Source organism: Streptomyces sp. NPDC057249 (genome assembly GCF_042669245.1).
Taxonomy (GTDB): Bacteria; Actinomycetota; Actinomycetes; order Streptomycetales; family Streptomycetaceae; genus Streptomyces.
This window is the reverse complement of sequence record NZ_JBHUXS010000002.1, coordinates 1-113899: the sequence shown is the minus strand read 5'-3', so window position 1 is coordinate 113899 and position 113899 is coordinate 1. Positions and strand designations below refer to the sequence as shown.

The 113899-nt window shown below is 73.6% G+C and carries 100 protein-coding genes and 1 tRNA gene (1 of these 101 cut by a window edge); 47 read left to right on the top strand and 54 right to left on the bottom strand.

What is annotated here, in order from left to right:
* A protein-coding gene (locus tag ACFUJY_RS04175; protein WP_383294215.1) for an LLM class flavin-dependent oxidoreductase crosses the window boundary here: on the top strand, positions 1-427 show its 3' portion. Its footprint begins 959 nt before the window's first position; only the last 427 of its 1386 coding nucleotides appear in the window; its start codon lies off the left edge, out of view; it ends in the stop codon at positions 425-427.
* 44 nt (positions 428-471) lie between these two features.
* Here ACFUJY_RS04175 and ACFUJY_RS04170 read toward each other — a convergent pair whose 3' ends face one another.
* Entirely contained in the window at positions 472-834 is a 363-nt protein-coding gene (locus tag ACFUJY_RS04170; protein WP_383294211.1) for a nuclear transport factor 2 family protein, read from the bottom strand.
* Between the two features lie 127 nt (positions 835-961).
* Positions 962-1414, bottom strand: coding sequence for a DUF5709 domain-containing protein (locus tag ACFUJY_RS04165; RefSeq protein WP_383294208.1), 453 nt, complete (start codon positions 1412-1414; stop codon positions 962-964).
* Positions 1415-1584: 170 nt separating this feature from the next.
* On the opposite strand from ACFUJY_RS04165, the gene ACFUJY_RS04160 reads away from it, so the two are divergent.
* A complete protein-coding gene (locus ACFUJY_RS04160) occupies positions 1585-1815 on the top strand; it encodes a DUF6296 family protein (RefSeq protein ID WP_383294205.1) in 231 nt (76 codons plus the stop codon).
* A 212-nt stretch (positions 1816-2027) separates the two neighbouring features.
* On the top strand, positions 2028-2612 hold the full coding sequence (locus ACFUJY_RS04155; RefSeq protein WP_383294202.1) for a TerD family protein: 585 nt from the start codon (positions 2028-2030) through the stop codon (positions 2610-2612).
* Between the two features lie 38 nt (positions 2613-2650).
* Here the strand turns inward: ACFUJY_RS04155 and ACFUJY_RS04150 are convergent, their stop codons facing one another.
* A complete protein-coding gene (locus tag ACFUJY_RS04150) occupies positions 2651-3529 on the bottom strand; it encodes a DMT family transporter (protein WP_383294199.1) in 879 nt (292 codons plus the stop codon).
* 118 nt (positions 3530-3647) lie between these two features.
* On the opposite strand from ACFUJY_RS04150, the gene ACFUJY_RS04145 reads away from it, so the two are divergent.
* A complete protein-coding gene (locus tag ACFUJY_RS04145) occupies positions 3648-4793 on the top strand; it encodes a winged helix DNA-binding domain-containing protein (protein ID WP_383294196.1) in 1146 nt (381 codons plus the stop codon).
* Positions 4794-4860: 67 nt separating this feature from the next.
* Here the strand turns inward: ACFUJY_RS04145 and ACFUJY_RS04140 are convergent, their stop codons facing one another.
* Complete coding sequence (locus ACFUJY_RS04140; protein WP_383294193.1) at positions 4861-5700, bottom strand: response regulator transcription factor; 840 nt, start codon at positions 5698-5700, stop codon at positions 4861-4863.
* Between the two features lie 134 nt (positions 5701-5834).
* Here ACFUJY_RS04140 and ACFUJY_RS04135 point away from each other — a divergent pair, with 134 nt between their 5' ends.
* Both ACFUJY_RS04135 and ACFUJY_RS04130 read left to right on the top strand, forming a co-directional pair.
* On the top strand, positions 5835-7511 hold the full coding sequence (locus tag ACFUJY_RS04135) for an AMP-binding protein (protein WP_383294190.1): 1677 nt from the start codon (positions 5835-5837) through the stop codon (positions 7509-7511).
* Positions 7508-9115, top strand: a complete 1608-nt coding sequence (locus ACFUJY_RS04130) for an AMP-binding protein (RefSeq protein WP_383294187.1) — start codon at positions 7508-7510, stop codon at positions 9113-9115. Before ACFUJY_RS04135 ends, ACFUJY_RS04130 begins: the two co-directional genes overlap by 4 nt.
* 21 nt (positions 9116-9136) lie before the next feature.
* Here the strand turns inward: ACFUJY_RS04130 and ACFUJY_RS04125 are convergent, their stop codons facing one another.
* Positions 9137-9364: a hypothetical protein gene (locus tag ACFUJY_RS04125; RefSeq protein ID WP_383294184.1), complete on the bottom strand. Its 228-nt coding sequence runs from the start codon at positions 9362-9364 to the stop codon at positions 9137-9139.
* 153 nt (positions 9365-9517) lie between these two features.
* The gene (locus ACFUJY_RS04120; protein ID WP_383294182.1) at positions 9518-10216 is read right to left on the bottom strand and encodes a hypothetical protein; all 699 of its coding nucleotides are present in this window, start codon (positions 10214-10216) and stop codon (positions 9518-9520) included.
* A 264-nt stretch (positions 10217-10480) separates the two neighbouring features.
* Between ACFUJY_RS04120 and gcl the strand changes: the two genes are divergently transcribed.
* The gene (gene gcl, locus ACFUJY_RS04115) at positions 10481-12265 is read left to right on the top strand and encodes a glyoxylate carboligase (RefSeq protein WP_383294179.1); all 1785 of its coding nucleotides are present in this window, start codon (positions 10481-10483) and stop codon (positions 12263-12265) included.
* A 124-nt stretch (positions 12266-12389) separates the two neighbouring features.
* On the opposite strand, the gene ACFUJY_RS04110 is transcribed toward gcl, so the two are convergent.
* On the bottom strand, positions 12390-12707 hold the full coding sequence (locus ACFUJY_RS04110; protein WP_383294176.1) for an immunity 53 family protein: 318 nt from the start codon (positions 12705-12707) through the stop codon (positions 12390-12392).
* A gap of 131 nt (positions 12708-12838) precedes the next feature.
* Here ACFUJY_RS04110 and ACFUJY_RS04105 point away from each other — a divergent pair, with 131 nt between their 5' ends.
* On the top strand, positions 12839-13426 hold the full coding sequence (locus ACFUJY_RS04105) for an Imm21 family immunity protein (protein WP_383294173.1): 588 nt from the start codon (positions 12839-12841) through the stop codon (positions 13424-13426).
* 69 nt (positions 13427-13495) lie between these two features.
* Here the strand turns inward: ACFUJY_RS04105 and ACFUJY_RS04100 are convergent, their stop codons facing one another.
* From ACFUJY_RS04100 to ACFUJY_RS04060, 9 genes are all read right to left on the bottom strand, one after another.
* Entirely contained in the window at positions 13496-13969 is a 474-nt protein-coding gene (locus ACFUJY_RS04100) for a hypothetical protein (protein WP_383294170.1), read from the bottom strand.
* 381 nt (positions 13970-14350) lie between these two features.
* A complete protein-coding gene (locus ACFUJY_RS04095; protein ID WP_383294167.1) occupies positions 14351-15808 on the bottom strand; it encodes a catalase in 1458 nt (485 codons plus the stop codon).
* 217 nt (positions 15809-16025) lie between these two features.
* Positions 16026-16925 carry a 2-hydroxy-3-oxopropionate reductase gene (locus tag ACFUJY_RS04090; RefSeq protein ID WP_383294164.1) on the bottom strand — a complete coding sequence of 300 codons (900 nt, stop codon included), beginning with the start codon at positions 16923-16925 and terminating at the stop codon, positions 16026-16028.
* 44 nt (positions 16926-16969) lie between these two features.
* Positions 16970-17809: a TIM barrel protein gene (locus ACFUJY_RS04085; RefSeq protein WP_383294161.1), complete on the bottom strand. Its 840-nt coding sequence runs from the start codon at positions 17807-17809 to the stop codon at positions 16970-16972.
* Between the two features lie 230 nt (positions 17810-18039).
* A complete protein-coding gene (locus tag ACFUJY_RS04080; RefSeq protein ID WP_383294158.1) occupies positions 18040-19482 on the bottom strand; it encodes a cellulose binding domain-containing protein in 1443 nt (480 codons plus the stop codon).
* Positions 19483-19695: 213 nt separating this feature from the next.
* Complete coding sequence (locus ACFUJY_RS04075) at positions 19696-21309, bottom strand: beta-N-acetylhexosaminidase (protein WP_383294155.1); 1614 nt, start codon at positions 21307-21309, stop codon at positions 19696-19698.
* 32 nt (positions 21310-21341) lie between these two features.
* Entirely contained in the window at positions 21342-22184 is an 843-nt protein-coding gene (locus ACFUJY_RS04070; protein ID WP_383294152.1) for a carbohydrate ABC transporter permease, read from the bottom strand.
* Positions 22181-23167: a carbohydrate ABC transporter permease gene (locus ACFUJY_RS04065; protein WP_383294149.1), complete on the bottom strand. Its 987-nt coding sequence runs from the start codon at positions 23165-23167 to the stop codon at positions 22181-22183. The genes ACFUJY_RS04070 and ACFUJY_RS04065 overlap by 4 nt, the downstream gene beginning before the upstream one ends.
* Positions 23168-23206: 39 nt before the next feature.
* A complete protein-coding gene (locus ACFUJY_RS04060; RefSeq protein ID WP_383294146.1) occupies positions 23207-24475 on the bottom strand; it encodes an extracellular solute-binding protein in 1269 nt (422 codons plus the stop codon).
* Between the two features lie 227 nt (positions 24476-24702).
* Here ACFUJY_RS04060 and ACFUJY_RS04055 point away from each other — a divergent pair, with 227 nt between their 5' ends.
* The 10 genes from ACFUJY_RS04055 (at position 24703) to ACFUJY_RS04010 (ending at position 34203) form a co-directional block, all read left to right on the top strand.
* On the top strand, positions 24703-25542 hold the full coding sequence (locus ACFUJY_RS04055) for a GntR family transcriptional regulator (protein ID WP_383294143.1): 840 nt from the start codon (positions 24703-24705) through the stop codon (positions 25540-25542).
* A 116-nt stretch (positions 25543-25658) separates the two neighbouring features.
* Positions 25659-26846, top strand: coding sequence for a lactonase family protein (locus ACFUJY_RS04050; RefSeq protein WP_383294140.1), 1188 nt, complete (start codon positions 25659-25661; stop codon positions 26844-26846).
* A gap of 65 nt (positions 26847-26911) precedes the next feature.
* The gene (locus tag ACFUJY_RS04045) at positions 26912-27163 is read left to right on the top strand and encodes a hypothetical protein (protein ID WP_143618285.1); all 252 of its coding nucleotides are present in this window, start codon (positions 26912-26914) and stop codon (positions 27161-27163) included.
* Complete coding sequence (locus ACFUJY_RS04040) at positions 27160-27537, top strand: helix-turn-helix domain-containing protein (RefSeq protein ID WP_383294137.1); 378 nt, start codon at positions 27160-27162, stop codon at positions 27535-27537. The genes ACFUJY_RS04045 and ACFUJY_RS04040 overlap by 4 nt, the downstream gene beginning before the upstream one ends.
* 176 nt (positions 27538-27713) lie before the next feature.
* The gene (uraD, locus tag ACFUJY_RS04035; RefSeq protein WP_383294134.1) at positions 27714-28223 is read left to right on the top strand and encodes a 2-oxo-4-hydroxy-4-carboxy-5-ureidoimidazoline decarboxylase; all 510 of its coding nucleotides are present in this window, start codon (positions 27714-27716) and stop codon (positions 28221-28223) included.
* Positions 28224-28242: 19 nt separating this feature from the next.
* Positions 28243-28635: a hydroxyisourate hydrolase gene (gene uraH / locus ACFUJY_RS04030; protein WP_383294131.1), complete on the top strand. Its 393-nt coding sequence runs from the start codon at positions 28243-28245 to the stop codon at positions 28633-28635.
* A gap of 7 nt (positions 28636-28642) precedes the next feature.
* A complete protein-coding gene (gene pucL / locus ACFUJY_RS04025) occupies positions 28643-29575 on the top strand; it encodes a factor-independent urate hydroxylase (protein ID WP_383294128.1) in 933 nt (310 codons plus the stop codon).
* Positions 29576-29642: 67 nt separating this feature from the next.
* Entirely contained in the window at positions 29643-31040 is a 1398-nt protein-coding gene (locus tag ACFUJY_RS04020; RefSeq protein ID WP_383294125.1) for a nucleobase:cation symporter-2 family protein, read from the top strand.
* A gap of 42 nt (positions 31041-31082) precedes the next feature.
* On the top strand, positions 31083-32480 hold the full coding sequence (locus ACFUJY_RS04015; RefSeq protein ID WP_383294122.1) for an 8-oxoguanine deaminase: 1398 nt from the start codon (positions 31083-31085) through the stop codon (positions 32478-32480).
* Between the two features lie 274 nt (positions 32481-32754).
* Positions 32755-34203, top strand: coding sequence for a nucleobase:cation symporter-2 family protein (locus ACFUJY_RS04010; RefSeq protein WP_383294119.1), 1449 nt, complete (start codon positions 32755-32757; stop codon positions 34201-34203).
* Between the two features lie 71 nt (positions 34204-34274).
* Here the strand turns inward: ACFUJY_RS04010 and ACFUJY_RS04005 are convergent, their stop codons facing one another.
* Complete coding sequence (locus ACFUJY_RS04005) at positions 34275-35099, bottom strand: chitosanase (RefSeq protein WP_383294115.1); 825 nt, start codon at positions 35097-35099, stop codon at positions 34275-34277.
* Between the two features lie 60 nt (positions 35100-35159).
* Here ACFUJY_RS04005 and ACFUJY_RS04000 point away from each other — a divergent pair, with 60 nt between their 5' ends.
* Positions 35160-35843: an alpha/beta fold hydrolase gene (locus ACFUJY_RS04000; protein ID WP_383294113.1), complete on the top strand. Its 684-nt coding sequence runs from the start codon at positions 35160-35162 to the stop codon at positions 35841-35843.
* Positions 35844-36110: 267 nt separating this feature from the next.
* Here ACFUJY_RS04000 and ACFUJY_RS03995 read toward each other — a convergent pair whose 3' ends face one another.
* Together ACFUJY_RS03995 and ACFUJY_RS03990 are read right to left on the bottom strand one after the other, a co-directional pair.
* The gene (locus tag ACFUJY_RS03995; RefSeq protein WP_383294111.1) at positions 36111-36701 is read right to left on the bottom strand and encodes a TIGR03086 family metal-binding protein; all 591 of its coding nucleotides are present in this window, start codon (positions 36699-36701) and stop codon (positions 36111-36113) included.
* Positions 36702-36738: 37 nt separating this feature from the next.
* On the bottom strand, positions 36739-37800 hold the full coding sequence (locus ACFUJY_RS03990; protein WP_383294109.1) for an amidohydrolase family protein: 1062 nt from the start codon (positions 37798-37800) through the stop codon (positions 36739-36741).
* A 147-nt stretch (positions 37801-37947) separates the two neighbouring features.
* Here ACFUJY_RS03990 and ACFUJY_RS03985 point away from each other — a divergent pair, with 147 nt between their 5' ends.
* Positions 37948-38952, top strand: a complete 1005-nt coding sequence (locus ACFUJY_RS03985; RefSeq protein WP_383294106.1) for a fibronectin type III domain-containing protein — start codon at positions 37948-37950, stop codon at positions 38950-38952.
* 7 nt (positions 38953-38959) lie between these two features.
* On the opposite strand, the gene ACFUJY_RS03980 is transcribed toward ACFUJY_RS03985, so the two are convergent.
* From ACFUJY_RS03980 to ACFUJY_RS03960, 5 genes are all read right to left on the bottom strand, one after another.
* Positions 38960-40159, bottom strand: a complete 1200-nt coding sequence (locus ACFUJY_RS03980; RefSeq protein ID WP_383294104.1) for a VWA-like domain-containing protein — start codon at positions 40157-40159, stop codon at positions 38960-38962.
* Between the two features lie 4 nt (positions 40160-40163).
* A complete protein-coding gene (locus ACFUJY_RS03975) occupies positions 40164-41375 on the bottom strand; it encodes an AAA family ATPase (RefSeq protein ID WP_383294100.1) in 1212 nt (403 codons plus the stop codon).
* Positions 41372-43114 (bottom strand): ankyrin repeat domain-containing protein, encoded by a 1743-nt coding sequence (locus ACFUJY_RS03970; protein ID WP_383294097.1) that lies wholly within the window; start codon positions 43112-43114, stop codon positions 41372-41374. The genes ACFUJY_RS03975 and ACFUJY_RS03970 overlap by 4 nt, the downstream gene beginning before the upstream one ends.
* Complete coding sequence (locus tag ACFUJY_RS03965) at positions 43111-44247, bottom strand: gala protein (RefSeq protein ID WP_383294094.1); 1137 nt, start codon at positions 44245-44247, stop codon at positions 43111-43113. Before ACFUJY_RS03965 ends, ACFUJY_RS03970 begins: the two co-directional genes overlap by 4 nt.
* A 27-nt stretch (positions 44248-44274) precedes the next feature.
* Positions 44275-44347 (bottom strand) — tRNA-Cys (locus ACFUJY_RS03960).
* Between the two features lie 211 nt (positions 44348-44558).
* Here ACFUJY_RS03960 and ACFUJY_RS03955 point away from each other — a divergent pair.
* Complete coding sequence (locus ACFUJY_RS03955; RefSeq protein ID WP_383294091.1) at positions 44559-46847, top strand: glycosyl hydrolase family 18 protein; 2289 nt, start codon at positions 44559-44561, stop codon at positions 46845-46847.
* Between the two features lie 104 nt (positions 46848-46951).
* On the opposite strand, the gene ACFUJY_RS03950 is transcribed toward ACFUJY_RS03955, so the two are convergent.
* Positions 46952-47332, bottom strand: coding sequence for a hypothetical protein (locus ACFUJY_RS03950; RefSeq protein WP_383294088.1), 381 nt, complete (start codon positions 47330-47332; stop codon positions 46952-46954).
* Here ACFUJY_RS03950 and ACFUJY_RS03945 point away from each other — a divergent pair.
* Positions 47323-48534 carry a cupin domain-containing protein gene (locus tag ACFUJY_RS03945; protein ID WP_383294086.1) on the top strand — a complete coding sequence of 404 codons (1212 nt, stop codon included), beginning with the start codon at positions 47323-47325 and terminating at the stop codon, positions 48532-48534. The two genes, ACFUJY_RS03950 and ACFUJY_RS03945, sit on opposite strands and share 10 nt — an antisense overlap.
* Before the next feature lie 16 nt (positions 48535-48550).
* Complete coding sequence (locus ACFUJY_RS03940; RefSeq protein WP_383294083.1) at positions 48551-49447, top strand: sucrase ferredoxin; 897 nt, start codon at positions 48551-48553, stop codon at positions 49445-49447.
* Between the two features lie 63 nt (positions 49448-49510).
* Here ACFUJY_RS03940 and aceB read toward each other — a convergent pair whose 3' ends face one another.
* Both aceB and ACFUJY_RS03930 read right to left on the bottom strand, forming a co-directional pair.
* Positions 49511-51130 carry a malate synthase A gene (gene aceB, locus ACFUJY_RS03935; RefSeq protein WP_383294079.1) on the bottom strand — a complete coding sequence of 540 codons (1620 nt, stop codon included), beginning with the start codon at positions 51128-51130 and terminating at the stop codon, positions 49511-49513.
* Between the two features lie 232 nt (positions 51131-51362).
* Positions 51363-51956, bottom strand: a complete 594-nt coding sequence (locus ACFUJY_RS03930; protein ID WP_383294077.1) for an NTP transferase domain-containing protein — start codon at positions 51954-51956, stop codon at positions 51363-51365.
* 185 nt (positions 51957-52141) lie between these two features.
* Between ACFUJY_RS03930 and ACFUJY_RS03925 the strand changes: the two genes are divergently transcribed.
* Positions 52142-52456 (top strand): DUF5955 family protein, encoded by a 315-nt coding sequence (locus ACFUJY_RS03925; protein WP_383294075.1) that lies wholly within the window; start codon positions 52142-52144, stop codon positions 52454-52456.
* Positions 52457-52471: 15 nt separating this feature from the next.
* On the opposite strand, the gene ACFUJY_RS03920 is transcribed toward ACFUJY_RS03925, so the two are convergent.
* Both ACFUJY_RS03920 and ACFUJY_RS03915 read right to left on the bottom strand, forming a co-directional pair.
* A complete protein-coding gene (locus ACFUJY_RS03920) occupies positions 52472-53107 on the bottom strand; it encodes a response regulator (protein ID WP_383294072.1) in 636 nt (211 codons plus the stop codon).
* The gene (locus ACFUJY_RS03915; protein ID WP_383294070.1) at positions 53104-54306 is read right to left on the bottom strand and encodes a sensor histidine kinase; all 1203 of its coding nucleotides are present in this window, start codon (positions 54304-54306) and stop codon (positions 53104-53106) included. The genes ACFUJY_RS03920 and ACFUJY_RS03915 overlap by 4 nt, the downstream gene beginning before the upstream one ends.
* 110 nt (positions 54307-54416) lie before the next feature.
* Here ACFUJY_RS03915 and ACFUJY_RS03910 point away from each other — a divergent pair, with 110 nt between their 5' ends.
* Positions 54417-55490, top strand: a complete 1074-nt coding sequence (locus tag ACFUJY_RS03910) for an ABC transporter permease (RefSeq protein WP_383294067.1) — start codon at positions 54417-54419, stop codon at positions 55488-55490.
* Positions 55487-56167, top strand: a complete 681-nt coding sequence (locus ACFUJY_RS03905) for an ABC transporter ATP-binding protein (protein WP_383294065.1) — start codon at positions 55487-55489, stop codon at positions 56165-56167. The genes ACFUJY_RS03910 and ACFUJY_RS03905 overlap by 4 nt, the downstream gene beginning before the upstream one ends.
* 113 nt (positions 56168-56280) lie before the next feature.
* Here ACFUJY_RS03905 and ACFUJY_RS03900 read toward each other — a convergent pair whose 3' ends face one another.
* Positions 56281-57081: an IclR family transcriptional regulator gene (locus tag ACFUJY_RS03900; protein ID WP_383294063.1), complete on the bottom strand. Its 801-nt coding sequence runs from the start codon at positions 57079-57081 to the stop codon at positions 56281-56283.
* 313 nt (positions 57082-57394) lie between these two features.
* On the opposite strand from ACFUJY_RS03900, the gene allB reads away from it, so the two are divergent.
* Together allB and alc are read left to right on the top strand one after the other, a co-directional pair.
* On the top strand, positions 57395-58744 hold the full coding sequence (allB, locus tag ACFUJY_RS03895; RefSeq protein ID WP_383294060.1) for an allantoinase AllB: 1350 nt from the start codon (positions 57395-57397) through the stop codon (positions 58742-58744).
* Complete coding sequence (alc, locus tag ACFUJY_RS03890) at positions 58741-59856, top strand: allantoicase (protein ID WP_383294057.1); 1116 nt, start codon at positions 58741-58743, stop codon at positions 59854-59856. Before allB ends, alc begins: the two co-directional genes overlap by 4 nt.
* Positions 59857-59884: 28 nt before the next feature.
* Here the strand turns inward: alc and ACFUJY_RS03885 are convergent, their stop codons facing one another.
* From ACFUJY_RS03885 to ACFUJY_RS03865, 5 genes are all read right to left on the bottom strand, one after another.
* A complete protein-coding gene (locus ACFUJY_RS03885; RefSeq protein WP_383294054.1) occupies positions 59885-60715 on the bottom strand; it encodes an aldo/keto reductase in 831 nt (276 codons plus the stop codon).
* Positions 60716-60799: 84 nt separating this feature from the next.
* Positions 60800-61546: an SDR family oxidoreductase gene (locus tag ACFUJY_RS03880; RefSeq protein WP_383294052.1), complete on the bottom strand. Its 747-nt coding sequence runs from the start codon at positions 61544-61546 to the stop codon at positions 60800-60802.
* Positions 61547-61642: 96 nt separating this feature from the next.
* Positions 61643-62227 (bottom strand): TIGR03086 family metal-binding protein, encoded by a 585-nt coding sequence (locus ACFUJY_RS03875; protein ID WP_383294049.1) that lies wholly within the window; start codon positions 62225-62227, stop codon positions 61643-61645.
* Between the two features lie 28 nt (positions 62228-62255).
* Entirely contained in the window at positions 62256-62690 is a 435-nt protein-coding gene (locus ACFUJY_RS03870; protein WP_383294047.1) for a hypothetical protein, read from the bottom strand.
* A gap of 126 nt (positions 62691-62816) precedes the next feature.
* Entirely contained in the window at positions 62817-63461 is a 645-nt protein-coding gene (locus tag ACFUJY_RS03865; protein ID WP_383294044.1) for a TetR/AcrR family transcriptional regulator, read from the bottom strand.
* Positions 63462-63615: 154 nt separating this feature from the next.
* Here ACFUJY_RS03865 and ACFUJY_RS03860 point away from each other — a divergent pair, with 154 nt between their 5' ends.
* A complete protein-coding gene (locus ACFUJY_RS03860; RefSeq protein ID WP_383294041.1) occupies positions 63616-64545 on the top strand; it encodes a DMT family transporter in 930 nt (309 codons plus the stop codon).
* Positions 64546-64550: 5 nt separating this feature from the next.
* Here the strand turns inward: ACFUJY_RS03860 and ACFUJY_RS03855 are convergent, their stop codons facing one another.
* Positions 64551-64754 (bottom strand): hypothetical protein, encoded by a 204-nt coding sequence (locus ACFUJY_RS03855; RefSeq protein ID WP_383294038.1) that lies wholly within the window; start codon positions 64752-64754, stop codon positions 64551-64553.
* 146 nt (positions 64755-64900) lie between these two features.
* Here ACFUJY_RS03855 and ACFUJY_RS03850 point away from each other — a divergent pair, with 146 nt between their 5' ends.
* The 8 genes from ACFUJY_RS03850 (at position 64901) to ACFUJY_RS03815 (ending at position 72987) form a co-directional block, all read left to right on the top strand.
* The gene (locus ACFUJY_RS03850; RefSeq protein ID WP_383294035.1) at positions 64901-66121 is read left to right on the top strand and encodes a sensor histidine kinase; all 1221 of its coding nucleotides are present in this window, start codon (positions 64901-64903) and stop codon (positions 66119-66121) included.
* Complete coding sequence (locus ACFUJY_RS03845; protein WP_383294032.1) at positions 66118-66801, top strand: response regulator; 684 nt, start codon at positions 66118-66120, stop codon at positions 66799-66801. Before ACFUJY_RS03850 ends, ACFUJY_RS03845 begins: the two co-directional genes overlap by 4 nt.
* A gap of 100 nt (positions 66802-66901) precedes the next feature.
* Positions 66902-68077 carry a cytochrome P450 gene (locus ACFUJY_RS03840; RefSeq protein WP_383294028.1) on the top strand — a complete coding sequence of 392 codons (1176 nt, stop codon included), beginning with the start codon at positions 66902-66904 and terminating at the stop codon, positions 68075-68077.
* Between the two features lie 171 nt (positions 68078-68248).
* The gene (locus ACFUJY_RS03835; RefSeq protein WP_383294025.1) at positions 68249-69232 is read left to right on the top strand and encodes a sugar ABC transporter substrate-binding protein; all 984 of its coding nucleotides are present in this window, start codon (positions 68249-68251) and stop codon (positions 69230-69232) included.
* Entirely contained in the window at positions 69229-70275 is a 1047-nt protein-coding gene (locus ACFUJY_RS03830; protein ID WP_383294022.1) for an ABC transporter permease, read from the top strand. The genes ACFUJY_RS03835 and ACFUJY_RS03830 overlap by 4 nt, the downstream gene beginning before the upstream one ends.
* Entirely contained in the window at positions 70272-71102 is an 831-nt protein-coding gene (locus ACFUJY_RS03825; protein ID WP_383294019.1) for an ATP-binding cassette domain-containing protein, read from the top strand. The genes ACFUJY_RS03830 and ACFUJY_RS03825 overlap by 4 nt, the downstream gene beginning before the upstream one ends.
* A gap of 111 nt (positions 71103-71213) precedes the next feature.
* A complete protein-coding gene (locus ACFUJY_RS03820; RefSeq protein ID WP_383294016.1) occupies positions 71214-72377 on the top strand; it encodes an ROK family glucokinase in 1164 nt (387 codons plus the stop codon).
* A 13-nt stretch (positions 72378-72390) separates the two neighbouring features.
* Positions 72391-72987 carry a hypothetical protein gene (locus ACFUJY_RS03815; protein ID WP_383294014.1) on the top strand — a complete coding sequence of 199 codons (597 nt, stop codon included), beginning with the start codon at positions 72391-72393 and terminating at the stop codon, positions 72985-72987.
* Here ACFUJY_RS03815 and ACFUJY_RS03810 read toward each other — a convergent pair.
* Positions 72949-74535, bottom strand: coding sequence for an isocitrate lyase/phosphoenolpyruvate mutase family protein (locus tag ACFUJY_RS03810; RefSeq protein WP_383294011.1), 1587 nt, complete (start codon positions 74533-74535; stop codon positions 72949-72951). The genes ACFUJY_RS03815 and ACFUJY_RS03810 overlap by 39 nt on opposite strands.
* Before the next feature lie 65 nt (positions 74536-74600).
* Here ACFUJY_RS03810 and ACFUJY_RS03805 point away from each other — a divergent pair, with 65 nt between their 5' ends.
* Positions 74601-75275: a winged helix-turn-helix domain-containing protein gene (locus tag ACFUJY_RS03805; protein WP_383294008.1), complete on the top strand. Its 675-nt coding sequence runs from the start codon at positions 74601-74603 to the stop codon at positions 75273-75275.
* 48 nt (positions 75276-75323) lie between these two features.
* On the opposite strand, the gene ACFUJY_RS03800 is transcribed toward ACFUJY_RS03805, so the two are convergent.
* The gene (locus ACFUJY_RS03800) at positions 75324-76892 is read right to left on the bottom strand and encodes a family 20 glycosylhydrolase (protein ID WP_383294005.1); all 1569 of its coding nucleotides are present in this window, start codon (positions 76890-76892) and stop codon (positions 75324-75326) included.
* Positions 76893-77112: 220 nt separating this feature from the next.
* On the opposite strand from ACFUJY_RS03800, the gene ACFUJY_RS03795 reads away from it, so the two are divergent.
* Both ACFUJY_RS03795 and ACFUJY_RS03790 read left to right on the top strand, forming a co-directional pair.
* Positions 77113-78408, top strand: a complete 1296-nt coding sequence (locus ACFUJY_RS03795) for a glycoside hydrolase family 1 protein (protein WP_383294002.1) — start codon at positions 77113-77115, stop codon at positions 78406-78408.
* Positions 78409-78418: 10 nt separating this feature from the next.
* Entirely contained in the window at positions 78419-79006 is a 588-nt protein-coding gene (locus ACFUJY_RS03790) for a TetR/AcrR family transcriptional regulator (RefSeq protein ID WP_383293999.1), read from the top strand.
* A 57-nt stretch (positions 79007-79063) separates the two neighbouring features.
* Here the strand turns inward: ACFUJY_RS03790 and ACFUJY_RS03785 are convergent, their stop codons facing one another.
* Both ACFUJY_RS03785 and ACFUJY_RS03780 read right to left on the bottom strand, forming a co-directional pair.
* Positions 79064-80230 (bottom strand): serine hydrolase domain-containing protein, encoded by a 1167-nt coding sequence (locus tag ACFUJY_RS03785; protein ID WP_383293997.1) that lies wholly within the window; start codon positions 80228-80230, stop codon positions 79064-79066.
* 1 nt (position 80231) lies between these two features.
* A complete protein-coding gene (locus tag ACFUJY_RS03780; protein ID WP_383293994.1) occupies positions 80232-82526 on the bottom strand; it encodes a glycoside hydrolase family 3 C-terminal domain-containing protein in 2295 nt (764 codons plus the stop codon).
* A 321-nt stretch (positions 82527-82847) separates the two neighbouring features.
* On the opposite strand from ACFUJY_RS03780, the gene ACFUJY_RS03775 reads away from it, so the two are divergent.
* Positions 82848-83768 carry an SGNH/GDSL hydrolase family protein gene (locus ACFUJY_RS03775; protein WP_383293991.1) on the top strand — a complete coding sequence of 307 codons (921 nt, stop codon included), beginning with the start codon at positions 82848-82850 and terminating at the stop codon, positions 83766-83768.
* Positions 83769-83772: 4 nt separating this feature from the next.
* On the opposite strand, the gene ACFUJY_RS03770 is transcribed toward ACFUJY_RS03775, so the two are convergent.
* On the bottom strand, positions 83773-84405 hold the full coding sequence (locus tag ACFUJY_RS03770; RefSeq protein ID WP_383293988.1) for a TetR/AcrR family transcriptional regulator: 633 nt from the start codon (positions 84403-84405) through the stop codon (positions 83773-83775).
* Positions 84406-84570: 165 nt separating this feature from the next.
* Between ACFUJY_RS03770 and ACFUJY_RS03765 the strand changes: the two genes are divergently transcribed.
* The 6 genes from ACFUJY_RS03765 to ACFUJY_RS03740 all read left to right on the top strand — a co-directional run bounded on the left by ACFUJY_RS03765 (position 84571) and on the right by ACFUJY_RS03740 (position 91190).
* Positions 84571-86106 (top strand): ABC transporter substrate-binding protein, encoded by a 1536-nt coding sequence (locus ACFUJY_RS03765; RefSeq protein WP_383293986.1) that lies wholly within the window; start codon positions 84571-84573, stop codon positions 86104-86106.
* 28 nt (positions 86107-86134) lie between these two features.
* Positions 86135-87076: an ABC transporter permease gene (locus tag ACFUJY_RS03760; RefSeq protein ID WP_383293983.1), complete on the top strand. Its 942-nt coding sequence runs from the start codon at positions 86135-86137 to the stop codon at positions 87074-87076.
* Positions 87073-88806 carry a dipeptide/oligopeptide/nickel ABC transporter permease/ATP-binding protein gene (locus ACFUJY_RS03755; RefSeq protein ID WP_383293980.1) on the top strand — a complete coding sequence of 578 codons (1734 nt, stop codon included), beginning with the start codon at positions 87073-87075 and terminating at the stop codon, positions 88804-88806. The genes ACFUJY_RS03760 and ACFUJY_RS03755 overlap by 4 nt, the downstream gene beginning before the upstream one ends.
* Positions 88803-89660 carry an ABC transporter ATP-binding protein gene (locus ACFUJY_RS03750; protein ID WP_383293977.1) on the top strand — a complete coding sequence of 286 codons (858 nt, stop codon included), beginning with the start codon at positions 88803-88805 and terminating at the stop codon, positions 89658-89660. Before ACFUJY_RS03755 ends, ACFUJY_RS03750 begins: the two co-directional genes overlap by 4 nt.
* Before the next feature lie 206 nt (positions 89661-89866).
* Positions 89867-90535, top strand: coding sequence for a hypothetical protein (locus tag ACFUJY_RS03745; RefSeq protein ID WP_383293974.1), 669 nt, complete (start codon positions 89867-89869; stop codon positions 90533-90535).
* 49 nt (positions 90536-90584) lie between these two features.
* Positions 90585-91190, top strand: a complete 606-nt coding sequence (locus ACFUJY_RS03740) for a class F sortase (protein WP_383293971.1) — start codon at positions 90585-90587, stop codon at positions 91188-91190.
* A gap of 132 nt (positions 91191-91322) precedes the next feature.
* Here ACFUJY_RS03740 and ACFUJY_RS03735 read toward each other — a convergent pair whose 3' ends face one another.
* From ACFUJY_RS03735 to ACFUJY_RS03675, 13 genes are all read right to left on the bottom strand, one after another.
* Positions 91323-92087 (bottom strand): 4'-phosphopantetheinyl transferase family protein, encoded by a 765-nt coding sequence (locus ACFUJY_RS03735; protein WP_383293967.1) that lies wholly within the window; start codon positions 92085-92087, stop codon positions 91323-91325.
* A 7-nt stretch (positions 92088-92094) separates the two neighbouring features.
* Positions 92095-93384 (bottom strand): MFS transporter, encoded by a 1290-nt coding sequence (locus ACFUJY_RS03730; RefSeq protein ID WP_383293964.1) that lies wholly within the window; start codon positions 93382-93384, stop codon positions 92095-92097.
* A 125-nt stretch (positions 93385-93509) separates the two neighbouring features.
* The gene (locus ACFUJY_RS03725; protein ID WP_383293961.1) at positions 93510-93905 is read right to left on the bottom strand and encodes a hypothetical protein; all 396 of its coding nucleotides are present in this window, start codon (positions 93903-93905) and stop codon (positions 93510-93512) included.
* Positions 93902-95197, bottom strand: coding sequence for a glutamate synthase-related protein (locus ACFUJY_RS03720; RefSeq protein ID WP_383293959.1), 1296 nt, complete (start codon positions 95195-95197; stop codon positions 93902-93904). Before ACFUJY_RS03720 ends, ACFUJY_RS03725 begins: the two co-directional genes overlap by 4 nt.
* The gene (locus ACFUJY_RS03715) at positions 95194-97521 is read right to left on the bottom strand and encodes an amino acid--tRNA ligase-related protein (protein WP_383293956.1); all 2328 of its coding nucleotides are present in this window, start codon (positions 97519-97521) and stop codon (positions 95194-95196) included. The genes ACFUJY_RS03720 and ACFUJY_RS03715 overlap by 4 nt, the downstream gene beginning before the upstream one ends.
* Positions 97518-97931 carry a cobalamin-dependent protein gene (locus tag ACFUJY_RS03710; RefSeq protein ID WP_383293953.1) on the bottom strand — a complete coding sequence of 138 codons (414 nt, stop codon included), beginning with the start codon at positions 97929-97931 and terminating at the stop codon, positions 97518-97520. Before ACFUJY_RS03710 ends, ACFUJY_RS03715 begins: the two co-directional genes overlap by 4 nt.
* 177 nt (positions 97932-98108) lie before the next feature.
* Positions 98109-98324: an MbtH family protein gene (locus ACFUJY_RS03705; protein WP_383293950.1), complete on the bottom strand. Its 216-nt coding sequence runs from the start codon at positions 98322-98324 to the stop codon at positions 98109-98111.
* Positions 98321-105433: an amino acid adenylation domain-containing protein gene (locus tag ACFUJY_RS03700; RefSeq protein ID WP_383293948.1), complete on the bottom strand. Its 7113-nt coding sequence runs from the start codon at positions 105431-105433 to the stop codon at positions 98321-98323. Before ACFUJY_RS03700 ends, ACFUJY_RS03705 begins: the two co-directional genes overlap by 4 nt.
* Before the next feature lie 176 nt (positions 105434-105609).
* Positions 105610-109425 carry a condensation domain-containing protein gene (locus tag ACFUJY_RS03695; protein ID WP_383293945.1) on the bottom strand — a complete coding sequence of 1272 codons (3816 nt, stop codon included), beginning with the start codon at positions 109423-109425 and terminating at the stop codon, positions 105610-105612.
* A 62-nt stretch (positions 109426-109487) separates the two neighbouring features.
* Positions 109488-111308, bottom strand: a complete 1821-nt coding sequence (locus ACFUJY_RS03690) for an amino acid adenylation domain-containing protein (protein WP_383293942.1) — start codon at positions 111306-111308, stop codon at positions 109488-109490.
* A gap of 8 nt (positions 111309-111316) precedes the next feature.
* The gene (locus ACFUJY_RS03685) at positions 111317-112354 is read right to left on the bottom strand and encodes a TauD/TfdA family dioxygenase (RefSeq protein WP_383293939.1); all 1038 of its coding nucleotides are present in this window, start codon (positions 112352-112354) and stop codon (positions 111317-111319) included.
* A 36-nt stretch (positions 112355-112390) separates the two neighbouring features.
* Entirely contained in the window at positions 112391-113173 is a 783-nt protein-coding gene (locus ACFUJY_RS03680; protein ID WP_383293936.1) for a thioesterase II family protein, read from the bottom strand.
* The coding region (locus ACFUJY_RS03675) for a phosphopantetheine-binding protein (RefSeq protein WP_383293933.1) at positions 113170-113899 on the bottom strand (730 nt) is incomplete at its 5' end. The genes ACFUJY_RS03675 and ACFUJY_RS03680, both read right to left, overlap by 4 nt.

Below are 113899 nucleotides of genomic sequence, written 5' to 3'. Positions count from 1 at the left end.
GCAACTGCCCGAGGACCTCCCGACCGAGGACGAGATCGAGGGCGCCAAGAGCCGCTACACCCTCATCGTGGAGCTGGCCAGGCGCGAGCGGCTGACCGTGCGGCAGCTCATCGGGCGGCTCGGCGGCGGGCGCGGCCACCGCACCTTCGCCGGGACCGCCGAACAGGTCGCGGACACCATCGAGCACTGGTACGACAGCGGGGCTGCCGACGGGTTCAACATCATGCCCGCCGTGCTCCCGTCCGGCCTTGAGCTCTTCGTGGACCGCGTGGTGCCGATCCTCCAGGGACGGGGCCTCTTCCGCACCGACTACACCGCGAGCACCCTGCGCGGCCACTACGGGCTGCCGCGCCCCGCCAACCGCCTCTTCGACGCCCCGGTGCGCGACGCGGACGGCTACGGCATCGGGCTCGCGCAGGCCGGCTGACCGGGGGACGGGCGACGCCGCCCGTCCCCGCGCCACCTCGCCGTTCAGGCGGCCGGCACCCGGTCCAGGAAGCCGCTGACCGAGGAGATCCGGCCGTCCTCGGCGAGCGTGGCCACGTCGAAGCCGGCGACGGGCGCCGAGCCGTCGGGCGCGACCAGCTCCCACCCGAAGCGGACCAGCGCGTGGTGCCCGTCCACCGCGCCGGCCGGGCGGAACGTGAACCCGGGGAACTGCTGCCGCGCCCCGGTGATGGTGGCCGCCAGCTGCTCGTGCCCCCGTACGTCGGCCAGCGGGTCGGTGTACGCCGCCTCGTCGGTGAACGCGGCGGCGACGGCCTTCTCCAGCTCCTCGGGCCCGGCGTTCCAGGCGGCGAAGTAGCGCTGCACGGCGTCGTCGTAGGCGGTCATCGTGAATCCCTCCCGTAGGGCCCCCGGCCGGTGGGCCGGGAGCGCTGTGCTCGTGAGGAACACGATGTCCGACGGCGCGCGGGGCGTCGATTACCTCCGGGGTAAGGGGAAATGGGGGCGGGCCCGCCTACGCCTCGTCCGCGATGACGTGCACGGCGGCCTCCTCGGCGGAGGCGGCGGCGCCGTCGATCCCGACGTCCTCGCCCGCCGTGCTGTCCGGCTCGTCGATGTCCAGGTCCCGGGTGAGCCGCCCGGCGCGTACGGTGCCGACCTCGCGGTCCCAGGGTTCGCCGTCGCCGTCCACGACGTCGCCCACGCCGTCCCCGGGCGGGCCGTCGTCCTCGGGCCGCTCGCGCGCGAGCCGGCTCTCCAGGGATTCGCCCCGGTGCTGCTCGGCGGCGGTGGTGCCCAGGTCGTCCACGGCGTAGGGGCGCTCGGGAGGCGAGTAGCCCCGGTCCAGGACGTCCTTCACGTCCGGGTCGTCCAAGGTGTCCTCCGTGTCGAGCTGCTCGACCGGATCGGATGCCTCCGACTCCTGCTGGGGCTGATAGACGTCGTCGCCCAGACCGGCCTCGTCCATGGCGCTTCCCTTCCCGCGGCGGGGCTCTTCTTCAGCATAGGCAGCCCCCGCCCGGACCCGCAGGACGCGCCCGTGCCCCTGCATCCGGCACCCGGGTGCGCGACCATGGACAGTGCACGCCGGGGCGCGTCCCCCGGGGCCGGCCCGGAACAGTCGTCTGGAGAGCCGTCATGGAGTATCCGGAGAGCTACGAGCTCGTCTTCCAGTCCGCGGCAGTGGAGGACGACGCCGTCACCGTCCACCGGACGTCGCGGAGTGGTGCGGGCGGACATCCCGTCTACGAGGACGACACCGGCATCGTCCGCGCCGAGATCAGCGATCACGCCGAGGTGCGCATGCTCGCCAGCGGCGGTCACCAGCACCTGGGGACGCCGATGGTGGTGCGCGAGGAAGCCGCCTGAACGGCTGACAACCGACGCCCGGTCCGCACCCCGGCCCGGGCGTCGTTCCCATGCCCGTATCACGCGGAAACGTGCCTGTACATCATGCCGAGGCAGGACAATCCGCCCAGGGTCCTCCCACACTTGGTCGAAATTTTGCCCCTGGTGCCGGGTTGGGGGAGGACACCAGGCAGACTCACCCTGTAGGAATCTCGCCACGAAGAGGATCACGCATGATCACGTTGAAGAAGGAAGACGGCCCGGCGGACCTGGACGGGGTGACCCACCTCTCCATCGGCGTCTCCTGGGACCCCACCGTCGGCAGCAGTGGCGGGCTGATGGGGAAGCTGAAGCAGAAGAAGGGCACCGACCTCGACCTGATCGCCATCGCGATGCAGGGCGCGGACCCGGTGCGGCTGGCCGGCCTGGACTCCCTGGACCCGCTGGGCAACGGCTCGCTGGTCCACAGCGGTGACAACCAGACCGGCAAGGGCGAAGGCGACGACGAGACGGTCACCGTCGACTTCGCCAGGATTCCCCCGAATGTCACGGCGGTCGTCTTCGTCGCCGCCGCGTACAAGAAGGGCAGTTCCTTCCAGAGCGCGCGCAACGTCAGCATCAAGGTGTACGACGCCACGGGCGGCAGCAGCCAGCAGGTCGCCGACATCTGGCCGAGCCTGCTCACCAACGACAACGGCTGCGCCGTGGCGAAGGCCATGCGCGTCGGTGCCGGCTGGAAGCTCCAGGTGATCAACGAGACCGGCAAGATCAAGCAGGGCGACGAGCACGCCCTGATGCGCTTCGCGATCAGCAAGTAGCACGGCGTACGGCGCGGCCCCGGCCCGCGCGCACCCGGTCAGTCGACCCGGCGCGCGCGGGCCGGGGCCGTCGGGTTCCCGGCGGCCAGCGGCGACCGCGCCAGCTCCACGCACCCCGCCGCGATCAGCCCCAGGGCCAGCAACTCGGGCAGCACCCACCAGCCGGTGCGCACCTCCTCGCCGAACAGGGTCACCCCGTACAGGACGCTGATCAGGGCGTCGCCCAGCGTCAGACACGGCTGCACGGCGACGAGCGTGCCCGCCTGAAGGGCGTTCTGGAGCAGGAACAGCGCGCCGACCCCCGCCGCCGCCGTGGCGTACAGCTGCCAGGAACCGAACAGCGCCCCCGCGCCGCCCGCGTCGAGCCGCGCCATCGCGTCCTTCATCAGCGCGGCGGTCAGCGCGTAACCGCAGGCGGCGGCCGTGGCCAGCAGCGCGGCCCGGAGATTGCCCCGGGTGGCCAGCGCGCCCGCGATCAGCAGCGCCTCGAACACGCCCGTCAGGATGAGCGCCGGCACCCACGCCGCCCCCCGCACGGACTCGCTGCCGCCGCCCGGCGCGGCCGTCGCCATCCCGAGGGCCAGCCCGGCCGTCACCGCGGCGACCCCGAGCCAGACCGTACGGGGCACGCGTGCCCGCATCATGAATCCGGCCAGGAGCAGGGTCGCCGGAAGCTCGATGACGAAGATCGGCTGCACCACGGAGATCGGCCCGGTGGCCAGCGCGACGGCCTGGCAGACGGCGGCGACGATCACCAGGGCGATCCCCGCGAGCCACACCTTCTGCCGCAGCAGATGGCCGATGAGCGACACCCGCATGGCCTCGGTCTGCGGTACGTCGAGGGCGGCCCGGCGCTGGAGCACGGAGGCGGAACCGTTGCTGAGGGCGGTCAGGACGGCGAAAAGGACGGCGATCACGGGACCATCATGCGGGTGGCCCCGCCGCGATCCCGGCTTCGCCGGATGACGGCATGGCGGCCCGGGACGTCTTCAATTAGGACCGAATCCGACCGCTTGGACGCGTAGCGTGCCCGTCATGGCCGTGAAGAAGAAGACCTCCGCCGGTGCCGCCCCCGTCCCCGTGCTCACGCCCCGGGCCCTGGGCCGGGCGACCCTGGAGCGCCAGCTCCTGCTGCGCCGGACCGCGATGAGCGCGAAGGACGCCGTCACCCACCTCGTCGGTCTCCAGGCCCAGAACACCAAGCCGCCGTACTACCAGCTCCTGGCCCGGCTCCAGGACTTCCGGCCCGCCGAACTGGCCGCGCTGATGGAATCCCGCGAGGTCATCCGCATCGTCTCCCTGCGCTCGACCATCCACACCCACACCGCCGACGACGCCCTCACGCTGCGGCCGCTGGTGCAGGCGGCCCGCGACCGGGAGCTCGGCATCTTCCGCAAGGGGCTCACGGGCGTGGACCTGGACCGTCTGCGCGAGCTGAGCAGGGCATACGTCGAGGAGGCCCCCCGCACCCCGAAGGAGATCCGCACCCGGCTGCTCACCGAGTGGCCCGACGCGGACCCGCGGGCCCTGAGCAGCGCCGCCCGCTGTCTGCTGCCCCTGGTCCAGGTCACCCCGCGCGGCCTCTGGGGCGTGAGCGGCGGCGTCGCGCTCACCACCGTCGAGCACTGGCTCGGCCGCACGGCCGACCCGGCCCCCGACATCGAGGACGCCGTGCTGCGCTACCTCGGCGCGTTCGGCCCCGCCTCGGTGAAGGACATGCAGAGCTGGGCCGGGCTGACCCGGCTGAAGGAGGTCTTCGAGCGGCTGCGGCCCCGGCTCGTCACCTTCCGCGACGAGCACGGCGTCGAACTCTTCGACCTGCCCGACGCCCCGCGCCCCGCCGAGGACACCCCCGCCCCGCCCCGCTTCCTGCCCGAGTTCGACAACGTCCTGCTCGGCCACGCCGACCGCACCCGCGTCATCCCGGCGCCGCTCAAGGGCCTCAACGGGGTGGGCAACCAGACCTACGGCAGTGTGCTGGTGGACGGCTTCTTCGCGGCGGTCTGGCGGCTGGACGCCCCGCGCGACGCCCCGGCCGTCGTCACCGTGCAGGAGGTGCGCCCGCTGACCCCCGCCGAGCGGGACGCCCTGACCGGGGAGGCGGCGGACCTGATCACTGCGATGACCCCGGCCACCGAGCACGACGTCCGCTTCGGCCGGTTCGTGGACCTGGGCTGCTGAGGGGGAGCGGAGGCGGGGCTGGGCCGGCGACGGCTTGACGCGGTCCTACGGCTCCGGGGCGCGCCCTCTACGGCAGCAGCCCCGCCCGCCGGGCCGCCACCACCGCCTCCAGCCGGGTGTGCGCCCCCAGCCGACGCATCGCGGACCGCAGATAGCCCTTCACCGTCTCCGGACGCAGCCCCAGCCGGTCCGCGGCCACCGCGTTCGTGGCGCCCGCCGCCACACACGCCAGCACATCGATCTCGCGCGGCGCGAGCCGGACCTCCCGCGCCCCGGGCTCCCGGGTGCCCGTCGCCGACGCCAGCCGCCCGCACACCGCGAGCAGCTCGTCCCGCAGCGCCGGGTCGAGGACCTTCGGCATCAGGGCGCGCAGCTCGCGGTGCGCCTCCCGGACGTCTTCCCAGGCCCCCGCCCCGGACCCGGCCTCCGGCTCCGGGCGGCTCGCCGCCAGCAGCTGCCGCGCCTCGTCCCGGACCACCAGCGCCTGCTCCACGTCCCGGGCCGCGGCCACCGCCGCGTCGAACGTGCGGTCCCCCAGCGTGAGCGGCTCACGCAGCGCCCCGTACAGCACCCCCCGCACCTCGCGCCGCACCACGACGGGGACGGCGACCACCGAGCGCAGGCCCTCGGCCGCGACGGCCGTGTCGTACTCGTGGCTGATGTGGCGCGAGGACCGGTAGTCGGTCACCGCGCACGGCCTCGACAGGGCCATGGACTTGCCGCCCAGGCCACTGCCCGAGGAGATCACCAGACCCCGCAGGGCCGCCGTACGCGCCCCGTTCACCTCGGCGATCCTGGCGTGGTGGCTGTCGGAGAGCAGCCCGCCGAAAGCCACGGGCAGCCCGCTCGTCCGGCGCAGCCGCAGCAGCGCCACTTGCATCTCGACCGCGTCGACGGATTCCGGCACCCTGCCGCCTCTCTGCCCCGCCCCCGATGGAATGGCGGTCCCGACACCCCCGTCCGGGGGTGGTGAGACCTGGGTCACTGTTTACATCATGTGAGGAGCCGAAGAACCGGCCGGGTCGGTAAAGAGGAGGGCACATGCCGGAAACGAGTGCGACGGAGACGTTCCGGGCGGCCCGGGACTTCCTGCTCCGGCACCGCGAAGACTACGCCGCCGCCTACGAGGGCTTCCGCTGGCCCCGCGACGACCACTTCAACTGGGCGCTCGACTGGTTCGACGTCATCGCCCGGGACAACGACCGCACCGCCCTGCACATCGTGGAGGAGGACGGCACCCGCACCGAGGTGTCGTTCGCCGAGATGTCCGCACGCTCCGACCGGGCCGCGAACTGGCTGCGCGCCCAGGGGGTGCGCGAGGGCGACCGCGTCCTCGTCATGCTCGGCAACCAGGTCGAGCTGTGGGAGACCGCGCTCGCCGCGATGAAGCTGCGCGCCGTCGTCATCCCCGCGACCCCGCTGCTCGGCCCCGCCGACCTGCGCGACCGGGTCGAGCGCGGCCGGGTCCGGCACGTCCTGGTCCGCGACACCGACACCGCGAAGTTCGCCGAGGTGCCCGGCGGCTACACCCGTATCTGCGTCGGAGCCCCGACCGAGGGATGGCTCGACTACGCGGACGCCGCCCGGGCGCCGCGCCCGTTCGCACCGGACCGCGAGACCGACGCGGACGAACCGCTGATGCTCTACTTCACCTCCGGCACCACCGCCAGCCCCAAGCTGGTCGAGCACACCCATGTCTCGTACCCCGTGGGCCACTTGGCGACGATGTACTGGATCGGGCTCAAGCCCGGCGACGTCCACCTCAACATCTCCTCGCCCGGCTGGGCCAAGCACGCCTGGTCCAACCTCTTCGCCCCGTGGAGCGCCGAGGCGACCGTCTTCATCTTCAACTACACCCGCTTCGACGCCGGCCGCCTGATGGCCGAGATGGACCGCTCCGGGATCACCAGCTTCTGCGCCCCGCCCACCGTGTGGCGCATGCTCATCCAGGCGGACCTGACCCAGCTGAAGACCCCGCCGCGCGAGGTGGTCGCCGCCGGCGAACCGCTGAATCCCGAGGTCATCGAGGCGGTCCGGCGCGCCTGGGGCGTCACCATCCGGGACGGCTTCGGCCAGACGGAGACCGCCGTCCAGGTCGCCAACACGCCCGGCCAGGCCCTCAAGCCCGGCTCGATGGGGCGGCCCAGTCCCGGCTTCCGGGTCGTCCTGCTCGACCCGGTGAGCGGAGAGCCCGGCGCGGTCGAGGGCGAGATCTCGCTCGACCTGTCGGCGCGTCCGGTGGGCCTGATGACCGGCTACCACGGCGACCCGGAGCGCACCGCCGAGGCGATGGCCGGCGGCTACTACCGCACCGGTGACATCGGCTCCCGCGACGAGGACGGCTACATCACCTACGTGGGGCGCGCCGACGACGTCTTCAAGTCCTCCGACTACAAGATCTCCCCGTTCGAGCTGGAGAGCGCCCTGCTGGAGCACGAGGCGGTGGTCGAGGCCGCCGTCGTCCCGGCCCCCGACGAGGTCCGCCTCTCCGTCCCGAAGGCGTACGTGGTGCTCGCCGAGGGCTGGGAGCCGGGGCCCGACACCGCCAAGGTGCTCTTCGCCCACTCCCGGTCCGTGCTCGCCCCGTACAAGCGGGTGCGGCGGCTGGAGTTCGCGGAGCTGCCCAAGACCGTCTCCGGCAAGATCCGCCGGATCGAACTGCGCGAGCGGACCGCCCAGGGCGGCGGCACCGAGTACGCCGAGGGGGACCTGGCATGACCGAGCTCTCGTACGCGCACGGCACGGGCACGACCGCCCTGCTCGGCGACACCATCGGCCGCAACCTGGACCGGGCCGTCACCGCCTGGCCCGACCGCGAGGCGCTGGTCGACGTACCGTCCGGGCGGCGCTGGACGTACGCGGAGTTCGGCACCGCCGTGGACGAGCTGGCGCGCGCGCTGATGGCGTCGGGCGTGGCCAAGGGCGACCGGGTCGGCATCTGGGCGGTCAACTGCCCCGAGTGGGTGCTCGTCCAGTACGCCACCGCCCGCATCGGCGCGATCATGGTGAACATCAACCCCGCCTACCGGGCGCACGAGCTGGCGTACGTGCTGAAGCAGGCCGGGATCTCCCTGCTGGCCGCCTCCCTCGCCCACCGCACCAGCGACTACCGGGCCCTGGTCGACGAGGTCCGCGCCGACTGCCCGGACCTGCGCGCCGTGCACTACATCGGTGACCGGTCCTGGGACGACCTCCTGTCGGCCGCGCCTCGGGTGACCGGTGAGCAGCTGGCGGCCCGCGAGGCGGAGCTGTCCTGCGACGACCCGATCAACATCCAGTACACCTCGGGTACCACCGGCTTCCCCAAGGGTGCGACGCTCTCCCACCACAACATCCTCAACAACGGCTATTTCGTGGGCGAGTTGGTCGCCTACACCGAGCAGGACCGGGTCTGCCTCCCGGTCCCCTTCTACCACTGCTTCGGCATGGTGATGGGCAACCTCGGCATCACCTCGCACGGCGCCTGCATCGTGATCCCGGGCCCCTCGTTCGAACCGGCCGCCGTGCTGAGCGCCGTGCAGCGGGAGCGCTGCACCTCGCTGTACGGGGTGCCCACGATGTTCATCGCCGAGCTGAACCTGCCTGACTTCGCCTCGTACGACCTGTCCTCGCTGCGCACCGGCATCATGGCCGGGTCGCCGTGCCCGGTCGAGGTGATGAAGCGGGTGGTGGCCGAGATGCACATGGAGGAGGTGTCCATCTGCTACGGCATGACGGAGACCTCCCCGGTCTCCACGCAGACCCGCCGCGACGACGACCTGGAACGCCGTACCGGCACCGTCGGCCGCGTCATGCCGCACATCGAGGTCAAGGTCATCGACCCGGCGACGGGCGTGACCCTGGAGCGCGGGCGGTCGGGCGAGCTGTGCACCCGGGGCTACAGCGTGATGCTCGGCTACTGGGACCAGCCCGAGCGGACCGCCGAGGCGATCGACGCGGGGCGCTGGATGCACACCGGGGACCTCGCGGTGATGCGTGAGGACGGCTACGTACAGATCGTCGGTCGCATCAAGGACGTGATCATCCGGGGCGGCGAGAACATCTACCCGCGCGAGATCGAGGAGTTCCTGTACCGCCACCCGAAGATCGCCGACGTGCAGGTGGTCGGCGTGCCCGACGAGCGCTACGGCGAGGAGGTGCTGGCCTGCGTCATCCCGGCCGACCCGGCAGACCCGCCGGCCCTGGACGACGTACGGGCTTTCTGCGACGGGCAGTTGGCGCACTACAAGATTCCGCGCCTGCTCCAGATCCTGGAGACCTTCCCGATGACGGTCAGCGGCAAGGTCCGCAAGATCGAGCTGCGGGAGACCTACCGGAGGTAGACCTCCCGGAGGCGGACCGGGTCAGGCGGCCTCGATGACGTCCCCCGCCGCGGTCCCCCGCGTCGCGGCCGCCCACTCGATGAGCAGCACCTCGTACGCGGCGGACTCCACGGGGGACCAGTCCTGCCCCGCGCGGGCGTCCACGAACGCCCGTATCGCCTCATTGGCCTCCAGGGCGGCGCGGCCCGAGAGCGCGGGGGCGTGCGCGGGCGTGTCCGAAGGTGGTGAAGTCCGTGGAGTTAAGACCATGCGCTCCACTGTAGGGCCCGCCACTGACAACGAACCGCACATCGGGGGCCGTTGGCCAGAACGTGACGGATCACACGCAGGGTGGCCGGCCGGTTTCCGTGAGGTACGGCACGTCGCCCGGCCCGGGTGTCCTGTTCCGATCGGTGTGCGCGGTCAGGCGCCGGTGCTGACGAGTTCGTCCGCCGCGCCGTTCACCGGCTGCGGCGTGCCTGTGAGGTCCAGGACGAACAGCGGGACGCCCAGGGTGTCCGCGCGCTGCCGGGCGTCCGGGGTGTAGCCCGCGAGCGAGAACAGCACCCCGCGCACGGAGCCGTTGAGCGCGTTGAGCCACAGGCACTCGACGTCCCGCGGCGCGGTCGGCCGGGTCGTGGAGTCGACCTCGGCGATCAGCCCGGCCGCCCGCAGGTCGATCCTGGACGCCGGACGGTTCGCCGGGTGCGTCACGTCCCGGAAACCGAGCCAGGTCAGATAGAGCGCCGCCGCCGCGACCGCGTCCCGCGCGGTGCGGATCGTCAGCGGGCGGAAGGCCGGACGCGGCGCCGCCGCCGTGCGCGGCAGCGGTATGTGCGCGGGCCGGGCCGCCCCGGCGGACGCCGCCGGCCGCACCGGCACCCGCAGCACCGTGCCGCACGGGCAGCACAGCTCCGGCTGCGGCCACTGGTCCTGTCGCCCGCAGCCCCGGCAGCGCACGGTCACCCAGTCGTCGTTCCAGGTGCGGTGGGTGATCGGGACGACGGGTGCGCCGCGCAGCAGCGGCGGGGCCGTCGGCTCCCCGCACGGGCACGGGTAGACGGGGCTCACGTACGCGTGGTCGCGGCGACAGGCCGGGCAGCGTACCGGCACTGACTCCACCGCGTGCTCCCTCCCTACCACTTCCGTAACGCCTCCATGCTCTCCCAAGAGCCCCCCGCCGGGTGCGGAATCGGCCCACTCGGTGCCCTTCTCCGCGCCGCTTCCCCCTCTCTCCCTTGACGACGGTCCGGGTGCGACTTAGATTTGCTTCCACATAACAGAAGAATCTTTCCGCAATGCGGAATCGGTGATGGGTGCTCTCAGGTGGCGCGACAGAGCCCGACTCCACCCCCGACTCCACCCAGGGACGAGCAGGAGCACGCAATGCCTCGTATGACCGCTGCCCGCGCGGCAGTCGAGATCCTCAAGCGCGAAGGCGTCAGCAACGCGTTCGGCGTGCCGGGCGCCGCCATCAACCCCTTCTACGCGGCCCTGAAGGCGGCCGGCGGCGTCCACCACACGCTCGCCCGCCACGTCGAGGGCGCCTCGCACATGGCGGAGGGCTATACCCGGGCCCGCCCGGGCAACATCGGTGTCTGCATCGGCACGTCGGGCCCGGCCGGCACCGACATGATCACCGGCCTGTACTCCGCGATCGCGGACTCGATCCCGATCCTGTGCATCACCGGCCAGGCGCCGACCGCCGTCCTGCACAAGGAGGACTTCCAGGCCGTCGACATCGCCTCGATCGCCGCCCCGGTCACCAAGGCGGCGACGACCGTCCTGGAGGCCGCGCAGGTCCCCGGCGTCTTCCAGCAGGCGTTCCACCTGATGCGCACGGGCCGCCCCGGCCCGGTCCTCATCGACCTCCCGATCGACGTCCAGCTCACCGAGATCGAGTTCGACCCCGACCTGTACGAGCCCCTGCCGGTGTACAAGCCCGCCGCGAGCCGCCGCCAGATCGAACGCGCGCTGGACATGCTCAACGCCTCCGAGCGCCCGCTGCTCGTCGCGGGCGGCGGCGTCATCAACGCCGACGCGTCGGAACTCCTGCTCGAATTCGCCGAGTTGACGGGCGTCCCGGTCGTCCCGACCCTGATGGGCTGGGGCATCGTCCCCGACGACCACGAGCTGAACGCCGGCATGGTCGGCCTCCAGACCTCGCACCGCTACGGCAACGCGAACTTCCTGGAGTCCGACTTCGTCCTTGGCATCGGCAACCGCTGGGCCAACCGCCACACCGGCAAGCTGGACGTCTACACCCAGGGCCGCACCTTCGTCCACGTGGACATCGCGCCCACCCAGATCGGCAAGATCTTCGCCCCGGACCTCGGCATCGTCTCCGACGCGAAGGCGGCCCTGGAACTGTTCGTGGAGATCGCCCGCGAGCGTAAGGCGGCGGGCAGGCTCGCGGACCGCTCGGCCTGGGCGGCGTCCACGCAGGAGCGCCGCGCGACCCTGCAACGCCGTACGCACTTCGACAACGTCCCCCTGAAGCCGCAGCGCGTCTACGAGGAGATGAACCGCGCCTTCGGCCCGGAGACCCGGTACGTCACGACGATCGGCCTCTCCCAGATCGCGGGCGCCCAGATGCTCCACGTGTACCGCCCGCGCCACTGGATCAACTGCGGCCAGGCGGGCCCCCTCGGCTGGACCATCCCGGCCGCCCTCGGCGTCGCCACGGCCGACCCCGAGGGCTCGGTGGTCGCGCTCTCCGGCGACTACGACTTCCAGTTCATGCTGGAGGAGCTGGCGGTGGGCGCCCAGCACCGCATCCCGTACGTGCACGTCCTGGTCAACAACTCTTACCTCGGCCTGATCCGCCAGGCCCAGCGCAACTTCGACATCGACTTCCAGGTCAACCTGGAGTTCGAGAACCTCAACTCCCCGGAGCTGGGCGTCTACGGCGTGGACCACGTCAAGGTGGTCGAGGGCCTGGGCTGCAAGGCCATCCGCGTCACCGAACCGGACGCCCTCCTCCCGGCCTTCGAGGAAGCGAAGAAGCTGGCCGCGGAGCACCGCGTCCCGGTGGTGGTCGAAGCGATCCTGGAACGCGTCACGAACATCTCGATGAGCGGCTCGGACATCGCGTCGGTCAACGAGTTCGAGGACGTGGCGACGGACCCGTCGCACGCCCCGACGGCGATCAGGCCGTTTGTGAAGGCGTGACCGTCCAGGTCCTGTGACCCCCCGCCCCGGTGAGCGCCTGCGGATCCCGCAGGCGCTCACCAGTTGCGCCCGGCACAAAAGACCTGGGGGACTGGCATGACCACGAGCGAAGGCTGTGCTCGTCCTACCGATCGTCGAGGGTGTTCTCGACCGCCCATTCACGAAACAGGGTGAGCGCCTCAGTGAGGTTGGCGGGTCCGCACGCGGCGTGGAAGGTCATCTCCGAAGTCCAGGCCATGACCCAGTCGTTCCTGCCGCGTCTGAGGTCCCGGCGGGGGAAGCCGTGTCCTTCCAGGCCGGTGTCCTCCAGGTCGATGCGGATGGACCAGCCGGGGTTGTCGAGTGTGTCGATCTTGACGCCCCACTCGTGCTCCCAGTCACCGTCGCACTGTGCGGAGTACCAGGCCTGCAGCCAGTCCAGGACGTTCTCGGCTTCGTTCATGGCACGAGAGGGTAAGCCAGGCGTGAAGGGCGTAGCGGCCGCGCAACTCCTGCGGTGGGTCCGGCCGCACGGGCACCCGTGTGAAGCGCTCGGCGGCGGCGTTGTCAGTGGGCAGGGGCACACTGGCCGGCGTGATCACCTCCTCTTCCGCTGCAGGCGGTGCCTCTGACTCCTCCCCGGTCTGGGTGCAGTCGTTGGGCGGCCCCTTGATCGTCGTCCCCGTCTCCGCCCTGGCCTCCTGGGGCGGATGCACGGCGAGCGGGCTCATCGCCGGAGACGCCACAGCCCCGGACGACTACGACCGGGCCTGCGCGGTGGACGGTCTGGCCGGTGTGATTCCCCTGGACGAGGAGGGTGCGCAAGCGCTGGTGCTGGCGGACGAGCCGGCCACCAGTTGCTATGTGCCCCAGCACCGGACGTTCCTGCGGTGGCTCGCCGCCGACTCCGAGGCCGGACTCGGAGCCGCGGCGGACCTGGTCCTCGCAGACCCGGCCACGGTGTGGGAGGAGTGCGGCACCTGGGCCTCGGACGGTCCGGCGGTGCTCATGGACTCCGCCGGAGCGGGTTCCGACCTGGGCGTCGAGTACCCCGGCGGCGGGGTGCCCGCCGCAGCCACTGTCTCGCTGCCCGCGGGCCGCTGGAGGATCCGCGCCACGCACACCGAGGCGGACGAGGGGAGTTGGGTCGGCCTGGTCCAGCTCCTGGCCGCCGAGTCCTGAACGGCCAGTACTCCCGGCCCGGCGCATGCCGGGGCTTCGAGGCGGCAGCCGCGCACCCGGGCCTTCGGCTCAGCCGATGGTGAAGCGCTGGTTCTGGGCGTTTCGGTCGCATCGTGCGGTGCGGTAGTAGCCGTCGTCCTGCTGGTAGAGGCAGCGGCCCGTGCCGACGCTCGTGAGCATGACGGCGCTGCGGGCGGCGGGCTGGAGGGTGCGCCACTTCTGGTACGAGCCGCCGTTGCAGGGCCGGGGGTAGACGTCGCCCCGGTCATTGCTGTCGAGGCAGCGGCCCCAGAAGTCGTTCTTGAGAGTGGTGCTGGTGTTGAGGCGGCCGTTCCACTGCCACAGGAGGCTGCCGCGTCCGGTGGTGCAGCGGTCGCCCTTGAGGCCGGTTTCGGAGTTCTCGCGGAGGCAGTCCCCGTAGCGGTAGTTCGCGAAGCGACTGGTGGTGGTGGCGGCCGAGGCGGGGGTGGGGGTGAGGAGGGGGAGGGCGAGGCCGGCTGCGGCGACGAGCGAGGTGATGGCTGTCCGGGTGGGGCGGCGCACGGGAGGTCTCCTTGCGGTTGTTCTCGGAGGCACCTCGACAGGATCGCCGAACACCACCCGCTATGCCCGGAAAAGTCGGGAGGACTCGCCGACGGCCGGGGATGACTTGAGACCTGTCTTCTGAGAGGAACGCCCGCAGCGCACGGAAAGGGCGCGGAGTACGGGACCGTATCCGTACTCCGCGCCCTGGCTCAGGGGAACAGGGGCCGCGGCGGCGACGCGAAGGGGGGCTGCACGGGCCTTCAGGTCTGGTGACCGGGCCGCCCTCCCGCGTACCACCGCACTGGCATCGCGCCACCGCCGCGGCCTCGTCCTGCCCGTGCCGTGCGATGACCCCTCATCCGGGTGGACGCGTCGGCGCGGGCAGGGCTCGGGGGGAGGTCAGTCCTCGCGGAGGGCGCGGACCGCCTCCTCCACGCGCTTGCCGTACTCGGGGTCGGCCGCGTGGAAGTGGGCGAGGTTCTTCTCGATGACGTCGTCCCGGGAGACCTGGGAGAGGCCGCCCGCGATGTTGGCGATGAGGCGGTCCTTCTCGTCGGCCGACATCAGGCGGTACAGCTCGCCGGCCTGGAAGAAGTCGTCGTCCTTGGTGTGGGCGGGCGCCTCGTGGGTGCCGGTCCAGCCCTGGACGGGGAGCGGGGCGGAGAGCGCCGCGTCCGTCTGGGCGGGGCCCGCGTACGAGTTCGGCTCGTAGTTCTTGTCGTGGCGCGAGCCGTACCGCGTGGCGTGGAAGCCGTCGCGGCCGTAATTGTCCGCGGTGGCGGCGCGCGGTGCGTTGACCGGGAGCTGGGTGTGGTTGATGCCCAGGCGGTAGCGCTGTGCGTCCGCGTAGGCGAACAGGCGGCCCTGGAGCATCTTGTCCGGGGACGGGCCGATGCCGGGCACGAAGTTGTTCGGCGAGAACGCCGCCTGCTCGACCTCGGCGAAGACGTTGTCCGGGTTGCGGTCGAGCACCAGCCGGCCCACCCGCTGGAGCGGGTAGTCCGCGTGCGGCCACACCTTGGTGACGTCGAACGGGTTGAAGCGGTAGTCCGCCGCCTCGGCGGCCGGCATGAGCTGCACGTACAGCGTCCAGGACGGGTTCATGCCGCGCTCGATGGCCTGGAGCAGGTCCGTCTGGTGCGAGTTGGCGTCCTTGCCGACGAGCTCGGCGGCCTGGTCGGCGGAGAGGGAGCGCACGCCCTGGTTCGTCTTGAAGTGGTACTTCACGAAGTACGCGTCGCCCGCGGCGTTCGTCCACTGGTAGGTGTGCGAGCCGAAGCCGTTCATGTGGCGGTACGAGGCGGGGATGCCCCGGTCGCCCATCAGCCAGGTGATCTGGTGCGTGGCCTCGGGGGAGTTGGCCCAGAAGTCCCAGACGTTGTCCGGCTCCTGACGGCCCGTGAACGGGTCGCGCTTCTGCGAGTGGATGAAGTCCGGGAACTTGATCGGGTCCTTGATGAAGAACACCGGGGTGTTGTTCCCGACGAGGTCGTAATTGCCCTCGTTGGTGTACAACTTGAGCGCGAAGCCGCGCGGGTCGCGCACCGCGTCCGCGCCGCCCAGCGAGTCGGCGACGGTGGAGAAGCGGAGGAACGTCTCGGTGCGGCGGCCCACCTCGGAGAGGAAGTCGGCGCGGGTGTACGCGGTGACGTCGTCGGTCACCTCGAAGTAGCCGTACGCGCCGGAGCCCCGGGCGTGCACCACGCGCTCCGGGATGCGCTCCCGGTTGAAGCGGGCGAGCTTCTCCAGGAGGTGGCCGTCCTGGAGGAGGATCGGGCCTCCGGCACCCGCGGTGGCGGAGTTCTGGTTGTCGGCGACCGGGGCGCCGGACTCGGTCGTAAGCACACGCTGCGTCATGGTGTCGGGGCGACCTTCCGTACGGGGAGCTGCTGAACTGCGACGGCTCGGGGCTCCAGGAGCGTAGGTACGCTCCGAACCTGACGTCAACAGTTTGTTGAAATTCGTGGTGGGAGGGTGTTCCGGACGGTGCCGGCGCCTGGGCGCGACAGGACAGGTGTCAGCGACGGCACCGTCCGGAAGTCTGTGGGGAGGGAGGGGGAGGGGGCGGCCCGGGTCAGCCCTGGACGGGCAGGCCCGACAGGCGCTCGACCGAGCGCAGCAGCGCCGAGTGGTCCAGGCCGCCGTCGCCCTGCGCGCGCAGCGAGGCGACGAGCTGGGCGACCACGCCGCCGACCGGCAGCGCGGCACCGACGTTGCGCGCGGCGTCCGTGACGATGCCCATGTCCTTGTGGTGCAGGTCGATCCGGAAGCCGGGGGCGAAGTCCCGGTTGAGGAAGTTGTCCTTCTTGCGGGTCAGCACGGTCGAACCGGCCAGCCCGCCGTTCAGCACGTCCAGCGCGGCGGCGAGGTCAACGCCGGACTTCTCCAGGAAGACCACGGCCTCGGCGCAGGCCTGGATGTTCACCGCGACGATCAGCTGGTTCGCGGCCTTCACCGTCTGGCCGGAGCCGTGCGGGCCGCACAGCACGATGGTCTTGCCGAGCGCTTCGAGCACCGGCTTCGCCGCGTCGAAGTCGGCCTGCTCGCCGCCCACCATGATGGACAGCACGGCCTCGATCGCGCCGGCCTCGCCGCCGGAGACGGGGGCGTCCAGGACCCGGATGCCCTTCTCGGCGGCGTTCTTCGCGAGGTCCACGGAGGTCTGCGGGGTGATCGAGGACATGTCGATCAGGAGCGCCCCGCGCTTCGCGTTCTCCAGGATGCCGTCGGGGCCGTACGAGATGGCCTCCACCTGCGGGGACGCGGGCACCATCGTGATGACCACGTCCGCGTCCGCGACCGCCTCGGCGATCGAGGAGGCGCCGGTGCCGCCGGCCGCGGCCAGCCGGTCCACCTTGTCCTGCTCCAGGGTGTAACCGGTGACGTCGTAACCGGCCTTGATCAGGTTCTCCGACATGGGCGAACCCATGATGCCGAGACCGATCCACGCAACCTTGGGGAGGTTGTTGCTCATGAGGGTGCCTTCCGATCAGCGTGTACAGGGGCTCCTGCGGGGCCTCAGCGGGCGGGGCGCGCCGCGGCCGGGAGCCAGTCGAAGGAGTCGGCGCTCGGGCGGTCGCCGGGCTTGTACTCCAGCCCGACCCAGCCCTCGTAACCGGCCTTCGTCAGCTCGTCCAGGAGCTGTTCCAGGGGGAGCGAGCCGGTGCCGGGCGCGCCGCGGCCCGGGTTGTCGGCGATCTGGACGTGTCCGGTCCTGTCGGCGTACGCGGTGATGACCTGGCTCAGGTCCTCGCCGTTCATCGACAGGTGGTACAGGTCCAGCAGGAACTTCGCGTTGCCGAGGCCGGTCGCGGCGTTCACCCGGTCCACGACCTCGATCCCGGCCGGCGCGCTCACCAGCGGATAGCGCGGCGACTCCGGCGCGTTCAGGGTCTCGATCAGCAGCACCGCGCCGATCCGGTCGGCGGCGCGGGCCGCCAGGACCAGGTTCTCCAGGGCCAGTTCGTCCTGGGCGGCGGGGTCGACGCCGTCGACCCGGTTGCCGTAGAGCGCGTTGAGCGCCTTGCAGCCGACCGAGGCGGCGAAATCGGCCGCCACCTCGATGTTGGCGCGGAAGCGCTCCGACTCCGCGCCCGGCACGGAGAGCGCGCCGCGGTCGGGGCCGGGGAGCTCTCCGGCGTAGAAGTTCAGGCCCACCAGTTGGGTGCCGGCGTCGTCGAGCGCCTTCTTGAGGGCGTCGAGCTCGGCCTGCTCGGGGGTGGGGGTTTCGATCCAGGGCCACCACAGCTCGACCGCCGTGAAGCCGGCCGCGGCGGCTGCCGCGGGACGCTCCAGGAGCGGGAGTTCCGTGAAGAGGATCGAGAGGTTCACATCGAAGCGCTGGTCCGGGTAGCCCATGAGGGTGTCGGCGCTCCTTCCGTATTGCGGAAGTTTGTTTCTGCTTAATGGAAGATTGCCCGGCGGGTGCCTGCGCTGTCAAGGGGGTCCCCGGAAATGCGGGCCGGTCAGGAGGTCCGTACGACTCGTGGCGGCGGCCTCGGGCAGAAGCTCCGGACACGCCCCGGGCACGCGAAAGGCGGGGCGGAGACCCGTCGGCCTCCGCCCCGCCCCTGCGTTCCGCTACCGGATCACCCGGCCGGGACCGTGTCCTGGAACGTCGTCCCCGCCGCGCGCAACGCGGCGACCTTCGCGTTCACCTGCGCAGGCGTGAGGACCTGGTCCTTCACGTGCAGGACGTAGTCCACCTGCTGGTCGTACGCGCGCGGGGTGGTGCTCGTCTGCCCGGCGAGGTCGATCAGCCACTGGTTGAAGTTGATCGACATCCCGCGCTCCGGCAGATAGGCCGCGCCGTGCGTGCCGAAGAGCTGACCGTCGATGTAGTACGTGATCGCGTGGTCGTCGATGGTCACCACCAGGTCGTGCCAGCCGGCATAGCTCTGCCGGGACTCGGTGTGCTGGTTGACGGCCTCCCACGGGTCGGGCCGGTAGGTCTCCCACGAGGTGGTGTAGAGGATGTTGCCGCTCTCGCCCCAGCCGCCGTTGGGCAGGTACTCGAAGTCGTACTCGGCGTAGTCGTCCGCCATCGGGGCCTTGAGGTCGTTGATGGTGAAGAACGTCTGGACGAGGTGGTCGCCGTCCGGGCCCGACTTCGGCGCGTCGTTGAACTTGACCCGCGCCGCGTAGGTGCCGTTGCGGAACTTCATCGACTGGGTCAGGATCTCGGTCTGCTTGGTCGACTCGCCGGTGCCCGCCGTCGACGTCTCCAGGTTCATGACGGAGTTGCCGCTCTGCGTGGCGAACGTGACCTTGTCCGGCGCCCAGGTGGCACCGGGCACGCCGGGCCCGCCCGCGTTGGAGCGGACGCTCCAGCCGTGCGCGGCGATCTGCGGGTCGGTGTGACCGCTGTAGTTGAAGTCGTCGAAGAGGGTCGGCCCGTCCTCGCCCGGGTCCGTCGGGTCCGTGGGGTCGGTCGGATCGGTGGGATCGGTCGGGTCGTTGCCCTCCGGGGCCGTGCCCCAGACCGTGGCGCCGCCGAGCTGCGCGGTCACCTTCGTCCAGTCGGTGTACGCGGTCGCGCCGGCGCCGAACGAGTAGTCGTCGCTCTGCACCAGCGGCTGCCAGTTGGACCGGTAGAACCGCAGCTGCATGTCACCCGTGTCGGCACCCGGGGCCAGGGACCCCGCGCCGGAGGTGAAGCCGATCTCCAGGTAGCGGTCGGCGGTGGCGGTCGGGTGCGCGAGCGTGCCGAACGTCCCGGTGATGTTCCCGCAGCCCTTCACCGCCCAGGAGCAGGCGAACCGGTAGGCCTCGCCCACCGCGTCGCCCTTGAAGTAGTAGCGGACCTTCACGTCGCTGAGCTGCACGGACCCGCTGCCGGTGTTGCGCACCTTCAGCCAGGGCTCGCTCTGGTCGGCGCTCGCGCCCGACGCGCCGGTGCGGTACTGCACGGCGATCGGTTCGCCGGCGGCGCTCGCCGTCGCGGGGACGGCGGCCAGGGCCGTACAGCCCAGCGCCACGGTGACGGCGGCCGCGGCGGCGGCGCGCAGCCGGCTCTTCGCGTGTGACTTCATGCGTCTGTTCCTTCCGGGAACGTCGTGGGGGAGTGCTACTTCAGGGGGCGGCGCTGTTCCTGGGGGCGGGGTGTCACGGGGTCGGCGCTGTTCCTGGGGATGCCGCGGTGAGCGGCCGGGGGGTAGGGGGGCTCCGGTAAGTCCCCGTGGACGAAGGAGCGGTGGCTGGTGCGTGCGATCGCAAGGCGCCGATGCGTCCTCATCGCGGAGCGATTAGGGCGTTTCGGTAACGCGGCGCGCGTGCGTGCCAGGCGCCGTGACGCCGCGGGGACTTACCGGAGACCCCCAAGGGCGGTAGCGGACGCCGAGCGCGTCCAGCCGGGTCGTGTGGTGGCCGAGGCGGGCGAGGAAGCCGGGCCAGCCGTCGCCGCCGCCGGACCAGGCGCGGTCCGCGAGGGCGCACAGCCTCGGATACGTCTGGTACTCGATCCGGTCCGGGGTGGGCGCGTACTCGGTCCACAGCTGGGCCTGCGTGCCGAGCAGGCGGGTCGCGTCGCCCGGCTCCCAGTCGTCGGTCAGCGAGCGGTCGCCGTGCACGGTGCGCAGCCCGACCGGCGGGCCCGGCTGCGTGAGCGGTTCGCCGGGGGCGTCCGACTCCGCGTAGTCGAGGTAGGTGGCCCGGTAGTGGGCGGCGACCACCTGGTGGCCGCGGCGGGCGGCGGCACGGGCGTGGGCCGGGTCGCGCCAGGTCATCACCGTGAATTCCGGGGGGAGTCCGGTGCCGGTCTCGGCCCAGCCGACCGGGGTGCGGCCCCGCTCGGCCACGTACGCCCCGATCCGGCCCATGAACCAGCCGTGCAGGGCCCGCGCGTCGGGCAGCCCCTGGGCGGCGGCCGTCGCCCGGGCCGCCGGGCTGTTCTCCCACTCGGTGGTCGGGCACTCGTCGCCGCCCACGTGGATGTACGGCGACGGGAAGACGTCCATGACCTCGTCCAGCACCGTCCGGCAGAAGTCGAAGACCTCCTCGTGCACCCCGAACACCGTGTCGCACACGCCCCACCGGGTCCACACACCCAGCCGTCGCGACGGGTCGTTGCCCAGCTCCGGATGGGCGGCCAGGGCCGCGCGCACATGGCCGGGCATCTCGATCTCCGGCACCACCCGCACCCCCCGCGCCGCCGCGTACCGGACGAGGCCGCGCAGCTCCTGCGTGGTGTACGCCCCCGAGTGCGGGATGCCGTCGAAGCGCTCGACCGGGCCGCCCGGCGGGCCGGCCATCGACTGGCTGCGGTGGCCGCCGATCCCCGTCAGCCTCGGGTACGCGGGGACCGGCATCCGCCAGCCCTGGTCGTCGGTGAGGTGGAGGTGCAGCGTGTTCAGCTTGTGCAGGGCCATCAGGTCGACGTAGCGGCGCAGATAGGAGACCGGCTGGAAGTGCCGGGCCACGTCGAGCATCGTGCCGCGCCACGGGTGCGCCGGGACGTCGCTGATCTCCACGCACGGCAGTGTCCAGGCACCGGCGCGCCGGGCCCCCGCCGAGAGCGCCTCGGAGGGCAGGAGCTGGCGCAGCGTCTGGACCCCGGACAGCAGGCCGGGCAGCCGGGCGGCCCGCAGCAGCACCGCGTCCGGGCCGATGGTGAGCCCGTACCCCTCCTCGCCGAGGCCGCTGAGCTGCGGGTCCAGGGCGAGCACGACGCGGCCGGTGGCGGAGGGGGCGAGGGGGAGCCCGGTGCCGGGTTCGAGCAGGATGCGCAGCAGGTCGGCGGCGCTCTCCGCGCCGGGGTAGGCGCGGATGCCGGTGTCCGGGGTCAGGGTGAAGCGGCCGGGGCGCGCGGAGACCTTCCTGGGGCGGGGGACGAGGGAGTGTTCGGGGCGGGGTGCGGGCATGCGGGGCCTCCGGTGAGGGGTGCGGGGTCGGCCTAACCCTTGACGGCGCCGGCGGCGAAGCCGGAGGTGACATGGCGCTGGAGCAGCAGGAAGACCACCAGCGCGGGCAGGGCGAAGAGGGTGGAGGCGGCCATCGTGGCGCCCCAGTCGGTGCCGAAGGTGTTCTGGAAGGAGGACAGCCAGACCGGCAGGGTGCGGCTGTCCTGGTGCTTGATGATCAGGAAGTTGGCGTAGGCGAACTCGTTCCAGGCGGTGATGAAGCCGAACAGCGAGGTGGCCATCAGCCCCGGCGCGAGCAGCGGCAGGGCCACCTTCCGGAAGGCGGCGGTCCGGGTGCAGCCGTCGACCTGCGCGGCCTCCTCCAGTTCCGGCGGGATCGTCCCGATGAAGCCGCGCAGCACGATCACCGAGAACGGCAGCGTGACCATGAAGTAGACGAGGGTGAGCGTCGGCAGCCGGTCCAGCATGTCCGTGTCGCGGGAGATGATGTAGACCGGGATGATCAGCGACTCCCAGGGCGCCATCTGCGCGATGAACACCATGAGCATGAACTGCCGCCGCCCCTTCCAGCGCAGCCGGGCCACCGCGTACGCCGAGGCCAGGGCGACCATCAGGGCCAGCAGGATCGAACTCACCGTCACCAGCGCGCTGTTGCGCCAGAACATCCCGAAGCCGTCGGCCTGCACGGCGGTGCGGAAGTGGTCGAGCGTCCAGGTGCGGGGGAAGAGCCGCGGGTCGGAGGACTGGATGTCCTTGGAGGGGGTGAACGCGGTGGAGATCATCCAGTAGACGGGGAACAGGCAGACCAGGACGGTCAGCGCGGCCGCGGCGTTCAGCGGAAGCCGCCGCAGTCGGGCGCTACGGGCACGGCTCATCGGATCTCGTCCTCCTGGCGGAGCATCTGACGGAAGTAGAGGACGAGCACCCCGGACATCAGGACCACCGTGACCATCGAGGCGGCCGAGCCCAGGTCGTAACGCTGGCCGGCGAGAGCGGTCTGGACCGCGTACACGGGCAGGATCGTCGTCGCGTCGCCCGGGCCGCCCCGGGTCATCACCCAGATCTGGACGAACGCCTTGAACGTCCAGATCACCTCCAGCGAGAACACCAGCAGGAAGATCGGCCGGAGCACCGGAAGGGTGACCGAGCGGAAGATCCGGGCACCGCTCGCCCCGTCGAGCCGCGCCGACTCGTACAGCTCGGTCGGGACCGTGGTCAGCGCGGAGTAGATCGTGATCGCCGCGAACGGCACCGACTGCCACACGACCAGCAGGACCAGGATGGCGAAGGCGGCGGTGCCGTGCGCAAACCACGGATAACGGTCGAACGAGGAGAACCCCGCACCGGTCAGCAGGTGGTTGACGATGCCGAACTCGGAGTGGAACAGCCACTGGAAGACCGTGATGGCCGCGATCACCGGCATGGCCCAGGCCAGCACCAGCGAACTCAGCACCACCGTCCGGGCCACCTTGCCCAGGCGCTCGGTCATCAGGGCGACCAGGGTCGCGATCACCATGATCAGGACGACGTTGACCGCCATGAACAGGAAGGTGCGCCGGACCACCTCCCAGAACCGCGGATCGCTCAGCAGCGTGCGGTAGTTGCGCAGCCCGACGAATTCCGCGTCACCCGTGATCAGCTGCCGCAGCCGGAAGTCCTGGAGCGAGATCAGGACCGCCCGCAGCAGTGGATAGACCAGCAGGTAGAGCATGCCGCCGACGGCCGGTGCGATCAGGGCGTACGGCCACAGGCCGCGCGGTTCCCCGGACCGCCGCCGGCGGGGCGGCGGTCCGGACGTGCCGGGAAGGGCCCGGCGCTCGGTACTGGGGGGTGCGGTCCGTTCCCGGATGACCGACACGGCACGCCTCCTCTCGACGGTCTGGGTGCGGGCGGCGGATCAGGAGCCGGAGTTCATGGCCCGGGTGATGTCGGCGGACGCCTTGGCGGCCTCCTTCGCCGGATCACCGCCGGTGAGCACGGCGGTCATGTAGTCCTTGATCGGGTTCTCCGCCTCGACCGCGGCCCAGCTCGGCGTGTTGGGCGTGGCGTGGCCGTTCGCCGCGCCGACCGCCATCGCGGCGGCGCCCGGGTCGGCGGCCACGGCGGAGGCGAGCGTCGTGCGGTTGGGCACGTAGCTCATGGCGACGGCGAGCTTCTTCTGCCAGGTGTCGCCGGTGAGTTCCTTGATGAAGGTGAGCGCGGCGTCCTGCTTGCCGGACGCGGTGGGGATCACCAGGTCCGAGCCGCCGGTGAAGACGGCTCCCGGGGTGTCGGCGGTCTTGCCGGGGATCGGGAAGAAGCCCAGCTTCCCCTTCAGGTCCGGGTTCTTCTCGATGACGACGTTGGCGCCGCCCGGGGTGGAGATGACCTGGGCGACCTTGCCCTGCGCCATCACGTCGGCCTGCGGCGGGTCGGCCTCGTCGGCGTCCTTGGGTCCCTTGCCGAGCGCCTGCAGCTTCCCGTAGAACTCCATGCCGCGCAGCGCCTCCGGGGTGTCCAGGGCGCCCTTCCACTGGCCGCCGGACTCGGTGGCGAGGTCGCCGCCCTCGTCCCAGACGAAGCCGGCCAGGGCGTACCAGGTCTGGCCCGGCAGGTAGATGCCCTGGTTGCCGCCCTTGTTGAGCTTCTCGGTCGCGGCGATCCACTGGTCGCGGGTCTTGATGGTCTTCGCGTCGATGCCCGCCTTCTCGAAGAGGTCGGTGCGGTAGATGACCACGCGGTTGGCCGCGTAGTACGGGATGCCGTACTGCTTGCCCTCGTACGCCCCCGGCTCGGCGAGCCCCTTGAGCCAGTCGTCGCCGTTCAGTTCGTCCACCTTGTCGGTGAGGTCGAGCAGCCCGCCGCTCTGCGCGAACTGGGCGACCTGGGTGTTACCGCTCTCGATGACGTCCGGGGCGTCGTTGCTGGCGAGTGCGGCGGTGATCTTCTCGCCGATGCCGTCCCACTCCTGGATCTGTATCCGGGCCCGGATGTCGGGGTGCGCCTTCTCGAAGCCCTGGACGAACTCCTTCTGGAACTGGGCCGAGACGCTGTCGCGCATCAGCCAGACGTCGATGCTCGTCCGGCCGTCACCGGAGGAGTCGGAGGAGTCGTCGGACGAGCCACAGGCGCTGAGGACGGCGGCCAGCACGAGCGCGGACCCACCGGCAAGCAAGCGGTACTTCACGGTTCACCTCTGGGAGAACAGGACCTGACCACCTGACCAGTGAAGGCCGCTGGACAGCTCACCTCTTGTTGGGGCATGAAGGTGGCATGGACCAATGGAGCCGTCAAGCCCCTTGTATTCAAAGGATTTTGGCGATCTCTGGGAGGGATGGCTCGCAAGAGCGGCTACAATCCACCTGACCAGTGATCCAGTGGTCAGGTACCCAACCCGCCAGAAGGGGGCAGCGCATGGACGCCGACGCATCGGGGACGGTGCTCAAACGGGAGCGGGCCCGCGACGCCATCCTGGAAATGATCGAGTCCCGGCGGCCGGGCGACGCGATCCCCTCGGAGCGGTCCCTGTGCGCCGCGCTGGGCGTCTCCCGGCCCACCCTGCGCGCCGCGGTGGACGAACTGGTCGCGACGGGGCTCCTCGTGCGGGAGCACGGCCGGGGCATGTTCGTCGCCCCGGAGAAGATCACCCAGGAGCTGATCTCGGCGGACCTCGCCTTGTCGGTGCCGCAGGCGGCCGGGGCCTGGTCGAGCCGGCTGCTGGAGTTCACCACCCTCCAGGCCGGTGCCCGGGTCGGCCGGAAGCTGCGCATGTCACCGGCGGCCGACATCGTGTACGTCGCCCGGCTCCGGCTGGTCGACGGTGCGCCCATGGCCATCGAGCACCTGCACATCCGGGCCGAGCTGGTGCCCGGTCTGTCCGCCGAGGAGCTGGAGAGCGGCGACCTGTACGAGCACCTGCGCGAGCGCCACGACGTGCACGTCCACGAGGCGGTCCAGGCGATCGAGCCCACCGTGGTGACCCGGGCCGAGGCCAGCCTCCTGGACGTGCCCGAGCTGTCCCCGGCGCTGCTCTTCGAGCGGCTGACCTCGGACACCACGGGGCGCCCCGTCGAGTACGTGCACTCGCTCTACCGGGGCGACCGCTACCGCATCGTGTCCCGGCTGGCCCTCGGCCCGGCCGCCGCCGTCGAGCCGGTCGAGGGCGGCCACCACCCGGGCATCCCGCCGGGCGACTTCGCGCAGCGGGAGCCGATCACCTCCTCGACGCGCGGCGACATCCAGTCCGGGGACTGAGAGCGCCCCGACGCGTTGCGCTCCGCGCAATGGCCGGTGCACCTCTTGCGGTGGGTGCCGGGCAGGGCCACTGTGGCTGGCACATCCGACGCAACCGACCCCACGAGGTGCCTCGCATGACGTCCCCCACCAGCCGCCGCACCCTGCTCGGCGCCCTCCTGGCGGGCGGCGCCCTCGCCGCCGCCCCCAGCCTCCCGCGCGCCGCGCACCGCGCCGTGCCCCACCACCCCCACCACCCGCCGCACCCCGGCCGCCCCGCGACCCGCGGCACCGGCACCCTCTACCTCGGCACCTACACCTCGACCAGTCCGGGCGGCACCGGCATCGGCGTCGCCGCGTACGACCGGGCGGCCGGGAGCATCACCGCCCGCACCGTCGTCACGGGCGTCGAGAACCCGTCGTACCTCGCCCTCCACCCCACGGGCGCCACGCTCTACGCCGTGGACGAGCAGCAGAACGGCGGCGTCACCGCCGTCGCCCTCGCCGGCGACGGCACCTTCCGCGTCCTCGGCACCCGGTCCACCGGCGGTGCCGGGCCCTGCCACCTCTCGGTCCACCCGGGCGGGCGGTGGCTGCTCAGCGCCAACTACACCTCCGGGAGCGTCGCCGTACACCCCCTGGCCGACGACGGGTCGGTGGGCGAGCGCACCGACCTGGTCGTCCACGGCTCGCCCGCCCCCGGACCGGGGCAGGGCGGCTCGCACGCGCACCAGATCATCATCTCGCCCGACGGCGGCCACGTCCTCGCCGCCGACCTCGGGAACGACACGGTGTACACGTACCGGCTGGACGAGACGCGCGGCACCCTGGAGCAGGTCTCGTACGCCACGCTGCGGCCGGGCGCCGGCCCCCGCCACCTCACGTTCCACCCCGGCGGGCGCCACGCGTACCTGGCCTGCGAACTCGACAACACGGCGGTGGTCTGCGGTTACGACCCCGCCACGGGTGCGCTCACCCCTGGGGACCCGCAGTCCACCGGCACCGGTTCCGGCACCAGCTACCCCGCGCAGTTCCTGGTCACCGGCGACGGCCGGTTCGCCTACCTCGCCAACCGGGGGCACAACAGCATCACCCGGTACGCGACCGAGGACGGCGGGGCCGTGCTGCGCCTGCTCGGCACGGTTCCCGTGGGCGGCGACTTCCCCCGGCACACCGCGTTCTCTCCGGACGGCACCCTGCTCTTCGCCGCCAACCAGCGGTCCGGCACGGTCACCGCCTTCCGGGTGGACGCCGAATCCGGCTCCCTGACCTCGGTCGGAACCCCGTACGCGGCCCCGGCGGCGGTCTGCGTGCTGCCGGTGTAGGGCGCTAGGGTCGAGCCCGAGCCGCAGGTCGCACCGGACGCGGTGGGACGCATGAGGGAGGCACAGTGCGCTTGAGAGTGGAGTTCACCACCGAGCCCTTCGATCTGGACGAGGCGCCCGCGCACGCGGTCGTGGCGCGCGAGGTCATCCAGGGGGCCGAGCTGGACGCCGTCGACGTCGGCCCGTTCGGCAACACGGCGGAGGGCGGAGCCGACCAGGTGCTCACCGCCGTGGACAGCCTGCTGCGGCAAGCGCTGGCATCGGGTGCCACCCGGGTTTCGCTCCAGGTCAACGTCATCGGGGAGGACCCGAAGTGACCGGACCGGTGGACCACCCCCTCGTCACCGCCGTGAAGCCGCTCGCGGACGCCATGGGGGCCGAGCTCGTCGGCCCCGGTGAGGCGCACCCCGACGACGTGGTGCTGGCCTGGGAGGGCGAGGACGTCGTGGCGGTGCGGCTGCCCCAGCTCTCGGAGTCGCTGGACCACATCCTGGCCGCGATGGAGCGCCGGCACGGCATGCCGCTGGCCGAGCTGGACCGCAAGGCCAAGCAGGAGGCCGTCCGGCTCCTGGAGGCACGCGGTGCCTTCTCCGTACGCCACGGGGTTGAGACCGTGGCGGGGGCCCTCGGGGTCTCCCGGTTCACCGTGTACAACTACCTGAACAGGGAAAACGGGGCCAAGGGCGGGTAGTTGGGCCCGTCGGTGCCGGAAACCGACACATGATCGATCAGGCCGCCGCCCGGACCACCGGGCGGCGGCCTTTTCGGTGAACGGAATTTCAACAAACTGTTGACGTCGTGTTGCGGAGGGCGTTAGCTATCCGCAGCCCGACCAACGCACAGCGAAGAACAGCCACGGAGGCTCCCGTGACTTCGAGCTCCACGCCGGGCCTCGCCCGGTTCAACACCCAGGCGGACGCCGAGGCGACCGCCGCACTGCACGAGGTGTGTGCCAGTGCGGCCTGGGGGCGAGCGATCCTCGCCCACCGCCCGTACGCCACCACCGAAGCCCTGCTCTCCGCGAGCGACACCGCCACGGCGGCACTCGGCGCGGAGGACCTGGCCGAGGCCATGGCCGGTCACCCGCCGATCGGCCGCCCGAAGCCCGGGGACCCGACCTCCTCCCGCGAACAGCGGGGGATGGCCGGGGCGTCCGAGGAGCTCAAGGCCGAGATGCTCGAACTCAACCTGGCCTACCAGGAGCGGTTCGGACATGTCTTCCTGATCTGCGCCACCGGCGCCACCGGTGAGCAGATGCGCGACGCGGTGAAGTCCCGCATCGGGAACTCGCCCGAGCAGGAGCGGGGGATCGTGCGCACCGAACTGGGCAAGATCAACCGCATCCGCCTCACCCGCCTCGTCACGGAAGACGCGTAACAGAAGGAGAGGGAAGGTCTTGAGCACCTTCGCCACCGCATCGGTGTCCACCCACATCCTGGACACCAGCATCGGCCGCCCCGCCGCGGACGTCGCCGTCTCGCTCGCCGCCCGCCCGGGCGCCGACGCCGAGTGGGTGACGCTCGGGGGCTCCGCGACCGATGCGGACGGGCGCTGCAAGGACCTGCCGGCCCTGCCGGAGGGCACCACCCACGTACGGCTCGACTTCGAGACCGAGCCGTACTTCACAGCCAAGAAGCAAGCCGAGGCGCAGCAGGACGCCCCCCGCGTAAGGGACAGCGGCGCGTTCTTCCCCGAGGTGGCGATCACTTTCGCCGTCATCCCGGGCGAGCACTACCACGTACCGCTGCTGCTCAACCCGTTCGGCTACTCCGTATACCGAGGGAGCTAGCAGACACATGCCCACGATTCTCGGCCAGAACCAGTACGGCAAAGCAGAGAACCGCGTCGTCAAGATCACGCGGGACGGCGACACCCACCACATCAAGGACCTGAACGTCTCGGTCGCGCTCTCCGGCGAGATGGACGACGTCCACTACTCCGGCTCCAATGCGCACGTCCTGCCCACGGACACCACCAAGAACACGGTGTTCGCGTTCGCCAAGGAGCACGGGATCGAGTCCGCCGAGCAGTTCGGCATCCACCTCGCCCGCCACTTCGTGACCTCGCAGGAGCCGATCAAGACCGCGCGCATCCGGATCGAGGAGTACGCCTGGGAGCGGATCGCCACCTCCGACGCGAACTCCCGCTTCATCGGCTCCGACGAGGTCAAGCACTCCTTCGTCCGCAAGAACCAGGAGATCCGCACCGCCCAGATCACCTTCGACGGTGAGAAGTGGCAGGTCGTCTCCGGGCTCAAGGACCTGACCGTGATGAACTCGACCAACTCCGAGTTCTGGGGCTACGTCAAGGACAAGTACACGACGCTCAAGGAGGCGTACGACCGCATCCTCGCGACCGACGTCTCCGCCCGCTGGCGCTACAACTGGACCAGCGACGAGCAGCGCATGCCGAACTGGGAGAAGTCGTACGAGCAGGCGCGCAAGCACATGCTGCACGCCTTCGCCGAGACGTACTCGCTCTCGCTCCAGCAGACCCTGTACCAGATGGGTTCGCGCATCATCAACAACCGCAGCGAGATCGACGAGATCCGCTTCTCACTGCCGAACAACCACCACTTCCTCGTGGACTTGGAGCCGTTCGGACTAAAGAACGATACCGCCGACGGTGCAGTGTACTTCGCGGCCGACCGTCCGTACGGGCTCATCGAGGGCACCGTGCTCCGGGACGGCGTCGAGCCGCAGATCCCGGTCGACATGACCAACCTCTGACGCGGCGCCGCGCCGGTGCCCGTCCGTTCCTCGCGGACGGGCACCGGCCGGGCCGGAGGGAACCCTCATGGCACAGCCAGCATCCGGGCCCGCGGAAGCAGAAGGCCCCTGTTCCACCCCGCCGGAGCGTGCGGTGCACCCGGTGGACGAGAAGCTCACCCCCTCGCGGCTCCTCCCGGCCGCCCTCCAGCACATCGCCGCCATGTACGCCGGCGTCGTCACCCCTCCGCTGATCATCGGACAGGCCGTCGGCCTCGACGCGGCGGGCATGACCCGGCTCATCGCGGCGAGCCTGCTCATCGCCGGCTGCGCCACCCTGCTCCAGACCCTCGGCATCGGCGGCCTCGCCGGCAACCGGCTGCCGTTCGTCAACGCCGCCTCCTCCGCCGGCATCGCCCCGATGCTCGCCATCGCCGAGACCAACGCGCCCGGGCACCAACTCCCCGCGATCTACGGCGCGGTGCTCGTCGCCGGGGTGTTCTGCCTGGCCGTCGGACCGTTCTTCGGCAGACTCCTGCGCTTCTTCCCGCCGCTGGTCACCGGCGTCGTCATCACCCTCATCGGGGTCACCCTGATGCCCGTACCGGTCTCCTGGGCACAGGGCGGCGACAAGAACGCCACGGACTTCGGTGACATGAAGTACCTCGCACTCGCCGCGTTCACCCTTGTCGTCATCCTGCTGATCCAGCGCTTCGGCCGGGGGTTCCTGCGCCAGGTCGCACTGCTCATGGGTCTGTTGATCGGCACGCTGGCCGCCGTCCCCTTCGGCCTCGCGGACTTCTCCGCCCTGCGCGATGCCCCGACGGCGGCTCTGCCCACGCCGTTCGCCTTCGGCGCTCCCGAGTTCCAGCCGGCCGCGATCCTCTCGCTGTGCATCGTGATGCTCGTCCTGATGACCGAATCGTCCGCCGGGATGCTGGCCGTCGGTGAGATCTGCGACCGCCGCACCGACGGACGCACCCTCACCCGGGGCCTGCGCACCGACGGCCTCGCCACGCTCATCGGTCCCGTCTTCGGCGGCTTCCCCACGAGCGCCTTCGCGCAGAACGTGGGCGTCGTCTCGCTCACCAAGGTCCGCAGCCGCTACGTGGTCGCCGCGGCCGGGGCCGCCCTGCTGGTCCTGGGCCTCTTCCCGGTGCTCGGCGCGGTCGTCTCGCTCGTCCCGATGCCCGTGCTCGGCGGCGCCGGCATCGTCCTCTTCGGCTCGATCGCGGTCAGCGGCATCCGTACGCTCTCCGAGGCCGGCCTGGACGACAGCTCCAACATCATCCTGGTCGCCGTGGCCCTCGGCGCGGGCATCGTGCCGCTCGCCGCGCCCGGGTTCTACGCGGACTTCCCGTCCTGGGCCCAGACCGTCCTGGGCTCCGGGATCAGTGCGGGAGCGCTCGTCGCGGTCCTGCTCAACCTGTTCTTCCACCATCTCGGCACCCACGGCCGCACCGCCGTGGCACTCAAATCCTCCTAGGGTCCTGCCGTGCCCACGTCCCAGATGAGAGAAGGAAGCACCATGGCAGCACCGGCAGCCCCCGACCGGGTGGAGCGCATCGTCATCGAGAACTGCTCGATCGCGACCGTCGACGCCGCCGACACCGAGTACGCCTCGGGCTATGTCGTCGTCGCCGGCAACCGCATCGAGTCCGTCGGCGCCGGCCGGGCACCCGAGGGCCTGGAGAACGTCGTACGCCGGATCGACGGAACGGGCCACCTGGCCACCCCCGGCCTGGTCAACACGCACCACCACTTCTACCAGTGGATCACCCGGGGCCTGGCCACGGACCACAACCTCTTCAACTGGCTGGTGGCGCTCTACCCGACCTGGGCGCGCATCGACGAGCCGATGGCCCGCGCCGCCGCGCAGGGCTCGCTCGCCATGATGGCCCTCGGCGGCGTCACCACCGCCATGGACCACCACTACGTCTACCCGAAGGGCTCCGGCGACCTGTCCGGTGCCATCATCGGGGCCGCCCGCGACATGGGCGTGCGCTTCACCCTCGCCCGGGGCTCCATGGACCGCAGCGAGAAGGACGGCGGGCTGCCCCCGGACTTCGCCGTGGAGACCCTGGAAGGCGCGCTCGCCGCCACCGAGGCGACCGTCGACGCCCACCACGACGCCTCCTTCGACGCGATGACCCAGGTCGCCGTCGCGCCCTGCTCGCCGTTCTCCGTGTCGACCGAACTCATGCGCCAGGGCGCCGAACTGGCCCGGCGCAAGGGGGTGCGGCTGCACACCCACGGCTCGGAGACCGTGGAGGAGGAGAAGTTCTGCCACGAGCTGTTCGGCATGGGCCCCACCGACTACTTCGAGTCCACCGGCTGGCTCGGTGACGACGTGTGGATGGCGCACTGCGTCCACATGAACGACTCCGACATCGCCGCCTTCGCCCGCACCGGCACCGGCGTCGCCCACTGCCCGTCGTCCAACGCCCGCCTCGCCGCCGGCATCGCCCGCGTCCCGGACATGCTCGCCGCCGGCGTCCCGGTCGGCCTCGGCGTCGACGGCACCGCGTCCAACGAGTCCGGCGAGCTCCACACCGAACTCCGCAACGCCCTCCTCATCAACCGCCTCGGCCCGCACCGCGAACGCGCCCTGAACGCCCGCCAGGCCCTGCGCCTCGGCACCTACGGCGGCGCCCAGGTCCTGGGCCGCGCCGCGCAGACCGGCTCGCTGGAACCCGGCAAGCTGGCCGACCTGGTCCTCTGGAAGCTGGACACCCTCGCCCACGCCTCCATCGCCGACCCGGTCACCGCGCTCGTGTTCGGCGCCGCCGCCCCGGTCACCCTGTCGCTGGTCGACGGCAAGCCGGTCGTGGAGTCCGGCCGCCTGGTCACCGCGGACGAGGAGGCCATCGCCCGCGCCACCCGCGACGAGGCCCGCCGCCTCGCCCAGATCGCCGCCGGAGCCTGACGGCCCGGCGGCCCCGCAAGCGGCCGGCCGAGGGGGACGGCCCTCGGCCCGGCCGCCGTGGACCCGAGCGGGGTCCGCGGCAACCGGTGCGGGTGGCGCGCCGCCCACGCGCACGCGCCACCCGCACCGGCGATCCCGGCTGCCCGCACCAGCCGTTCGACCTGCCTCACCGCATCACCGCAGCACACGGGGCCCGGTCCGGCGGACCGGCCCCCGGCACCACCTCCCTGACACCCACGTCACCGCCGACGTGTACCCGACCGGAGGAACCGCCGTGGCAGCTACGCCCAGGTTTCGCGACGACGCAAGTGCGACCCCCCACCCCGACGGTGAGCCGGTGACGGCCCCGTCCGACCGGAAGCATCCGGTCGATGAGACCCTTCCCCCGCTGAAGATGTTCACCAGCGGCCTCCAGCACGTGGCCGCGATGTACGCGGGCGTGGTGGCCCCGCCCATGATCGTGGGGCCCGCCGTGGGCCTCAGCCCCGAGGAGACCGCGTTCCTGATGGGGGCGAGCCTGTTCACCGCGGGCATAGCCACCCTGCTCCAGACCCTCGGCTTCTGGCGCATAGGCGCCCGGCTGCCGTTCGTCAACGGCGTCTCGTTCGCCGGTGTGACCCCGATGGTGGCGATCGGCAGGGACCGGGGACACGACGGGATCGCCGTCATCTTCGGCGCGATCATCGTCGCGAGCCTCCTCGGCTTCGTCCTCGCCCCCTACTTCTGCAAACTGGTCCGCTTCTTCCCGCCCGTGGTCACCGGCACGGTCATCACCCTGATCGGTGTCTCCCTGCTGCCGGTCGCCTTCAACTGGTCCCAGGGCGGCAACGCGACCGCCCACGACTACGGGTCCACCACCAACATCACCATGGCGGCGGTCACCCTCGTCATCGTGCTGGCCCTGCGCAGACTGCTGCGCGGGTTCCTCCAGCAGATCGCCATCCTGCTCGGCCTGATCATCGGCACGCTCATCGCGATCCCCGTCGGCATCACCGACTTCGGCGCCCTCAAGAACGCGGACGCGGTCGGCTTCCCCACCCCGTTCCACTTCGGCGCCCCGCAGTTCGAGATCGCCGCGATCGTCTCGATGAGCATCGTGATGCTGGTCTGCATGACCGAGTCCACCGCGGACATGCTGGCCCTCGGCAAGATCGTGGACCGCCCCGCCGACGAACGGACCATCGAGGGCGGGCTGCGCGCCGACACCCTGGGCAGTGCCATCAGCCCGCTGTTCAACGGCTTCATGTGCAGCGCGTTCGCCCAGAACATCGGACTGGTCGCGATGACCAAGGTGCGCAGCCGCTTCGTGGTCGCGGCCGGCGGCGGCATCCTCATCCTGCTCGGCCTGGTCCCGGTGGCCGCGTCCGTCATCGCGCTGGTGCCGCTGCCGGTCCTCGGCGGCGCGGGCATCGTCCTGTTCGGCTCGGTGGCCGCCAGCGGCATCCAGACCCTGGCCGGCGCCGCGCTGGAGAAGGGCGAGAACGCGCTGATCGTCGCGGCGGCCGTCGGCGTCGGACTGATACCGATCGCGGCGCCCGACTTCTACCACGCCTTCCCGAAGGACCTCCTCGTCGTCCTGGACTCGGGCATCTCCACCGGCTGCGTGGTCGCGATCGTCCTCAACCTGGCCTTCAACCACCTCGGCCGCACACCGGACCCGGAGGCGGGCACCGCACCCGGCGGCCACGACCCGGCGAAGGCGATGGAGGTGGCCACCCACTGACGTAGGGTCAGTAGAGCGTGGCGCGTACGGGGTTGGCCGTACGCGCCACTCGGCGTCCCGGCCGGGGCGGTTCAGCCGATGTGGTAGCTGTCGCCGTAGACCTTCCAGTCGAGCGGCGGGTTCAGGTCCAGGTTGCCCTTCCTGAGGAACACCCGTTGCGCGGTCTCGACCCGGCTGGTGTCGCCGTGCGAGGGCTCCTCGCGGATCGCGGTGACACGGGCGTCGAGGAAGGCGTCGAGATACGCGGTCTCGTCGCCCCCGTCCGCGGGGGTCCTGGCCGCGTCGAGCGCCTGGCTCCGGATCGTACGGAAACCGGTGGTGCCGTCCGCGTCGGCCTCCCCGTGCATCACGTACGCGTCGTAGTAGGCGAACTGGCCGAGCGTGCCCAGCCCGTCCTCCTTCGCCCGGCGCACCGCCGGATCGAAGTACGAGGCGTCCCGCTCGGCGTCCTGCGCCTCCCGGAACCGCGCGTCACCGGCGGCGTCGGCCCAGGCCCGGGTGAACGGCCCGCCCAGCCCCGTGTGCGCGTCGCTGCCCTTCACCTTCCGCAGCGCGGGCAGGAACCGTTCCAGCGGGTTGCCCGGCCGGGAGCGCGCGTACCGCTCCACGACCCGGAGCATGTCGCCGGTGCCGGAGCAGAAGCCGATGATGCCGCCCGTGTAGCCGCGCCCGTCCCCGATGTCCTCGATGTACCCGTACTGCGCCTTCCAGTCGAGCGTGGAGTTCTCCGCGCTGGAGACGAGCTGCATGGCGATGTCCTTCTTCGCCGGCGCGGCGAGCCCGCCCCCCGAGCCCTTGCCGGACCAACCCCCGGCCTGGGCGCAGCCGCTGAGCGCGGTCGCGGACATGAGGAGGGCGGCGAACGGGGTGACCAGGGCACGCGGGGTGAGCTTCACCGTTCCAGCCTGCCAGGCCAGGGGCGTGATCCCGGCGCATTCGGCGGTAGCGTCGGGGGCATGGATGATCAGTCTGTGGTGGATGTCGGCGACGTGCGGCTGGCGTACCGGAGCTGGGGTGACCCGTTCGGGTCGCCCGTCGTACTGCTGCACGATCTCGGCGCGAGCGCGGCGAGCTGGGAAGCGGCCGGGAGCCTGCTGGGGCGCGAGTGGCGGGTGTACGGCATCGACCTGCGCGGCCACGGCAAAAGCGACTGGCCCGATGAGTACGACCTGGAGCTGATGCGCGACGACGTGCTCGGGTTCCTGGACGAGTGCGAACTGGACCGGGCGGGCGTGGTCGGCCACGGCATGGGCGGGGTCGTCGCCCACCTCCTCGCGCAGGAGCACCCGGACCGGGTGGAGCGGTTGGTGCTGGTGGAGACCCCGCCGCCGTTCCCGGGCGCGGCGGGCCCGGCCGTCGAGCCGGACGGGCCCGCCGACTACGACGAGGCCGTGCTGGCGTCGGTGAACGGCGAGCTGGCGGACCCGGACGCGGCGTGGGCGCGGGGCCTCGGGGAGATCGTGGCGCCGACGCTGATGCTGGCCGGGGGGCCGGGCAGCACGATGCCGCAGGGGCGGCTCCAGGACATGGCGTCGATGATCCCGGACTGCCACCTGGTCACGATGGGCGGCGGTCACCGGCCGCACGAGACCGACCCGGAGCAGACGGCCCAGCGGATCACGGAGTTCTTCACGAGTTGAGCCCGTCGCGGCGCCCCCCCGGGGGGGGGGGGCGCGGGGGGGGCCGGGGGGGGGCGGCCGGGGGCGCCCCCCCCCCCCCCCCCCCCCCCCGCCGCCCGGCCCGCCCCCGCCCCCCCCCCGGCCCCCCCCCCCCCCCCCCCCCCCCGCCCCCGGCCCCCCCTTGACCACCGCTTCGCCCCCCGTGTGCCCCGCGCCCCCCCCCCCGGGGGGGCCCCCGCGACGCGGTGGCTCCGGGGCGCGTGCTCCGGCGCTCGCGCCCCACGCCCCTCAGCCCGCCGGCCGCCAGTCCGGCCGCCGCCCGCCCTGGGCCACCGCCCGGTCCAGCAGCGGCGCGTCGTCCGCGACCGGGACCGGCGGGCCGAACGGGGACGTGGTGGACGGATCGTCGTCCCGGTTCGCGAGCAGCGCGAGGGTGTTGCGCAGGTGCGCCTCCTCGGCGTCGAAGGGTTGCCCGGTCGCCTTCGCCAGGTCCCAGCCGTGCAGCACCAGTTCGTTGAGCGCGACCATCCCCGCGATCCGGCCGGGCAGGTCCGCGCCGCCCGCCCTGGTCATGCCCTCCCAGGCGTCGGGTGAGCGCCAGGCGGCCGCCATCCCGTCGAGCGCGGCGGGCAGCGTGGTGCGCCAGTCGGCGCCGAGAACGCCGTCCTCCACGGAGGGCGCCGAGTCCGTGGCCGGTCCCAGCTCCTTGCGGGCGGCGTCGCGGAAGGCGACGGCCAGACCCTCGATGTGGGCGAGCAGCGCGCCCACGGTCATGTCGGGGCACGGTGTCGCGGCCCCCAGCGCGCCGTCGTCCACGGCGTCGAGCGAAGCGGTGATCCGGCGCGCGGCCGGTTCCAGGTCGAGCGGTTGTGAGTCCATACGGGTGCAGACTGCCGGACCGCCGCCGACTCATCGGTCAGCGCACCACCTGTTCCCGGAGAATGATCCGGACCGGGTGGTCCAGCGCGGCCGGATCGACGGTCGGGTCGGTGTCGTACGCGACGAGGTCGGCCGGCGCCCCGTCCACCAGGCCCGGCAGGCCCAGCCAGGACCGCGCCGTCCAGGACGCCGCGCCGAGCGCCGCTTCGGCCGGCAGCCCGGCCCGGAGCAGCCAGGACGCCTCGCTCGCCACGGCCCCGCAGGGGAACGAGTCGGTGCCGGCCAGCACCGTGACGCCCGCCTCGTGGGCGGCCCGGACGTTGCCGAACATGGTCTCCCAGCCGGCCAGCCACAGATCGCGGCGCGCACTCGGCTCCCGCGCCCGCATCGCGTCCACGCCCTTGCCGAACGCCGCCAGCGTCGGCACGAACGCCGTGCCCTGCGCCGCCATCCGGTCCAGCAGGCCCGGGTCCAGATGCATCCCGTGCTCCAGGCTGTCCGCCCCCGCGAGGACCGCGTGGCGGGTGCCCTCGGCGGTCTGGCAGTGCACCGCCACCTTGCCGCCCGCCGCGTGGACGGCGGTCACCACCTCGGTGAGCAGCGCGAGCGGCACCGGGGGCTCGTCCAGCCGCCAGTCCCCGACGACCTTGCACCAGCCGGACGAGGCCGCCGACTCCTCCACCGCTGCCCGGACGAGCTCCGCCTCGCTCACGTCCCGGCCGAACCCGGGGAAGAACCTGCCGGGTGTGGCCAGCCACCGCCCCGCCGATGTGACGCGGGGCAGTTCCCGGTCCTCGTCCACCCAGGCCGGCATCCGCGCGGCCGTGCCGGGGGTGCGGACGGCGAGGACCCCGGCGTCCCGGTGCGCGCGCAGCTGTTCGCGCAGCAGCTCCTCGCTGAACGGCTCGCTCGTGTCGGTGGCCCCGGGGTGCGTATGTACGTCGACCAGTCCGGGCAGCAGCCAGCCGCCGTCGACCACGGTCTCGGCGTCCCGCCCGGCGAGCCCGCCCGGTGGGGCGCCCTCGCGGAGCACCTCGCCCTCGATCCAGAAGGACCGCTCCACGCGCTCCGGCAGCACCACACCTCGTATGCACAGCATCCGCAGACGGTACGTCAGGTGCCGCGCGCGCCCGAGGACAGGGGCACACCGGCACATTGCGGAAGGTTCGGCTCCGGACTCTTGTCGGCGGGGCCCGGCCCATGCGATACAGGTCTGGACCATTGCTTCCGGACGGAAGGCAACACCGTGCGATCCCCTCACCCGCGTCGCGCGCAGGCCTGCGCCGCCGCCCTGCTCCTCGCCGCACTCGCCACCGCCTGCGGCTCCGGCCCGGGTTCGGATTCCGGTTCCGAGGACCGGGGGGACACCAGCAGACCCACCGCACCGCGCGGGGTCACGGTGCAGGCGAGCAGCGCCAACTCCGCGCACGTGATGTGGAAGGCCGCCACCGACGACACGGCCGTCACCGGCTACGAGGTCTACCGGGAGGGCAAGAAGGTCAAGGCCGTCCCCGCGTCCAAGGTGATGATCGACGTGGAGGGGCTCACCGCGTCGACCGCGTACACCTTCACCGTCCGCGCCCGCGACGCCGCCGGCAATCTCTCCGCGCCCAGCGCGGCCGTCCGCGTCACCACCCCCGCGCCCACGCCCGCCGACCACGGGCCCCCCACCCGGCCAACGAAGCTGCGCGGCAAGGCCGACGGCAACCGGGCCGCCACCCTCTCCTGGGGCGGCTCCACGGACGACACCGGCGTCACCGCGTACGACATCTACCAGGAGGGCACCCGCATCCACACCGTGCCGGGCACCGGGACCACGGCCCGCCTGACCGGGCTGCGCCCCGGCACGGCCTACACCTTCACCGTGCGGGCCCGCGACGCCGCGGACACCTCCTCGCCCGACAGCAACGCCTTCCACCTCACCACCGCGTCGGACCCCGGCGCCCCGGCGAGCACCGCACCCACCGGCCTGCGGGCCAGGAACAAGGTCCAGGGCAAGGAGTACGCAGTCGACCTGGAGTGGGCACCGCCCGAGGCGGACGGCGAGATCCACACCTACCAGCTGTACGTGGACGGCAAGATGACCACCACCATCGCCTGGGGCGACGCACCGCCCACGAAACGGGCGACCTACCAGTACACCACCGCCGAACCGCGCGGCACCAGCCACGCGATCACGCTGCGCGCCCAGCTGCCCGACGGCAAGTGGGGCGACTTCTCGGAGCCGCTCACGGTGGTCCTCGGCCGGTGAGCCCGCGTCAGAGGGGGACCCGGACCGTCTCGATCCAGCCGGGCGGCTGCGGGGCGTCCGCCCCGATCAGCGCGGCCACGAGCCGGCACGAGGGCGACTCGTCGGGCCACGGGGTGTACCCGTCGGTGAGGACCACCACGATGCCGGGCCGCTCCGGGGCGGCCTGAGCCCTCGCGATGCCCACCCGCATGTCCGTGCCGCCACCCCCGCCGAGCGCGACCTGGTCGGCGGAGGTCACCCGCGAGACGGCGTGCACATCGGCGTCGCAGGCCAGCACGGAGACCCGGTTGCCGCGGATGCCCACCTCCCGCAGCACCCCGGTCACCTCGCCCAGCGCCGCCGCCAGTTCGTCGTCGCCCATCGAGCCCGAGGTGTCGACCACGACGGCCACCCGGGGCAGCGGGCGGCGCAGCGTCGGCAGGACGACGCCGCGCAGGGCCGCACCGCGCCGGGACGGGCGGCGGTAGGTGTAGTCCACCGCCCCGGACGCCCAGGCCGCCGCCTCCCGCACCGCACCGGCCAGCGCCTGCCGCCAGTCCACCGTCGGTTCCAGGACCTCCTCGGCCCACCGCCGCCAGCCCGCCGGAAGTTCGCCCCGGGTGCGCCGGTGGGCCCGCATCGACTCGGCCGTACGCCGCCGCAGCGCTTCCGCCTCCGTCGTGCCCAGCGGGGACGGTCCCTCCGCAGCGGGCAGCTCCCACGGCTCGGGGCGGCCGTGCGCGCCCGAACCGCAGTTGTGCGGCGGCGGTCCCGGCGGCAGCGCGGGCAGGTACGCCTCGAAGAGCTGACCGGCCGGCAGCCCGAAGAGCCCCGGCTCCATCCGCCCCTCCGGCAGCCGCAGACCGTCGCTGATCAGGTCGTCGTTGATCTCGCAGTCCTGGGCGACGTTGACCCGGTGCGCGTCGCGCTGGTCGGCCGCCGGGAGCCGGCCGGCCCGGCCGTGGTGGTCGCGCAGCAGATGCGCGACCTCGTGCACCCACACCCCGGCCAGCTCGGCGACCGGCGTCCGTTCCACGAAGGCGGGTGACACGTAACAGCGCCAGTGCCGGTCCACGCCCATCGTCGGCACCCGGTCGCTCACCACCACCGACAGCGCGTAGAGCGCGGTCGCGAGGTACGGCCGGTCGCTCGCCGCCCGGTACCGCGCGGCGAGCAGCTTGGTGTGGTCCAGCGTGAGCGGCGTCGGCCGCCGTTCCGGTACGGACACGGGCTCATGCGCTCCCCGGCAGCGCGCCGGAGAGCTGGAGGAGTTCCAGGAAGGCGTCGATGCCCTCCGGGACCGGCCAGTCGGTGTCCCGCATCGCCGCCAGGTCCACCGCCGCCCGGGCCGCCACGTCCGGCACCCCGGCCGCCACGGCCTTCGCCAGCACCGCCCAGCCCGCCTCCCAGCGAGGACGGGTCGGCTCGGCCTGGACGGCGGCCACCACCGCGATCAGGAAGGCCAGTTGCCGGTCGCCGCGCTCGGGCAGGGCGAAGGCGTCCGGATCGGCCAGCACCCGGTCGGGGTCGGGCAGGTCCAGGTTCTCCAGGTACGACAGGAGCTCGATGCCCGCCCCTTCCCCGACGGCCCCGGTCAGGGCGGCGGCGAGGGCGTCCCGGCCGGTGCCGGTCGCGTAGCCGGTGGCGAGCAGCCGCAGCGCCATGTCCCAGGTCCGGGGCGACGGCCAGGCCCTGCCCCGGCCCTCCGCGTCGGCCGGGAGGTGGTGCACGAGGCCGGGGCGCGCGGTGAGGAATCCGGAGACCACGCCCCGGGCCCGGGCCACCGCGCCGGCGGTCCGGGCGGGATCGACCACGGGGACGGGCGCCTCGGGCCAGGTGCCGGCCATGCCGCGCGCCACGGTGCGCGGGTCGTGCGTCCAGTGCAGGTGCACGAAGCGGTTGGCGAGCGGGGGGCTCAGGTGCCAGCCGTCCGCCGCGCTCGACGGCGGGTTGGCCGCCGCCACGATGCGCACGGCGTCGGGGAGTTTCAGGCTGCCCACCCGGCGCTCCAGGACGACCCGCAGCAGGGCGGCCTGCACGGCCGGGGGAGCGGAGGACAACTCGTCGAAGAACAGCAGCCCCTGGCCCTTCCGGGCGAGCCGGACCGCCCAGTCCGGCGGCGCCATCGGCACCCCGGTCGTGGCCGGGTCGTCGCCGACGACGGGCAGCCCCGCGAAGTCGGACGGCTCGTGCACGCTGGCGATCACGGTCTCCAGGTCCAGGCCGAGGCCCGCCGCGAGCTGTTCGAGCCCCGCCGACTTCCCGATGCCCGGCTCGCCCCAGAGCAGCACCGGCTGATTGGCGGTCACCGCCAGGGCCAGCGCCTCCAGCTGCGGGCTGGCGACGGTCTCGGTCCGGGTGGCGCGCAGCCGCCGGTCGAGCGCGTCGGCGGCGTCCAGGGGGTGCGGCGCCTGGGCGGGGATGCCGGGGGCCACGGTGCTCACGCGTCCTCACCTTCCTCGTCGGCGTCGTAGTCCTCTTCGCCGTCGTTCCACTCGTCCCACCACTCGGACCCGGCGTCCGGGTGTTCCTTCAGCATCCGTTCCGCGAGGAACCTCAGGTCGGTCCGCCGGTACTTGCGGATCATCTGTTCCAGCGAGAGTCCGGTCTGGTCGCTCACGTCGATCCGGGCGCCCGCGTCCAGCAGGTCCCGGACGAGCCCCGCCGGCCCGCGCCCCGAGACGGCGACGCTCAGCGGCGTGCGCTCACGGTGGTCCCTGGCCTCCAGGTCGAGCCCGGCCGCCAGCAGCCGGGGGAGCAGCACGGTGTGGTCGAGCAGGGGCAGTACGTGGAGCAGCGTGTGCCTGCCGCCGTCCCGGATGCGCGGATCGACGCCCGCGTCCAGCAGCGCCACGACCCCCGCCGTGTCCCCGTGCTGCGCGCGCAGGAAGAGGTCGCGCCGCTGGGCGGCCAGCGCCCTGGGCAGCCGGCCCGTGCCGGTGAGGCAGGCGTGCTCGACGGCGAAGCAGCCGGTGACCGCCCCGCCGAACGCGCGCAGGGCGCTCTCGCGCTGCCGCTCCCGCGCGGTGTGCGGGGAGCCGAGGGCCCCGTCCCGGAAGCGGACCTCGTGCCAGTCGCCCCGGCAGCGCACCCGCACCGGGGCGGGCGGCGTGACCCCGGGCGGCCCGGACGGCCCCCGGTGGTCCGGGAAGAGCGACCGGGCCACCAGCGGATGCAGGTCCGCCGGGGCCAGGAGGCCGTCGCCGAGCAGGTCCAGGTCGGGCAGCCTGCGCCAGAGCGCCTCGGGGAGGAAGACCGCGTCCGTGGCGGCCTCGCGGTTGACGACCTTGACACGCAGCCGGCCGTCGAGTCCGGGCCCGGTGAAGTCGAGCAGGACGCGTGCCCGCCAGTCGTGGCCGATCTGGAACCGTTCCGCCGTGCCGAGCGCGGCGAACCGGCGCACCTCCGCCTCCAGCCGGGGCACGTCCAGCGCGAGACCGGCCACGATCGTCTCGGGGGCGGTCCGGTAGTAGGAGGGCATCTCCGGGGGCGTGGGGTCCCACTCGATCCCGGCCGCCGCCAGCGCCTCCGCGACGCGGCCCTCGTGGTGCAGCAGGTTCAGCCACTCGGCGCGGGCCACCTCGTCGTCGGCGCCCGGGTCCTCCAGCGGCAACCGGTCCACCGGAAGCGGGGAGCCGTCGGCCGCGAGGAACGGCAGCCGGTCCCCGCCGCCGGCCCGGGCGCGCAGCTCACCGGCCCGGCTCGCGCGCCACAGGTGCCCGAGCGACCGCCAGTCGTCGGTGAGTCCGGCCGAGGTCCGGCGCCGCAGCGGGCCGAACCGGAGCGGGAGGTGCTGCGGGCCGTCGACCATGGGCGGGGTGGACACCTGGAGGTACGCGTCCGGCGCGGCGCCGTAGCCCGCGAGGAGGACGGTCCGTTCGGTGGCCAGCGTCGAGCGGCCCGCGAGGATCCGGGGCAGGTGCCAGCGCAGCAGGTCCGGCACCAGGTCCCGGAGGTCGGCGAGGAGGGCTTCGGCGACCTCGGTGCCGTACCGGGCGGAGACCTCGTCCGGGTCGACGTGCACGTCGACGCCGGCCGCCGCGCAGGCCCCGCGCCAGTCGCCGGCCTCCCGCAGCGCGGCGGACTCCTCGATCACGGAGCGCGGCACGGCGTAGCTCCGGACCTGGCGCCAACTGGACGCCTCCTGCGGGGACAGGAACGGCCCGGCGTCCCGCCGGCTCATCGGTACAGGCTCCGGACCGCGCGCAGATCGGTGTGGGCCCCGCCGTCCGGACGCAGCAGCGTCGCGAAGGAGCGCTTCACGCGGCGCGGTAGCCCGGGGCCCAGGCCCACGTACTCCAGCCGCGACCCGGGGGCGACGGCGGCGAGCAGGGTCTTGGCACCACGGCCGGTCAGCCCGGTGTGGCTGAGTCCGAGGCGGCGCAGCGGACTGCCCGGCAGCGCCTCGGCCAGCGCGTGCGCCCCGGCGTCCCCGGTGACGTTGGGCGGGGCGCCGAGGGCGCGTTCCGAGGGCGGCCGGCCCAGGTCCAGCGCCTCGATCCCGTCGAGCGCGCCGGCCAGGGCGCGGGCTCCCTCGGGGCCGATGCCGTTGCCGCCCAGGCCGAGCCGGACGGGGCGGGACGGGTCGGCGGCGCCCGCGAGGACGGCGGCGCCCTCGTCGCCGAGGTGGTTGGCCGACAGGTACAGCTCCCGCACCCCCGCGTCCAGGATCAGCCGGGCCAGCAGTGGCGCGGCGTCGGCGCCCAGCCCGTTGCCGCCGAGGAAGAGCCGTTCGACGGGGCGGGGACGGGTGCTCAGGACGTCCAGCAGGGCGGCGATCCCGTCGGCCGTGACCCCGGTGTTGACCAGGTCGAGGGTGCGCAGGGCGGTGTTGCGGCGCAGCATCGGGAGCAGGGCGCGGACGCCCGCGTCGCCGAGGGGGTTGCGCTTGAGCCAGAGGGCCCGGACGGTGGCGTCGTCGGCCAGGGCGGAGGCGAGGGCGGCGGCCCCTTCGGCGCCGATGCGGTTGCAGCCCAGGTAGAGGGTGTGCAGCCCGTGGCCGGAGCCGGCCGTCGCCGCGGCCACGGCCGAAGCGCCCTCGTCGCCGAGGGAGTTGGTGCCGAGCAGTACGTGGGTGGCGTGCGGTGAGCGGGCGGCGGCGGGCATGACCCGGGCGGCGCCGGCCGCGCCGAGCCCCTGCTTGCAGAGATCGACCCGCCCGTCGGCGCGCAGCGCGCCCAGCGGGAACGTCTCGTCCTCCGCCACGGCCCCCGGCGCCGCCAGGCGGTCGAGCAGCGGCCCGAGCAGCGCCGGATCGGCGAGGGGCAGGTCCGGATGGTCAATGGCCGGACAGCGCACGGGCATCGGCTGCGACATCTCTTACCCCCGTCTACGAAAAGGCGGCAAGACCGGTCGGATTCGAACCGACGTCCTCCAGCTTGCTGCTAGGGCGCGACGACCTCTGCGCTACAGCCTTGCCGTCGGTGATCCTAACCGTGCCGGCGATCAATTCGCACACCTGCGCCCACAGGTGGCCGGGCGCCGGCCTCCCGTGGCGCCGGAATCTCAAGTGGTCTGTACCTATTGACGACTTGGTCCAGACCAATTACCTTCCCGTGTGCTCCATGGCACGACTTCCGCACCTCCCCGAGGACCGCCTCACCGGTCCCTGCCGTAAGGGAGAAACCATGTTCGAGCACCTACCGCTGAGACGGAGAACGGCGACCGCGCTGTCCGCCGTTCTCGGCCTCCTCCTCGCGCTCCTGTCCCTGCAGGCCGTCCCCGCGCACGCGGCCGGCAAGCTCACGGCGACCTTCACCACCGCCGACAACGGCCCCTGGTGGAAGGGCACCTACGTCCTGCACAACGACACGGACACCGCCGTCACCGGCTGGAGCCTGGAGTTCGACCTGCCCGCCGGGGTCGCGATCCAGTCCTCGTACAACGGGACCACCACCACCCTGGGCAGCCACATCACCGCCGTCAACGCGCACTACAACGGCACGGTCGCCGCACACGGCAGCACCGAGCCGTACAGCTTCTGGTTCGTCGCCACCGGCCCGATCACCGCACCGACCGGATGCCGGATCAACGGCGACAAGTGCGACGGGTCCGCCGACGTGCCCCCGGGCGTGCCCGGCGGGCTGAAGCAGACCGATGTCACCGCCCGTACCGCGTCGCTGTCCTGGACGGCCGCCACCGCGGGCGACTTCCCGGTGGCCTCGTACGACATCCTGACGGGCGGCAAGGTCGTCGGCTCCGCCACCGCGGCCACCTCCGCCACCGTCACCGGACTGACCCCGGCCACCACCTACGCCTTCACCGTCCGGGCCAAGGACACCCGGGGCAACGTCTCCGCCGAGAGCGCCCCGCTGACCGTCACCACCGTCGACCCGGCCACCGACACCTCGCCACCGACGGCCCCCGGCGCCCTGCGCGCCACCGCCACCGACTCCTCGTCCGTGACGCTGGCCTGGACCGCCGCGACGGACAACCAGCGCGTCGCCGCCTACGACATCTACCGGGGCTCCGCCCTGGCCACCACGGTCTCCGGCACCACGACCACCGCGACGGTCGGCGGCCTCTCGCCCGCCACCTCGTACACCTTCACCGTGAAGGCGCGCGACGCCGCCGACAACGCCTCCCCGGCGAGCAACGCCCTCACTGTGAAGACCGACGACATCGCCGGGGCCGGCAACTACGCCAAGGTCGGCTACTTCGTCCAGTGGGGCATCTACGGCCGCCAGTACTTCGTCAAGAACCTGGAGACCTCCGGAGCCGCCGACAAGCTCGACATCGTCAACTACGCCTTCGCCAACATCGACCCGAACAACCTCACCTGCCTCAACGGTGTCACCAAAGGCACGACCGCCGACCCCCAGGACCCCGAGCAGGGCACCGGCGCGGGTGACGCGGACGCCGACTACGCCCGCCCGTTCAGCGCCGCCCAGTCCGTGGACGGGGTCGCGGACGACGGCTGGGCCAAGCTGCGCGGCAACTTCAACCAGCTCAAGAAGCTGAAGAAGCTGCACCCCGACCTGAAGATCGTGGTCTCGCTCGGCGGCTGGACGTACTCCAAGTACTTCTCCGACGTGGCCGCCACCGACGCCGCCCGCAAGAAGTTCGTCTCCTCCTGCATCGACATGTACATCAAGGGCAATCTGCCCGAGTACAACGGCGCGGGCGGCCCGGGCAGCGCGGCCGGCATCTTCGACGGCTTCGACATCGACTGGGAGTGGCCGGGCACCGGCACCGGGCACCCCGGCAACCACTACTCGCCCGACGACAAGGACAACCTCACCCTGCTGCTCGCCGAGTTCCGCAGGCAGCTCGACGCGCTGGGCGGCGGCCACCGCCTCCTCACCGCCTTCACCCCCGCCGACCCGCAGAAGATCGACGAGGGCTGGGACCTGTTGAAGGTCTTCGACTCGCTCGACGTCGCCAACGTCCAGGGCTACGACTTCCACGGCTCCGGCAGCGACAACTCCTGGGAACCGAACCGCACCGGCCACCAGGCCAACCTCTACAACGACACCGAGGACCCGTACGACTTCCACTTCAGCGCGGACAGCGCCATCAAGGCGTACACGGACGCGGGCGTCGAACCCCGCAAGCTGACCCTCGGCATCCCGTTCTACGGCCGCGGCTGGCAGGGCGTCACCGACGGCGGAGTCGCGGGCGAGTGGCAGCCGGCGGGCGGGGCCGCCCCCGGCCAGTTCGCCGAGGAGGCCGGCACCCGGGGGTACTCGAACCTCATCGGGGCCTATCCGACGATGGCGGTCCACCACGACGAACAGTCCGTCTCCACCTACGGGTACACCGGCAGCCAGTGGTGGTCCTTCGACGACACCTGGTCCATCGGCAAGAAGACGGACTACGTCAAGGACAAGGGGCTGCTCGGCGTCATGGTCTGGGAGATGTCGGGTGACACCACGCAGGGCACGCTGATGGACGCCCTCGACAACGGGCTGAAATAGCCTCTCAACGGTTCATTTCTCTCAAATCGAGACTTACCGCACATAGCGGTAGGCTGGTCACGGCGGTGCCCCCGTGGCACCGCCGTGCCTCACACCGGACCCCGTCACCGGGTCCGGCCCCAGCCGTTCGACGCGCGGGAGGAACCATGACCAGCCCCGAGCAGGACCCGAACCAGCAGGAAGGCCCCGCGGACGGTGGTGCGGCGGGCACGCCGGGCGTCCACGACGGCGGTGCCGACGGCGGGGCCGAGGGCCCCGCGGACGGTGGCGCGGCCGGTACGCCGGGCGTCCACGACGGCGGCGCGGACGGCGGTGCCGATGGCGGAGCCGAGGGGCCTGCCGATGGTGGCGCGGCCGGTACGCCGGGCGTCCACGACGGCGGTGCGGACGGGGGCGCCGAGGGTCCGGCCGACGGCGGCGCCTCGGGTACGCCCGGCGTCCAGGACGGCGGGGCCGACGGCGGCGCGGGCCGTTCTTGAGCACATCCCCGACCGGCACCCAGGACCCCCGGGCCGCGAGCGCGGACCCCGGGGTCCTGGAGTCGCGCCTGACGCCCGGCACCGGCCGGGCCGCGTTCGCGGCCGACTTCTGGGGCCGCGAGGCCCTGCTCACCCGCCGGGCCGGTGACTTCTCCGACCTCTTCTCGGCCGCCGCCGTGGACGAACTCGTCTCGCGGCGCGGACTGCGCACGCCGTTCCTCCGCGTCGCCAAGAACGGCGCCACGCTGCCCGACGCCTCGTTCACCTCGCCCGCCGGGGCCGGTGCCACCATCGGCGACCAGGTCGACGACACCGCGCTGTGGCGGGAGTTCGCGGACGGCGCGACCCTCGTCCTGCAAGCGCTCCAGCGCACCTGGGCCCCCGTCGGCGACCTCACCGCCGCTCTCGCCGCCGAACTGGGCCACCCGGTGCAGGCCAACGCCTACGTGACCCCGCCGCAGAACCGCGGCTTCGACGCGCACTACGACGTCCACGACGTCTTCGTCCTCCAGATCGAGGGCACCAAGCGCTGGATCGTCCACCGCCCCGTGCACCCCGAGCCGCTGCGCGACCAGCCCTGGACCGACCACCGGGGCGCCGTCGCCGAGGCCGCCGGGGGCGCACCGTACCTCGACACCGTGCTCGGACCCGGCGACGTCCTCTACCTGCCGCGCGGCTGGCTGCACGCCGCCGAGGCGCAGGGCGAGGTCGCGGTCCACCTGACGCTCGGCGTCCACACCTGGACCCGGTACGCGCTCGCCGAACAGCTGATGCGCGCCGCGCTCGCGGAGCTGCGCGAGGACCCCTGGATGCGCGCCTCCCTGCCGCTGGGCGTGGCCGGCCCGGACGGCGAGGCCGCTCCGGTACGCGAACGCCTCGTGGCGGCCCTCACCGGCGCCGATCCCGCCCCGGCCTTCCACCGCGCCCGGCGCGCCCAGGCCCGCCCCGCACCGCTCGGCCCGCTCGCCCAGCTCGCCGCCGTCGACGGACTCGGCCCCGGCACCGCGGTCCGCCTCCGGGGCGCACTGGAAGCCCGCCTGGAGGGCCGCCGCCTGGTCACCCGGGCCGGGTGGCTGGACTTCCCGGAGGCGGATCTGCCGGCCCTGGCCCGCCTGCTCGCCGGTGAGGTGCGCACCGCCGGCGACCTCGGCCTGGCCTGCGCGGGGAGGCTGCTGCGCGCCGGTGTCCTCGTCCCGGCCGCTCCGTGACCGGGGAACGCCTCCGGTGACAGCGGAACGCTTCTTCTGCGCCGACGCGGCCCGGGCCCGGGGCGACGCACTCCCGGGCACCGCCCCGTACGGCCTGGTCTGGGTCCTCGTGGAGCACCACGCGCCCTGGCCGGCCAACGGCTACGACGGCCTTCCGCTCGAACCCGCGACCAAGTCCCGGCTCTACGACGCGGCCCGGGCGGTGCGCGCCCGCATCCTCCTGATCCGCCGCCACGGCCGCCGTCCCGCCGACGCGGGACCCCGGCGCTGGGCCGTGCTGCGGTACGACGCCACCGGCGCGCACCGCCAGCACTGGGGGACCTGGGACCGCGACGAGGACCTGGCCCTCGCCGCCGCCGCGCTCGACGCGCCCGGGGAGCCCGGGCACCCGCCGGTCGTCCTGGTCTGCGCCCACGGCCGCCACGACACCTGCTGCGCGCTGCGCGGACGCCCGGCGGCCCGCGCGCTGGCCGAGCGGTGGCCCGAACTGGTGTGGGAGTGCACCCACGTGGGCGGCGACCGGTTCGCCGCCAATGTGCTCGTCGCGCCCGACGGCGTGTACTACGGCGGTCTGGACGCCGCCTCGTCCGTCGCCGTGGTCGAACAGCACCTCGCCGGCCGCGTCCACGCCGCGCACCTGCGCGGGTACACCGACCTCTTCCCGGCCCAGCAGGCGGCGGTGGCGGCGGTGCTCGCCCGGAACGGTCCGGCGGGCCGCCACGACTACACGGTCACCGGCACCTCCCGGGCCGGCCCGCACTGGCTGGTCCGCGTCACCGGCCCCCCGCCCCGCGCGACCGCGTACGACGTGGAGGTCACCGCCCACCGCGCCGCACCGCACCAGCTCACCTGCAACGGCCCGGCGACGAGCGCGGCCATGCTCCACGAGGTCACCTCGATCCGGGCCGGCTGAACGCGGAAACCCCGCCTCCGGCATGCCTGCCGGGGGCGGGGTTTCCGCGCAGCGGTACGGACGTCAGCGCAGCCGCTCGTACGCCGGCAGGGTCAGGAAGTCCGCGTAGTCCTGGTCCAGGGAGACCTGGAGGAGGAGGTCGTGGGCCTCCTGCCACTGGCCGGCGGCGAACGCCTCGTCGCCGATCTCCGCGCGGATCGCGGCCAGTTCCTCGGCGGCGACCTTGCGGGCCAGGTCCGCCGTGGCGTGCTCGCCGTTCTCGAAGACCACGTCCGCGTTGATCCACTGCCAGATCTGCGAGCGCGAGATCTCGGCGGTGGCCGCGTCCTCCATCAGGTTGAAGATGGCGACCGCGCCCATGCCGCGCAGCCACGCCTCGATGTAGCGGATGCCGACGGCGACGGCGTTGCGCAGACCGTCGTACGTGGGCTTGGCGTGCAGGGTGTCGATGGCGATCAGGTCGCCGGCCGCCACCGAGACGTCCTCGCGCAGGCGCTCCTTCTGGTTCGGCTTCTCGCCGAGCACCGCGTCGAAGGAGGCCATGGCGATCGGGACGAGGTCCGGGTGGGCGACCCAGGAGCCGTCGAAGCCGTCGTTCGCCTCGCGGTCCTTGTCGGCCTTGACCTTCTCGAACGCGACCTTGTTGACCTCGGCGTCGCGGCGGGACGGGATGAAGGCCGCCATGCCGCCGATCGCGTGTGCGCCGCGCTTGTGGCAGGTGCGGACCAGGAGTTCGGTGTACGCCCGCATGAACGGGGCGGTCATCGTCACCGCGTTGCGGTCCGGCAGGACGAACTTGGCGCCGCCGTCCCGGAAGTTCTTCACGATGGAGAACAGGTAGTCCCAGCGGCCCGCGTTCAGCCCGGAGGCGTGGTCGCGCAGCTCGTAGAGGATCTCCTCCATCTCGTACGCCGCGGTGATCGTCTCGATCAGGACCGTGGCGCGGACGGTGCCGCGCGGGATGCCCAGCTCGTCCTGCGCGAAGACGAAGATGTCGTTCCAGAGGCGGGCCTCCAGGTGCGACTCCGTCTTCGGGAGGTAGAAGTACGGGCCCTTGCCGAGGTCGATCAGGCGCTGGGCGTTGTGGAAGAAGTACAGGCCGAAGTCGACCAGCGCGCCGGGCACGGGGGTGCCGTCGAGCTGGAGGTGGCGCTCGTCCAGGTGCCAGCCGCGCGGGCGGGTGACGACGGTCGCCAGCTCCTCGGCCGGCTTCAGCGCGTACGCCTTGCCGGACCTCGGGTCGGTGAAGTCGATGGAGCGGTTGTAGGCGTCCATCAGGTTGAGCTGGCCGAGGACGACGTTCTCCCAGGTGGGGGCGGACGCGTCCTCGAAGTCGGCGAGCCAGACCTTCGCGCCCGAGTTCAGGGCGTTGATGGTCATCTTGCGGTCGGTCGGACCGGTGATCTCCACCCGGCGGTCGTTCAGCGCGGCCGGGGCCGGCGCGACCTTCCAGGAGTCGTCCGCACGGATCGCCGCGGTCTCCGGCAGGAAGTCCAGCGTGGAGGTGCGGGCGATCTCGGCACGGCGCTCACCGCGGCGGGCGAGCAGCTCGTCGCGGCGGGGCGTGAACCGGCGGTGCAGCTCGGCCACGAACGCGAGGGCCGCGGGGGTGAGGACCTCGTCCTGCCGGGGCAGGGGCTCGGCATCGACGATGGCCAGCGAGGACGGCGCTGGTGCGGACATGAGCTGTCACTCCTTCAGCGGGCGGTGCGGACGGCGGCACGGCCGCCGGGCCGCCCGATACGGCACGGCGTGCCAGGGCTCCGGGATACGGCTGTGGCCGCCGTCTGAGGTGCAGAGGGCTTCTGATCAGTGGATAGTAGTTTCCTCATGGTGGAAGTTCAATGGTTTGTTGATGTCGAGATTCTTCGGGTCGACAGAACGGCCAAGGTGTCGGCGCAGCGTGCCGGCACCGTCATTCCAGGTGCGTGAGGTCCGCCGGAGTGTCGATGTCGTACGCCTGTGCCACGTCGCCGCATTCCACGAGCGTCAGCTCCTCCCGGTGCGCCCGCAGATAGGCCCGGGCGCCCTGGTCGCCCACCGCGCCCGCCGCGACGGCCGCCCACCGGTCCGCCCCGAACAGCACCGGGTGCCCGCGTTCCCCCGCGTACGAGGCCGCCGCCAGGCTCGCCCGGTCCCGGTACGCCGCACCCACCCGGGCCACCGCCTCCGCCCCGATGCCCGGCTGGTCGACCAGCAGCACGAGAGCCGCGTCCGCGCCCGTCCCCGCGAGCGCGTCCAGCCCCGTCCGCAGCGAGGAGCCCATGCCCTCGGTCCACTCCGGGTTGACGCTCACGGCGCAGCCGTCCAGCTCCGCCCGGGCGGCGACCTCGTCGGCCGAGGCGCCGAGCACCACGTGGACCGGGCCGCAGCCGCCCGCGCGCAGGGTGCGCACGGCGTGCTCGACGAGCAGGCCGCCACGGTGTCCCAGCAGGGCTTTCGGGCGTCCACCGAGCCGGCGGCCGCCGCCCGCGGCGAGCAGCAGTCCGGCGATCTGTGCGTGTGTCATGCCGCCTGGATACCCCACGGCGTGCGCTTCCGCCCACCACCTCGTACCTCTCCGGCGCGTGTTACGTACGCGGAGTGGCGCCCGGCACCTTTTATGGCGTTAACTTGCCCGCATCCCCGGACACTTGACCACGGTCCGGAGACCGTTGGGAACGACACCGGCACAAGGACGTGCGAGGGGGAGCTTTGTTGAAGAGCGTCGGGCAGGAACGGGTGACCGGCAGCGGCGAGGACCCCAGAGTGGCGGAGCTGCGCACGGCGGTCTCCCGGCTGCGGCGGGCCCTGGCCGGCCACCCCGGGCGGTTCCCCGACCGCGCCATCGCCGAGGACGAACTCGCGGCGCTGGACGCGATGGCGCTCAGCGGAACGCCCGAGATTCCCCGGCTGCGCCGCTCGTTGCTGCTGATCGCGGGGGCGATCGGTTCGGTCAGCGCGCTGGCCGCCGCCCTGCGGGACGTCCGGGTCGCCGTCGACCTCTTCGGCGAGCCGCCGCAGCGCTGACCGGGCCGGCCGTGGTCAGCGGCGGATGAGCCTGCGGGCCGTCGCCGCCGCCACGGCCGCCGTGCGCGAGTCGACGCCCAGCTTGGCGTAGATGTGCACCAGGTGGGACTTCACGGTCGCCTGGCTCAGGAACAGCCGCTTGCTGATCTCCGCGTTCGACAGGCCCTCGCCGACCAGTTGCAGCACCTCCAGCTCGCGCTTGGTGAGCGCCTGGGCCGGCGTGCGCATGCGGTCCATCAGCCGGTGCGCGACGGCCGGGGCCAGCGCCGAGCGCCCGGCCGCCGCCGTACGGACCGCCGCCGCCAGCTCCTCGGGCGGCGCGTCCTTCAGCAGATAGCCCGCCGCCCCCGCCTCGACCGCCGCCAGGATGTCCGCGTCGCTGTCGTACGTCGTCAGGATCAGCACCCGGGGCGCGTCCGGCGCCGCCGTGATCGCGGCGGTCGCCTGCGAGCCGTGCATCCCCGCGCCGAACTGGAGGTCCATGAGCACCACGTCCAGCCCGCCCGCCGCCGCCCGGGCGACCGCTTCCTCGGCGGTGGCGGCCTCCGCGACGACCCGGAAGTCCGGCTCGGTGTCCAGGACGGCCCGCAACCCCGCCCGCACCACCGGATGGTCGTCGGCGAGCAGCAACCGGACGGGCGTCCCGCTCATGCCGCCTCCCGCCCGGCCCGGCCCACCGGCAGCGGCAGGGTCAGCGCGACGGCGGTGCCCTGGCCGGGCGCCGACTCGACGCTCAGGGTGCCGCCCAGCGACCGGGCCCGCGAGCGCATCGCGGGCAGCCCGAAGCCGCCGGACTCCGAGGCCCCGGCCGCCGGGACGTCCTGCGCGAAGCCGCGTCCGTCGTCCACCACGTCCAGCGACACCGAGGTGTCCATGAAGCTCAGCGTGATCTCCGCCCGCCCCGCCCCGGCGTGCCGCACGGTGTTGGCCAGCGCCGACTGGGCGGTCCGCAGCAACGCCACCTCGTACGGCGTCGGCAGCTCCACCGGGGTGCCGCTGACCGCGAACCGCACGGCGAGCGCGGGCGTCGTGGAGCGGGCCGACAGCCGTTCCAGGGCCGCCGTCAGGGAACCGTTCGCCAGGTCCGGCGGGGTCAGCGCGCGGACGAAGCGGCGCGCCTCGGCCAGGTTGTCCTGCGCCGCCTCGCGCGCCCGGTGCACTTGGGCGGCGGCCGGGGCGTCCTCGGGCAGCGCGCGTTCGGCGGCACGCAGCAGCAGCTGGATGGAGGACAGGCCCTGCGCGAGGGTGTCGTGGATCTCCCGGGCCAGCCGTTCGCGCTCCGCGAGAGTGCCGGCGGTGCGCTCCGCCTCGGCCAGCTCCGCACGCGTCGCGACCAGCTCTTCGATGAGCTCGCGGCGCCGTTCGCTCTCCCGGAACAGCGCCTCGTAACCGAGGACCGTGGCGACGGCGACGGCCGCGCCGAGCAGCGGCCCGATGAACGTGCCGGGGGTGACCGCCTGCCCGTGCAGCAGGAAGCTCGCGATGGCGGCGCCCGCCGTCACCGCCACGGCCGGCAGGCCCCAGCGCGTCGGCAGCAGGTGCAGCTGGAGGAAGTAGAGCGGGAAGGCCACCCACAGCGCGTCCGGTGACAGCACCAGCAGCGCCGCCCACAGCACTCCGAGCACCGCCAGCCACCCCGCGCCCGCCCGGGTCCCCGGCTGCACGGGCCTGGCCGCCGCGCCCGCCACGTACACCGCGGCCAGCACACCGGCGACCGCGGTCACCGCGCCGGGGTGCGGGCCGCCGTCGGCGAACGCCTTGACGGCGGTGAGCGCCAGCAGGCCGAGCAGCAGCCCGTGCAGACACAGCCGCAGCGCGGCGGCGACCGGGGGATGGACACGCGTTTCCATGATGGAACCAGCGTAGGCGCGGGCCGTCCCGGGCCGGTCAACCGAAAGGTTGATGTCGTCACCAGCCCGGGGGCGATGTATCCGGAGCGGGGGGAAACGACGCTGGAGGCATGTTCGTCGCATGGAGAGACCTACGGTTCGCCAAGGGCCGGTTCGCGCTCATGGGCACGGTGATCGTGCTGATCACCCTGCTCGTGGGCCTGCTGTCCGGCCTGACCGCCGGGCTGGCCCGGGAGAACACCTCGGCCGTCACCGGGCTGAACGCCGACCACCTCGCGTTCGCCGCCCCGCCGGACGGGCGGTCGGTGTCCTTCACCGACTCGTCCGTCGGCGAGGACGCCGTACGCGCGTGGGCCGGGCGGCCCGGAGTGGAGGCCGCGCACCCGCTCGGCATCCGCACCCTGAACGCCACCGCCGGTACGGGGGAGCGCACCGCCGCCGTCTCCGCGTTCGGCGTCGAGCCCGGCAGCGGTCTGGCGCCCGCCCGGGTCGGCCCCGGCGAGGTGGTGCTCTCGCACGGGGGCGCCGACGAGCTGGGGGTGCGTCCCGGCGACCGGCTGACCCTCGGCGGCCGGGAGGCGACCGTGGCCGCCGTCGCGGGCGACGCCTCGTACAGCCACACCCCGGTCGTGTGGACCGACCTCACCGACTGGCGGCGGTCCGGGAACGGGGACGGCCACGCCACCGTGATCGCCCTGACCACCACCGGCGGCGCCGATCTCGCCGCCGGCGACCGGGCGGCGGGCACCCGCACGCTCTCGCTGGACGACTCCCTGACGGCCATCGGCTCCTACCAGGCGGAGAACGGCTCCCTCCAGCTGATGCGCGGATTCCTTTTCGCCATCTCCGCCCTGGTCATCGGCGCGTTCTTCACCGTCTGGACGATCCAGCGCAGCGGCGACGTCGCCGTGCTCAAGGCGCTGGGCGCCTCCACCCCGTACCTGCTGCGGGACGCGCTCGGGCAGGCCGTCGTGATGCTCGCCGTCGGTACGGGCCTGGGCACCGCCCTCGCCTCCGGCATCGGCGCCCTGGTCTCCGGCGGGGCCGTGCCGTTCGTCCTGGACGCGGCGACGGTCCTCGTCCCGGCCGTCGTGATGATCGCCCTCGGCGCGGCCGGGGCCGCCCTGTCCATCCGGCGGATCACCGCCGTCGACCCGCTCACCGCGCTCGGGAGTGCCCGATGACCCTCACGCTCACCGATGTCACCCTCACCTACCCGGACGGCGACGGGCGCCTCACCGCCCTGGACCGCGTCGCGCTCGACGTGCCGGCCGGCACCCTGACGGCCGTCGTCGGCCCGTCCGGCTCCGGCAAGTCGAGCCTGCTCGCGGTGGCCGCGACCCTGGTCGCCCCGGACGGCGGGGCGGTCGTCGTCGCCGGTACGGACACCACGGGGCTCGGGCGCGCGGAGAAGGCGGCGCTGCGCCGGGAGCGCGTCGGCATCGTCTTCCAGCAGCCCAACCTGCTCCCGTCCCTCACCGCCGTCGAACAGCTCCAGGTCATGACGCACCTCTCCGGCGGCCGGGCCGGGGCCGCCCGGGCCCGGGCGCTCGACCTGCTCGACGCGGTCGGGCTCGCCGGGCAGGCCGGCCGCAGGCCCCACCAGCTCTCCGGCGGGCAGCGCCAGCGGATCAACATCGCCCGGGCCCTGATGAACGACCCGGCCCTGCTCCTCGTGGACGAACCGACCAGCGCCCTGGACCACGAACGCGGCGCGGCCGTCCTGGACCTGCTGGTGACGCTGACCCGGCGGCGGTCGACGGCGACGGTCCTGGTCACACACGACCGCGCCCACCTGGACCGCGCGGACCGGACGGTCACGATGCTGGACGGGCGCCTCACCGCACCGGCGCCCGCCTGAGCCCGCGCCCGCCGGAGCCCGCGCCGCCTGAGCCCGCGCCGCGCCCGGGACCGCGCCGGCCCGGAACGCGGGCGGGCCCGGACCCCGAGAGGTCCGGGCCCGGTCACGGCTTCTCAGCCCGCCGCCCCGCTGCTCGCCAGCGCGTCCGACAGCTCCCTGGCCGCCTGCTGGAGGATCGGCACGATCCGCTCGGTGGCCGCCTCGGTGACCCGGCCGGCCGGGCCGGAGATCGAAAGGGCGGCGGACGTGGGGGAGTCGGGCACCGAGACCGCCAGGCAGCGGACCCCTATCTCCTGTTCGTTGTCGTCCACCGCGTAGCCCACCCGGCGCACCTGTTCCAGCGCCTCCAGGAAGCCGTCGGGCGTGGTGATCGTCTTCTCGGTGGCGGCGGGCATCCCGGTGCGGGCGAGCAGGGCGCGCACCTCGTCCGGCGGGGTGTGCGCGAGCAGCGCCTTGCCGACGCCCGTGGAGTGCGGCAGCACCCGGCGCCCCACCTCGGTGAACATGCGCATGGAGTGCTTCGACGGCACCTGCGCCACGTACACGATCTCGTCGCCGTCGAGCAGCGCCATGTTGGCCGTCTCGCCGGTCTCTTCGACCAGCCGGGCCAGATACGGACGCGCCCAGGTGCCGAGCAGCCGTGCGGCGGACTCGCCGAGGCGGATGAGGCGGGGGCCGAGCGAGTAACGCCGGTTGGGCTGCTGGCGTACGTACCCGCACAGGACCAGCGTGCGCATCAGGCGGTGGATCGTGGGCAGCGGAAGTCCGCTGCTGGCGGAGAGCTCGCTCAGGCCGACCTCGCCCCCCGCGTCGGCCATCCGCTCCAGCAGGTCGAAGGCGCGCTCAAGGGACTGCACACCACCGCTGGATGCGGCGGGCTTGGAGTCGGAAGTGCTGGCGTGGGACGGCGGCACGTCAACGGTCCTTTCGAAGCGGGGGAGCAAGGCAGCAGCCTACCGGGCCCTTTCCGGCCGGCCCACAGCCGACGGGGGCCGTCAGGGCCGGTCAGCGCCCGTTTGTCCGGGTGTCCGCAGGCCGCGCGGTGCTCCGGCCACGCGGCACCTGGCCCATTCTACGTTCCACAGTCCGAAATTGACCTTTTACTTTGTGGAAAACTCCAGGGTGGTCACGCAAGCGGGCGGGGCGCCCCGAGGGGCCTTGACGGGCCGCGCTCCCGAGTGAAGACTCCTTCAACAGTTCGTTGAAAGTGCGAAGTGAGGAGCACCGGTGTCCGGTCCGGACGTGAAGCTGCTACTGCGCTCGACGCGCGTCGTCACCCCCGAGGGGACCCGGCCCGCCTCGGTCGCCGTCACCGGCGGGACCATCGACGCCGTTCTGCCGTACGACGCCGAGGCCCCGGCCGGAGCCCGCGTCGAGGACTTCGGGGACGACGTCCTGCTGCCCGGCCTCGTGGACACCCACGTCCACGTGAACGACCCCGGCCGCACCGAGTGGGAGGGCTTCTGGACCGCCACCCGCGCGGCGGCGGCCGGCGGCATCACCACGCTGCTCGACATGCCCCTCAACTCGCTGCCGCCCACCACCACGGTCGGGAACCTGCGGATCAAGCAGGGCGTCGCCGAGCCCAAGGTGCACGTCGACACCGGCTTCTGGGGCGGCGCGGTCCCCACCAACGTCAAGGATCTGCGCCCGCTGCACGAGGCCGGGGTCTTCGGTTTCAAGTGCTTCCTGTCGCCGTCCGGCGTCGAGGAGTTCCCCGAGCTGGACCAGGAGCAGCTGGCCCGGTCCATGGCCGAGATCGCCGGCTTCGGCGGGCTGCTCATCGTGCACGCCGAGGACCCCCACCACCTGGCCTCCGCGCCGCAGCAGGCCGGACCGGCCTACGCGGACTTCCTGGCGTCCCGGCCGCGCGACGCCGAGAACACCGCGATCGAGGGCCTGATCGCCCACGCCCGCAGGCTGGACGCCCGCGTCCACGTCCTGCACCTGTCGTCGAGCGACGCGCTGCCGCTGATCGCCGCCGCCCGGCGCGAGGGCGTCCGGCTCACCGTCGAGACCTGCCCGCACTTCCTCACCCTCACCGCCGAGGAGGTGCCCGACGGGGCCACCGAGTTCAAGTGCTGCCCGCCGATCCGGGAGGCCGCCAACCAGGACGCGCTGTGGCAGGGGCTCGCCGACGGCACCATCGACTGCATCGTCTCCGACCACTCGCCGTGCACCACCGACCTCAAGACCCCGGACTTCGCCTCCGCGTGGGGCGGCATCTCCTCCCTCCAGCTCGGCCTGCCCGCCATCTGGACCGAGGCCCGCCGGCGCGGCCACACCCTGGACGACGTCGCCCGCTGGATGTCCGCCGCCCCCGCCGCCCTGGCCGGGCTGCACCACAAGGGCGCCATCGAGGCGGGCCGCGACGCCGACTTCGCGGTCCTGGCACCCGACGCCACCTTCACCGTCGACCCGGCCGAGCTCTTCCACCGCAACCAGGTCACCGCGTACGCCGGCCGCACCCTGCAGGGCGTGGTGCGCTCCACCTGGCTGCGCGGCGTACGCATCGCCGCCGACGGCGTCCTCGCGGAACCCACCGGCCGCCTCCAGACAAGGGAGATCCGAGCATGACGGCGACAGCGCACTTCACCGGCGACGCCGACCCGTACGGCGGCGGCGACCCGTACGCCGACTACCGCACCGCCGACCACCCCTTCGGCCACCTCGTGGACCTCGCCGACCGGCGGCTCGGCGCCGGCGTGATCGCCGCCAACGACGAGTTCTTCGCGGAGCGCGAGAACCTGCTCAAGCCGGAACCCGCCCACTTCGACCCGGAACGCTTCGGGCACAAGGGCAAGATCATGGACGGCTGGGAGACCCGCCGCCGGCGCGGGGTGAGCGCCTCGCAGCCGCACCCGGTGGACGAGGACCACGACTGGGCGCTGATCCGGCTCGGCGCCCCCGGCATCGTGCGCGGCCTGGTCGTGGACACCGCCCACTTCCGCGGCAACTACCCCCAGGCCGTCTCCGTCGAGGCCGTCTCACTGCCCGGCTCGCCCTCGCCCGAGGAACTGCTCGCCCCGGACGTGAAGCGGACGACGCTCGTCCCCCGCACCGCCGTGGGCGGCCACGCGGCCAACGCGTTCGCCGTCGACGTGGAGCGCCGCTTCACGCACCTGCGGCTCAACCAGCACCCGGACGGCGGCATCGCGCGTCTCAGGGTGTACGGCGAGGTCGCCCCGGACCCCGCCTGGCTGACCGCGCTCGGTACGTTCGACGTCGTCGCCCTGGAGAACGGCGGCCGGGTCGAGGACGCCTCCGACCGCTTCTACTCACCGGCCACGAACACCATCCAGCCCGGCCGCTCCCACAAGATGGACGACGGCTGGGAGACCCGCCGCCGTCGCGACCGGGGCAACGACTGGATCCAGTACCACCTGGTCGAAGAGGCCGACATCCGCGCCGTCGGGATCGACACCGCCTGCCTCAAGGGGAACGCGGCGGGCTGGGCCCGGCTCACCGCCCGGGACGCGGAGACCGGCGCGTGGACCGAGTTCCTGCCCCGGACCCGGCTCCAGCCCGACACCGACCACCGCTTCGTGCTGCCGGCGGCCATACGCGCCGACCAGGTCCGGATCGACATCTTCCCGGACGGCGGCATCTCACGGCTCCGCCTCTTCGGCTCGCTCACCGAACGCGGCGCGGCCCGGCTGGCCGCCCGCCACGCGGAGCTCGGCGGCTGAGCGACCGGCACCCCGAGGAGCACCGGGCTCAGAACTCCTCGTGCTCCTCGGGGTCCCCGCCGAACCGCTCCCGCCGTCCGTTCGAGATCCGCCCCAGCTCCTCGGGCGTCAGCTCGAACCCGAACAGGTCCAGGTTCTCCCGCTGCCGCCCCGGGTCGGCCGACTTCGGGATCGGTACGGCCCCGAGCTGGGTGTGCCAGCGCAGCACCGCCTGGCCCGGCGTGACGCCGTGCGCCTCGGCGACCGCCACCACCTCCGGGTCGGCCAGCAGGTCCCGGCCGCGCCCCAGCGGGCTCCAGCTCTGGGTGACGATCCCCATCGCCGCGTGCACGGCGCGCAGCTCCTCCTGGGGCAGCCGGGGGTGCAGCTCGACCTGGTTGACGGCGGGCACCACGCCCGTCTCGTCCCGCAGCCGCTTCAGGTGCTCGGCGGTGAAGTTGGAGACCCCGACCGACCGGACGAGCCCTTCCTCGCGCAGCTTGACGAGCGCCCGCCAGGTGTCCACGTAGAGCCCCACCTTGGGTAGCGGCCAGTGGATGAGATACAGGTCCACGTAGTCCAGGCCGAGGTTGCTCCGGGACTCCTCGAACGAGGCGAGCGTCTTCTCGTAGCCGTGGTGCCGGCCGGGCACCTTGGTCGTGACGAAGACCTCCTCGCGCGGCACCCCGCTGCGGGCGATGCCGCGCCCCGTCCCGGTCTCGTTGCCGTAGTTCAGCGCGGTGTCCACGAGCCGGTAGCCGAGGTCCAGGGCTCCGGAGACGGCCTTCTCCGCCGCGTCGTCGTCCAGCGGATAGGTACCGAGCCCGACCGCCGGGATGGTGCGGCCGTCGTTCAGGGTGTGCACCGGGATACCGGACATGATCGTCCCTTCTCGTCGCCTGCCGTTACGGGGCGTGCCTCCCCGCCCAGCGTAGGCGGGGAGGCGGCGGTCGGCAGGGCGGCGTCAGGCGGCGTGACCGCCGTCCACGACCAGCTCGGCCCCGGTGACGAACGCGGCCTCCGCGCCCGCCAGGTACGAGATCAGCGCGGCGATCTCCGCCGCCGTACCGAACCGGTCCAGGGCGTTGGCCGCGCGCTGGCCGTCGGCGAAGGGGCCGTCGGCGGGGTTCATGTCGGTGTCCACGGCGCCCGGCTGGACCAGGTTGACCGTGATGCCGCGCGGGCCCAGTTCGCGGGCCAGCGGCTTGGTCAGGCCGGAGAGCGCGGACTTGCTCATCGCGTAGAGCGTTCCGCCGGGCCCGCCCGCGTGCCGGCTCAGGGCCGTACCGAGGGAGATGATCCTGCCCCCGCGCTCCATCACCTCGGCCGCCGCCCGGCAGGCCAGGAACACCGCCCGGACGTTCACGGCGAGGACCCGGTCCACATCGGCCGGGGTGAGGGTGGCGATGGGACCGAGGACGCCGATCCCCGCGTTGTTCACCAGGATGTCCAGCCGACCCAGCTCCGCCGCCGCCCGGTGCACCGCCGACGCGGCGGCCTCCGGATCGGCGGAATCGGCCCGGAGGGCGACGGCGCGGCGGCCGGTCGCCTCGATCGCGGCGACGACCTCCTTGGCGGCGCTCTCGTCCCGTACGTACGTCAGCGCCACGTCGGCGCCGTCCCGGGCGAGCCGCAGCGCGGTCGCGGCGCCGATGCCCCGGCTGCCGCCGGTGACGAGCGCGGTGCGGGGAAGGGGCGGGGTGCTGTTCATCGTGGTTCCTGTCCGTCGCCGGTCGTGCTGACAGGCACCAGGAAAGCCGTTCGGCGCCCCGGGGACCGGCGGGAAACGGACGCCGAATCCGGGGCGTCACCGCCAGTCCGGCGAGCGGCCGAGCGCCGCCAGAACGCGGGGGAGCGGGCCCTCGTCCGCCACCGGCAGCGCGGGCCGGAAGGCTGCGGCCGGTCCTTCGCGCGCCGGTCCGTCCGGGACGCGCAACGCGTAGGGCAGGGCGGCCTCCAGCACCTCGGCGGGCAACGCGAGGGGCAGGCCGAGCGTCACGGCCGCGTCCCAGGAGTGCACGACGTAGTCGATGAAGTGGAACCCCATCGCGACCGCCCCCGGGAACGTCGTCCCCGTGCTGATCTCCGGCAGCGCGAACCGGCCCTCCGACGCCCCCGGCCGCGCGAACGCGTCGAGCACGGCACGGGCCGTCCCCCGGTACCAGGCCGCCGGGTCGTCGCCGGCCGCGCGGTGCGCCCAGGCCGCCGCGTCGGCCCCCTCGCCCCGCGCGGCGGCGGCGAAGCCGAGGTGCTGACCGCCCATGTGCTCCACCAGGGTGCGCAGCGTCCAGCCGTCGCACGGGGTGGGGCGGTCCCAGTCGCCGGCGCCCGCGCGGCCGACGACGCGCACGGATTCCAGCACCGCGATCCGGTCGAGCCCGATGATGTCCATGGTGCGTCCCTTCGTGGGCGGAAGTGGGTCAGGCCGTGCCGACAGGCCACGGCACGGCCCCGGACACCAGCCGCCACGCGGAGTCGTACACCGCCGAGCGGCTGGTGAAGGGGGCCGTCCAGGTCGCCGAGCGCAGGGTGCCCCCGTCCCGGTGGGCCCGGACGATCGCGCGGTGGTCGGGGCGGGCGACGAAGCCCATGAGGTGCTCGTGGGCCGTCCAGACGGTGATCGAACCGGACCGGTCCATCCGGGGCCCCACGTCCGCCCAGAGCCACATGCCGACCGCGCCCGGCGTCCGGGGCCAGGTCCGGCGCAGCCGCACGCCCGCCGCGCCGACGGAGAGCGTGCGCCACGGGCGGTGCGTGACGAACTCGGTGACGCCGACGAGCACCTCCGCGCCGGGTTCCACGGCCCCGGCGGCGGGACCCGGCTGCCACCGGGTGCTCCAGAGAATCTGTGGCACGGTTCGCTCTCCTCCTGGCACGCGGGGTCGTCCGGCGCGGGTCCCCGCGGCGGACGACCCCGACCATACAAGTAGACGAACGATCGTGCTATTGGTTTGGCCGGAGCGTGCCGGCTCCCGCGCGGCCTACGCCTCCGCGGGCACCGACGACGGGTCCGTCGCCACCGACCGGAGCCGCCCCAGGATCGCGCGCCACGCCCTCGTATAGCTCTCGGAGCTGCCGCGCAGCACGGAGTCGCCGTTCGCCAGTTCCAGGAACGCGATGATCTCGAAGGCCAGCTGCGCGGCGTCGCAGTCCTCGCGGATCTCGCCCAGGGTCCGCGCCTCCTCGATCCGCCGCTCCACGAAGGCGAACCACCCGGCCTGCGCGGCGGCGAGCGCGTCGTGCACCGCGCCCTCGCGGGCATCGAACTCCGCGAGCGCCGCGAAGAAGAAACAGCCGCCGGGGAAGACCCGGTCCCGCGAGTAGGCGATCCAGGACTCGCACATCCGCCGCACCCGGCCCAGCCCGGCGGGCGTCTCGCGGGTGGGGACCACCACATGCTCGTCGTGGACCGCGACGGCTGCCCGGACCGTCGCCAGCTGAAGCTCCTCCTTGGAGCCGAACAGCGCGAACACGCCGCTCTTGCTCAGCCGCAGGTCCGTGGCCAGCCGGCCGAGCGACAGCCCTTCGAGACCTTCCACCGAGGCGACCGCGGCCGCCCGGGCGAGAACCAGCCGCCGGGTGCGGTTGCCGCGCTCGACCCTGCCGTCCTGGCGTGTTCCGGCCATCCGGTGACTCCGTGCTCCGATGAGGTGCGGGCGGACCGCGTCGGGCGCGCCCGGGGGGCTCGTCATTCTAGGAGGGCGCCCGGTAGCGTGATCGTCCCCCAGTGCGAGCCGGTGCCGTCTCCACGTCGTCCCTGTGGAGAGAGCAGGAGTCCCGTTGTCCTCCGCCGCAGTCCCCGCTCCCCTTCTCGCCCCGCCGCGCCGGGCCTGGCTCACCGATCTGCCCGTCCTGCTGGTCGCGGTGGTCTGGGGGTCCAGCTATCTCGCCGCCAAGGGCATCACCACCCCGCAGACCGTCGTCGCCGTGCTCGTGCTGCGGTTCGCCGTCGTGCTGCCCGTCCTCGCGGTCGCCGGACGGCGCAGGCTGCGCGCGCTGACCGCGGCGCAGTGGCGGGGCGCCGGGCTGCTGGGCTTCGTGCTCAGCGCGATCTTCCTGGTGGAGACGTACGGCATCGTGCACACCTCGGCGACCAACGCCGGGCTCATCATCAGCCTCACCATGATCTTCACCCCGCTCGCCGAGGCCGCCGTCACCCGGACCCGGCCGACCGGAGCCTTCCTCTCCGCCGCCGGACTCTCGGTGGCCGGCGTGGTGCTGCTCACCCAGGGCGGCGGATTCACCAGCCCCTCGGCCGGCGACCTGCTGATGCTGGCCGCCGCCCTGGCCCGGACCCTGCACGTCCTGCTCATGGCCCGCATCAAGTCGGTCGAGGGCGCGGACGCGCTGTCCCTGACGGCCGTCCAGCTCGGCAGCGCCGTCGCCGTCTTCGCCCTGCTGGCCGCCGCGCCGGGCACCGGGGCGGCGCCCTGGACGGTCGCCGCCGGATTCGGGGCCCGGGAGTGGGGCGGGCTGCTCTTCCTCTCGGTGTTCTGCACGCTCTTCGCGTTCTTCGTGCAGATGTGGTCCGTACGCCGCACCTCGCCGTCCCGGGTCAGCCTGCTGCTCGGTACGGAACCGCTGTGGGCCGCCGCCGCCGGCATCGCGATCGGCGGCGAGCGCCTGGGCGTCGCCGGGGCGGCGGGCGCCGTGCTGGTGCTGGCGGGCACGGCCTGGGGGCGGCGCAGCGCGGACCAGGGCACGCCCTGACCGGCTCACTCCTTGATCGCGTCCGCCGCGATCATGACGGCCGCGCCCGCCACCATCAGCACGATCGACACGAAGACCGGGTACTCGGCGGCGAACGGCAGCCGCCGCACCAGGCCGAAGAAGCGGAACCAGTCGAACCACACGTGGAGCAGCCCGGCGACCCCCTGGACGAAGATCAGGAAGCCCACCGTCTCGCACAATTTCTTCATGGCCCCGAGCCTGGCCGCCGGGGCGCCGCCGCCGCGTCGGCCGGTCGGCTGCCCGCCGGGTCCGAAAGTCTCCGCCGCCGCGACTTCGGTCGCTCCCGCGCCCCGGACACCCGGAACCCGCCGCCCATGTGCGTAGCTTTGTCGACATGACGCGTACGGAGTACCCCTGGCTGCTGCCCTCGGCGATGGCCGGCCCCGAGCTGCCGGGCGACCACGGCCGGTTCCGCCGCACCGTGCGGGACTGGGCCGTCGACCTCACCGCGTTCCTCTGCGCGGCGGGAATCGGCCTGGCGACCCTCGCCGCGATCGAGGCCGACCCCACCACACCGGGCACGGTCGTGCTGGTGGACTCGCTCGTCGGCGCCGCCGCCTGCTGCGCCCTGTGGGTCCGGCGCCGCTGGCCGGTCGGGCTCGCCGTCACCCTGACTCTGCTGGCCACCGTCGAACCGGTCGCGGCGGGCGCCCTGCTCGTCGCGCTGTTCAGCCTGGCCGTCCACCGGCCGTTCCGCCCGGTCGCCCTCGTCGGCCTGGGGGCCCTGGCCGTCGCCCCCGTACAGCCGTATGTGCGCCCCGACCCGGACACGTCGTTCCTGGCGTCCACCGTCATCGGGCTCCTGCTGGTCCTGCTCGTCCTCAGCTGGGGCATGATCGTGCGCTCCCGGCGCCAGCTCGTCGTCTCCCTCCGGGAACGCGCCGTCCGCGCCGAGACCGAGGCCGCCCTCCGCGCCGAGCAGGCCCAGCGGCTCGCCCGCGAGGAGATCGCCCGGGAGATGCACGACGTGCTCGCCCACCGGCTGACCCTGCTCAGCGTCCACGCCGGCGCCCTGGAGTTCCGGCCCGACGCGCCCCCGGCCGAGGTCGCCCGCGCCGCCGGTGTCATCCGGGACAGCGCGCACGAGGCGCTCCAGGACCTCCGCGAGATCATCGGCGTACTCCGCGGCCCGCGCGACGGCGACCCCGACGGCCACCGCCCGCAGCCGACCCTCGCCACCCTCGACGCCCTCGTCGCCGAGTCCCGGGAGGCGGGCATGGACGTCACCCTGGACCATCGCCTCGCCGACCCCGACGCCGTGCCCGCCGCCTCCGGGCGCACCGTATACCGCATCGTCCAGGAGGCGCTGACCAACGCCCGCAAGCACGCCCCCGGTACCGAGGTCACCGTCGCCGTCACCGGCGGGCCCGGGCCGGGCATCACCGTGGAGGTGCGCAACCCGGCCCCCACCGAGCCCTTCACCCCGGCCCCCGGCTCCGGCCAGGGGCTCATCGGCCTCACCGAACGGGCCACCCTCGCCGGGGGCCGCCTCGATCAAGGGCCCACCCCCGGCGGTGGGTTCGCGGTGCGGGCCTGGCTACCGTGGGCGTCATGACCGACGCGCCTGTCCGGCTCCTCATCATCGACGACGACCCGCTCGTCCGGGCCGGGCTGACCCTGATGCTGGGCGGCGCCGACGACATCGACATCGTGGGCGAGGGCGCCGACGGCAGCGAGGCCGCGGCCCTGGCCGACCGGCTGCGGCCCGACGTGGTCCTGATGGACATCCGGATGCCGGTCATGGACGGCCTGACCGCCACCGAAGCGCTGCGCGCCCGGCCCGACGCGCCGGAGATCATCGTCCTGACCACCTTCCACGCCGACGAACAGGTGCTCCGCGCCATCCGGGCCGGGGCCGCCGGCTTCGTCCTCAAGGACACCCCGCCCGCCCGCATCGTGGAGGCGGTGCGCCGGGTCGCGGCCGGCGACCCGGTCCTCTCACCCACCGTCACCCGGCAGCTCATGGACCGGGCGGCCGGTGCCGGGCGGGAGGAACGCGTCGACCGGGCCACCCGGGCGCGCGAGCGGATCGCGCTGCTCGCGGACCGGGAGCGCGAGGTGGCCGTCGCCGTGGGACAGGGCCGGTCCAACGCGGAGATCGCCGCGACGCTCTACCTCAGCGTCGCCACGGTGAAGACCCAGGTCTCCCGCATCCTCGCCAAGTTCGGCTTCAACAACCGCGTCCAGATCGCCCTGCTCGTCCACGACGCCGGTCTGCTGGACGACGAGAGCTGATCGAATCCGGCCTGAAGCTTTCGTTCCTGGCAGGAATTCCGGCATACGCTGAACGGGCCGGTCCTCGGAGCGGGGACGACACGACCGGGAGGGCGGGCCCATGTCCGAAGTCGATGTGGATCTCAGCGGGTTGGCCGACTTCACCGCGCATCCGTACCCCTACTACGAGCGGATGCGCGCGGCCGGACCCGTGCACCTCGTCCGCACCGACGAGTTCGACGCCATCTGGCTCGTCGTCGGCTACGACGAGGGCCGGGCCGTCCTGGCCGACCAGCGCTTCGGCAAGGACTGGCGGGCGCTGCCCGGCGAGACCGGCGGCGACCCGATCAACGCCAACATGCTGGAGACGGACGCCCCCGACCACACCCGGCTGCGCAAGCTCGTGGCCCGCGAGTTCACCCCGCGCCGGATCGAGGCGCTGCGCCCCCGGGTCGAGGAGATCACCGGCGAACTCCTCGACTTGATGGTCCCCGAAGGCCGCGCCGACCTCGTGGACGCGTTCGCCTTCCCGCTCCCCATGACCGTGATCTGCGAGCTGATCGGCGTCCCCGACCTGGACCGGTCCGCCTTCCGCAAGCTGTCCAACGGCGTCGTCGCCCCCGTGAACGCGGTGGAGGAGGGCGAGGCGGTGCGCGCCATGGGCGCCTACCTCACCGAGCTGATAGAGGACAAGCGCCGCTCGCCCGGCGACGACCTGCTCAGCGCCCTGATCGACACCCGCTACGAGGACGACGACGTGCTGTCGCCCGACGAGCTGGTCGGCATGGCCTTCCTGCTGCTCGTCGCCGGCCACGAGACGACGGTCAACCTCATCTCCAACGGGGTGCGCGCCCTCCTCGACCACCCCGACCAGCTCGCCGCGCTCCGGGCCGACCTCTCGCTGCTCGACGGCGCGGTCGAGGAGATGCTGCGCTACGACGGCCCGGTGGAGACGGCCACCCTCCGGTTCGCCCGGGAACCGGTCGAGGTCGGCTCCCGGACCATCGGGACCGGCGACGCGGTCCTCGTCTCGCTCGCGGCCTCCGACCGCGACCCGGCCCGCTACCCGGAGCCCGACCGCTTCGACATCCGCCGTGACAACCGCGGCCACCTCGCCTTCGGTCACGGCATCCACTTCTGCCTGGGCGCCCCGCTGGCCCGGATGGAGGGCCGCATCGCGATCCGCGCCCTCCTGGAACGCTGCCCCGGTCTGGCGGCCGACCCCGGGGCCGCCCCGTTCGACTGGCTGCCCGGCACGCTGATCCGGGGGGTGCGCCGCCTGCCGGTGCGCTGGTGAGCGACGCGCCGCCGTGCTCATCGTGCCCCTCCGGGTTGCGGCGGCGCCGGCTCGGGGATACTTGCCCAGCCGGGCCGGGACCACAGGGCCCCGGCTCCACCGGCAGCAGCACAGCGAGCAGCACAAGAAGGGCACGGCGTCGTGGCAAGGGTTCGGACAGGGGTACGTGCGATGGGCGCCGTGCTTGCGGCGGTGCTGGGGGTGTCCCTCATGGGATGCAGCAGCACCGGCGGCAAGCGGGCGGAGGAGCGTGCGGCCAAGGCCGCGGCCGAAGGCCGGGCCGCGGTGAACACGCCCCGCTGGACGTTCGCCATGGTCACCCACTCGGGCGACGGCGACACCTTCTGGGACATCGTCCAGAAGGGCGCCGAGACGGCGGCCAAGAAGGACAACATCAACTTCCTGTACTCGAAGAACGACGAGGGCCAGCAGCAGGCCCAGCTGGTGCAGGCGGCCATCGACAAGAAGGTGGACGGGCTGATCGTCACGCTCGCCAAGCCCGACGCCATGAAGGCCGTGGTCGCCAAGGCCGTCCGCGCCGGCATCCCCGTGATCACGGTGAACTCGGGCTCCGCCGAGTCCAAGGCGTACGGCGCGCTCACCCACATCGGCCAGGACGAGTCCATCGCCGGTGAGGCCGTCGGCGACGAGCTGAACGAGCGCGGCCGCAAGAAGGCCCTCTGCATCCTGCACGAGCAGGGCAACGTGGGCCACGAGCAGCGCTGCGCCGGTGCGAAGAAGACCTTCGACGGCCAGATGCAGAACCTGTACGTGGAGGGCACCAACATGCCCGACGTCCAGGCGTCCATCGAGGCGAAGCTCCAGTCCGACAAGGACATCGACGCGGTCGTCACGCTCGGCGCGCCGTTCGCGGACGCCGCCGTCAAGGCGAAGAAGACCGCCGGCAGCAAGGCCGAGATCGACACCTTCGACCTGAACGCCGGCGTCGCCGCCGGGCTGAAGTCCGAGGCCCTCGGCTTCGCCGTCGACCAGCAGCCCTACCTCCAGGGCTACGAGGCCGTCGACCTGCTCTGGCTCTACCGCTACAACCGCAACGTCCTCGGCGGCGGCCGTCCGGTCCTCACCGGCCCGCAGATCATCACCTCGAAGGACGCCGCCCAGCTCGCCGAGTACGCCGACCGGGGCACCCGATGACCGCCGGGCCCGGATCGTCCGCCGTCGTGGACGAACGGCTGCTGCGGACCTCACCGCTGCGCAAACTGCTCGGCCGCCCGGAGCTGGGCTCGGTCGTCGGCGCGCTCGCCGTGTTCCTCTTCTTCGCGGTCGTCGCCGACAGCTTCCTGCGCGTCACCAGCTTCGGGACCGTGCTGTACGCGGCCTCCATCATCGGGATCATGGCGGCGCCGGTCGCGCTCCTGATGATCGGCGGCGAGTTCGACCTGTCCGCCGGGGTGATGGTGACCACTTCGGCGCTGGTCTCCTCGATGTTCAGCTACCAGATGACCGCCAACGTGTGGGTCGGCGTCCTCGTGTCGTTGCTCGTCACGCTCGCCATCGGCGCGTTCAACGGCTTCATGCTGACCCGTACGAAGCTGCCCAGCTTCATCATCACGCTGGGCACCTTCCTCATGCTGACCGGTCTCAACCTGGGCTTCACCAAGCTGATCAGCGGGACCGTCTCCACGAAGACCATCGGCAACATGGAGGGCTTTCCCTCCGCCCGCAAGCTCTTCGCCTCGTACTGGACCGTCGGAGGCGTCGAGCTCAAGGTGACGCTCCTGTGGTGGGCCGGTCTGGTGGCCGTCGCCACCTGGATTCTGCTCCGCACCCGCTTCGGCAACTGGATCTTCGCCGTCGGCGGCGGCGCGGACGCGGCCCGCGCGGTCGGCGTCCCCGTCGTCCGCACCAAGATCGGGCTTTACCTCGGCGTCGCGTTCGCCGCCTGGGTCTCCGGGCAGCACCTGCTGTTCAGCTACGACGTCGTGCAGTCCGGCGAGGGCGTCGGCAACGAGCTGATCTACATCATCGCGGCCGTCATCGGCGGCTGCCTGATCACCGGCGGATACGGCTCCGCGATCGGCTCGGCGGTCGGTGCCTTCATCTTCGGCATGACCAGCAAGGGCATCGTGTACGCGGAGTGGAACCCGGACTGGTTCAAGTTCTTCCTGGGAGCGATGCTGCTCCTGGCCACCCTGCTCAACGCATGGGTACGCAAGCGCGCGGAGGCGACGACATGACGGCCCCCAAGGCCCCGGAGGGGCCCGAGGAAACCGGCCGGCGGCCCCTCGTCGAACTGGACGACGTGGCCAAGTACTACGGCAGCATCAAGGCGCTGGAAGGCGTCTCCCTGGAGGTGCACGCGGGCGAGATCTCCTGCGTGCTCGGTGACAACGGCGCCGGCAAGTCCACCCTGATCAAGATCATCGCGGGGCTGCACCGGCACGACGCCGGACGGTTCCTGGTGGACGGCGAGGAGACCACCCTCGCCAACCCGCGCGACGCCCTCGACCGGGGCATCGCCACCGTCTACCAGGACCTGGCGGTCGTCCCCCTGATGCCGGTCTGGCGCAACTTCTTCCTGGGCTCCGAGCCGACCACCGGCGCCGGCCCCTTCAAGCGCCTCGACGTGAGGCTGATGCGCGAGACGACCCGCTCGGCGCTGCTCCGCATGGGCATCGACCTGCGCGACGTGGACCAGCCCATCGGCACCCTGTCCGGCGGCGAGCGGCAGTGCGTGGCCATCGCGCGCGCCGTCCACTTCGGCGCGAAGGTGCTCGTCCTGGACGAGCCCACGGCCGCGCTCGGCGTCAAGCAGTCCGGGGTCGTCCTGAAGTACATCGCGGCCGCCCGGGACGCCGGCCTCGGCGTGGTCCTCATCACGCACAACCCGCACCACGCGTATCTCGTCGGTGACCGGTTCGTCCTCCTGAAGCGGGGCGCCATGGCCGGCAGCCACACCAAGGAGAGCGTCACACTGGACGAACTGACCCGGCAGATGGCGGGCGGCAGCGAACTGGAGGAGCTGAGCCACGAGCTGGAGCGGGCCTCCGGAGACACGGTGTAGCGAAGGCGCCCGGCGCCCCCGCCGCCCCCGGGGTGGCAGAATCGGGGCAGACGGGCGCCGTCCGCCACCGGGGTCACTCCTGACCCGGTTACCCCAGACCTTTCAGGGACGATGAGCACGTACCGCGACTTCGCACACCGCGGCTCCGCCCGCGCGACCGTCCTGCGGACCGTGGGCACCCGGGAAAGGCGCTCGCACCTCACGGCGCCCCGGGTCCCCACCGTCGGCATCGACATCGGCGGCACCAAGGTCATGGCCGGCGTCGTGGACGCCGACGGCACGATCCTGGAGACCGTGCGCACCGAGACCCCGGACAAGTCCAAGAGCCCCAAGGTCGTCGAGGACACCATCGTGGAGCTGGTCCTCGACCTCTCCGACCGGCACGACGTGCACGCGGTGGGCATCGGCGCGGCCGGCTGGGTCGACGCCGACCGCTCCAAGGTCCTCTTCGCCCCGCACCTGGCCTGGCGGGACGAGCCCCTGCGCGACGCCCTCGCCTCCCGGCTCGTCGTCCCCGTCATGGTGGACAACGACGCCAACACCGCCGCCTGGGCCGAGTGGCGCTTCGGCGCGGGGCGCGGCGAGGACCACCTCGTCATGATCACCCTCGGCACCGGCATCGGGGGCGCGATCCTGGAGGACGGCCAGGTCAAGCGCGGCAAGTACGGCGTCGCCGGTGAGTTCGGCCACATGCAGGTCGTGCCCGGCGGCCACCGCTGCCCCTGCGGCAACCGCGGCTGCTGGGAGCAGTACAGCTCCGGCAACGCCCTGGTCCGCGAGGCCCGCGAGCTGGCCGCCGCCGACTCGCCGGTGGCCCACGGGATCATCGAGCGCGTCAAGGGCAACATCCCGGACATCACCGGACCGCTCATCACCGAACTGGCCCGCGAGGGCGACGCGATGTGCGTCGAGCTCCTCCAGGACATCGGCCAGTGGCTCGGCGTCGGCATCGCCAATCTGGCCGCCGCGCTCGACCCCTCCTGCTTCGTCATCGGCGGCGGGGTCAGCGCCGCCGACGACCTGCTCATCGGCCCGGCCCGGGACGCCTTCAAGCGCCACCTCACCGGCCGCGGCTACCGACCGGAGGCCCGGATCGCCAAGGCGCAGCTCGGCCCGGAGGCCGGTATGGTCGGCGCGGCGGACCTCGCCCGGCTGGTCGCCCGGCGCTTCCGCCGGACCAACCGCCGCCGCGTCGAGCGGTACGAGCGGTACGCGCAGATCTACGACCAGGCGGCGAGCACCCTCCGCAGCAACCGCAACACCCGCACTTCCTAGGGGCCCCACACCCATGACCGCAGCCGAGCACCCCGTCGTGCCGCGCCAGTCCACGCCGCCGGACGAGGGCGACGGCCCGCCCCCCGAGACCCGCCGCCATCTGATCCGCCGACGCCTGATCACGGCGACGATCATCGTGCTGCTCATCGGCATCCCGGCCGGCTACCTGCTGATCTCGGCGGGCCAGAGCCGCCGCTCCGGCCAGGACAAGGCCGCCGAGGCCGCCGCACAGGGGCTGCGTCCCGGCTGGCCGTCCCGGATGCTGCGCCGCATCTTCGAGGTCCCGATCCCCGGTTACGCGACCGGCGTGCAGTACTACGAGACGAACAACTGGAAGGCCAGCCGGATGTACGTGCAGTTCCGCACGACGTCGAACGGCCTGGACGCCTTCCTGAACGACGTCGGCACCGGCCGCGCCGCCCTGGAACCCGGCAAGGTCACGATCAGCAAGCGCGACACCGAGATCGCCGGCTGGCACTTCGGCGACGGCGTCTCCTGGGCGGGTACCACCCACGCCAACGAGGACCCGCGCCCCACCCAGGACATCACCGTGGACATGACGGACCCGATGTCACCGGTGGTCTACGTGGTCTCCGCCGCGACCCCCTGACCCGTCGCCCGGGGCCAGCGCCTGCACCTCGGCGTACGGGAGTGCTCCGCCCCGCACCGGGCCGCCGTCCCGGATCGCGGCCGCCGTGGCCACGGCCCCGGCCAGCGCCTCCCGGTAGAGCAGCGAGCCGAGGCTGACCCGGCGCACCCCCAGGGCGCTCAGCTCGTCGATGCCGGGCCCGGCCGGGCTGTACAGCACGTTCAGCGGGGTCACGAGGACGGCGGTCAGCGCGGCGATCCCCGCCCGGTCCGAAAGACCCGGCACGAACACCCCGTCCGCACCGGACTGCTCGTAGACCGCGAGCCGGGCGGCGGTCCGCTCCTGCTCGCACCCCAGCCAGTACGTGTCCGTGCGGGCGTTGACGAACAGCTCGGGCACCGCCTCCTTCACGGCGGCGATCTTCTCGGCGTGCAGCTCCACCGGTGCCAGGGTGCCGTCGGCCCGCCCGTCCTCCAGGTTGATCCCCGCCGCCCCCGCCTCGAACAGCCGGCGCGCGAACGCGGCGACCTCCGCCGGGTCGTCGCTGAACCCCCCTTCGGCGTCCACGCTGAACAGGAACGACCCCCGCCCGAGCCGCCGGGCCAGGTCCACGGTCGCCTCCTCGGTCGCGGCCGCCCCGTCCGGCAGACCGAGCCCCGCCGCCACGCCCAGGCTGGTGGTCCCCACCGCCTCGAACCCCTCGGCGGCCAGCGCGGCGGCCGACGCGTGGTCCCAGGCGTTGGGCAGCAGCAGGGCCTTTCCCCGGTGATGGAGCCGGGCGAAGGGGGTCATCGGCCGCCCGAGCAGCCCCTCGGCCAGCGCGAGGGCGTGTGCCCTGCCCGGGCAGGTGCGGGGCGGCGCGCCGAAGGTGAGCGGCACGGGGTGCTCCCGCTGGGCGGCCACCAGGTCGAGGACCACGTCGTCGCCCTCGGCGATCTCCCGTCCGGCGACGCGGGTGGCGCGCGCGGCGACCCGGCGCATGACGCGCACCGGCGGATCGGTCCGCAGCACCCGGGCCGTCGGCACCCCGGCCCCGCTCGCCGCGACGGCCTCCACCAGCGCGGCGGTCGCGGCGCACGCCTGGGCCAGCAGCCCGATGCGGTTGGCGACGGCCTCCAGGCGGGCCTCGTCCGCCGGTCCCGGCGCGAGCAGCGCGACCAGCCGGGCGACGGCCCGGTCGGCCTCGGTCCCGCCGTCCTCGCCGAAGTACGCGTCCGCCAGCAGCGCCACCTCCCGGGCGATCCGCCCCGGCTCCGGCATGTCCAGCGCGGCGGCCAGGCTGCTCACCACACGCGTCCGCAGATCGCCGTCCCCGTCGTCCGCCGCGGCCGCCCGGCGCAGATCGTCCGGGGACAGGCGGGCGAGCTCGGCTTCCACCAGCGCCCGCCGCCGCCGGTGCGGCTCACCGGAGGCGAACCTCGCCACGGCGGCCCGCAGCCAGGCGACGCTGCCTGATCCGGCCCGATCCGCACGAGGGGCCCTGGGCGCCGGCGGGACGAGCGCGGGATCGGCGAGGGCCGCTCGGATCTCGGCGTACCGGCTGAACGCGTGTGTCGTCGTGTGACTCATGGCCCAGACCGTAGGCCCGGAACACTTCGGGCCCCGCCGAACCGTCCTTGCGCCACCATGGAGGCATGTCCTCTCTCGCCGGCACCGCCGCCCTCTTCGCCGACCGCACCCGCGCCGCCTTCTGCGAGGCGCTGCTCGACGGCCGGGCCTGGACGTCCGGTGAGCTGGCCCGGCACGCGGGCGTCAGCGCGTCCACCGCAAGCGAGCAGATCTCCCGCCTCGTGGCCGGTGGCCTGCTGGCCGAGGAGCGCCAGGGCCGGCACCGCTATGTCCGGCTTGCCGGCCCGGAGGCCGCCGCGCTGACCGAGGCGCTGGCCGGGTACGCCCCCGGCACGTCCCGCCCGCGCACCCTGCGCGCCTCGGTCCGCCAGGATGCCGAGGCCCGGGCGCGCACCTGCTACGACCACCTTGCGGGCCGGCTCGGGGTGGCCCTGGCGGATGCGATGAGCGCGCGCGGCCTCGTCGACACCGGCTCCGGGATCGCCGTCACCCCGGCGGGCCGGGACTGGCTGGCCGACACCCTGGGCTACCGGCAGCCCGCCGGGTCCCGGCGCCCCCTCGTCCGTACCTGCCTGGACTGGACCGAGCGCCGCTCCCACCTCGCCGGCGCCCTGGGCGAGGCGCTGTGCACGGCGGCCCTGGACCGCGGTTGGGTGCGGCGCGTCGGCTCGGGGCGCGCGGTGAAGGTGACACCGGAGGGGACCACCGCGTTCGGGGAGCTGCTCGGGGTGGAGGCGTGAGGCGGGGCGCTCGGCACCGGCCCGCCCCCGCCGAGGCGTGAGCAGCCCTCAGCGCCAGTCCACCTCCGTGGAGGCGAAGTAGGGCAGGTTCCGGTCGGCCCAGACGCGGCCGTGGTGGGCCAGGCGCTCGCGGTACTCGGCCCAGCCGGGCGCGCGCCCGCACCACGCGGCTTCCGCCACCGATGCCAGCCGGGGCAGCAGGAGGACGGAGACGTCCTCGAAGCCCTTGAACTCCTCGGCGAACACCGTGGCCTCCACGCCCGCGACGTTCGCGTCCGGGACCGGGTAGGCGTCCGGGTCCCAGGCCGCCGTGTGCCGGACGCCCAGCGGGCGGTATCCGTCGAAGCCGAGCCGGGCGGCCTCGGCGGACTGCCCGGGCGGGGCGAACTCCGTCGCGTACGGGCGGTCGAGGTAGAGGTGGGACTGCGGGGAGAGCAGGACGCGCCCGCCGCCCTCGACGGTGCGGCGGAGGTCGTCGTCGGTGGGGGCGAAGAACTTCTTCAGCGCCGCGATGATCTCCACGCTCCGCCCGGCGGCCACGAGTTCGGGCCGGGCGGCCAGCCCTTCCGCCGTGTCCGGGAGGTCCATCATCTCCACGTCCACCCAGTACTGCGCGATGTCCTCGGGCCCGATCCCGGCCCGTGAGGACTCCTGCCAGGCCACCGGGCGCTTGCCCAGCTCCCGGACGAGCGTGCGCAGTTCGCGTACCGAGGCGTCGAAGTTCTCCGGGGTCGCACCGAACGCCTCGTCGGCGCCGATGTGCACGTAGGGGCCGGTCGTCAGCGCGCAGACCTCGGCGAGGACACGGGTGACGGCGGTGCGGGTCGCCGCGTCGGTCAGGTCGAGCGGGGGCACGAACGGGAAGCGGTCCGCGAGACCGGCCGGGGCGGGGGCCGGGGGGAGCCCGGGCACGGCGGCCCGGAACGTCGCGCAGTGGCCCGGCAGGTCGATCTCGGGGACGACGGTGACGAACCGCCGGGCCGCGTACTCCTGGAGCGCGCGGTACTCGGACGTCGAGTAGAACTCCGTGCCCGGGGCCGTCAGCGCGGGGGTGCCGGGCAGCTCGACGCGCCAGCCCTCGTTGTCGGTGAGGTGCAGGTGCAGGACGTTGAGCTTGTAGAGCGCGGCGAGGTCGATGATCCGGCGCACCTCGTCCGGGGTGAGGAAGCTGCGGGCCGGGTCCACCATGAGGCCGCGCCAGGCGTAGCGCGGGGCGTCCGTCAGCTCCTGGAAGGGGAGTTCGCCGGTGACGCGGGCGGTGGCGATGAGCTGGAGGGCCGTGGTCGCGCCCCGGAACACTCCGGCCGGTGTGCGGCCGTGGCACGTGATGCCGTCGGCGTCCACGCGGAGCCGGTAGCCCTCGTCCACCGGGTCCGCCGCTCCGTCGGGGGCGAGCCCGAGCGGCGGCGCGGACACCACCTCGTCCAGGCCGAGGACCAGTGCGCGCGGCGCTGTGCCCGGCGCGTCCGGCAGGTGCGGGGCGAGCAGCGCCCGCACGGTCGCGGCGACCTCCGCCAGCGCCGGTTCGGCCGCCCGCACGTGCCAGGAGCCGGTGGCGGGCAGCGCGCCGGCGGGGGAGGACGGTCGGGCGTCGGCGTGCGGGATGACGGCGTTCACGGGGCTTCTCCCTGCGGTGGGACCGGTGGGCCGGGGGGCCGGAGCGGCGGCGTCAGGTCCGGCGGGTCCGGCCCCCCGGGCAATCGGTGCCGGGGGTGGGACCGGACCGGCCGCCTCTTCTCCCGTACCGCTGCCACCTGTACGCTAACACGAAAACCGATCAATGAACGCTTTTTGCGGAGGGGGCGAACGGCCCGCCTCCGGGCGAAAGGAGAACCCGATGGTGCACGAGGCCGGACCCGGTTTCGCCCTGCCGGAAGGCTTCCTCATGGGGGCGTCGACCTCGGCCCACCAGGTCGAGGGCAACAACGTCTCCAGCGACTGGTGGAACCTGGAGAACCGCCCCGGGAGCTTCGTTCAGGAGCCCAGCGGGGACGCGGCCGACAGCTTCCACCGATGGCCGGAGGACATGGACCTGCTGCGCGAACTCGGCTTCGACTCCTACCGGTTCAGCATCGAGTGGGCGCGGGTCGAACCGGAGCGCGGCCGGGTCTCACGCGCCGCCGTCGAGCACTACCGGGCCATGGTGCGCGGCGCGCTGGAACGCGGACTGACCCCGGTCGTGACCCTCCACCACTTCACCTCGCCCCGGTGGTTCAGCGACCTCGGCGGCTGGACGGCCCCCGGTGCGGACGCGCTGTTCGCGGCCTACGCGCGCACCTGCGCCGGCATCCTGCGCGAGGGCGTCCGCCATGTCGCCACCATCAACGAGCCCAACATCATGGCCCTGATGTACGCCCTGAGGCGCCACGCCGCCGAACACGGCTGGGAGAGCGTCGCGCACGGGGCGAACGCCGCCCGCGAGGCCGGGGCCGCCGCCGTCGACCCGGCCTCCTTCGCCCCGGACCCCGAGGTGATCCAGGCCCTGATCCGCGCCCACCGGGCCGCCACCGCCGCCCTGAAGGACACCGTGCCGGGCGTCCTGGTCGGCTGGACCGTGGCCAACCAGGTCTACCAGGGGGAGCCGGGCTGCGAGTCCGCCGCGACCGCCTGGGCCCGGACCCGCGAGGACGTCTTCCTGGAGGCCGCCCGCGAGGACGACTGGATCGGCGTCCAGGCGTACACCCGCCACCGCATCGGCCCCGACGGCACCCTGCCCCCGCCTCCGGGCGCCGAACTGACGCTCACCGGCTGGGAGTTCTACCCCGAGGCGCTCGGCGAAGCGGTGCGGCACACGGCCGAGGTCGTCGGCCCGCACGTGCCGGTCCTGGTCACCGAGAACGGCATCGCCACCGACGACGACGAGCGCCGCATCGCCTACACCGCCCGCGCCCTGGCGAGCCTCGCCGAGGTGATGGCCGAGGGCGTCGACGTACGCGGCTATCTGCACTGGAGCGCCCTCGACAACTACGAGTGGGGGAGCTACCGGCCGACGTTCGGGCTGATCGCGGTCGACCGCGACACGTTCGCCCGGACGCCCAAGGAGTCGGCGCGCTGGCTGGGCGGCCTGTCCCGGGACCGCCGGCTGCCCGCCGGAGCCCCGCTCGGGTCGGTGACCACGCCGTCCTCGCGTTAGGGTGACCGGCATGGCGAAACGGGGCCCGTACGAGAAGGGCGAGGCCAAGCGCAGCGAGATCCTGCACGCGGCACTGGAGATCTTCGCCGCCGAGGGGTACCGGGGTACCTCCCTGCGGAAGGTGGCGGCGAAGTGCAGCCTCAGCCTGCCCGGACTCATGCACTACTTCGACTCCAAGGAGGACCTGCTCACCCAGGTCCTGCGGATGCGTGACGAGACCGCGCGGGCCCGCCAGGTGGAGCGGACCGATCCGTACGGCTACCGCGAGATCATCCGGGAGGGCGCGAAGACGCCCGGCCTGGTCGAGCTGTTCGTCTCGATGGCCGCCGCCGCCAGCGATCCGGCCCACCCCGCCCACGCCCATTTCGCCGAGCGCTACCCCGTGGTGCGCGAACGCGTCGCGGACTTCGTCCGGGACGGGATCGCGGAGGGGCGCATCAGCTCCGCGATCCCCCCGGAACGGCTGGCCGTGCTGCTGGTCGCCGTGGCCGACGGCATCCAGTTGCAGTGGCTGATCGACCGGTCGACGGACATGGAGCAGCCCATCGAGGACCTGCTCGCCGTTCTCGCCCCGCGCACGGCGTCCGAAGGGGCCTGAACAGCGTGGGAGGGGCGGCGCGCGAGCGCCGCCCCTCCCGGAGCCTCCCCGTGCGGGTCAGAGCGCCGCCGCCGTCGCGGTCACCGCCTCCGTCCAGTCCGTCCAGCGCGGGTCCGGTCCGGCCGCCGGCTCCCAGGCCATCGCCGTGCACACGTACCCCACGGCGAGACCGCTGCCGGGGTCGGCCATCCCCAGCCGCCCGCCCGCCCCCGCGTGCCCGAACGAGCCCTCGCCCAGCATCGGCAGCCCCTTCCGGGGCAGTTCGAAGCCGAGCCCGAAGCGGGACCGGCCCTCGGGGTCGCCGCCGTCGAGCGGTGGCGGGGGCGGCACGTCGTCGCGCGCGGCGACCGCCCTCTCCAGCGTGGCCGGGGACAGCAGCCGCACCCCCTCCACCGGCCCGATGAGCGCCGCGTACAGCCGGGACAGCGAGCGGGCGTTGCCGATCCCGCCGGCGCCGGGCAGCTCGGCCGCCCGGCCCTCGCGGGTCGCCAGCCCCCGGACCGCCGCCGCCACTTCCGCCTGCGACGCCCGCAGCGCCCGGGACAGCGGCGCTTCCGGGGCGAGTCCCAGCCCGGCGAGGAAGCCGGCGACCTGTTCGGGCGAAGGGTCGGGGCGCACGGAGAACTGCGGGGCGAACCGGTGCTCCTCCTCGGCCGGCAGTCCGATCCACAGGTCGAGCCCCAGGGGCCCCGCCACCTCGGCGGCGAAGAACGCGCCGATGCTCCGCCCGCTCACCCGGCGCACCACCTCGCCGACCAGGTGCCCGTACGTCAGCGCGTGGTACAGGCACGCCGTGCCCGGCTCCCACACCGGGCGCATCGCCGCCAGGGCCCCCACCCGGGCGTCCCGGTCGAGCAGCCCGCACCCCGCCGGGCCGGCCGAGAACGCCGGCAGCCCCGCCCGGTGCGTGAGGAGGTCGGCCACCGTCGTGCCGGCCTTCCCGGCGGCGGCGAACTCCGGCCAGTAGCGGGCCACGGGCGCGTCGAGGTCCAGGGCGCCCCGTTCGCTCAGCAGATGGGCGCAGACCGCGACGAGGCCCTTGGTCACCGACATCAGCACACCGACCGAGTCCGTCCCGAAGCCGGGCGGACCGGCGGCGAGGTCCACCACCGGGCGCCCGTGGTGGTGGACGGCCAGCTGCGCCGCGCCGGGGTCCCCGGCGCGGCCGCGTACGAAGGCGTCACGGACGGGCTCCCAGCCCGGCGCCACCCCGCCGGTGAGCATCTCAGCCCTCCCGCCGTTGCCCGCGCGCCGCCACCTCGTCGGCCAGGGCGGGCAGGCTCTCGGGGGACAGCGGGCTCTGCGGGAACTCGGCGATCACGTCGAGCGGCACCCCGGCGAGGAACCGCCGCATCACCGGGTCGGCGAGCGCCCCCGCGGAGGCGTCCGTACGGGACTCCGCGAACGCCTCCCTCAGCAGCGGGCCGCCCACCGGGTGCTCGAACCACTCGGCGAGGGTGTTGCGCCCGGTCAGCCGCAGCCCCGAGGGGTCGCCCGCCACATCGATCTCCACGCGGACGCGGATGTCGCGCGAGGAGGCGCCGGCCTCGAAGCGGTAACGGCCGCCCTCGACCTTCCAGCCGCCCTCCCGTTCGCTGAAGTACGCCAGATCGTGCCGCGCCACGCGCATGCTCACCTCGGCGCTCGCGCCCGGCTCCAGGAACACCGAGGTGAAGCCCCGCAGTTCGCGCACGGGCCGCAGCACGCGCGAGCCGTCCGGCCCGCCCACGTAGAGCTGCACGACCTCGCGCCCGGCGACCGCGCCGGTGTTGGTGACGGTCAGCGTGACGTGGAAGCCGTCCCCGTCCTCCCGCACGGCCGGCTCCTCGTACGCGAACGTCGTGTACGACAGGCCGTGGCCGAACGGGAACGCGACCTCGCGGCGCTGGGCGTCGTACCCCCGGTATCCGACGAAGATCCCCTCGCCGTACCGGGCCCTGCCCTCCTCGCCGGGGAACGAGAGGTGGCTCGGGGAGTCCTCGAGGCGCAGCGGGACGGTCTCGGTCAGCTTCCCGGACGGGTTGACCGCGCCGAACAGGACGCGGGCGAGCGCGCCGCCGCCCGCCTGGCCGAGCAGCCACCCCTCGACGAGGGCGGGCACCCGGTCCTGCCACGGCGAGGTGCTGACGACGCCGCCGTTGGACAGCACCACGACCACGCGCGGGTTGACGTCCAGGACCCGGCGCAGCAGCGCGGTCTGGGCGGCGGGCAGGTCCAGGTGATCGCGGTCGAAGCCCTCGGACTCGTCCTGCGCGGGCAGGCCGAGGAACAGCACCGCCGTGTCGGACGCCTCCGCCAGCCGCACCGCCTCGTCGGCCAGTGCGCTGTCCGCCGGCCCGTCCTCGGCACCGGGCAGCGCGTATCCGGCGGCGAACCGCACATCCGCGCCCGTGGCCAGCTCGCGCAGGCTGTCCAGCGGTACGTCGAGCCGGGTGGGTGTCACCTGCGAGCTGCCGGCGCCCTGGAAGCGCGGCGTACGGGCGAACTCGCCGATGACCGCCACGCTGCCCCGCGCCGGGTCCAGCGGCAGCAGCGCGTCGTCGTTCTTCAGGAGCACCACGCACTGGTCGGCGGCCCGCCCGGCGACGCGGTGCGAGGCGTCCGCGTCGAACGTTCCGGGCTTCCCGGCAGCGCCCGTCGCGCGGTCGGCGAACAGGGCGAGCCGTTCGACGGTCCGGTCGAGCACCGCCTCGTCCAGCGCGCCGGACTCCACGGCGGCGGCCACTTCGCGGTCCGTGTGCCCGCCGGGGCCCGGCATCTGGAGGTCGAGGCCGGCGCGGAGGGCGGCGACCCGGTCGCGTACCGCGCCCCAGTCGGAGACGACGATGCCGTCGAAGCCCCACTCGTCGCGCAGGATCTCGGTCAGCAGGCGGGTGTGCTGCGCCACGGGCACGCCGTTGACGCCGTTGTAGGACGCCATGACGGACCAGGGCTCGTCACGGCGGACGACGCGTTCGAAGGCCCGCAGGTAGATCTCGCGGAGCGGGCGCTCGTCGATGTCGGCGCTGACCCGCATCCGGTCGGTCTCCTGGTTGTTGGCCGCGTAGTGCTTGAGCGACGCCCCGACCCCGGCGTTCTGGAGCCCGCGCACCATCGCGCCGCCCAGCTCCGAGGAGACCAGCGGGTCCTCGGAGAAGTACTCGAAGTTCCGGCCGCACAGCGGGGACCGCTTGATGTTGATGCCCGGCCCGAGCACCACGTGGACGCCGTGCGCCACGGCCTCGGCCGCGATGGCGGCGGCGACCTCCTCGGCCAGCTCCGGGTTCCAGCTGCTGCCCAGGGCGACGGCGGGCGGGAAGCAGGTCGCCGGCGCCGCACTGTGCAGGTCGAGCTGGCCGCCGTCGCCGCTCTCCCGGGGCAGCCGCAGCCCGTGCGGGCCGTCGGACATCCGGACGGCGGGCAGCCCCGCCGCCTCGGACCCCTCGCTGACGAAGTCCCCGGAACCGCTGGTCAGGGCGGCCTTCTCGGCGAGCGGGAGGCGGGTGGCGGGGGAGGGGCGGGGTGCGGGTCGCTGAGTCATACGAGTACCTGTCGGGCTTCCGTGAAGGGGGCGGGGGCCGGGGCGAGGGCCGTCCGGTGGAGCGAATCGGGGCAAGACGGCACACGACCCAAAAACGTATGGTGATCGGTTTTCGGTGTCAAGGGTCCCCGCGCGCGGCGTGCGGGACCCCGTCGACCGGCCGGATTTCATTTCGGACGCGGCCCTTGACGGCTAGAAACCGATCACCGTACGGTTTTCGAGCTCGGGCGGTCCGCTCCGATGAGCTCCCTGCTGCCGACCGCCTCATCGGCCCCGCACTCCCATGAATCGCCCCGCACTCCCATGAATCGAGGAACGGTCATGTCGGTATCCGGTCGGTCGACCACCCCCGCGCTCCGAGAGGCGCGCCACCCGGCCCGCGCCCCGCGCCTGGCCCTCGCGGCGGCGGCCGCCGTCGCGCTGCTGGCCGGCGCCGCGTCGCCCGGCGTCGCCGCCCCGGCCGCCCCGGCGTCCGGCGAGCCCGTCCGGTACGTGGCGCTCGGCGACTCGTACAGCTCCGGACTCGGCATCCCCCAGCAGACCGACACCGTCTGCGGCCGGTCCGACCGCAATTACCCGTCGCTCGTGGCGGCGGCGGTCGGCGCGGCGTCGTTCACCGATGTCACCTGCGCCGGGGCCGACACCACGCACATGGCGGGACCGCAGGACGCCGTGGCGCCCCAGCTCGACGCGCTGCGCCCCGACACGACCCTGGTCACCCTCGGGGTCGGCGGCAACGATCTCGACCTGGCCGGTGTCATCACCCGGTGCGTCCTGGTCGGCTACCTCGCGCCGCACGGCTCGCCCTGCAAGAGCAGCTTCACCCTGTTCGGCACCGACGAGATCGGCTCCCGCATCGACGCCACCGCACCGAAGCTCGACGCGGTGCTCGACGCGATCCACACCCGCTCGCCCCAGGCCCGGGTCCTGCTCGTCGGCTACCCGTCGCTGCTGCCGGACGACGGCAGCTCCTGCCGCGCCACGATCCCGCTCGCGGAGGGCGACTTCGGCTGGGTCCGGGACAAGGAGAAGCAGCTCGACGCGATGATGGCGCAGCGGGCCGGGACGCACGGCGACGGTTACGTCGACACCTACGGCCCGTCCGTCGGGCACGACGCCTGCCAGGCCGCGGGGGTGCGCTGGATCGAACCGGCCGACTCGGCCGAGGGAGCCGGCTTCCACCCGAACGCCTCCGGACACAGGAGTACGGCCGATGCCGTCCTCGCCGCCCTCGGTCACTGACGCCTCAACCGCATCCCTCCGCCGCGACGCCGTAGCGGTGGAGGAAGGCGCGGACCTGCTCCGCCATGTCGACGGCGTCCGGCTCGAGGAGCCACTGCGTCTGGAGCCCGTCCAGCAGGGCCAGCAGCTGCTGGGCCACGGCCGCCGGGTCCTCCCGGACGTCCGCCGCCGCGAACAGCTCCGCCAGCAGGCCGGTGATCTCGCGGCGCAGGACCTGGTAGCGCCGCACGAAGTAGAGGTGGGCGGGGTGCTCCGGATCGGACGCCTCCGCCGACAGCTTCGCGTACAGCGCGACCAGCCCCGGCGTGCCGGCGTTGCGGGCGACCACGTCCAGCAGCAGGCGCAGCCGCTCCGCGGGTTCCGGCTCCGGTTCGTCCGGGGCGAGCATGCCGGGGAAGAGGCGGCGTGCGTCCAGCTCGTCCCGGCGGCTCAGCACGTCCAGGAGCAGGGCCTCCTTGCCGGGGAAGTGGTGCAGCACCCCGGCGTGGGTGAGTCCGGCGTGGGCGGCGATGTCGCGCAGCGACACCGCGAGGTAGCCGGAGCGGGCGAACAGCTCGGCCGCGGAGTCCAGGACGCGGGCGCGGGTGCGCTCGCCCTTCGACAGCCGCCGGGGCGCCTCGGGTGCGGGGTCGGTCACTTCGGTCGTCTCCTGCCGCGGTCGGTCCTCGGGGGTGTCGCGCGGAACTTACCGACTGGTTAATTCCACCGAGCAAAAACCTACCAAGTGGTTAATTCCGTGTGTAGGCTCACCGGCAATCTTCGCCGGGGCGGCGCCCCCGGCTCTCCAGACGGAGCGAAAGACATGAGCAGAACTGCCCGAACCGCGACCGTTGCCGCCTGCGTCGCGGCCTCGCTCGCCCTCGCCGGATGCGCCGGCGACGACGGCGGCGCCGCGGGCGCCGGATCGTCCACGCTGAACATCGCGACGATGACCCTCCCGCAGAGCCTGGACCCCGCCGTCGCCACCGGCAGCGCCCTGCCGTACTTCCAGGCCGTGTACGACACCCTCATCAAGCGCGAACCCGACGGCACCCTCAGCCCGATGCTCGCCACGGAGTGGACGTACGACAAGAAGCACACCGCGCTCGCGCTGACCCTGCGCAAGGACGTGAAGTTCGCCGACGGCACCGCCTTCGACGGCGCGGCGGTCAAGGCGAACCTGGAGCGCTTCCAGAAGGGCGGCGGTGCCTCCGCGAAGTGGCTGAACGACCTGGCGGCCGTCGACGTCACCGACGCCACCCACGTCACGCTGAAGCTCAAGCAGCCCAACCCGGCGATGGAGTTCTACCTCAGCGACGCGCCCGGCCTGATGGCCAACCCCAAGCAGTTCGCGAAGGGCGACAGCCTCAAGACCACCCCGGACGGCACCGGCCCCTACCGCCTCGACAAGACGCGCACCACCGTCGGCACCAAGTGGACCTACACCCGCAACGCCGACTACTGGGGCGAGGAACTCCCCTACAAGAACGTCACCTTCAGCTTCTTCGACAACGAGACCGCGATCACCAACGGCCTCAAGACCGGGCAGATCAACGCGGCGCTCCTGCAGACCGCCGACCAGCAGATCGCCATCGAGTCCGATCCGAAGGTGAAGACGGAGAAGCAGGAGTTCGACTTCCAGGGGCTGCTGCTCTTCGACCGCGACGGCAAGATCACCCCCGCCCTGCGCGACCCGCGCGTGCGCCAGGCGCTCAACTACGCCGTCGACCGCGACACCATGCTCGACCGCATCCGCCAGAACCGCGGCCGGACCACCTCGCAGGTCTTCGGCCCCGGGACCCAGGCGTACGACAAGGCGCTGGACGGCTACTACGCGCACGACCCCGCCAAGGCCAAGGCGCTGCTCGAGCAGGCCGGTTACGCCAAGGGCTTCACGCTGAAGCTGCCGAGGATCACGGCGATCGTCAACGACGCGCTCGCCGCCTCGCTCCGGTCCGACTTCGAGGCCATCGGCGTGAAGCTGGTCTGGGACACGCTCGACGGCGCCTCGGCCGTCCAGAAGGTGTTCAAGGACCGCCTCTACTCCGGCATGGTCATGAACATGGGCCAGTCCGCCTCCGACTGGGCGGCGGCCGACGAACTGGTCACCCCGGGCGCGTTCAACATGTTCGGCACCACGGACAAGGTGACGCGGAAGCTGCTGCCCGTCCTCAAGGCCGGCGGCGAGGCCGAGGCGAAGTCGGCCGCGCGCGAGCTGAACCGACACCTGGTCGAGGACGCGTGGTTCGTCCCCTTCTACCGGATGAGCTACCTGCACGTTTCGGACGGCACCGTGAAGATCGCGCCGCAGTCCGGCATGGCCGTCCCCTCGATCTACAACTACGCGCCCGCCAAGTAGCGTCCCGCGCCGACGGATACCGAGTGTCATGCTGAACTTCATCGCCCGCAGGATCGCCTCCGGAGCCGTGCTCCTGGTCGTGATCTCCTTCCTCACCTATCTGCTGCTGTCCGTCCCGCACATCGACGTGGGCCGGCAACTGCTCGGCGAGACCGCCTCCCAGAGCGCCATCGACGCCAAGAACGCGTCGCTGGGCCTGGACGACCCGGTGCTCCAGCAGTACGGGAGCTGGCTGTCCCACGCCGTCCGAGGCGACCTGGGCACCTCCTGGTTCACGAGTGAGGACGTGGGCCGGGCCGTCGGCAACCGCCTCCCGGTCACGGCCAGCCTGATGCTCGGCGTCACCGCCGTCACCACGGCCCTCGCCTTCCTGCTGGGGGTGTGGGCCGGGGTGCGGCGCGGCGCCGCCGACCGTTTCGTGCAGGTGCTGGGCGTGGTGGGGTACGCCCTGCCGGGATTCCTGCTCACCCTGGTCCTGGTGCTGGTCTTCGCGGTACGGCTCCGCTGGTTCCCGGCCATCGGCTACACCGGGTTCACCGACTCGCCCGGCGGCTGGCTGTCCACCATCACCCTGCCGGTGCTCTCGCTGTCGGTGGCCTCCGTCGCGGGTGTCTCGCAGCAGGTGCGGGGTGCCGTCATCGACGTCCTGCGGCAGGACTACGTACGCACCCTGCGGGCCCGCGGACTGCCCGCCTCCCGCATCGTGTTCAAGCACGTCCTGCGCAACGCCTCGGCGCCCGCGCTCTCCGTGCTCGGCATGCAGTTCGTCGGCCTGCTCGGCGGCGCCGTCCTGGTGGAGCAGATCTTCGGGCTCCCCGGCATCGGCTCGATGACCGTCACCTACACCACCCGCGGCGACATCCCGGTGATCATGGCGCTCGTCATGCTCACCGTCGTCGGCGTCGTCCTGATCAACCTCCTGGTCGACATCCTGATCGGCTGGCTCAACCCCAAGGCGAGGGTCGCATGAGTACCGGCCGCACCCTGCGCAGGGTCCTGCGCAACCCCCTGGGCGGGCTCTCCGCCGCCCTGCTCCTGCTCATCGTCGCGGCCGTCCTGCTGGCACCCGTGATCGCCTCGCAGGACCCGGACGCCTCGTCGCTGAGCGAGGCGTTCGCGGGGCCGGGCGGCGGACACCCCCTCGGCATGGACTCGGCGGGGCGCGACATCCTCGCCCGGGTCCTGTACGGCGGGCGCAACACGCTGGGCGGGGCGCTGCTCGCCCTCGCCATCGCGCTGGCGCTCGGCGTGCCGTCCGGGCTCTTCGCCGGGTACCGGGGCGGCTGGTTCGACTCCGCCGCCAACTGGACCGTCAACCTCGTCATGGCCCTGCCCGCCATGGTCGTGCTGCTCGCCTCGCGCGCCATCCTCGGCCCGGACGTCCACGTCCTGATGATCGTGCTCGGCGTCCTGGTGGCACCCAGCTTCTTCCGCCTGGTGCGCGGCATCGTCGCCAACGTCCGGGGCGAGTTGTACGTGGACGCCGCGAAGGTCTCCGGCCTCTCCGACACGCGCATCGTGGCCCGGCACGTCCTGACCGTCGTACGCGGCCCCATCATCATCCAGATCGCACTGGTCGCGGGCATCGCGATCGCCCTCCAGGCCGGCCTGGAGTTCCTCGGCGTCGGCAGCGGATCGTCCGCCACCTGGGGCGCCATGCTCAACGAGGCGTTCCAGAACATCCAGCGCGCGCCCCGGCTCATCCTCTGGCCCGGCCTCGCCCTCGGCCTCACCAACTGCGCGCTCGTCCTGCTCGCCGGAGCCGTACGCGACGCCCTGGAGGAGCAGACGCCCCGGCCGGCCCGCCGCCGGCGCACCGGGCCCGCCGCCCCCGCCGAGCCCGCGGGTTCCGCCGCCCCGCGCGCCGCGCTGCTCTCCGTGCGCGGCCTCACCGTCGCCTACGCCCGGCCCGACGGCACCGACAAGGAGGTCGTGCACGGCGTCGACCTCGATGTGCGCCCCGGTGAAATCGTGGGCCTGGTCGGCGAGTCCGGCTCCGGGAAGACCCAGACCGCCTTCTCGGTCCTGGGCCTGCTGCCCGAGGGCGGACGCGTCACGCGCGGCAGCATCACGGTCAACGGCCGGGAGACGGCGGGCCTGCGGGAACGCGACCACCGCGTGCTGCGCGGCCGCACCCTCGCGTACGTACCGCAGGAGCCCATGAGCAATCTCGACCCCGCCTTCACCATCGGCAGCCAGCTCATGGAGCCCGTACGCCACCACCTCGGACTCGGCCGCAAGGAAGCCGCCGACCGGGCCCGCGAGTTGCTGCGCCTGGTCGAGATCCCCGACCCGGACCGCACCCTGCGCCTCTACCCGCACGAGATCTCCGGCGGCATGGCCCAGCGCGTCCTGATCGCCGGCGCGATGTCCTGCGACCCGGACCTCCTCATCGCCGACGAGCCCACCACCGCGCTCGACGTGCGCGTCCAGGCCGAAGTGCTCGGCCTGCTGCGCCGGCTGCGGGACGAACGCGGCCTCGGCGTCCTCCTGGTGACCCACAACCTCGGTGTCGTCGCCGACCTCTGCGACCGGGTGGCCGTGATGAACGCCGGGCGCATCGTGGAGACCGGCACCACCGAACAGATCCTCGGAGCGCCCCGGGAGCCGTACACCCGCACCCTGCTCGCCGCCGTCCTGGACGACGCACCGGCCCGCGCCCCCTGGCAGCCCCGAGAAGCAAGGACCGTCACCGCATGAAGACCCCCGACGCCGCCGCGCCCGACGCGGACGCCCTCCTCACCGTGCGGGACCTGCGGGTCTCCTTCCCCGGCAAGGGGCGGCGCGCCCCGGAGACCGAGGTCCTCAAGGGCGTCGGCCTGTTCGTGCGGCCCGGGGAGACCCTGGGCCTGGTCGGCGAGTCCGGCTCCGGCAAGTCCACCATCGGGCGCGCGGTCCTCGGGCTCGTGCCGGTGCGCTCGGGCTCGGTCACCTTCGACGGCGAGCGCATCGAGCACGCCGACGCCCGCCGCCGCCGGGCCCTCAGCCGCGACCTCCAGGTCATCTTCCAGGACCCGTACACCTCCCTGAACCCGTCCCGCACCATCGGGGACACCCTCGCCGAGCCGCTGATCGGGCAGGGCACGCGTGTCCGGGAGGCCCGGGGGAGGGTCGCCGGGCTGCTGGACCGCGTCCATCTGCCGTCCGACGCGGCGGGGCGGCTGCCCCGGGAGTTCTCCGGGGGCCAGCGGCAGCGGGTCGCGATCGCCCGGGCGCTGGCCCTGCGCCCCCGGCTGGTCATCTGCGACGAGCCGGTGTCGGCGCTGGACCTGACGACCCAGCGCACGGTGCTCGACCTCCTCCTGGAGATCCAGGAGGAGACGGGGGTCGCGTACCTCTTCGTCTCCCACGACCTGGCCGTCGTCCGCTTCATGAGCCACCGCGTGTCGGTGATCCACCGGGGCGAGATCGTGGAGACGGGCGACGCCGCGACGGTCACCTCCGAGCCGCGACACGCCTACACGCGCACGCTGCTGCTGGCCTCGCCGGTGGCGGACGTGGCCGAGCAGCGCAGGCGGCGCGCGGCGGCCGGGGCCGCGGCGGGGTTGGGCTGACCTGGGCCGCGGGCATCGGGACGGGGCGTCTCAGGGCGCCCCGTTCGCATGTCCGGAGGGCTCTTCGGGTCGGATCGGTATCGGCTACTCAGGGTACTTGTCGCACTTTTCCGAGTGTTACGCGGCATTTATCCCGCCCGGCATGGCATCTCTTAGGTCGATCGATTGATCAGTACGACAATCATCCCGGCTCGAAGGAGTTCAGCATGCGTATTTCCGCTACTGTCCGTGCCCGCAGCGCCCGCGCGGGCACCGTCGCGGCCGCCGTGGTCGCCGCCGCCGCCGCCACGCTGGGCGGGGCCTCGGCCGCCTTCGCCGCCCCCGGCGACAGCGGCGACATCGACATCCGCCCCGGCGGCTGGGCGGCGCGCGGCGGCGACGGCAACGAGGTCTGCAAGTTCGTCCTCCAGGCCAGCAACTTCGGCGACATGCCGGCCGTGCCGTGGACCATCACCGCGCAGCCCCCGACCGTTCCCCCGGGGGACACCCTCGCCAGCACCCTTCCGCTGGTGAACGGCTCGGCGCGCAGCCAGGAGTACCTGCTCCCCGAGGGCACGTACCAGCTGGTGTGGATCGTTCCGTCCGGCCCGAAGAACAAGGCGTTCAAGGTCGACTGCACCAAGCCGGCCGGCAACAACGGACCGGGCCACAACGGCGAGCGCGACTCCGCCGCTTCGGGCTCCGAGACGGACTACGAGCAGCCGTCGGGCGGCGTGCCCGCCGGTGGCGGCGGCGTCCCGGACATGGAGAGCGTCAGCTCCGAGAGCGACTCGAACGTCGCGACCACCGCCGCACTGGCGGCCGGGGCCGCCGGAGCCGCCGGGCTGATCATGGTCCGCCGAGCCGCACGCCGCCGTGCCCGTAACGAGGCATAACCCGCGCAGAAGACGCCGACGGGGCCCGAGCCGGGCGTGTCGTCTCACGATGACGTTGTGCGTGACCTCTTCGCTGGTGACCGGCATCGTCTGGGCGAGTTCCGACTCGTCCGACGATCCGGTCGCCGCCGCCCACGGCAACGACGCCGCGGGCGGCGGCGACCGGCCGGTCTCGCACGCACCCCTGTCCCCGTCGCGGCCGGTGAAGGTCGCGGTGCCCGCGATCTTCATCGAGGCGCCGGTGACCGGCCTCGGACTCGACAAGAAGGGGCACCTCGGGGCCCCGCCCATGAGCAGACCCAGGGAGGTGGGCTGGTACCGCGACGGGCCCTCGCCCGGCGAGAAGGGCACCGCGCTGATCGTCGGCCACCGCGACACGGAGACCGGGCCGGCGATCTTCCTCAACCTCAACGCCCTGCACAAGGGCGACAAGGTCACCGTCACCCGGGCCGACAAGCAGACCGCGGTCTTCACGATCGACACGGTCGAGACGTACACGAAGGACAAGTTCCCCGACGACAAGGTGTACGGCAGCACCGGCCGCCCGGAGCTCCGCCTGATGACCTGCGGCGGGCGCTTCGACAAGAAGGACGGCTACTCGGCCAACGTCGTCGTCTTCGCCCACCTCACGTCACTCAAGAAGCAGAAGGCCTGACGCGCCCTCACCTCCCCGCCGGCTCCCGCACGGCGCACGCGTGCGGGGCCGGGGACGGGCTCGCGGTGAGCCGCCGCACCTACGGGACGCGCAGCGACTCGTACGGCCCGGGGGCTCCGCGGGCGGAGCGGGTCAGTCCGGACCGGCGCCGCCCACCTCCTCCCGGCGGACCGCCACCGCCGCCCGGTGGCCGGGCGGGACGGCGATGTCGGCCAGGAGCCAGCCGGCCGGGGCGGCCGGAGCCGGTCCGGCCCCCACGTACTCCGTCGCGGGGTCCGCGCCCAGGCCGATGCCGAGGCCCTTCAGATACGCCTCCTTCCTGGTCCACACCCGGGCGAAGGCGGCCGGCCGCGTCGGGGACGCCAGCGCGGCGAGTTCCGCCGCCTCCAGGGGATGGACGACATCGGCCGCCTCCAGGAGGGTGCGCGCGTCCGGAACGGGCTCGACGTCCACGCCGACCGGGGTGGCGGCGACGGCGATGAGGCTCAGGCCCTCGCAGTGCGAGAGCGAGAAGTGCAGGGGCCCGTCCCGGAGCACGGGCCGCCCGTGCGGTCCGCCGCAGCCCGGGCAGGGCGCCCGGGCCACCGACACCGTGCGCGGGGCGACGCCCAGATGGTTGCCGAGGACCCGGCGCAGACCGACGTGGGCACACAGATAGGTGGCCCGGTCGGTGGGGCGCCGGAACTCGTCGGCCCGGGCCAGTTCGGCGGGACCCAGCACGAGCGGGGCGTACCGGGTCGCGGTCTCCTCATGGGCGGCGGTGGCCACCAGCCAGAGCTGCGGGCGGCCCGGCCCCGGACCGGCTGGCGGAGGCAGCGCGGCGGGCAGCGGCGGCAGTGCGGTGGGCAGGAGGACGGACTCATGGACGGGTGACGGGCGGGGGTCCAGCAGGGACATGGCTGCCTCACACGGCTGTGGCGGTGGGCTCGGGGACGGCGGAGGCCTCCGGCACGGCGGGGGCCTTCCGCGTCAGGGGCGCGCGCAGGGCGAGCGTGGCGGCGATCGGCGAGAACAGTGCGACGCACGCGCACAGCAGCCAGGTGCCGGTCACCCCCAGGGGCGCGGAGAGCGAACTGAAGACGGCCAGCGACAGGGGCGCGGCCCCGATGCTGGACAGCGAGAACGTGGACATCGCGGCGCCCACCTTCCCCTCCGGAACGGCCTGTTGGTACGCGGTGACCAGCGCGGGTCCGTTGAGCCCCGAGAACAGGCCGACCGCGCACGCCGTGACCGCGAGGACGGCGGGTGAGGGCACCAGGGCCATCGCGCCCATACCCACGGCGAGCCCGGTGCCGGTGACGACCAGCTTGACCGGGACCGGGATGCGGTGGGCGAGAGCGGCACCGGCCGCCGCCGACGCCAGGGCACCCGCGCTGAACGCGGTCAGGGCCGCCGCGACCGAGCCGATGCCCCAGCCCTCGCCGGACGCGCGCAGCGGAAGGGCCACCTCGGCCGGCCAGAGGAACGCGAAGTCCATGCAGAAGCAGGCGACGAACATCCAGCGCAGTCTGGGGTGGGCGCCCAGCAGCAGGAGCCCGTCACCGGAGCGCCGGAACAACGACGGACGCGGCCCGGTGCCGCGCTCCGGCCGGGTCATGCCCCGGGTCACGTGGAACGCGCAGACCAGCCAGACAGCGCACCCGGCCGCCGAGACCAGCATGACCCCGGACAGGCTGCCCGCCACCACCAGCCAGGCGCCCAGCGGTGACCCGGCGATCGGGGCCAGCCGCATCACCATGGAGAACAGCGAGTTGGCGCGCCCCAGGTGCTCCTGAGGGGCCAGCCGGGTCAGCAGGACGCCCGACGCCGGGCCGGTCAGGCCCAGCAGCGAGCCCTCGACCACGGCGACGGCGATCAGCGGCCAGACGCTGTCGGCGCCCGCGGTGACCAGGGCGCCGATCGCCAGGACGGCCAGCCGCGTGGCGGTGGCCCGGAGGAGGACCGCACGCGGGCCGAGGGAGTCGGCGAGAGCGCCCCCGAACAGCAGCATCAGGGCGCGCGGGAGCGTGGAGGCGAGGATGACGAGCGTGACCGCGGACCGGCCGCCGAGCTGGACGGCCGTCCAGTTCATGGCGATGATCAGCGCGAAGCTGCCGCACTGCACGGCCGCCTGGCCGGTGACGAAGCTGCCGATGCGCCGCCAGTCCGGAGCGGGGCCCGCATCGGACGGCGGGGCGGTGGGGTTCGTTGTCATGGGTTCGGCTTCCTGAGGTCGGCTTTCGGGGGGTGGTTCCGGTCCGGCGTTCCGGGTCGGCGCTCAGCGGCGGAGTTCCGCGGCGGCTTCGGACGGAGGGGAGCGCGGCTCGGCACGTGCGTGGGTCAGCGGCGCGTGACGCGGACGCCGACGCCCGTGTCGTCGCCGCGCAGCGTCGCCGCGACCGCCAGCGCGGCGGCCCGGCCGGCGGCGCGCCGCACGGCCCGCCGGTCAGCCGCGGCACGGGCGCGCCCGGGGGCGCGCAGTTCCAGGAGGCCGCCGAGATAGCTCCGGCCCGCCTCGGCCAGGGCACGCTGGGCGGCCAGCCGGGCCGCGTCGGCCACGGGGTCCCGGGCGTCGGCGTCGCGCCCGGCGGGCCCGACGGTGACACCGGGGGCCTCCCGCAACACGAACCGGGCCCGGACGGTGCGGGGCCGGCCGGCGACGCGGCGGGGCCGGCCGGCCGGGGCGGGCCGGACCACGGCGGTCCACCCCGCCCCGGACCCCGCCCGCCCGTTCACGGCCTCGCTCCGGCGGCTGCCGGGTCGGCGGGCAGCGGCGCCCCGGCGTCGGCGGGTCCGCCGTCCGGCCACCACAGGTCCTCAGGGCCCAGCGCGCCGACGTCGTACTTGCCCAACGCGCTGATCAGCAGCCGGAGTTCGAGTGCGATGCTCTCGGCGAGGCGCACCAGGCCCTGTTCCGGGTCCTCGTCCACGGCGACGAGCGCCGCGCGGCCGAGGCCGACGGCCGTGGCACCCAGGGCGAGGGCGCGCAGGGCGCGCCCGCCCTCCCACATCCCGCCGCTCGCCAGCAGACAGCCCCCGGGCCGCCCGATCCGGCGCAGGCACTCCGCGAGCGGCAGCCCGACCTGGTCGAGGAAGACCCGGGGCGCCCAGCCGGTGCCGCCCTCCGCACCGTCCACGGTGACGGCGTCGGCCCCGGCCGCCCAGGCGGTGCGCGCGGCGTGCGCGATGTCGCGGCCCGGGTGGAACTTCACCCACGTACGGGCCTTGGGGAAGTTGTTCCGCATGAAGCGCAGTTGCTGGCGCAGGATCTCGTCGGTGAACGTGCCCGGCGTGGCGCAGCGCAGCCGGTGCTCGGCGCCCGCGCCGAACGCCTCGGTGACCGTGAACCGCTCCGCCAGCCGCTCCGCCTCCGCGCGCCCGACGACGGTCATGCCGCCGAGGCCGGGTTTGGCGCCCTGGCCGGTCTTCAGCTCGAACGCCAGGCGCCCCGATTCGAGCAGCGGCCGGGTGGCGGGATCGCTGTAGAGGAGGTTCCAGACCTCCGAGTCGGCGTCCTCGGTGGACTGCTGGACGACGATCCCGCCGACTCCCTCGGGCGCCGCGTCGAGGTACGCGTCGATGCGCGCGAGGAGCGCGGAGCGGGTGGCGTCCCCGCCACGCCGGTATCCGTGCACGGGGACCATGTTCTCGCCGATGACCATGGGGATGCCGAGGCGGCCGGCCTGCCGGGACGCCTGTACGGCCGGATCGCCGCTGCCCGCCCGGGTGGACCCGAAAGCCGACAGGTACAGCGGCAACGAGGCGGTGAACCCGCCGGTCCGGCAGGCCAGTCCGACGTCACCCGACTCCGGCTCGCGGGCCAGGGCGATCAGCTTCTCCAGCCGCTCCGGCATGAAGACGGGCGGAACGATCCTGGACCGGTCGAGCGCGTCCGTACCGGCCGTACGCCCGGGACCGAAGAGCTCGGCACCGTACGAGCCGGGGTCGGGGAACACGCCGGCGGTGCCGCGCCGGGCGCGGGCGCGGATCTCGCGCTCGGGGAGGCCGGGGGCGGCGAGGGCGCTCACGGGGCCACCACCCCGGGGAGCTTCGGGTACGCGCTGACCTGCCACAGCGAGTCGAGACCGGTGAGGAAGCGGACGAGGCGCTGCAGACCCATCCCGAAACCGGCGCTGGCCGGGATGCCCTCCCGGGCCTCCTTCAGATACCAGGCGTACTTGGCGGGGTTCTCGCCGCTCTCCCGCATCCGCGTGACGATGGTGGCGTAGTCCGCCTCGCGTTCGCTCCCCGAGACCAGCTCCCCGAATCCGTGCGGGGCGATCAGGTCGAAGTTCCGCAGCACACCGGGGCGTTCGGGGTCCTCGCGGTCGTAGAAGCCGCGCGAGCCCTTCGGGTAGTCGTTGATGAAGAACGGCCGGTCGCTCTCCAGCGAGAGGAGCCGTTCGCCGGTCCAGTCGATCTCGCTGTCCGGGTTCTGCGGGTGCCCGGAGGAGAGGAGCCGGGAGACGGCCTCCCGGTGGGTGCACACGTCGTACTTGCCGCTGCGCACGTCCGCGAAGTCGGCCTCCCGTCGCCCCAGTTCGGTGAGGACGTCGGGGACGGCGGTCCACACGTGCTCGGCGACATGGGTGAGGAGCCCGGCGGCGACCTCCTGCGCGTCCTCCCGGCTCGCGCCGGCGATCTCCACGTCGATCTGGTGGAACTCGACCAGATGGCGGCCCGTGGTCGCGGTCTCCTCCGGCTCCACGCGCACGTTGGGCGCGATGTAGAACAGCTTCGGGAAACCGTGCAGCGACGCCTGCTTGTACAGGATGGCGCTGGTCATCAGCTTGTACGGGCGCCCGTAGTAGTCGACGTCCAGGGCCTTGGCGCCCCGGCCGCCCGGGTCGGTGACGGGTCCGACGAGCGGGGGCAGCAGCTCCGTGAAGCCCGACCGCCGCAGGAAACCGCGTGCCGCGTGCAGGGCCTCCTGCTGGACGAGCATGGCGGCGCGCAGCCGCGGGGAGCGCAGGTGCTCACCGAGCGGCGGCGGCAGGGCGGGGCCTGCGGGCTGCGAGGCGTGGTCCATGACGGGCTCCTGTTCGTGGCGGTGGTGAGGGGTGTCGGTGCGTGGCCGCAGGCCGGCCACGGGGCCGGCCGGCGGCCGGTCGTAGCGGTCGGCCACGTGGTTGAGGGCGCCGAGGAGGCCCTCGGCGGTGAGTGGTGCCAGGTCGGCCGGGGCGTCGGGGCGGATCGGCATCGCGCCGGTGTCCGACCAGCGCAGCCGCCCGTCCGAGCCGATCACGCTGCGGGAGCGGCCCGCGTTGTCGGGGTGGAGGCAGAACGGCACGTCGAGCAGACCGCGTGCGAAGGCGGCGGGCAGGGCGCGGGCCAGGTCGGGGTGGAGCCCCAGCACGGCTTCCACCAGGGCCCGGGCTTCCGCGTAGACCTCCGAGTCGTCCCGGCCTTCCGGCAGCGGCGGACCGGCGAGGGCGGCGGCCGCCGCGGCGGTCTCCAGGGCGCGGACGTTCTCGGCGACGGTCGGGATGCGGCGGGACTCGGCGGTCGTCTTGACGAGGAGCCGGTCCGCCCCGGCCCGCACCGCCAGCCGTGCCGACGCTTCGAGCAGCCGGGTCGCCCCGCGCTCGGTGCGCGGGTAGACGCCCATGTAGGTGTAGAGGACGACGTGGTGGTCGACGCCGGCCGGCAGCAGCTCACCGGCCAGCCGGCGCAGGGCCCGCACCGCCTCCTCGTCCTGGCCCGGGTCCGTCTGCTGGGCGTAGCTCGACGAGACGCTGCGCACCCCGTGCTGGGCGAAGAACAGGCATTCCAGCACGCTCGTCGCGACCAGCAGTCCGGGCGGGCAGAGCTGGCCGAGCAGACAGCCGCCGAAGCTTTCGAGGTGCGGCACGGAACCGGGGCGGGCGTGTTCGGCGAGGAGCGCGCACCCCTCGGCCCAGGCGGCGACGGACTCGCGCAGCGGGGTGCGGCCGTACGGCAGGCAGTAGGAGACGGGCCCGCCCTCGGTCGCGTCGAGGCCGGCGGCGAGCAGGGCCCGGACGATCGCCTGCGGGCGCGCGGAGCCGTGGCGGACCTGGACCGGGAAGCCGTCGTCGTGGACCCCCTCCAGCAGGGCGCGGGTGACGGCGGGCGGGTGGGTCGCGATCGGGTAGCCGTTGAGCCCGGCCCCGTCGGCGAGCGCGGCCCGGGCGCCCGCGAGGTCACCGACGCGGGTGTAGCTGTCGATGGTGAGCGTGCCGGCGGTCGTGGCCGTGGCGGCCTTCGTCCCCCGCAAACCCGTACGCATGGCGCGCGGGTCGCCGAAGCCCATGCGGGGCTGCACCACCAGCCGTCCGGCGGCGGCCGAGGCCGCGACGAACGCCCCGAACGGGCGCGGCGCGGCGGCGGTCATGCCCCCACCCGGGCGGGGGCCGCGAGGAACGCGCACAGGGCGTCCAGGTCGCCGGCCCCGTCCCCGAGGACGGCGTCGCAGCCCGCCGCCCGCAGCCGGGCCGCCTCGGCCTCCCGGGAGTGGCCGGCCGTGCCCAGCTTGCCGCCGACGGCCACCGGCAGGGCGGCCAGCTCCGGTTCGGCCCGCAGCGCGCGCACGGCGGCGCGTGCGTCCCGGTAGCCGTGGCCGTTGACGCTGCTGAGCACGACCGCGTCGGGGGCATGCCGGCGACAGGCGGCCGTGAGCAGACGGGGACTCGCGCAGGGGCCCAGCGCGACGACGTCGTGCCCCCGCTCCTCCAGGAACAGCCCGAGATACACGAGGTTCCAGGTATGCGAGTCCGAAGCGGTTCCGCTCAGGAGTATCTTCATGGCTTCGACGTTATTCGCCCGAAGGTATTCCGGGCGGAAGTCGGGGCGGAAGTCGAGCGGCAGTAACAGGCGGCAGTTTCCCCTTTTCGGATTGTCTCGGAAAGGGGGCCGGCGGGCATACGGAAATGCCGTGCCCCCGCAGGAGCTGCGGGGGCACGGCAGGGGCGCGGCGGCCGGTCAGGCGTACTGGGCGACCAGGCTCCGGGGGCGGATGTCGGTCCAGTGCGCGGTGATGTACTCAAGGGCGCCGGAGCGGTCGCCAGGCCCCCAGACACCTTCCCAGCCTGCCGGGATGTCGGCGAAGGCCGGCCACAGGGAGTGCTGGCCCTCGTCGTTCACCACGACGTGGAAGGAGCCCTCGGCGTCGTCGAAGGGGTTCGCGATGTCGCTCATGAATAACTCCTCGTTTCGTTTTCCCGCAGGCTTTTCTCCTGCAGTGCGGAGAGTTTCTCCGCGATGACTTTTCCGATGTGTGCGAGAGGTTCCTGTTCGGCCATCCGGAGATGCGTGGATTTCACGGTGTGGTTCTCGACCGGGCCCGTCAGATAAGAATTCCAAGTGGCGGCCAGCGCGCCTTCCGGTTCGCCGGGCCTGCGGGCGGTGAAGAAGACCGCGCCGGTGTCCGCGACCTCCGGCGTGTGCCGCGCCATGAGGGCCGCGTGGGTCTCGGACGCCCGCAGCACCGCCCGTATCTCCTCGGCGCTGAAACCGTCGAGCACCGGGTCCGCCACCTCCGGCGGCTCGTCCTTCCCGGCCGCCTCCCGTGCGTCCGGCGGCAGCACGGACACGCTGCCCGGCCCGGTCTGGTGGACGTCCATCAGCGCGAGCAGTTCGACGTGCTGACCGGCCGCGCGCAGCCGGACGGCCATGGTGTGGGCGACGATCCCGCCGAAGGACCAGCCGAGCAGCCGGTACGGGCCCCAGGGCTGGACCTGCCGGATGCGTTCCAGGTAGTCGTCGGCCATCTCCTCGACGGTGCGGGGGAGGTGGCGGGGTTCGCTCAGCGCGCGGGCCTGGAGGGCGTACAGCGGCTGGTCGTCCCCGAGGTGCCGGGCCAGGCCGGCGTACGACCACCCGACCCCGGTCCCCGGGTGCACGCAGAACAGCGGACGGCGGGCGCCCCGGGTGTTCAGCGGCAGCAGGACGCCCAGCGCGCCGGCCGTGCCGTCCGGGTCCTGCGCGCCCAGCAGCCCGGCCGGGGTCGGGGCACGGAACAGGTCGCGGACGGTGCGGTCGATGCCGAGGACCGAACGCACCCGGCTCACCAGACGCACCCCGAGCAGCGAATGCCCGCCCAGCGTGAAGAAGTTGTCGTCCAGACCGACCCGGGGCGCGCCCAGTATCTCGGCGAACAGCCCGCACAGCACCTCCTCCCGGGCGTTCCGCGGCGCCCGGTGCTCGACGGCGGGCCGGTCCGGCGCGGGCAGTGCCCGGCGGTCCGGCTTCCCGTTGACCGTCAGCGGCACGGCGTCCAGGACGACGACCGCCGAAGGCACCAGATGGGCGGGCAGCGCGGTACGGGCCAGGGCGAGGACGTCCGCACCGGTGACCGCGGCCCCGGCGCGCGGCACCACGTACCCGACGAGGCTCCGCTCGCCCGGCCGGTCCTCGCGTACGACCACGAGGGCCTGCCCGACCGAGGGGTGCGCGGCGAGCGCGTGCTCCACCTCGCCGGGCTCGATCCGGACCCCGCGCAGCTTGACCTGGCCGTCCGCCCGCCCCAGGAACCGCAGTTCGCCCTCCGGCGTCCAGACGACCCGGTCGCCGGTGCGGTACATGCGGCTGCCGTCCGCCTCGAACGGGTCGGGCACGAACCGCTCGGCCGTCAGGGCGGGGCGCCCGGTGTACCCGCGCGCCACGTGCGTACCGGCGATGTACAGCTCGCCGGGCACGCCCGGCGGCACGGGCCGCAGGGCCGCGTCCAGGACATGGCTGCGGGTGTTGTCCATGGGCCGGCCCAGGTGCGGTCCGGCCGCGCCGAGCGAGCCCCGGCCGCCGGTGAGCCACTGGTTGTGCGAGGCGAACGTCGTCTCGGTGGGGCCGTAGGAGTGGACGAGGACGGTGTCCGGGCAGTGCGTCAGGACCCGCTGCACGGCGGTGGGCGAGGCGACGTCGCCGCCCGTCCACACCTCGCGCAGCAGCCGCAGGGTGTCCAGTGCCTCATCGGCCATCACATGGAACAGGCCCACGGTGAAGTAGGCGGCGGTGACGCCGTGTTCGCGGACGGCGCGGCCGGTCTCCGCGAGGTCCGTGCCGTCGCCGCGCATGACGACGAGGCTGCCCCCGGCGAGGAGCGGCACCCACATCTCGAACACCGAGGCGTCGAACCCGGTCGCGGAGTGGACGAGCATCCGGTGCGGACCGCCGGCGGTGGTGTCGCGGTCGGCGGCCAGCTCGGTCACATTGCGGTGGGTGACGCCGACGCCCTTGGGGCGGCCGGTCGACCCGGACGTGAACATCACGTACATCAGGTCGTCCCCGTCGACCGCCACGGCCTCGCGGTCCGCGGGCGGGATGTCTCCGGAAGGCGCGTCGACCAGGAGGACCGGTACGGACACCCCTTCCGGCACCGCGTCCGCCCGCCCGGTGTCCGTCGCGACGAGGCAGACGTCCGCGTCTTGGACCATCAGCGCGATCCGGGCCCCGGGCAGGGCGGGGTCCAGCGGGACATAGGCGGCCCCGCACTTGAGGACCGCCAGCGCGGTGACCACCAGCGGCACCCCGCGTTCCAGCAGCACTCCGACGGTGTCCCCCCTGCGCACCCCGGCCGCGCACAGCCGGGCGGCCAGCGCGTCGGCGCGCGCGTCGAGCGCGCCGAAGCCGACGGTCCCGGCGTCGGTGATCAGCGCCGGCGCCTCGGGCGTGCGCGCGGCCCGGCGGGCGATCGCCTCGTGCACGGGGGCCCGGTCGCGGGTCGCGGTCGCCGTGTCGTTGTACTCCGCGACCAGCCGGAACCGCTCGGCGTCGGTGAGGAGGTCCACCGCCCCGATCCGTACGCCCGGGTCGGCGGCGACGGCGTGCAGCAGACGCCCGACGTGGGCGGCGAGCTGGGCGGCGGTGGCGGCGTCGAACAGATCGGTGGCGTACTCCAGCCCGCCCGCCAAGCCCGCCGGCCGCCCGTTCCCGTCCTTCCGCTCCCACAGGAAGAGGGTCAGGTCGAACTTGGTGGACAGCGCCTCCAGCGGGGCCGGTTCGGGCCGGAGCAGCGGCCCTTCGGCACGGTCGGCCGTGTAGTCGTGGTGGAGCTGTACGACGTACTGGGCCAGCGGGTGGTGGGCGGTGGAGCGGGCCGGGTTGAGGTGTTCCACGATCCGGTCGAAGGGGAGCCGCTGATGGGCGTAGGCGGCGAGATCGGTGTCGCGCACCCGCCCCAGCAGCTCGGCGAACCCCGGGTCCCCCGACGTGTCGGTGCGCAGGACCAGCGTGTTGACGAAGAAGCCGACCAGGTCGCTCAGCGCCTCGTCGTCGCGCCCGGCCGTCATGGTGGCCAGCGGCAGATCGGTGCCGGCGCCGTGCCGGGTGAGGACCGCGGCGAGGGCGGCTTGCAGCACCATGAAGAGCGTCGCCCCGTGGCGCCGGGCCAGCTCTTCCAGGGCCTCATGGGTGGCGGCGTCGACGGTGAGCGGCGCGTGGCCGCCCCGATGGGTGGCCTCGGCGGGGCGGGGACGGGCGGCGGGCAGTTCGAGGACGGGCGGCGCCCCGGTGAGGGCCCGTTCCCAGAAGGCGAGGTGGTCATGCGCCGCCGGGCCGTCCAGGAGTTCCTGCTGCCAGAGCGTGTAGTCGGCGTACTGGACGGGAAGCGGCTCCCAGCCCGGTGCGCGGCCCTCGGCGCGGGCGGCGTAGGCGGCGCCCAGGTCCGCCAGCAGCGGGCCCGTCGACCAGCCGTCGGCGGCGATGTGGTGGACGAGCACGACGAGGACCTGGCCGCCGCCGTCGTCCGGGGTGAGCAGGGCGGCCCGCAGCGGGAGTTCCCCGGCCAGGTCGAAGACGTGCCCGGCGGCCGAGGCCACCGCCGCCCGGAACCGCCCGGCCGGCACGGTACGCACGTCGAGCACCGGCCGCGCGTCCGCCACGATCTCCTGGTGCGGCTCCCCGTCGACCGAGGGGTAGCGGGTCCGCAGCACCTCGTGGCGCTCCACCAGATCGGCCAGGGCGCACCCGAGGACACCGGCGTCCAGCGGCTCGGCCGGACGCAGCACCAGCGGGATGTTGTACGAGGCGCTGGGCCCTTCCAGCGTGTCGATGAACCAGAGCCGGCGCTGGGCCCGGGACAGCGGCAGGCGCTCCGGCCGCTCCGTGCGACGGACGAGCGCCGGCCCCTCCGCACCGGTGTCCCGGTGCTCCGCGATGCGGCGGGCCAGGGCGGCCGGGGTCGGGGCGAGCAGCAGGTCCCGGACGTGGACGTCGACGCCCAGGCGGGCCCTGATCCGGTTGGCGAGCCGCACCCCGCTCATCGAGTGGCCGCCGATGGTGAAGAACCCCTCGTCCGGGCCGACCTCGTCCAGCCCCAGGATCTCCGCGAACAGCTCTCGCAGGGTGTCCAGGTGCTCCGCGTCCGGTGCGCCGCCCGCCCGGGCCGCCTCGGCGTCGGCGGCCTGCCGGGCGGCGAGGGCCGCGACGCGCTCCCGGCGCCCGGCGAGGGCCCGCCGCTCCTCGTCGCCCAGCAGCGCGGAGTCGGCGACGGGCGCCCCGGGCCGCTCGGCAGCCGTGCGCAGGGCGCGTGCCAGGGCGTCCAGGAGGAGGCGGGCGGTGTCCTCGTTGAGTACGTCACACGCGTACTCCAGGCCGAGTTCGAGGCCGGCGGGCGTGCCGTCGGCGGTGCGGTGCTCCACGCACGCGGCGGTCAGGTCGAACTTGGTGGTCGCCGGGCCCTCCGCCCGGAAGCGGCCGGTGAGCGCGCCGAACGCGAAGGGGGCGTCGTCCGGGGCGGCGGTGCGCAGCGTCAGCATCGTCTGGAAGAGCGGGTGCACCCCGGGCGTGCGCGGCGGGTTCAGATGCTCCACCAGCAGGTCGAAGGGGAGGCCCTGGTGCTCGTAGGCGGCGAGGTCCGTGTCCCGCACCCGCTCCAGCAGCTCGGCGAACGCCGGGTCACCCGATGTGTCCGTCGGCAGGACCAGCGTGTTGACGAAGAAGCCGACGAGCGCGCCCAGCGCCTCGTCGTCCCGCCCCGCGACCGGCGTGCCCACGGCGACCCGCTCCCCGCAGCCCGCCGCCCGCAGCGCGAGGGCCAGCGCCGCCTGGATCACCATCAGCAGGCTCGCACCGTGCGCCTCGGCCAGCCGGGCGAGCCGGATGTGCGCGGCCGGTTCGAGGCGCGTGGCGACGACACCGCCCCGGTGATCCGGCACCGCCGGGCGCGGCCGGTCCAGCGGCAGGCCGGTGACGGCCGGCAGCCCGTCCAGCGCCGCGCGCCAGTGGGCGAGCCCCCGCGCGACGGCGGAATCCGGGTCGTCGGCCGTACCGAGGACGTCGTGCTGCCAGAGGGTGTAGTCGGCGTACTGGACGGGAAGCGGCTCCTGCTCCGGCACCCGCCCCTCGGCACGGGCGGCGTACGCCGCGGCCAGGTCGTTCATCATCGGCGCCAGCGACCATCCGTCACCCGCCACGTGGTGCAGCAGCACCGCCAGTACCGCCGCCGGGCCCTCGTCCCCGGCCCCGCCGCCCCCGGGAACGAACAGCGCGACCCGCAACGGCAGTTCCCGCGCCAGGTCGAACGTCTCGGACACGAAGTCCGCGACCCGCTCCCGCAGCTCACCGGCCGGACACTCCACGGTACGGGCCCGCACCGCGGACGCGGCCAGCACGTGCTGGTACGGCTCGTCCTCCGGGGCCGGGAACACGGTCCGCAGCACCTCGTGCCGCTCGGCGAGATCGCCGACGGCCGCGGCGAGCGCCGCCCGGTCGGGCACCCCGTCCAGCTCCAGCACGATCGGCATGTTGTACGCGCAGGACGGGCCGTCCAGCTGGTCCAGCAGCCACAGCCGGCGCTGCGCGTGCGAGAGCGGCACCCGGTCCTCGGCGGGCAACGGCTCCTCGTGGACGACCGACAGACCCGGGTCCGTGGTCCGCAGCGCCTTGCGGTTGATCTTCCCGGAGCTGGTGCGGGGCAGCGCGGCGACGATCCCGACCGAGGCGGGCACGGCCGCCGCGGGCATGCGCTCGCGCACCAGACCGCGCAGCTCCTCGGCCCCCACCCCGCCCTCGGTGACGACGAACGCGACGAGCCGCTTCACCCCGTCCGCGTCCTGCTGGGCGACGACGGCGGCCTCCCGGACCTTCGGGTGGGAGGCCAGGACCGAGTCGACGGCGGCGGGGTCGATGCGCTGACCGCCGATCTTCACCTCGTCGTCGAGCCGCCCGTGGTACAGGATCTGCCGGTCCTCGCCGATCGTGACGAGGTCCCCGGTGCGGTAGGCGCGCTCCCCGTCCAGCTCGGTGAAGCGGCGCGCGTTCAGCTCCGGATTGCTCAGATAGCCACGCGACAGCCCGCCGCCGAGCAGCCACAGTTCCCCGGCGACGACCGCCGCCCGGACCCCGGGCAACGGCCGCCCGATCGGCACCGGACCGCCCCCGTGGCGGGTCAGGTCGGCGACCGTGGCGACCACCGTGGTCTCCGTGGGGCCGTACGCGTTCAGCAGCCGTACCCGCTCCCCGGTCAGCTCCCGCCACTGGGCGACCCGCTCCGGCAGCGCCGCCTCCCCGTAGATGATGACCGTGTCCAGGCAGCCGGGCAGCCGCACCGTGCCGGTGCTGAGGACGTGGACCAGCTCGTGCCAGTACGCGGCCGGCAGATCGAGCACCGTGATCCCGTGCCGGGCGCAGCCGGCGAGCAGATCCCGTACGTCCAGCATGTCGTCCGTACGCAGCACCAGCGTCCCGCCGGCGCCCAGCGTGGCGAACAACTCCTGCACGCTGGCGTCGAAGTGCAGCGGCGAGAACTGGAGGACCCGGGACGCGGAGCCGATGCCGTACGCCGGGACGGCGCCCGCGATGAAGTGCGCGAGCGAGTCATGGGCGACGACGACCCCGTTGGGGGTGCCCGTGGACCCGGAGGTGTAGATCACGTAGGCGGCTCCGGCGGGTGCGCCCGGGCCGGGCAGGACGAGTTCGCCGGCGGCGGCCACCTCGGCGGGCGTGGGCGCCAGGTCACCGCAACTGTCCCGCAGGATGGCCGCGTTCCGCGCGTCGGGGGCCTGGATGTCCAGGGGCAGATAGGCGGCGCCGGTGCTGAGGACGGCGAGCAGGCCGACGACGGCGTCGATCCCCCGGGGGCGGTGGAGGGCGACCAGCCGGCCCGGGCCCGCACCCTCGGCGGCGAGGACGTTCGCCCGCTCCCGTACGGCGGCGGCGAGCCGCGCGTAACTCAGCCGGGCGGTGTCGTGGACCAAGGCGACCGCGTCGGGGCGGGTGCGCGCCCGGTGGGCGATGAGGTCCAGCACCGGCGGGGCGGTCGAGGGAGAGGGGCCGCCGTCGAGCAGGTCGTCCGTTCTGATGGGGGGCATCCTGGGGTTTCCTCCGTCTGGGGCGCCGAGAGACCGGGGCGAACGGTTCCTCTCGCCTCCGTGCCCTTCACGCTAGGGGCCCCCGGCCACCCCTCTCGGCAGTCCGCCCGGCAGCTCGGACCGGCAGAAGCGGAGGGACGGAGCTGCCGCTCCGCACCTCCGCCCGCCCGGCCGGATCACCCCCGACGGGCGCCCGCCCTGGTCCGGCGGCGCAGCGCCGGGGCGGCCACCGGACCGGCGTCCTCCGGCTCGACGGCGTCGGCCACGGCCCCGGCCAGCCGCCGGGAGAGGGTCGCCGCCGTCGGGTTGCGGAACACGTCCCGCAGCGTCAGGTCCTGACCGAACTCCGAGCGGATGCGGTTCAGCAGACGCACCGCCAGCAGCGAGTGCCCGCCGGACTTGAAGAAGTTGTCGTCCGCCCCGAGGTCCCGCCCGCCCAGCACCTCCCGGAAGATGCCGAGGAGCCGCCCGTCCGCGTCCCCGCCGGCCGCCGGTGCGGCTGCCGTGCCCGCGGTGTTCTCGTCGGACAGCTCCGCCGGGTCCTCACCCGGCGCGGGCAGCCGGGCCGCTCGCACCACCCGGGCCGGCGCCAGGTACTCGGGCAGCCGCTCGGCGGCCCAGGCGCGCAACGCGCTCTCGGCGGGCGGTGTCCCCGGGACGCAGGTGACGAACGCCAGCAGCCGCCCGTCGCGCACGTGGACCCGCGCCCCGGACACCGCCGGGTGACGGGTGAGGACACCCTCCACCTGCCCGGGCTCCACCGGATAGCCGTTCACGCTCTGGACGGCCACGGGCCGCAGCGCCCCGTCCGCGCCCCGGTACGCCCGCCGCCCGGTGGCGCGCAGCCCACCGCCCGGCGCCGGCTCGTGCACCTCGCCCGGGACGCGGACCGGTGCCCGGCGCCCCTGCGCGTCGAGGACCACCTCCGGACCGTGCGGCGCGGGCCGTCCGCCGCCCAGTGCGGACAGCGGCGCGTCCGGGTCGGCGGCGCACGCGTCCAGGGTCTCGGCGAGGCGCCGGACCAGCAGCGCGGCGGTCTCCGCGTCGTACAGCGCCGTGGCGTACTCCAGGACACCGAGCAGCCCGGCCCGCTCCCCGTCTGGGCCCACCGTCTCGGTGAGCGCGAACGTCAGGTCCGACTTGGCGCCCGCACCCCGGAACGCCACCGGTTCGCCGGCCAGCGCGGACGTCGCGGCGGCGGACTCGCCCGCCCCCGCCGCGTGCACCTGGAGCATCACCTGGACGAGCGGGGCGTGCGCGGACGAGCGGTGCGGGCTCAGGTGCTCCACGAGCCGGTCGAACGGCAGGTCCTGGTTGCTGTACGCGCCCAGGCCCGCGTCGCGGACCCGGCGCACCAGCTCCCTGAAGGCCGGGTCGCCGGAGGTGTCCGTACGCAGCACCAGGGTGTTCACGAAGAACCCGACGAGCGGGTGCAGCGCCTCGTCGCCCCGGCCCGCCACGGTGGTGCCGAGGGGCAGGTCCTCGCCGGCCCCGTGCCGCGTCAGCAGCGCGGCGAGTGCGGCCTGCACCACCATGAACAGGGTGACGCCGTTCTCCCGGGCGCACCGCAGCAGCGCCCGGTGGGTCTCCGCGCCCACCTCGAACCGCGCGAGCGCGCCCCGCCCGTCCGGCTCGGGCCCGCGCGGCCGGTCGGTGGGCAGCGCGAGCAGCGGCGGCATCCCGTCGAGCGCGGTGCGCCAGTACGCCAGCTGCTCACCGGCCACCCCGTGGTCGCCGTCCAGCAACTCGTGCTGCCACAAGGTGTAGTCGGCGTACTGGACGGGAAGCGGCTGCCAGCCGGGTGCCCGGCCCTCGCACCTGGCCCGGTAGGCCCGGTCCAGGTCGGCGAGCAGGCAGTCGGTGGACCAGCCGTCCCCGGCGATGTGGTGCACCAGCAGCACCAGGACCTGGCCCCCGTCGGCCTCCTCCAGGAGCCACGCCCGGAACGGGATCTCCGCGGCGAGGTCGAACACGTACCCGGCCGCGGCGTCCACGGCCGCCCGCAGTTCGTCCGCCCCGCCCGTCCGCACCACGTCGAGCACCGGCTCGGCGTGCGCCAGCACCTCCTGGTACGGCTCCCCGTCCGCGGACCGGTGCACCGTGCGCAGCACCTCGTGCCGCCGTACGACGTCGGCGAGGGCGGCGGCGAAGGCGGCCCGTTCGACCGGGCGGCGCAGCCGGGTCACCACCGGGATGTTGTACGTGGCGCTCGGCCCCTCCAACTGGCCGACGAACCAGAGCCGTTGCTGAGCGGCGGACAGCGGGAGCCGCTTCGGCCGCAGGGCCGCGGGCACCGGGCGCAGCGGCGGCCGGACCGGGCCGTCGCCCTGCTCGGCGAGCCGGCGCAGCAGCCGGGCGGGCGTCGGCGCCAGGAACACGTCTCGGATGGCGGCCTGGACACCGATCGCCTTGCGGATGCGGTTGGTGAGCTTCCCGGCGAGCAGGGAATGCCCGCCGAGCTTGAAGAAGCTGTCGTCCGGGCCGACTTCGTCCCGGCCCAGCACCTCCGCTAACAGGCCGCGAAGGATTTCCTCGCGGGGGTCGGCGGCGGGGGCGCGGCGGTCCTCGCCGCCGAGCGGGTCGCCCTGGGTGGCGGCGGTCCGCTCCGCGGCCCGGGTCAGGGCCTCGTGACGGCGGTCGATCGCCTCGCGGTCCGAGGCGGTGAGCAGCCCGGCCCGGCTGAGGGGTGTGCCGGAGGGCTGTTCGGCGTACGCGGTCAGCGCGCGGTGGAACAGGGTGAGCAGCAGGCGCGCCGTCTCCTCGTCGTACAGGTCGGTCGCGTACTGGAGGCCGAGCAGCACCCCGGCGGGATCGCCGTCGGGGCCGTACGTCTCGGCACAGTTGAAGCCCAGGTCGAACTTGGCGGTGGCCAGGTCCGCGGCGTCGAGGGTGCCGGACACGGCGCCCAGGGTGCAGGTGGTGTCCTGGGCGGTCTGCGTGGTCAGCATGACCTGGAAGAAGGGGTGCAGGCCGAGGGAGCGCTCCGGGTTGAGGTCCTCGACGAGCAGGTCGAACGGCAGGTCCTCGTGGGCCATGGCGGCCAGGTCCCGTCCCCGGACCCGGTCGAGCAGCGTGCCGAGGTCCGGGTCGTCGGACAGGTCGGCGCGCAGGGCGAGCGAGTTGACGAAGAAGCCGACGAGGTCGTGCAGATCCTCCTCGGGCCGCCCCGCCACGGGAGTCCCCACCACCACGTCGGGCCCCGCCCCGGCCGCCCCCAGTGCGGCACAGAGGGCGGCCCGGGCGGTCATGAAGAACGTCGCGCGGTGGGCCCGGGTGGTCGCGGCGAGCGCCTTGTGGGCGGTGGCGGAGAGGCGGGCGGTGACCAGCGCTCCCCGGTGGCTCGGCTCGGCGGGGCGGGGGCGGTCGGCGGGCAGCCGGGTCGCGGCCGGGGCTCCGTCCAACGCCGCTCGCCAGAAGGTGAGTTGTTCGTGCGCAAGGCTGTCGGGATCGGCCGGGTCGCCGAGCACGTCCCGCTGCCACAACGTGTAGTCCGCGTACTGCACGGGCAGGGGTTCCCACCCGGGTGCGCGGCCCCCGCACCGGGCCGTGTAGGCGCGGTCGAGGTCGGCGAGCAGGCAGCCGACGGACCAGCCGTCGGTCGCGATGTGGTGCACGAGGAGCACCAGCACGGCAGTGCCGCCGTGCACCGTGAACAGCCGGGCACGCAGCGGCAGGTCACGCGTGACGTCGAAGGGCAGCCGCGCGAAGGCGGTGACCAGCCCGGTCACGTCGTCGCCCGGCCCGCACTCCCGTACCTCCAGGCGCACGCCGGGATCGCCGACGACGTGCTGGTACGGCTCCCCGTCCACGGCCCGGTAGACCGTACGGAGCACTTCGTGGCGGTCCACCACGTCACGGACCGCCGCCTCCAGGGCCGGCCGGTCGGGCACGGCCTCCAGACGCAGCACGACGGGCGCGTTGTACGCGGCCGACGGGCCTTCGAGACGGTTCAGGAACCACAGCCGGTGCTGGGCGTACGAGAGGGGGATCACGGTTGCTGCTCCTCGGGGACGACGGGGGCGGGCGGGTGTGCGGGCCGGTGCGCGGGCGGCGGTCAGCCATCCTTGGCGGCCGTCAACTCCTCGATGCGGGCGGCGAGATCACGCAGCCTCGGGTGGGCGTAGACCGCCTTCACCGGCAGGGCGACGGAGAGCTCGGCGCGCACCCGGGAGACCAGCTTGATGGCGAGCAGCGAGTGGCCGCCCAGCTTGAAGAAGTTGTCGTCCGGGCCGATCGACGCGGCACCCAGGACCTGCGCCCACACCCGGGCGATCAGCTCCTCGGCCCGCCCGTTCAGCCCGGCCGCCCGCACCGGCGCCTCCCGCGGAGCCTCGGCCCGGGCCGGCAGCGCGGACCGGTCCAGCTTGCCGCTGGGCGTCGTCGCGAACCGGTCGACCGCGACGAACGCGGACGGCGCCATGTACGACGGCAGCGCCCGCGCCACGGCCTCACGCAGCGCGGTGGCGTCCCCGCCCCGGTGGTAGGCGATCAGGCACGGCGTGCCCCCGGCGTCCTCGCCCAGGACCACGGCCGCCTCGGTGGCGCCCGCCCGGCCCAGGGTCGCCTCGATCTCCTGCACCTCGATGCGGTGGCCGCGCAGCTTCACCTGTCCGTCGAGCCGTCCGAGGTGCACGAGGCGCCCGTCCGGCAGCAGCCGGCAGCGGTCCCCGGTGCGGTACATGCGGCCCCCCGGCGCGCCGAACGGGTCGGCGACGAAACGCTGGGCGGTCAGCCAAGGGCTGCCCCGGTAGCCGCGCGCGATCCGGGGCCCGGCGAGATACAGCTCACCGGCCTCACCCGGCCCGACCGGCGCCAGGTGCGCGTCGAGCAGCCGCATCCGCAGCCCCGGGAGCACCGTACCGATGTGCGGCTCGCCCGGCTCCTCGATCCAGCCGGCCGTCGCGTCGACCGTGCACTCGGTGGGCCCGTACACGTTCACCGCGCGCAGCACGCCCGCCCGGTGCGCCTCGGCCAGCCGGTCCCAGAGCACCGGGCCGATCGCCTCGCCGCCCACGAGCAGGGTCAGCGGACGCGGACCGCCGTCCGGGGTGAGCAGGTCCAGGAGCGGCTCGGCGTGCGACGGGGTGATGTCGAGATCGGTGAGCCCCTGCGCGTCGATGAAGGCCGCCAGCAGGGCCGGGTCGCGGCGGGTCTCCTCGTCCGTCATCACCAGCGTGTCCCCGCGCGACAGCCGCACCCACTGCTGCACCGAGGCGTCGAACGACGGCGACGCGTTCCAGCCGACCCGCCGCCGCTCCCCGCTCGCCGCCCCCTCGTCCTCCAGCTCCCGCAGCAGCAGCGAGGCCGAACCGCGCGCGATCTCCACACCCTTGGGCCGCCCGGTGGAGCCGGAGGTGTAGATGACGTACGCGAGTGCTCCGGGCCCCACCGGCACCGGCGCGAACGCCCCGCCCGGCAGCGCGGTCAGCTCGCCGACCGTGACCGCGCGCGGGCCGGGAAGCGCGGGACCGGTGCCGTCGGTGACCACGAGGTCGGCCCCGGAGTCCTGGAGGAGCAGCCGCCGCCGCTCCTCGGGGAGGGCCGGGTCCACGGGCAGGTAGGCGGCGCCCGCCGTGAGGGTGCCGACGATCGCGGTGACCAGGTCGGCCCCGCGCGGCAGGCAGAGCGCCACGACGCTCTCCGGCCCTGCGCCCAGCCGGGCCACTCCGGCCGCGAAGGAGGCGGCCCGCCGGCGGAGTCCGTCGAACGTCATCTCCCGGTCCCCGGCGACCACGGCGGTGCGGTCACCGGGCACGGCCGCCAGCCGGGCCATCAGGTCGGCCGCGCCGGTCCCGGCGGCGGCGCACGTCTCGCAGGGGCAGTCGGCGGGGTGGGCGACCGGGGCGGTCGCGCGCTCGGGGAGTACGGCGGTCATGGCGGGGCTCACTTTCCGTACAGGGTGGTGGAAGGGGCGGAGGCGGGCGAGCAGTCGGACAGCGGCACCGGCTCGCCCATCGCGACGAGGATCTTCCGGTCACCGGTGAACGCCTCACGGCCGTGCGCGCAGAGGATGTTGTCCACGAGCATCACGTCACCCGCCTGCCAGCTCTCCCGTACGGTCACCGCCTGGTACACGTCGTTGATCGCGTCCACCTCCGCGTCGGTGAGGGCGGTGCCGTCACCGAGGTACGTGTGGAACGGCAGCCCGTCCGCACCGAAGGTGTCGGCCAGCACCTCACGGACGTCCTCGTCCAGGCTGCGGGCGTTCCAGAAGGCGAAGTGGTTGAACCAGACCCGCTCACCGGTCACCGGGTGCGTGATGATCGCCGAACGCCGCTGCCGCGTACGCAGGGTGTCCTCGTCCAGCCACTCGTAGCCGATGGCGTGCGCGTCGCAGTACTCCTCGGCACCGGCGGGGTCCTCCGATGAGAACGCCTTGCGCCACGGCATGCCCGCCAGGTCCGAGTAGTTGCGGACCAGCAGCCACCCCGCCTCCGCGAACCGCGCGGTCAGCTCCGGCGGCAGCGCGGCGAGCGCCGCCCGCATGTCACCGACCGTCGTCGCGCCGCCGGTCTCGGGCGCGGTGACGCAGCCGAAGAGCAGCACCCCGGGGAAGTCCAGCGTGTAGCTGTTCTCGTTGTGCAGCCGGATCGGCTGGACGGCCGGCAGGTCCGTGGACGAGAACACGCCCTCACCGAAGTCGGTGCGCGGGGTGGCCTTCTCCTTGTAGCCGGCCCGCTCCGCGACGAGCGCGTCCCGCGCCTCGGCGAACGTCGCCGCGTCCCGCACGGGCAGGCCGCGCAGCATGACCGCGCCGGACCGGTGCAACTCGGCCTGGATCGCGGGCCGCTGGGCGGCCAGCCACGCGGTGGCCTCCGCCATGGTCCCGAACTCCGGTGTGTGGACGATCACCGGCTTGCCGGGCTCCCGGACGGGGGTGATACCGGTGGCGGCGGCGGGCGGCTGGGCGAGAGCGGTCACGATGGTTCCTCTTCCTGGATGAAGTCGGGTGGGTGGTTACGCGGACGCGGCGGCGGAGTCGCGCAGGACGTCCAGGACCGGGTTCAGGCGGGCGAAGAAGCCCGGCAGGTCCTGCTGGAAGTAGAAGTGGTCGCCGGGCAGCAGCTGCGGCACCACCTCGTGGCCCGTCACCCGCGACCAGCCGGCGAGCAGGTCCACCGGGACGATCCGGTCCTCGGACCCGCCGAACACGGCCACCGGGCAGTCGAGCCGGGCGTCCGGGGCGGTGCACCGGTAGGCGTCGTCGATGGCGAAGTCGGCCCGGATGGACGGCAGGACGATCTCCCGCAGCTCAGGGTCGTCGAGGATGCCGTCGTCGGTGCCGCCACGCGCCTTGATCGCCGCGACCAGCTCGTCGTCGTCCAGCCGCTCCGGGTGCACCGGGCACTGGTTCGGCAGCACCGGCGCCCGGCACGCGGACGCGATGAGCAGGCGCGGAGTGCGGCCGGCGGCCCGCAGGGCGCGTACCACCTCGAAGGCGACCAGCGACCCCATGCTGTGCCCCAGCACCACCAGCTCGCCGGTGTCGGCGGGCAGCGAGTCCACCACGGGCTGCGCCAGGTCGTCCACGGACAGCGGCAGCTCCTCGCAGTAGCGGGCCCCACGGCCCGGGTACTGGCCGATCAGCAGCCGCACATCGGCCGGCAGGTGCTCGCGCCAGCCGCCGTAGGCGTGGGCGTTGCCACCGGCGTGCGGCAGCACCAGCAGCGACAGGCGGTGCGGGCCGTCACCGGGAAGGTCCCAGACGACGTCTTCGGGGGCGGGGGACACGGAGGTCATGAGCTGATCCGTTCTGTCTCGGTACGACGGCGGAGGGTGGGCCGGGCCTTCTTGGCCTTCGGCGCGGACTTCAGCGCGGTGATGTGCTCGGCGAGCCGGGCCGGTGTCGGGTGCTCGAAGACGTCGCGGACGGTGAGCCGGACGTCCAGGGACACCGCTATGTGGTTGGTGAGGCGGGCGCCCAGGAGGGAGTGGCCGCCGTGGTGGAAGAAGTCGTCATCGATGCTCAGTGCTCCCTCGGCCGCCAGCGTGCGGGCGAAGAGGCCGACCAGGGTCTCTTCCAGCGGGTTGCGCGGGGCGCGGCCCCGGGAGGTGACGGCGGCCGGTTCGGGAAGGGCACGTCGGTCGATCTTGCCGTTGGGGGTGAGGGGGAGCCGGTCGAGGGCGGTGAGATAGGTGGGGACCATGTGCTCGGGAAGCCGGTCGGCGAGGAACCGGCGGATGTCCTCCGTCGTGGTTCCGGTGTCACCGACCACGTAGGCGGCGAGCTGGGCGTGGTGGGTGGTGACGGTGGCCTGGGTGATGTGGGGGTGGGTGAGGAGTGCGGCTTCGATCTCGGCGGGTTCGATGCGGAAGCCCCGGATCTTCACCTGGTTGTCGGCGCGGCCGTGGTAGTGCAGGTGGCCGTTCCGGTCGAAGTGGGCGAGGTCGCCGGTGCGGTAGAGGCGGGTGCCGGGTTCGCCGTAGGGGTTGGGGATGAAGGTGGTGGCGGTGAGGTCGGGGCGG

Coding starts and splice junctions, on each gene's coding strand:
- ACFUJY_RS03815 (WP_383294014.1), top strand. CDS start 72,391: ATGACCGCAGCCGAGCACCCCGTCGTGCCGCGCCAGTCCACGCCGCCG.
- ACFUJY_RS04145 (WP_383294196.1), top strand. CDS start 3,648: ATGGCCGTGAAGAAGAAGACCTCCGCCGGTGCCGCCCCCGTCCCCGTG.
- ACFUJY_RS04130 (WP_383294187.1), top strand. CDS start 7,508: ATGACCGAGCTCTCGTACGCGCACGGCACGGGCACGACCGCCCTGCTC.
- ACFUJY_RS04075 (WP_383294155.1), bottom strand. CDS start 21,309: ATGCCCGCACCCCGCCCCGAACACTCCCTCGTCCCCCGCCCCAGGAAG.
- ACFUJY_RS03965 (WP_383294094.1), bottom strand. CDS start 44,247: ATGTCGCAGCCGATGCCCGTGCGCTGTCCGGCCATTGACCATCCGGAC.
- ACFUJY_RS04085 (WP_383294161.1), bottom strand. CDS start 17,809: ATGGGCTACCCGGACCAGCGCTTCGATGTGAACCTCTCGATCCTCTTC.
- ACFUJY_RS03845 (WP_383294032.1), top strand. CDS start 66,118: ATGACCGACGCGCCTGTCCGGCTCCTCATCATCGACGACGACCCGCTC.
- ACFUJY_RS03930 (WP_383294077.1), bottom strand. CDS start 51,956: ATGACACACGCACAGATCGCCGGACTGCTGCTCGCCGCGGGCGGCGGC.
- ACFUJY_RS03850 (WP_383294035.1), top strand. CDS start 64,901: ATGACGCGTACGGAGTACCCCTGGCTGCTGCCCTCGGCGATGGCCGGC.
- ACFUJY_RS03920 (WP_383294072.1), bottom strand. CDS start 53,107: ATGAGCGGGACGCCCGTCCGGTTGCTGCTCGCCGACGACCATCCGGTG.
- ACFUJY_RS03825 (WP_383294019.1), top strand. CDS start 70,272: ATGACGGCCCCCAAGGCCCCGGAGGGGCCCGAGGAAACCGGCCGGCGG.
- ACFUJY_RS03790 (WP_383293999.1), top strand. CDS start 78,419: ATGGCGAAACGGGGCCCGTACGAGAAGGGCGAGGCCAAGCGCAGCGAG.
- ACFUJY_RS03840 (WP_383294028.1), top strand. CDS start 66,902: ATGTCCGAAGTCGATGTGGATCTCAGCGGGTTGGCCGACTTCACCGCG.
- ACFUJY_RS03795 (WP_383294002.1), top strand. CDS start 77,113: ATGGTGCACGAGGCCGGACCCGGTTTCGCCCTGCCGGAAGGCTTCCTC.
- pucL (WP_383294128.1), top strand. CDS start 28,643: ATGCCCACGATTCTCGGCCAGAACCAGTACGGCAAAGCAGAGAACCGC.
- ACFUJY_RS03990 (WP_383294109.1), bottom strand. CDS start 37,800: ATGCTGTGCATACGAGGTGTGGTGCTGCCGGAGCGCGTGGAGCGGTCC.
- ACFUJY_RS03970 (WP_383294097.1), bottom strand. CDS start 43,114: ATGAGCCGGCGGGACGCCGGGCCGTTCCTGTCCCCGCAGGAGGCGTCC.
- ACFUJY_RS03740 (WP_383293971.1), top strand. CDS start 90,585: ATGACGTTGTGCGTGACCTCTTCGCTGGTGACCGGCATCGTCTGGGCG.
- ACFUJY_RS03745 (WP_383293974.1), top strand. CDS start 89,867: ATGCGTATTTCCGCTACTGTCCGTGCCCGCAGCGCCCGCGCGGGCACC.
- ACFUJY_RS04170 (WP_383294211.1), bottom strand. CDS start 834: ATGACCGCCTACGACGACGCCGTGCAGCGCTACTTCGCCGCCTGGAAC.
- ACFUJY_RS03810 (WP_383294011.1), bottom strand. CDS start 74,535: ATGAGTCACACGACGACACACGCGTTCAGCCGGTACGCCGAGATCCGA.
- ACFUJY_RS04090 (WP_383294164.1), bottom strand. CDS start 16,925: ATGAGCAACAACCTCCCCAAGGTTGCGTGGATCGGTCTCGGCATCATG.
- ACFUJY_RS03690 (WP_383293942.1), bottom strand. CDS start 111,308: ATGACCGCCGTACTCCCCGAGCGCGCGACCGCCCCGGTCGCCCACCCC.
- ACFUJY_RS04110 (WP_383294176.1), bottom strand. CDS start 12,707: ATGAACGAAGCCGAGAACGTCCTGGACTGGCTGCAGGCCTGGTACTCC.
- ACFUJY_RS03950 (WP_383294088.1), bottom strand. CDS start 47,332: ATGTGCTCAAGAACGGCCCGCGCCGCCGTCGGCCCCGCCGTCCTGGAC.
- gcl (WP_383294179.1), top strand. CDS start 10,481: ATGCCTCGTATGACCGCTGCCCGCGCGGCAGTCGAGATCCTCAAGCGC.
- ACFUJY_RS03755 (WP_383293980.1), top strand. CDS start 87,073: ATGAGTACCGGCCGCACCCTGCGCAGGGTCCTGCGCAACCCCCTGGGC.
- ACFUJY_RS03730 (WP_383293964.1), bottom strand. CDS start 93,384: ATGACAACGAACCCCACCGCCCCGCCGTCCGATGCGGGCCCCGCTCCG.
- ACFUJY_RS03865 (WP_383294044.1), bottom strand. CDS start 63,461: ATGGCCGGAACACGCCAGGACGGCAGGGTCGAGCGCGGCAACCGCACC.
- ACFUJY_RS03875 (WP_383294049.1), bottom strand. CDS start 62,227: ATGGACATCATCGGGCTCGACCGGATCGCGGTGCTGGAATCCGTGCGC.
- ACFUJY_RS03855 (WP_383294038.1), bottom strand. CDS start 64,754: ATGAAGAAATTGTGCGAGACGGTGGGCTTCCTGATCTTCGTCCAGGGG.
- ACFUJY_RS03780 (WP_383293994.1), bottom strand. CDS start 82,526: ATGACTCAGCGACCCGCACCCCGCCCCTCCCCCGCCACCCGCCTCCCG.
- ACFUJY_RS03910 (WP_383294067.1), top strand. CDS start 54,417: ATGTTCGTCGCATGGAGAGACCTACGGTTCGCCAAGGGCCGGTTCGCG.
- ACFUJY_RS03760 (WP_383293983.1), top strand. CDS start 86,135: ATGCTGAACTTCATCGCCCGCAGGATCGCCTCCGGAGCCGTGCTCCTG.
- ACFUJY_RS04095 (WP_383294167.1), bottom strand. CDS start 15,808: ATGACGCAGCGTGTGCTTACGACCGAGTCCGGCGCCCCGGTCGCCGAC.
- ACFUJY_RS03905 (WP_383294065.1), top strand. CDS start 55,487: ATGACCCTCACGCTCACCGATGTCACCCTCACCTACCCGGACGGCGAC.
- ACFUJY_RS04125 (WP_383294184.1), bottom strand. CDS start 9,364: ATGGTCTTAACTCCACGGACTTCACCACCTTCGGACACGCCCGCGCAC.
- ACFUJY_RS03710 (WP_383293953.1), bottom strand. CDS start 97,931: ATGAAGATACTCCTGAGCGGAACCGCTTCGGACTCGCATACCTGGAAC.
- ACFUJY_RS04155 (WP_383294202.1), top strand. CDS start 2,028: ATGATCACGTTGAAGAAGGAAGACGGCCCGGCGGACCTGGACGGGGTG.
- ACFUJY_RS03785 (WP_383293997.1), bottom strand. CDS start 80,230: ATGCTCACCGGCGGGGTGGCGCCGGGCTGGGAGCCCGTCCGTGACGCC.
- ACFUJY_RS04160 (WP_383294205.1), top strand. CDS start 1,585: ATGGAGTATCCGGAGAGCTACGAGCTCGTCTTCCAGTCCGCGGCAGTG.
- ACFUJY_RS03715 (WP_383293956.1), bottom strand. CDS start 97,521: ATGACCGCCGCCGCGCCGCGCCCGTTCGGGGCGTTCGTCGCGGCCTCG.
- ACFUJY_RS03955 (WP_383294091.1), top strand. CDS start 44,559: ATGTTCGAGCACCTACCGCTGAGACGGAGAACGGCGACCGCGCTGTCC.
- alc (WP_383294057.1), top strand. CDS start 58,741: ATGACGGCGACAGCGCACTTCACCGGCGACGCCGACCCGTACGGCGGC.
- ACFUJY_RS04080 (WP_383294158.1), bottom strand. CDS start 19,482: ATGAAGTCACACGCGAAGAGCCGGCTGCGCGCCGCCGCCGCGGCCGCC.
- ACFUJY_RS03735 (WP_383293967.1), bottom strand. CDS start 92,087: ATGTCCCTGCTGGACCCCCGCCCGTCACCCGTCCATGAGTCCGTCCTC.
- ACFUJY_RS03915 (WP_383294070.1), bottom strand. CDS start 54,306: ATGGAAACGCGTGTCCATCCCCCGGTCGCCGCCGCGCTGCGGCTGTGT.
- ACFUJY_RS04000 (WP_383294113.1), top strand. CDS start 35,160: ATGGATGATCAGTCTGTGGTGGATGTCGGCGACGTGCGGCTGGCGTAC.
- ACFUJY_RS03820 (WP_383294016.1), top strand. CDS start 71,214: ATGAGCACGTACCGCGACTTCGCACACCGCGGCTCCGCCCGCGCGACC.
- ACFUJY_RS04165 (WP_383294208.1), bottom strand. CDS start 1,414: ATGGACGAGGCCGGTCTGGGCGACGACGTCTATCAGCCCCAGCAGGAG.
- ACFUJY_RS04015 (WP_383294122.1), top strand. CDS start 31,083: ATGGCAGCACCGGCAGCCCCCGACCGGGTGGAGCGCATCGTCATCGAG.
- aceB (WP_383294079.1), bottom strand. CDS start 51,130: ATGTCCGCACCAGCGCCGTCCTCGCTGGCCATCGTCGATGCCGAGCCC.
- ACFUJY_RS03805 (WP_383294008.1), top strand. CDS start 74,601: ATGTCCTCTCTCGCCGGCACCGCCGCCCTCTTCGCCGACCGCACCCGC.
- ACFUJY_RS03830 (WP_383294022.1), top strand. CDS start 69,229: ATGACCGCCGGGCCCGGATCGTCCGCCGTCGTGGACGAACGGCTGCTG.
- ACFUJY_RS03880 (WP_383294052.1), bottom strand. CDS start 61,546: ATGAACAGCACCCCGCCCCTTCCCCGCACCGCGCTCGTCACCGGCGGC.
- ACFUJY_RS03680 (WP_383293936.1), bottom strand. CDS start 113,173: ATGACCTCCGTGTCCCCCGCCCCCGAAGACGTCGTCTGGGACCTTCCC.
- ACFUJY_RS03750 (WP_383293977.1), top strand. CDS start 88,803: ATGAAGACCCCCGACGCCGCCGCGCCCGACGCGGACGCCCTCCTCACC.
- ACFUJY_RS03835 (WP_383294025.1), top strand. CDS start 68,249: ATGGGCGCCGTGCTTGCGGCGGTGCTGGGGGTGTCCCTCATGGGATGC.
- ACFUJY_RS03885 (WP_383294054.1), bottom strand. CDS start 60,715: ATGTCCGGTATCCCGGTGCACACCCTGAACGACGGCCGCACCATCCCG.
- ACFUJY_RS03705 (WP_383293950.1), bottom strand. CDS start 98,324: ATGAGCGACATCGCGAACCCCTTCGACGACGCCGAGGGCTCCTTCCAC.
- ACFUJY_RS04055 (WP_383294143.1), top strand. CDS start 24,703: ATGGACGCCGACGCATCGGGGACGGTGCTCAAACGGGAGCGGGCCCGC.
- ACFUJY_RS04020 (WP_383294125.1), top strand. CDS start 29,643: ATGGCACAGCCAGCATCCGGGCCCGCGGAAGCAGAAGGCCCCTGTTCC.
- ACFUJY_RS03775 (WP_383293991.1), top strand. CDS start 82,848: ATGTCGGTATCCGGTCGGTCGACCACCCCCGCGCTCCGAGAGGCGCGC.
- ACFUJY_RS04050 (WP_383294140.1), top strand. CDS start 25,659: ATGACGTCCCCCACCAGCCGCCGCACCCTGCTCGGCGCCCTCCTGGCG.
- ACFUJY_RS03765 (WP_383293986.1), top strand. CDS start 84,571: ATGAGCAGAACTGCCCGAACCGCGACCGTTGCCGCCTGCGTCGCGGCC.
- ACFUJY_RS03700 (WP_383293948.1), bottom strand. CDS start 105,433: ATGCCCCCCATCAGAACGGACGACCTGCTCGACGGCGGCCCCTCTCCC.
- ACFUJY_RS03995 (WP_383294111.1), bottom strand. CDS start 36,701: ATGGACTCACAACCGCTCGACCTGGAACCGGCCGCGCGCCGGATCACC.
- ACFUJY_RS04135 (WP_383294190.1), top strand. CDS start 5,835: ATGCCGGAAACGAGTGCGACGGAGACGTTCCGGGCGGCCCGGGACTTC.
- ACFUJY_RS04070 (WP_383294152.1), bottom strand. CDS start 22,184: ATGAGCCGTGCCCGTAGCGCCCGACTGCGGCGGCTTCCGCTGAACGCC.